Annotated in this window: 90 protein-coding genes; 50 read left to right on the top strand and 40 right to left on the bottom strand. The window is 70.0% G+C overall.

Going from position 1 to position 112,067, the window contains the following annotated elements; all coding sequences use genetic code 11:
• Positions 1-1,296 (bottom strand): serine/threonine protein kinase (locus TSO352_RS33395; protein ID WP_247871951.1); only part of this gene is annotated, 1,296 nt, incomplete at its 3' end.
• Between the two features lie 251 nt (positions 1,297-1,547).
• Between TSO352_RS33395 and TSO352_RS02965 the strand changes: the two genes are divergently transcribed.
• Positions 1,548-3,224: an alpha-amylase family glycosyl hydrolase gene (locus tag TSO352_RS02965; protein WP_247871867.1), complete on the top strand. Its 1,677-nt coding sequence runs from the start codon at positions 1,548-1,550 to the stop codon at positions 3,222-3,224.
• A gap of 185 nt (positions 3,225-3,409) precedes the next feature.
• Positions 3,410-4,510 (top strand): TRAP transporter substrate-binding protein, encoded by a 1,101-nt coding sequence (gene dctP, locus TSO352_RS02970; RefSeq protein WP_109105884.1) that lies wholly within the window; start codon positions 3,410-3,412, stop codon positions 4,508-4,510.
• Positions 4,511-4,577: 67 nt separating this feature from the next.
• On the opposite strand, the gene TSO352_RS02975 is transcribed toward dctP, so the two are convergent.
• The 4 genes from TSO352_RS02975 to TSO352_RS02990 all read right to left on the bottom strand — a co-directional run bounded on the left by TSO352_RS02975 (position 4,578) and on the right by TSO352_RS02990 (position 12,457).
• On the bottom strand, positions 4,578-6,626 hold the full coding sequence (locus TSO352_RS02975) for a flagellin (RefSeq protein WP_109105885.1): 2,049 nt from the start codon (positions 6,624-6,626) through the stop codon (positions 4,578-4,580).
• Positions 6,623-8,035 carry a flagellar hook-associated protein FlgK gene (gene flgK / locus TSO352_RS02980; protein WP_109105886.1) on the bottom strand — a complete coding sequence of 471 codons (1,413 nt, stop codon included), beginning with the start codon at positions 8,033-8,035 and terminating at the stop codon, positions 6,623-6,625. Before flgK ends, TSO352_RS02975 begins: the two co-directional genes overlap by 4 nt.
• An 85-nt stretch (positions 8,036-8,120) precedes the next feature.
• Positions 8,121-10,760, bottom strand: coding sequence for a flagellar hook-basal body complex protein (locus TSO352_RS02985; RefSeq protein WP_109105887.1), 2,640 nt, complete (start codon positions 10,758-10,760; stop codon positions 8,121-8,123).
• A gap of 230 nt (positions 10,761-10,990) precedes the next feature.
• Positions 10,991-12,457, bottom strand: a complete 1,467-nt coding sequence (locus TSO352_RS02990; protein WP_109105888.1) for a tetratricopeptide repeat protein — start codon at positions 12,455-12,457, stop codon at positions 10,991-10,993.
• 105 nt (positions 12,458-12,562) lie between these two features.
• Here TSO352_RS02990 and TSO352_RS02995 point away from each other — a divergent pair, with 105 nt between their 5' ends.
• Entirely contained in the window at positions 12,563-12,901 is a 339-nt protein-coding gene (locus tag TSO352_RS02995) for a DUF1491 family protein (RefSeq protein ID WP_109105889.1), read from the top strand.
• Here TSO352_RS02995 and TSO352_RS03000 read toward each other — a convergent pair.
• From TSO352_RS03000 to TSO352_RS03035, 8 genes are all read right to left on the bottom strand, one after another.
• A complete protein-coding gene (locus TSO352_RS03000) occupies positions 12,898-13,209 on the bottom strand; it encodes a hypothetical protein (RefSeq protein ID WP_199231465.1) in 312 nt (103 codons plus the stop codon). The two genes, TSO352_RS02995 and TSO352_RS03000, sit on opposite strands and share 4 nt — an antisense overlap.
• A 70-nt stretch (positions 13,210-13,279) precedes the next feature.
• The gene (locus TSO352_RS03005) at positions 13,280-14,884 is read right to left on the bottom strand and encodes a tyrosinase family protein (RefSeq protein ID WP_109105890.1); all 1,605 of its coding nucleotides are present in this window, start codon (positions 14,882-14,884) and stop codon (positions 13,280-13,282) included.
• 178 nt (positions 14,885-15,062) lie between these two features.
• The gene (locus TSO352_RS03010; RefSeq protein WP_247871868.1) at positions 15,063-17,552 is read right to left on the bottom strand and encodes an ATP-binding protein; all 2,490 of its coding nucleotides are present in this window, start codon (positions 17,550-17,552) and stop codon (positions 15,063-15,065) included.
• Between the two features lie 8 nt (positions 17,553-17,560).
• On the bottom strand, positions 17,561-19,138 hold the full coding sequence (locus TSO352_RS03015; RefSeq protein ID WP_109105892.1) for a 5'-nucleotidase C-terminal domain-containing protein: 1,578 nt from the start codon (positions 19,136-19,138) through the stop codon (positions 17,561-17,563).
• A 141-nt stretch (positions 19,139-19,279) separates the two neighbouring features.
• Entirely contained in the window at positions 19,280-20,128 is an 849-nt protein-coding gene (locus TSO352_RS03020) for a metallophosphoesterase family protein (protein ID WP_109105893.1), read from the bottom strand.
• 13 nt (positions 20,129-20,141) lie between these two features.
• Complete coding sequence (locus TSO352_RS03025) at positions 20,142-21,347, bottom strand: ATP-grasp domain-containing protein (protein ID WP_146210701.1); 1,206 nt, start codon at positions 21,345-21,347, stop codon at positions 20,142-20,144.
• Between the two features lie 17 nt (positions 21,348-21,364).
• The gene (locus TSO352_RS03030; RefSeq protein WP_109105895.1) at positions 21,365-22,567 is read right to left on the bottom strand and encodes a GNAT family N-acetyltransferase; all 1,203 of its coding nucleotides are present in this window, start codon (positions 22,565-22,567) and stop codon (positions 21,365-21,367) included.
• A 187-nt stretch (positions 22,568-22,754) separates the two neighbouring features.
• On the bottom strand, positions 22,755-23,462 hold the full coding sequence (locus tag TSO352_RS03035) for a glutathione binding-like protein (RefSeq protein WP_109105896.1): 708 nt from the start codon (positions 23,460-23,462) through the stop codon (positions 22,755-22,757).
• 253 nt (positions 23,463-23,715) lie between these two features.
• On the opposite strand from TSO352_RS03035, the gene TSO352_RS03040 reads away from it, so the two are divergent.
• From TSO352_RS03040 to TSO352_RS03080, 9 genes are all read left to right on the top strand, one after another.
• Positions 23,716-24,867: an acyl-CoA dehydrogenase family protein gene (locus TSO352_RS03040; protein WP_109105897.1), complete on the top strand. Its 1,152-nt coding sequence runs from the start codon at positions 23,716-23,718 to the stop codon at positions 24,865-24,867.
• A 2-nt stretch (positions 24,868-24,869) separates the two neighbouring features.
• Positions 24,870-26,432 carry an AMP-binding protein gene (locus TSO352_RS03045; RefSeq protein WP_247871952.1) on the top strand — a complete coding sequence of 521 codons (1,563 nt, stop codon included), beginning with the start codon at positions 24,870-24,872 and terminating at the stop codon, positions 26,430-26,432.
• 38 nt (positions 26,433-26,470) lie between these two features.
• The gene (locus TSO352_RS03050; RefSeq protein ID WP_109105899.1) at positions 26,471-27,664 is read left to right on the top strand and encodes an ABC transporter substrate-binding protein; all 1,194 of its coding nucleotides are present in this window, start codon (positions 26,471-26,473) and stop codon (positions 27,662-27,664) included.
• Positions 27,665-27,736: 72 nt separating this feature from the next.
• Positions 27,737-28,615, top strand: coding sequence for a branched-chain amino acid ABC transporter permease (locus TSO352_RS03055; protein ID WP_109105900.1), 879 nt, complete (start codon positions 27,737-27,739; stop codon positions 28,613-28,615).
• Positions 28,612-29,583 carry a branched-chain amino acid ABC transporter permease gene (locus TSO352_RS03060; protein ID WP_109105901.1) on the top strand — a complete coding sequence of 324 codons (972 nt, stop codon included), beginning with the start codon at positions 28,612-28,614 and terminating at the stop codon, positions 29,581-29,583. The genes TSO352_RS03055 and TSO352_RS03060 overlap by 4 nt, the downstream gene beginning before the upstream one ends.
• The gene (locus TSO352_RS03065) at positions 29,570-30,283 is read left to right on the top strand and encodes an ATP-binding cassette domain-containing protein (protein ID WP_109105902.1); all 714 of its coding nucleotides are present in this window, start codon (positions 29,570-29,572) and stop codon (positions 30,281-30,283) included. Before TSO352_RS03060 ends, TSO352_RS03065 begins: the two co-directional genes overlap by 14 nt.
• Positions 30,284-30,296: 13 nt before the next feature.
• Positions 30,297-31,019 (top strand): ABC transporter ATP-binding protein, encoded by a 723-nt coding sequence (locus TSO352_RS03070; RefSeq protein WP_109105903.1) that lies wholly within the window; start codon positions 30,297-30,299, stop codon positions 31,017-31,019.
• 11 nt (positions 31,020-31,030) lie between these two features.
• Complete coding sequence (locus tag TSO352_RS03075) at positions 31,031-31,462, top strand: PaaI family thioesterase (RefSeq protein ID WP_247871869.1); 432 nt, start codon at positions 31,031-31,033, stop codon at positions 31,460-31,462.
• Complete coding sequence (locus TSO352_RS03080; protein ID WP_109105905.1) at positions 31,459-32,241, top strand: enoyl-CoA hydratase family protein; 783 nt, start codon at positions 31,459-31,461, stop codon at positions 32,239-32,241. Before TSO352_RS03075 ends, TSO352_RS03080 begins: the two co-directional genes overlap by 4 nt.
• A gap of 18 nt (positions 32,242-32,259) precedes the next feature.
• Here the strand turns inward: TSO352_RS03080 and TSO352_RS03085 are convergent, their stop codons facing one another.
• Positions 32,260-32,478 carry a hypothetical protein gene (locus tag TSO352_RS03085; RefSeq protein WP_109105906.1) on the bottom strand — a complete coding sequence of 73 codons (219 nt, stop codon included), beginning with the start codon at positions 32,476-32,478 and terminating at the stop codon, positions 32,260-32,262.
• A 227-nt stretch (positions 32,479-32,705) separates the two neighbouring features.
• On the opposite strand from TSO352_RS03085, the gene TSO352_RS03090 reads away from it, so the two are divergent.
• Together TSO352_RS03090 and TSO352_RS03095 are read left to right on the top strand one after the other, a co-directional pair.
• Positions 32,706-33,152 (top strand): response regulator, encoded by a 447-nt coding sequence (locus tag TSO352_RS03090; protein WP_109105907.1) that lies wholly within the window; start codon positions 32,706-32,708, stop codon positions 33,150-33,152.
• A 275-nt stretch (positions 33,153-33,427) separates the two neighbouring features.
• Positions 33,428-33,850 carry a hypothetical protein gene (locus tag TSO352_RS03095; RefSeq protein ID WP_199231466.1) on the top strand — a complete coding sequence of 141 codons (423 nt, stop codon included), beginning with the start codon at positions 33,428-33,430 and terminating at the stop codon, positions 33,848-33,850.
• 81 nt (positions 33,851-33,931) lie between these two features.
• On the opposite strand, the gene treY is transcribed toward TSO352_RS03095, so the two are convergent.
• From treY to TSO352_RS03120, 5 genes are all read right to left on the bottom strand, one after another.
• Positions 33,932-36,712 carry a malto-oligosyltrehalose synthase gene (gene treY, locus TSO352_RS03100; RefSeq protein WP_109105908.1) on the bottom strand — a complete coding sequence of 927 codons (2,781 nt, stop codon included), beginning with the start codon at positions 36,710-36,712 and terminating at the stop codon, positions 33,932-33,934.
• A 38-nt stretch (positions 36,713-36,750) separates the two neighbouring features.
• Positions 36,751-42,354, bottom strand: a complete 5,604-nt coding sequence (treZ, locus tag TSO352_RS03105; RefSeq protein ID WP_109105909.1) for a malto-oligosyltrehalose trehalohydrolase — start codon at positions 42,352-42,354, stop codon at positions 36,751-36,753.
• A 120-nt stretch (positions 42,355-42,474) separates the two neighbouring features.
• Positions 42,475-42,783 (bottom strand): hypothetical protein, encoded by a 309-nt coding sequence (locus TSO352_RS03110; RefSeq protein ID WP_109105910.1) that lies wholly within the window; start codon positions 42,781-42,783, stop codon positions 42,475-42,477.
• Positions 42,784-43,056: 273 nt separating this feature from the next.
• Complete coding sequence (locus TSO352_RS03115) at positions 43,057-44,451, bottom strand: sigma-54 dependent transcriptional regulator (RefSeq protein ID WP_247871870.1); 1,395 nt, start codon at positions 44,449-44,451, stop codon at positions 43,057-43,059.
• The gene (locus TSO352_RS03120; protein ID WP_247871871.1) at positions 44,448-46,256 is read right to left on the bottom strand and encodes an ATP-binding protein; all 1,809 of its coding nucleotides are present in this window, start codon (positions 46,254-46,256) and stop codon (positions 44,448-44,450) included. Before TSO352_RS03120 ends, TSO352_RS03115 begins: the two co-directional genes overlap by 4 nt.
• 287 nt (positions 46,257-46,543) lie before the next feature.
• Between TSO352_RS03120 and TSO352_RS03125 the strand changes: the two genes are divergently transcribed.
• The 7 genes from TSO352_RS03125 to pseG all read left to right on the top strand — a co-directional run bounded on the left by TSO352_RS03125 (position 46,544) and on the right by pseG (position 60,446).
• Positions 46,544-47,860 (top strand): dicarboxylate/amino acid:cation symporter, encoded by a 1,317-nt coding sequence (locus TSO352_RS03125; RefSeq protein WP_109105911.1) that lies wholly within the window; start codon positions 46,544-46,546, stop codon positions 47,858-47,860.
• A gap of 228 nt (positions 47,861-48,088) precedes the next feature.
• Positions 48,089-50,398, top strand: a complete 2,310-nt coding sequence (locus TSO352_RS03130; RefSeq protein WP_109105912.1) for an NADP-dependent malic enzyme — start codon at positions 48,089-48,091, stop codon at positions 50,396-50,398.
• Positions 50,399-50,498: 100 nt separating this feature from the next.
• A complete protein-coding gene (locus TSO352_RS03135) occupies positions 50,499-52,523 on the top strand; it encodes a tetratricopeptide repeat protein (RefSeq protein ID WP_109105913.1) in 2,025 nt (674 codons plus the stop codon).
• Positions 52,520-57,457: a tetratricopeptide repeat protein gene (locus tag TSO352_RS33100; RefSeq protein ID WP_109105914.1), complete on the top strand. Its 4,938-nt coding sequence runs from the start codon at positions 52,520-52,522 to the stop codon at positions 57,455-57,457. The genes TSO352_RS03135 and TSO352_RS33100 overlap by 4 nt, the downstream gene beginning before the upstream one ends.
• Before the next feature lie 80 nt (positions 57,458-57,537).
• Complete coding sequence (locus TSO352_RS03145) at positions 57,538-58,266, top strand: hypothetical protein (RefSeq protein WP_247871872.1); 729 nt, start codon at positions 57,538-57,540, stop codon at positions 58,264-58,266.
• 210 nt (positions 58,267-58,476) lie between these two features.
• Complete coding sequence (locus tag TSO352_RS03150) at positions 58,477-59,202, top strand: nucleotidyltransferase family protein (RefSeq protein WP_109105915.1); 726 nt, start codon at positions 58,477-58,479, stop codon at positions 59,200-59,202.
• A 128-nt stretch (positions 59,203-59,330) separates the two neighbouring features.
• Positions 59,331-60,446, top strand: a complete 1,116-nt coding sequence (gene pseG, locus TSO352_RS03155; protein WP_109105916.1) for a UDP-2,4-diacetamido-2,4,6-trideoxy-beta-L-altropyranose hydrolase — start codon at positions 59,331-59,333, stop codon at positions 60,444-60,446.
• 23 nt (positions 60,447-60,469) lie between these two features.
• On the opposite strand, the gene TSO352_RS03160 is transcribed toward pseG, so the two are convergent.
• Positions 60,470-60,979 carry an RT0821/Lpp0805 family surface protein gene (locus tag TSO352_RS03160; RefSeq protein ID WP_109105917.1) on the bottom strand — a complete coding sequence of 170 codons (510 nt, stop codon included), beginning with the start codon at positions 60,977-60,979 and terminating at the stop codon, positions 60,470-60,472.
• A gap of 169 nt (positions 60,980-61,148) precedes the next feature.
• Here TSO352_RS03160 and TSO352_RS03165 point away from each other — a divergent pair, with 169 nt between their 5' ends.
• The 3 genes from TSO352_RS03165 to TSO352_RS03175 are packed head-to-tail and all read left to right on the top strand — an operon-like array spanning position 61,149 to position 64,265.
• Entirely contained in the window at positions 61,149-62,777 is a 1,629-nt protein-coding gene (locus TSO352_RS03165) for an acyl-CoA synthetase (protein ID WP_109105918.1), read from the top strand.
• 4 nt (positions 62,778-62,781) lie between these two features.
• A complete protein-coding gene (locus tag TSO352_RS03170; protein ID WP_109105919.1) occupies positions 62,782-63,519 on the top strand; it encodes a sulfite exporter TauE/SafE family protein in 738 nt (245 codons plus the stop codon).
• Positions 63,520-63,560: 41 nt separating this feature from the next.
• Complete coding sequence (locus tag TSO352_RS03175) at positions 63,561-64,265, top strand: ABC transporter ATP-binding protein (RefSeq protein WP_109105920.1); 705 nt, start codon at positions 63,561-63,563, stop codon at positions 64,263-64,265.
• A 19-nt stretch (positions 64,266-64,284) separates the two neighbouring features.
• On the opposite strand, the gene TSO352_RS03180 is transcribed toward TSO352_RS03175, so the two are convergent.
• Positions 64,285-66,081: a tetratricopeptide repeat protein gene (locus tag TSO352_RS03180; protein WP_109105921.1), complete on the bottom strand. Its 1,797-nt coding sequence runs from the start codon at positions 66,079-66,081 to the stop codon at positions 64,285-64,287.
• Positions 66,082-66,266: 185 nt separating this feature from the next.
• On the opposite strand from TSO352_RS03180, the gene TSO352_RS03185 reads away from it, so the two are divergent.
• The 4 genes from TSO352_RS03185 to TSO352_RS03200 all read left to right on the top strand — a co-directional run bounded on the left by TSO352_RS03185 (position 66,267) and on the right by TSO352_RS03200 (position 70,031).
• Positions 66,267-67,292: a L,D-transpeptidase gene (locus TSO352_RS03185; protein ID WP_247871873.1), complete on the top strand. Its 1,026-nt coding sequence runs from the start codon at positions 66,267-66,269 to the stop codon at positions 67,290-67,292.
• A 111-nt stretch (positions 67,293-67,403) separates the two neighbouring features.
• Positions 67,404-68,273 carry a branched-chain amino acid ABC transporter permease gene (locus tag TSO352_RS03190; protein ID WP_109105923.1) on the top strand — a complete coding sequence of 290 codons (870 nt, stop codon included), beginning with the start codon at positions 67,404-67,406 and terminating at the stop codon, positions 68,271-68,273.
• A 23-nt stretch (positions 68,274-68,296) separates the two neighbouring features.
• Positions 68,297-69,301 (top strand): branched-chain amino acid ABC transporter permease, encoded by a 1,005-nt coding sequence (locus TSO352_RS03195; protein ID WP_199231467.1) that lies wholly within the window; start codon positions 68,297-68,299, stop codon positions 69,299-69,301.
• Between the two features lies 1 nt (position 69,302).
• Positions 69,303-70,031, top strand: coding sequence for an ABC transporter ATP-binding protein (locus TSO352_RS03200; RefSeq protein WP_109105924.1), 729 nt, complete (start codon positions 69,303-69,305; stop codon positions 70,029-70,031).
• Positions 70,032-70,041: 10 nt separating this feature from the next.
• On the opposite strand, the gene TSO352_RS03205 is transcribed toward TSO352_RS03200, so the two are convergent.
• From TSO352_RS03205 to TSO352_RS03220, 4 genes are all read right to left on the bottom strand, one after another.
• Complete coding sequence (locus TSO352_RS03205; RefSeq protein WP_109105925.1) at positions 70,042-70,821, bottom strand: family 16 glycosylhydrolase; 780 nt, start codon at positions 70,819-70,821, stop codon at positions 70,042-70,044.
• A gap of 155 nt (positions 70,822-70,976) precedes the next feature.
• Positions 70,977-72,149, bottom strand: coding sequence for a rod shape-determining protein RodA (gene rodA, locus TSO352_RS03210; RefSeq protein ID WP_199231468.1), 1,173 nt, complete (start codon positions 72,147-72,149; stop codon positions 70,977-70,979).
• Between the two features lie 152 nt (positions 72,150-72,301).
• On the bottom strand, positions 72,302-73,501 hold the full coding sequence (locus tag TSO352_RS03215) for a GGDEF domain-containing protein (RefSeq protein WP_109105926.1): 1,200 nt from the start codon (positions 73,499-73,501) through the stop codon (positions 72,302-72,304).
• A gap of 134 nt (positions 73,502-73,635) precedes the next feature.
• Complete coding sequence (locus tag TSO352_RS03220) at positions 73,636-74,268, bottom strand: TetR/AcrR family transcriptional regulator (RefSeq protein ID WP_247871874.1); 633 nt, start codon at positions 74,266-74,268, stop codon at positions 73,636-73,638.
• A gap of 230 nt (positions 74,269-74,498) precedes the next feature.
• Here TSO352_RS03220 and TSO352_RS03225 point away from each other — a divergent pair, with 230 nt between their 5' ends.
• The 3 genes from TSO352_RS03225 (at position 74,499) to TSO352_RS03235 (ending at position 77,857) form a co-directional block, all read left to right on the top strand.
• Positions 74,499-75,608, top strand: a complete 1,110-nt coding sequence (locus tag TSO352_RS03225) for an HlyD family secretion protein (protein ID WP_109105928.1) — start codon at positions 74,499-74,501, stop codon at positions 75,606-75,608.
• 45 nt (positions 75,609-75,653) lie between these two features.
• On the top strand, positions 75,654-77,204 hold the full coding sequence (locus tag TSO352_RS03230; RefSeq protein WP_109105929.1) for a DHA2 family efflux MFS transporter permease subunit: 1,551 nt from the start codon (positions 75,654-75,656) through the stop codon (positions 77,202-77,204).
• A 131-nt stretch (positions 77,205-77,335) separates the two neighbouring features.
• Positions 77,336-77,857, top strand: coding sequence for a hypothetical protein (locus TSO352_RS03235; protein ID WP_109105930.1), 522 nt, complete (start codon positions 77,336-77,338; stop codon positions 77,855-77,857).
• A 55-nt stretch (positions 77,858-77,912) separates the two neighbouring features.
• Here the strand turns inward: TSO352_RS03235 and TSO352_RS03240 are convergent, their stop codons facing one another.
• Complete coding sequence (locus TSO352_RS03240) at positions 77,913-79,127, bottom strand: homoserine O-acetyltransferase (RefSeq protein WP_109105931.1); 1,215 nt, start codon at positions 79,125-79,127, stop codon at positions 77,913-77,915.
• Between the two features lie 101 nt (positions 79,128-79,228).
• Positions 79,229-79,549 (bottom strand): heavy metal-binding domain-containing protein, encoded by a 321-nt coding sequence (locus TSO352_RS03245; RefSeq protein WP_109105932.1) that lies wholly within the window; start codon positions 79,547-79,549, stop codon positions 79,229-79,231.
• Between the two features lie 168 nt (positions 79,550-79,717).
• On the opposite strand from TSO352_RS03245, the gene TSO352_RS03250 reads away from it, so the two are divergent.
• From TSO352_RS03250 to TSO352_RS03275, 6 genes are all read left to right on the top strand, one after another.
• Positions 79,718-80,353 carry a helix-turn-helix transcriptional regulator gene (locus TSO352_RS03250; RefSeq protein WP_109105933.1) on the top strand — a complete coding sequence of 212 codons (636 nt, stop codon included), beginning with the start codon at positions 79,718-79,720 and terminating at the stop codon, positions 80,351-80,353.
• A gap of 321 nt (positions 80,354-80,674) precedes the next feature.
• On the top strand, positions 80,675-81,670 hold the full coding sequence (locus TSO352_RS03255) for a YqaJ viral recombinase family protein (RefSeq protein ID WP_109105934.1): 996 nt from the start codon (positions 80,675-80,677) through the stop codon (positions 81,668-81,670).
• Complete coding sequence (locus TSO352_RS03260; RefSeq protein WP_247871875.1) at positions 81,658-82,515, top strand: hypothetical protein; 858 nt, start codon at positions 81,658-81,660, stop codon at positions 82,513-82,515. Before TSO352_RS03255 ends, TSO352_RS03260 begins: the two co-directional genes overlap by 13 nt.
• Positions 82,516-82,523: 8 nt before the next feature.
• A complete protein-coding gene (locus tag TSO352_RS33785) occupies positions 82,524-82,913 on the top strand; it encodes a hypothetical protein (protein WP_247871876.1) in 390 nt (129 codons plus the stop codon).
• 21 nt (positions 82,914-82,934) lie between these two features.
• Positions 82,935-83,219, top strand: coding sequence for a hypothetical protein (locus TSO352_RS03270; RefSeq protein ID WP_109105936.1), 285 nt, complete (start codon positions 82,935-82,937; stop codon positions 83,217-83,219).
• Between the two features lie 136 nt (positions 83,220-83,355).
• Positions 83,356-83,991 (top strand): LysE family transporter, encoded by a 636-nt coding sequence (locus TSO352_RS03275; protein WP_109105937.1) that lies wholly within the window; start codon positions 83,356-83,358, stop codon positions 83,989-83,991.
• A 10-nt stretch (positions 83,992-84,001) separates the two neighbouring features.
• Here the strand turns inward: TSO352_RS03275 and TSO352_RS03280 are convergent, their stop codons facing one another.
• Positions 84,002-86,377, bottom strand: coding sequence for a Tex family protein (locus TSO352_RS03280; protein ID WP_109105938.1), 2,376 nt, complete (start codon positions 86,375-86,377; stop codon positions 84,002-84,004).
• A gap of 403 nt (positions 86,378-86,780) precedes the next feature.
• Between TSO352_RS03280 and hyfB the strand changes: the two genes are divergently transcribed.
• The 6 genes from hyfB to nuoB are packed head-to-tail and all read left to right on the top strand — an operon-like array spanning position 86,781 to position 94,013.
• Positions 86,781-88,826, top strand: a complete 2,046-nt coding sequence (hyfB, locus tag TSO352_RS03285) for a hydrogenase 4 subunit B (protein ID WP_109105939.1) — start codon at positions 86,781-86,783, stop codon at positions 88,824-88,826.
• The gene (locus TSO352_RS03290; protein WP_199231469.1) at positions 88,823-89,767 is read left to right on the top strand and encodes an NADH-quinone oxidoreductase subunit H; all 945 of its coding nucleotides are present in this window, start codon (positions 88,823-88,825) and stop codon (positions 89,765-89,767) included. Before hyfB ends, TSO352_RS03290 begins: the two co-directional genes overlap by 4 nt.
• A gap of 3 nt (positions 89,768-89,770) precedes the next feature.
• Complete coding sequence (locus TSO352_RS03295) at positions 89,771-90,436, top strand: hydrogenase-4 component E (RefSeq protein WP_109105940.1); 666 nt, start codon at positions 89,771-89,773, stop codon at positions 90,434-90,436.
• A complete protein-coding gene (locus tag TSO352_RS03300; protein ID WP_109105941.1) occupies positions 90,433-91,869 on the top strand; it encodes a hydrogenase 4 subunit F in 1,437 nt (478 codons plus the stop codon). Before TSO352_RS03295 ends, TSO352_RS03300 begins: the two co-directional genes overlap by 4 nt.
• Before the next feature lie 22 nt (positions 91,870-91,891).
• Positions 91,892-93,472, top strand: coding sequence for a nickel-dependent hydrogenase large subunit (locus tag TSO352_RS03305; protein ID WP_109105942.1), 1,581 nt, complete (start codon positions 91,892-91,894; stop codon positions 93,470-93,472).
• Between the two features lie 10 nt (positions 93,473-93,482).
• Complete coding sequence (gene nuoB, locus TSO352_RS03310; RefSeq protein ID WP_109105943.1) at positions 93,483-94,013, top strand: NADH-quinone oxidoreductase subunit NuoB; 531 nt, start codon at positions 93,483-93,485, stop codon at positions 94,011-94,013.
• Positions 94,014-94,091: 78 nt separating this feature from the next.
• On the opposite strand, the gene TSO352_RS03315 is transcribed toward nuoB, so the two are convergent.
• Genes TSO352_RS03315 through TSO352_RS03325 form a run of 3 tightly spaced genes read right to left on the bottom strand, consistent with a single transcriptional unit; the run spans position 94,092 to position 95,532 of the window.
• Positions 94,092-94,535, bottom strand: a complete 444-nt coding sequence (locus TSO352_RS03315) for a periplasmic heavy metal sensor (RefSeq protein ID WP_109105944.1) — start codon at positions 94,533-94,535, stop codon at positions 94,092-94,094.
• A complete protein-coding gene (locus tag TSO352_RS03320) occupies positions 94,532-94,960 on the bottom strand; it encodes a hypothetical protein (protein ID WP_109105945.1) in 429 nt (142 codons plus the stop codon). Before TSO352_RS03320 ends, TSO352_RS03315 begins: the two co-directional genes overlap by 4 nt.
• Entirely contained in the window at positions 94,957-95,532 is a 576-nt protein-coding gene (locus tag TSO352_RS03325; protein WP_109105946.1) for a sigma-70 family RNA polymerase sigma factor, read from the bottom strand. The genes TSO352_RS03320 and TSO352_RS03325 overlap by 4 nt, the downstream gene beginning before the upstream one ends.
• Positions 95,533-95,796: 264 nt before the next feature.
• Here TSO352_RS03325 and TSO352_RS33105 point away from each other — a divergent pair, with 264 nt between their 5' ends.
• A complete protein-coding gene (locus TSO352_RS33105) occupies positions 95,797-95,967 on the top strand; it encodes a hypothetical protein (protein WP_158284512.1) in 171 nt (56 codons plus the stop codon).
• 9 nt (positions 95,968-95,976) lie between these two features.
• On the opposite strand, the gene TSO352_RS03330 is transcribed toward TSO352_RS33105, so the two are convergent.
• Positions 95,977-96,951 (bottom strand): nitronate monooxygenase family protein, encoded by a 975-nt coding sequence (locus TSO352_RS03330; RefSeq protein WP_109106647.1) that lies wholly within the window; start codon positions 96,949-96,951, stop codon positions 95,977-95,979.
• Positions 96,952-97,371: 420 nt separating this feature from the next.
• Between TSO352_RS03330 and TSO352_RS03335 the strand changes: the two genes are divergently transcribed.
• The 4 genes from TSO352_RS03335 to TSO352_RS03350 are packed head-to-tail and all read left to right on the top strand — an operon-like array spanning position 97,372 to position 101,956.
• Positions 97,372-99,633, top strand: coding sequence for an ATP-binding protein (locus TSO352_RS03335; RefSeq protein WP_109105947.1), 2,262 nt, complete (start codon positions 97,372-97,374; stop codon positions 99,631-99,633).
• 4 nt (positions 99,634-99,637) lie between these two features.
• Positions 99,638-100,111 carry a response regulator gene (locus TSO352_RS03340; protein WP_109105948.1) on the top strand — a complete coding sequence of 158 codons (474 nt, stop codon included), beginning with the start codon at positions 99,638-99,640 and terminating at the stop codon, positions 100,109-100,111.
• Between the two features lie 13 nt (positions 100,112-100,124).
• Positions 100,125-101,591, top strand: coding sequence for an HWE histidine kinase domain-containing protein (locus tag TSO352_RS03345; RefSeq protein ID WP_109105949.1), 1,467 nt, complete (start codon positions 100,125-100,127; stop codon positions 101,589-101,591).
• The gene (locus tag TSO352_RS03350; RefSeq protein WP_109105950.1) at positions 101,588-101,956 is read left to right on the top strand and encodes a response regulator; all 369 of its coding nucleotides are present in this window, start codon (positions 101,588-101,590) and stop codon (positions 101,954-101,956) included. The genes TSO352_RS03345 and TSO352_RS03350 overlap by 4 nt, the downstream gene beginning before the upstream one ends.
• A 246-nt stretch (positions 101,957-102,202) precedes the next feature.
• Here TSO352_RS03350 and TSO352_RS03355 read toward each other — a convergent pair whose 3' ends face one another.
• The 8 genes from TSO352_RS03355 to TSO352_RS03390 form a co-directional block, all read right to left on the bottom strand.
• Positions 102,203-102,745 carry a copper chaperone PCu(A)C gene (locus tag TSO352_RS03355; protein ID WP_109105951.1) on the bottom strand — a complete coding sequence of 181 codons (543 nt, stop codon included), beginning with the start codon at positions 102,743-102,745 and terminating at the stop codon, positions 102,203-102,205.
• 136 nt (positions 102,746-102,881) lie between these two features.
• Positions 102,882-103,313, bottom strand: a complete 432-nt coding sequence (locus TSO352_RS03360; protein WP_247871878.1) for a DUF2946 family protein — start codon at positions 103,311-103,313, stop codon at positions 102,882-102,884.
• Between the two features lie 129 nt (positions 103,314-103,442).
• Positions 103,443-104,129, bottom strand: coding sequence for an ATP-binding cassette domain-containing protein (locus TSO352_RS03365; protein WP_199231470.1), 687 nt, complete (start codon positions 104,127-104,129; stop codon positions 103,443-103,445).
• Between the two features lie 25 nt (positions 104,130-104,154).
• A complete protein-coding gene (locus TSO352_RS03370; protein WP_199231471.1) occupies positions 104,155-104,910 on the bottom strand; it encodes an ABC transporter permease in 756 nt (251 codons plus the stop codon).
• Positions 104,911-104,913: 3 nt separating this feature from the next.
• Complete coding sequence (locus TSO352_RS03375) at positions 104,914-105,927, bottom strand: ABC transporter substrate-binding protein (RefSeq protein WP_109105954.1); 1,014 nt, start codon at positions 105,925-105,927, stop codon at positions 104,914-104,916.
• 143 nt (positions 105,928-106,070) lie between these two features.
• Positions 106,071-106,544 (bottom strand): cache domain-containing protein, encoded by a 474-nt coding sequence (locus TSO352_RS03380; RefSeq protein ID WP_109105955.1) that lies wholly within the window; start codon positions 106,542-106,544, stop codon positions 106,071-106,073.
• Positions 106,545-106,596: 52 nt separating this feature from the next.
• Positions 106,597-107,070, bottom strand: a complete 474-nt coding sequence (gene pedF, locus TSO352_RS03385) for a cytochrome c-550 PedF (protein WP_199231472.1) — start codon at positions 107,068-107,070, stop codon at positions 106,597-106,599.
• A gap of 232 nt (positions 107,071-107,302) precedes the next feature.
• Positions 107,303-108,241 (bottom strand): SIS domain-containing protein, encoded by a 939-nt coding sequence (locus TSO352_RS03390; protein ID WP_109105956.1) that lies wholly within the window; start codon positions 108,239-108,241, stop codon positions 107,303-107,305.
• Positions 108,242-108,454: 213 nt separating this feature from the next.
• Between TSO352_RS03390 and edd the strand changes: the two genes are divergently transcribed.
• Together edd and zwf are read left to right on the top strand one after the other, a co-directional pair.
• Positions 108,455-110,296 carry a phosphogluconate dehydratase gene (gene edd / locus TSO352_RS03395; RefSeq protein WP_109105957.1) on the top strand — a complete coding sequence of 614 codons (1,842 nt, stop codon included), beginning with the start codon at positions 108,455-108,457 and terminating at the stop codon, positions 110,294-110,296.
• Positions 110,297-110,429: 133 nt separating this feature from the next.
• Positions 110,430-111,950, top strand: a complete 1,521-nt coding sequence (gene zwf / locus TSO352_RS03400) for a glucose-6-phosphate dehydrogenase (protein WP_109105958.1) — start codon at positions 110,430-110,432, stop codon at positions 111,948-111,950.
• Positions 111,951-112,067: the final 117 nt, after the last annotated feature.

Consider the following 112,067-nt stretch of genomic DNA (forward strand, 5'->3'; position numbering starts at 1 on the left):
GGTGCCGTCGACGGTGAAGTAATCGACCCGCAACTCGACCGCGTGGTCCGACGGCGCCGCGACCTCCAGCACCAGGGCGTCGCCGGCGTCCAACGCCAAGCCGTCCTCCCCCGTCGACTCGACGGTCAGGGCCAGCGGCGCCGCAACGCCACGGTTGGCGTCGAGCGCCGGCGCGACGATGCTCAGCGGGGCGCAGAACCCCGCGTCGGCGATGGCAAGGTCGAGGCCGTAGGTCCAGCCCGCGGGGTTGGCCTCGACGGCGTTCCGCACCGCTTCGCCCGACCGCACCCCCGCCACGGTGCCGGTGACCAGCAGGCGGCCGTTGCTGTCCTCCACCGTCACCAGCGCGCAGGGCAGCGACCGCAGCGCCTCGGCCACCACGGCGACGGGCGGCCGATGGGATGGTCGAGGGGGTGGCGGCAGAAGCGGCTCGACCTCCGGCGGTGTGGCGGCGGCCGCCTCCAGAACCGGTGGCGGCGGTGGAACGGGCGCGGCCCGACCGGGAACGAGCGGGGGCCGCGGGAGAACGGCCACGACCGCAACGACCGCCGCCACTGCGATCCCGCCGAGCCACAGCGGCCAGCGCGGCGTACGACCCGATGTCGTCCGGACGTTCGATGGAGGCGTCCGCGCTTCGAGCGCGACGATGGCGCGGCGCAGGGCGTCGGCGTCGGGGAAGGCCGTGCCACCACCGTCGCGCAGCCGCTCCAGCAGCGCCGCCACCGCCGGGCGGTCGGCCTGTCCGGTCAGCAGCCGCTCCGCCAGTCGGCCGCCGGCCGACACGTCGTCCAGCCGGGTGGCCTGCGGCGCCGTCAGCGCGGTCCGTCCGAACCCGGTGACCACGGCCTCTCCCCCGGACCGGTGGATGACCGCCGCCGACAGCGCGCCATGGACCAGCCCGGCGCGGTGGGCGGCGGTCAGCGCGTCGAGCACGCGGTCGAGCGTCGCCACGCTCTCCTCCAGGCTGGGCGGCGGCCGCCCCTCCAGCCGGGCGGCGAGGGACGGTCCCTCCACGGATTCGGTGGCGACGAACGCGGTGCCGGCGTGCTCGCCCGACGCCAGGACGGCGGGAATCGCCGGATGGGACAGGTGCGCGGCGGCGGCCGCCTCGCGCCGGAACCGTTCCAGGGTGTCGCTGCCCTCGGGGCTGCCATGGAAGCGGGCCAACGGGACAGTCCACAGGGCCACCGCGCGGCCGTTCGCCGGATCGACCGCCCGGTGGAGCAGGGCGTCGCCGTCGCGCTCCACCAGGTCGAGCAACCGATATCGGCCGAGCCGCCGCTCCCGTTCCGCCATCACCCGGCCGGTCCCCATCCTTGCTGCGTTCGAAAGGCGAGGCGCTGGTATAGCCGCTGACCGGCGGGGCGGCCAAGCCCCCCCGGCCGGCGATTCGGCACCACCCAGCACGATCATGCCCGTCGGGGCATGTCCTTTCGGCCGGCCAGTGGGGTGGGGCACAGCCTGTGACGACGAACGGGCAGTAACCTTTCGTTAGCCCTGTCGGCGGAAGCTCGACTCCGCCAACCCCCGGCGCGGAGCATGCCGCCTTGACCCAATCCTTCTTCCGGATGCCGTCCCCCACCGACTCCCACGCCGGGCCGAACGCGTCCTGGCTGAACGGCGCGACCATCTACCAGATCTATCCGTTGAGCTTCCGCGACCGCGGCGGCGACGGCTGGGGCGACCTCGACGGCGTGCTCGAGGGGTTGGACCATGTCGCGTCGCTGGGGGTGGACGGGGTGTGGATCAGCCCCTTCTACCCGTCGCCCTGGAAGGATTTCGGCTATGACGTCGCCGACCACCGGGCGGTCGACCCGCGCATGGGCAACCTCGCCGTCTTCGACCGGCTGGTGGAGCGCGCCCACGCGCTGGGGCTGAAGGTGCTGGTGGACCTCGTCTGCGGTCACAGCTCCGACGCCCACCCCTGGTTCCGGGAAAGCCGGCGGTCGCGCGACAACGAGCGGGCCGACTGGTATGTCTGGGCCGACCCCAAGCCGGACGGCACCGCGCCCAACAACTGGCTGTCGGTGTTCGGCGGCGCGGCCTGGAACTGGGAACCGCGGCGGCGCCAGTATTACCTGCATCATTTCCTGGCCAGCCAGCCGGCGCTGAACCTGCACGCGCCGGCGGTGATGGACGCGCTGTGCGAAACGGCGGCCTTCTGGATGGAGCGCGGGGTCGACGGCTTCCGCATCGACGCGGTGGACTTCTTCGCCCATGATCCGCAACTGCGCTCCAACCCCGCCGTGGTCTGGCGCGAGGCGGAGCCGCCGCTGAAGCCCTTCGCCCTGCAGCAGCACGTCTACGACATGATGCACCCGGCGGTCGGCAGCATCCTGGCCCGGCTGCGCGAGACGGTGGAGCGCTACCCCGGCCGCGTGCTGCTGGGCGAGTTGTCGAGCCAGCCCGGCGCCGGCCAGCGCATCGCCGCTTACTGCACGCCGCAGGGGCTGCACGCCGCCTACACCCTGTCGCTGGCCAAGCAACCGTTCAGCGCCAAGGGCTTTGCCCAGGCGCTGACCGCGGCGCCGCGGCCGGAGTCGATTTGCTGGAGCCTGTCGAACCACGACGTCGAGCGCGCCGCCAGCCGCTGGTTGCCGGAGGGCGCCGACCCCGCGGCCTTCAACGCGCTGCTGGCGGTGCTGGTCGCCACCTTGCCCGGCACCGTCTGCCTCTACCAGGGGGAGGAGCTGGGCCTGCCCAACGCGGCGCTGGAGCAGCACCAGCTGCGCGATCCCTTCGGCATCACCTACTGGCCCGAATTCCCCGGCCGCGACGGCAGCCGCACGCCGATGCCCTGGCGCGCCGACGAACCGAACGCCGGCTTCAGCGCCGGCGAACCCTGGCTGCCGGTGCCGGCCGAGCACGCCGCGCTGGCGGTCGACCGTCAGGAGCGGACCGTTGGCAGCCCGCTGTCGGTGTGGCGCGCGGCGCTGGCCCTGCGCCACGGCAGCGAGGTGCTGCGCACCGGCGGCGTCGCGGCGGTCGAGGAGCATGGCGACCTGCTGTCCTTCGAACGGACGCTGGGGGACGAGCGGCTGCTCGCCATCTTCAACCTCGCCGACCGGCCGGCGGAATACGCCCTGCGCGGCCGTGGGGAGCCGCTGCCGCTGGCGGTGCCGCGCGCACCGGGCGCCGCGGTTCCGGAGGTGACGGCGGACGGCCGCACACTGGTGATGCCGCCGCTGTCGGTCTTCCTCGGCAGCCTGCGGCCGAATCCCTGACGGGCCGAATCGCGCAGGGAACGCCCTGGTTGACGCTGCCCGAAAGGCAGACATGCGCAATTGTGCGATGCGGCCCACCTCGTGCGCTGCTTTGTTACGCTGAGAGCCAAGTCGCTGAAATTCCCTGATTCATTGCGGGTTGGGGAGATCGTCGGCGACGCGCACCATCCAGCGGAGTAGCGGGAGTGAAAAGAAGAGCGTTCCTCACCACGGCCGGCGTCGGCGCCGCATCGACCGTTGCCGCCTCGACCATCGCGGCCCCGGCGATCGCCCAGACCCAGCCGGCCATCCAGTGGCGCCTGGCCTCCAGCTTCCCCAAGAGCACCGACATCCTGGTCGGCACCTCCGAGCTGATCGCCAAGCGCGTCGCCGAGGCCACCGACGGCAAGTTCCAGATCCGTGTGCACGCCGCCGGTGAGATCGTCCCCGGTCTCCAGGTGCTGGACGCGGTGCAGAACGGCACCGTCCAGTGCGGCCACACCTGCGGCTATTACTACGTCGGCAAGGACCCGACCTTCGCCTTCGACACCGCCATCCCGTTCGGCCCCAACGCCCGCCAGCAGAATTCCTGGTACCAGTATGGCGGCGGCCAGGAGGTGATGCGGGCCTTCTTCGCCAAGCACAACATCGTCCAGTTCCCGGCCGGCAACACCGGTGCCCAGATGGGCGGCTGGTACCGCAAGGAAATCAAGTCGCTGGCCGACTTCAACGGCCTGAAGATCCGCATCGCCGGCATCACCGGCCAGATCATGGCCAAGCTGGGCGCCGCCCCGACCCAGATCGCCGGCAGCGACATCTACCCGGCGCTGGAAAAGGGCACGATCGATGCGGTCGAGTTCGTCGGTCCGTACGACGACGAGAAGCTCGGCTTCTTCCAGGTCGCGAAATACTACTACTATCCGGGCTGGTGGGAAGGCGGGCCGCAGGTCTCGCTCTACATCAACGCCAAGGAGTGGGAGGCGCTGCCGAAATCCTACCAGGCGATCCTGACCGCCGCCTGCGCCGAGGCCAACAGCGCGATGACCGCGCGTTACGATGCCGAGAACGCCAAGGCGCTGAAGCGTCTGGTGTCCAAGGGCACGCTGTTGCGCCCCTATCCGCGCGACCTGATGGAGTCCGCGCACAAGATCGCCTTCGAGCTGTACGACGACATCGCCAAGACCAACCCGGACTTCAAGGCCGTCTACGACAGCTGGAAGCCCTTCCTGGACGAGGTGCAGCTGTGGTTCCGCGTGGCGGAACTGCCGTACGACAGCTTCGTCCAGTCGGTCGCCCGCGCGAAGTGACGGCGCCCGATGTGATGGTGTGACGGAAGGGGGCGGTCGCGTTGGCCGCCCCCTTTCAGTTCGGCTCTCAGGCCAGATAGTTCAGCAGCGACAGCTTCTTGGTCTGGCCGGCCACGGTGTAGGAGGCTTGCAGGGTGTTCATCGAACTGCTGAGCCGCGCCGCCACCTCGGTCTGGTCGATGCCTTCGATCTTGGCGACACGGTCCGTCACGGTGGCGATGGTGTCGGTGTGGGCCGTCTTGGTGTCCTCCAGCGTCGCGCCGTCCGACGCCACTTTGGCGTGGACCGAGCGGACCTGGTCGTTCGCCTGGGTCAGCAGCTCGCGCGCCTTGGTGCTGTATTCGTCCCACTTGCCGGGGTTGGACGCCGCGGTGCGGACCATGCGCATCGCCTGCACCAGCGTCTGGAACGCCTTGTCGTCGGAACTGACGCCGTAGGTGAGATTCCGGTTGTCGTCGATGGTGACCTGCGACTTGCGGTACGCCTCGGAATTCGTGCCCTTGGTCAGATACTCGCTGTCGTAGAAGGGCAACTCCGGCGGGTCCTTGTAGGGGACGTCGGTCAGGTCGTCGGCCTCCGGCGGCAGGGTGGCGACCGACACGGTGTTTTCCAGCGACCCGTTCGTCACCTTCGCCGAGGTGGTGAACAGCGACGTCTTGTTCGGATGGTTGGGGTCGGCGTTGGCGGTGCTGGTCAGCGCGATGCCGCGGCCGCTGCCCAGCGCGTCGATGGTGACCGGCGGCTTCGGGTTCATGTTGCCGAACTGCTGGCGCAGCTTGTCGGCGACCTGGGCGACGGTGGTCACGCCGCCGGAGAAGTCGGTGTCGGTCACCGTGTAGCGCGTGGTGTAGGCCTGGTAGGGCGGCAGGTCCCTCGGCTCGTTCGGGTACTTGGTGTAGTAGTTCTGGTTGAACGGGTCGTCGGGATCGCCGACCGCCACCGTGAACTCGAAGGTGTCGCCGATGTCGACGGTGTTGCCGTTCAGGGTGAAGCGGTCGATCTGCGGCTGGCTGGTGGTCGGCGCCTGGGTGGTCGTCGGCGTGCTGATGCTGTTCTCCACCGTGGCGGCGTTGGTCACGCGCGCCGACACATCGAATTTCTGGCCGGGGTCGTTGCCGACCAGCGTGATGATGCCGTTGGCGGTCGACACCGTCATCGGCAGCGTCGGCGAGGCGGCGTTGATCTGGCTGGTGAGCGCGCCGGCGACGAAGGTCAGCGTCTTGGGATCGGTCGACAGCACCTGTTTCCCGAAGGTCTTGCCATTGACCGTCACCTCGAAATAATCGTCGGCGTTGACCACGGCGCCGTTCAGCGTGACCTTGCTGGTCTGCTTCGTCGCCATCAGGTCGGTCACCGGCTCGGTCCCGTAGCGCGACCCGGAGAACAGATAGCGGTCGCCGAAACGCTGGTTCAGCAGCGCCTGGATGTCGCGCATGGCCCCTTCGGCGCGATCCTTGACCTGGTCGGCCTGCGGGAAGGACACCGAGAAGGTGCTGCTGGCCGACGCCTTCAGCGTGTCGAAGCTGAGATTCAGCATGGCGCCCTCGCCGGGGCCGCCCGCGATGTTGAAGTTGTAGCCCTTGCCGTCGTTCGGCGGGGTGGTGCCCAGGTTGATCGCGCGGGTCGTCTTGCCGCCCAGCCCGTCGGTCACCGTCACGTCGAAGGTGCCGTTCGACCCCGTCTGCGAGGGAACGGCGGTGACCGTGTAGCGGGCGCCGATGGTCAGCTTCGACTTGGTGGCGTCGATCGTCGTCTTCATCCCGTCGGCGTTGGCGTTCGACACCGAGGTGACGCTGGCCGGACCGGGGTTGAACGGCATGGTGCTGCTGGATGTCCACTCCGATATGGTCTTTTCCAGCGAGGTCAGCACCTTGTCGGTGGCGGCCACGCGGGGCGCCGCGGTGTCGATGTTCTGGACGTAGTTGTTGCGCTTGGCCATCTCCGCCCGCAGGTCGAGGAGCTTCTGCACATCCGGCCCGTAGGCGTTGAGATCGACTGACTTCTTGCCGGTCGTCAACTGCTCCGACAATTGGTTGATGCTGTTCTGGCCGCCCGACAGATTCCGGACCAGGCTCAGATACTGTGAGTAGCTGCTGACCCCCGTTATCGAGCTCATCGGACCACCGCCTCCAGCGCGTCAAACATTGAATTGGCCACTTGCATGACCCGTGCCGAAGCCTGGTAGGAGGTCTGGAGCTGTTGGAGCTGGGCGATTTCCTCGTCGATGTTGACGCCGGTCTGCGACTGGTAGCGCTCGGTCAGGAGCTGCATCGACTCCTTGTTGGCGTCGCGCTTGGTGTTGGCCGTCTGGGCCGCCGACATCCAGGTCCCGGTGATGGCGCTGCCCATCGCGCTGTAGGTGGTGTCGGTCATGCTCAGGCCGTCGGCGGTGAAGCTGCGGCCGGCGCTGTTGAGTGCCGTGACCATGCCGTCGATGGCGGTCTGCTTCACTTTCGCGCTGTTGTCCAACAGCTTGGAGTTCACGGCGATGCTGAAGCGGTCGGTGCCGGTGAAGAACTGGCTGCCCAGTTCACCGTCCGCGACCGGGCTTGCCTCGCTGTAGGCATCGGCGAAGCTGGTCGGCTCGCCCGGCTTGGTGCCGCCGGTGAAGGCGTTGGCGAACTCATCGAGCTGCGAGCGCAGCTTGCGGATGATCTCCGAGGTCGGGTTGCCGCTGACGGCGGTCGGCGGCTCGGCGGTCGAGCCGTCCTTGCGCATCTCCAACAGCGCGCCGAGCTTGCCGGTGGTCATGTGGTTGTTGATCGAGGTGACTTGATTGCCGACCTCTAGGTTGATGTTGCCGCCGTCATAGGAAAGTTTTGCCGGCTGGGCGTCGAGCAGGGCTAGGCCCGACGGGGTGAAGATCGCCACGCGTCCGTCCGGACGCTGCACGGTGCGGATGCCCATGTAGCTGCTGAGTTCGCGGATCAGCCCGTCGCGCTTGTCGGCGACCGCGTTCGCGGACGACCCCTGGGCCTTCAGCGACACCATGTCGTTGTTGATCTGGCCGATGTCCTTCAGCAGGCCGTTGACCTTGGAGAGGGACGTGTTCATGTCCGACTTCATGTCGCGGTCCATCTGCTCCACGCCTTCGGAGACACGGCGGATCTCGCGCGAGAAATTGTCGGCGGCCTGGACCAGCTGGTACTGGGCGGTCTCGTTCTCCGGCGAGGTGGCGAGCGTCTTCATCGCCGCCTGGAACTTGTCGGCGTAGTCGTTGATCTGCGGGTTGCCGTTGGACGTGCGCATCAGGTCGCCCAACTGCTGCATGTAGGTCGCCGTGACCTGCGAGCCGCCGTCGCGCGAGTTCAGGTCCTGGACCTGGGCCAGCAACGCGCTGTCGATCTCCCGCCGGTAGGTCGTGCTGATGACCTGGCCGCTGGCGTCCACCGACTGCTGGGCGGTGTGGCGGGTGCGGTTGGGGTCGTTGGCCTGGGCAATATTGTCCGAAACCAGCTTCACACTGGCCTGGACGGTGCGCAGACCGGCGGTCGCGCTGTTCAAGGCGGCGAAGAGGGAGGACATGGCGGGAGACCTTTCGCGGATCGGGGGCGACGGGACGGCGGTGTGGGGACGGCCGTCCCGTCAGGCGCTCAAGACGGCGCCGCGCTCAGCGCTTCAGCCCGAGGACTTCCTGGAGCATTTCGTCCGACGTGGTGACGATCTTCGCGTTCGCGGAATAGCTCCGCTGGGTGACGATCATCTTGGTGAACTCGTCGGCGATGTCGACGTTCGAGCTTTCCACGCTGTTGGCGACCACCGCACCGGCGCCGTTCGTCTCGGGATCGTTGAAGTTCGGCATGCCGGCATCCTCGCTTCCCAAGAAGACGCCGCCGGACTCGCGCGACAGCGCGTTGGGGTTGTTGAAGGTGATGATCGGAACCTTGGCGATCACCCTGGACCGGCCATTGTCGTAATTGACCAGCACGTTGCCGTTGTCGCCGAAGACGACGTCCTTGAATTGCCCGCGTGGCGCGCCGCCCAACTGCACCAGCTGGGTGACGTTTATCTCCTCGCCGGCATATTGGGTCAGGCCGCCCGGCTTCTGGTACTTGCCGAGGTTCAGCGTGATCTGCTGCGGGCCGAAGCCGTAGTCGACGGTGAAGGTGATGTTGGCGTCGGCTCCGGCGGACTGGGTCGCGGCGCTGACCGCGGTACCGGAGCCGACCAGCGCGGTGGAGATGTTGGTCAGCGTGCCGACGGTTTCCGGCGTCTTGCCGAAGGTCAGCCCGATGTGGGCCGGCGTCTGGCCGGCGACCGCGCTCTGCTCCAGCGTGAACTGTTGGGCAGCGGCGTCGGATACGGTTCCGGTCGCGCCGGGAATGCCGGTGGTCAGGACGTTGCCGGCCACGCTGGCGGTGCCGCCCGCGGCGTTGATCCGGGTGGCGAAGTAGCCCAGCACCTTGGCGGGCGTGTTGTAGGTGTTGTAGTTGGCGTTGTCGAGCGTCAGGGTGTAGGTGTTGCCGGCACCGTCGTTGACGCTGTAGGTGTCGCCGACGTCGACCGTGCTGCCGGTGAGCGTGATGGCACCCGCCGCCGTGGCGGTCATCGTGTTGGTGTTGGTCGGGGTGGCCGCCGTCTTGGCGGTGACGGTGATCACGCCGCCTTGCGCCGTCGCGGTGACGGGCAGCGACGTGTTGGCGTTGATCTTGTTCGTCAGCGCCGCGGTGATGTCCTCCATCGTCATCTCGTCGCCGGTGGTGCTGTAGGTCACCGACGTGCCGTTGATGCTCAGCGTGTACTGGGTGCCGATGTCGCCGGGCGTTCCGGTCAGGGTGACCGTCCGCGTCTGGCGGACGCCCGACACGTTGGAGATCGAGGGCAGCGAGCTCATCGTGTTCACGGCCGGGGCCGAATTGGTCGGGGTGATCGACGAGGTGATGCTCGTGTTGACGGCGTTCGCCTGGATCGACAGGATGTTGCCCGCCGACGACGCCGTGACCGTCGCGCCCAGCGCCTGGTTGATCTTTCCGGCCAGCTGGGCGACGACGTCGCCGGTCGTCGGGTAGCTCTGGTAGGTCGCCGCCGTCACCGTGTAGGTGACGACCGTGCCGTTGACGGTGACGGCGAAGCTGTCACCGATTTCGACCTGCGACTGCGGGAACTGGTACTTGTCGATCTCGCCCGAGGTCGCCGTGGCGGCGGTGGACGGCTGCGCCACCACCGTGTTGCTGGTGATGGTGCCGGACGTCACCTCGGTGTTCAGCTTGAACGCCGTGCCGGCATTCCGCGCGGTCACCCGGATTTCCTGGCCCGACGAGGTCGCCATCACCGTTGCGGCCGGCGAGGCCGAGTTGATCTGGTTGGCCAGCGCGCCGGCCAGCCCCGAATAGGTGCGGATCGACCCGATGTTGGCAGCCGTGATCTTCAGGCTGTAGGACGTGCCGTCGACCTTGACCGTGTAGACGTCGCCGATGCGCAGGTTGTCCTGGCCGTTGGTGTTGTTGCCGGCGATGGTGACGACGTTGACCTGGGCGACCGCGGTCTGGCCGGGAATGTTCTGCCCGAAGGTGACCGTCGCCGGATAGCCGTTGAAGGTGCCGTCAACCGGCTTGGTGTTGGACCCCGGCGCGACCGGCGTCAGCCGCCAATCGCTGCCGGCCTGCTGGCGCCACTGGAAGTTGATCGCGTGCGCGTTGCCCTGCGCATCGAAGATCTGGATGCTGCTGTCGGGGATCTTCTGGCCGGGCGTCGGCGTCGCCGGCAGGTTGGCCGACAGGTCGATCTCCTTGGTCGGCGTCGGCTTGTCGATCAGGGAACTCACCTGGATCGGCTGGACCTGGTCTTTCTGCAGCACGCCGGTCACCGGATCGGTGACCCAGCCGTTCAGGGCATAGCCGGCGCTGTTGACCAGATAGCGGCTCTTGTCCAGCTCGAAGTCGCCCGCCCGGGTGTAGTAGGCGGCCGACGAGTTGACCGTGCCGGTCTGCGTCTGCACCAGCGAGCTGCTGCCCTGCGTGGCGATCTTCGACACGCTGAAGAAGCCCTGGCCCTGAATGGCAATGTTCGTCGGGCTCTGGACCTGGGTCAGGCTGCCCTGGATATTGTTCATGAAGACGGGTTGCGCGGTGACCCCGCCCGGCTCGTGCAGCCGCTGGCTGGATTGCAGGACCATCGTTTCGAACGCGGAATCGACGCGCTTGTAGCCGATCGTCGAACTGTTCGCGATGTTGTCCGAGATGTGGCCAAGCGCTTTCGACTGGGCATTCAGGCCGAGAACGGCGGTTGTCATCGCACCGAAGATGCTCATGGCCGGTGGTCTCCGAAAGAAAGGGCAAACGTCTTCTGTGCCCCATCTAGCAAGCGGGATGCCAACTGCCGGCCCTGTGATAATAGACTGAAATAAAAGAATTTTTCCTGCAACGGCCACGGCCGCGCCCGAATTTGCCGGGAGGTGGGAAAGTTTGGCCTAGTGCGGTCGGGTGCGGAGGGGAAGAAAGCTCCCGCCCCGGTTGCCCGCCGGCGACCGTCCGGAGCCGCTCAGCGCCGTCCGGCGCGGGCGGCCTGGGCCTTCAGCACGGCGGCGACGGTGCCGAGCGTCGTCGACCAGTCGCCGGGGCGCGGCTGGCGGAACAGCCGCAGCGACGGGTACCAGGGGCTGTCGGCGCGGTCGAGCAGCCAGCGCCAGTCCGGCGCGTAGGGCAGCAGCAGCCAGGCCGGCACCCCCATCGCCCCGGCCAGATGGACCACGGCGGTGTCGACCGTCACCAGCAGGTCGAGGTTGGCGAGGATGGCGGCGGTGTCGGCGAAGTCGCGCACCCGCTCCACCGCGTCCTCGATGCCGGTGTCGGACAGGCGGGGCAGGTCGGCGCGGGGGTCGCCGGTCTGCAGGCTGATGAAGCGCACCCCCGGCACCGCCAGCAGCGGCCGCAGCGCCTCGACCGGCAGCGAGCGGTTGCGGTCGTTGCGGTGGCGCGGGTTGCCGGCCCACACCAGCCCGACCCGCAGGCCCGGACGGTCGTCGCCACCGGCGGCCAGCCGGTCGCGCCAGCGGGCGACGTCACCCGGATCCGGCGCCAGATAGGGAATGGCGGCGGGTATGCTGGTGAGGTCGGTGCCGAAGGCGCGCGGCAGGCTCATCAGTGGGCAGTGCAGATCGTGCGGCGGCGCGTCCGGTCCGCGCACCAGCACCTGGACCGTGGGGCTGGCCAAGGCGCCGAACAGGCGGAACAGCAGGCGGTGGGTCTCGATGATCACCCGGCCGCCGCTCCGCGCCGCCGCCTGCGCCACCAGCGGGGCGTAGCGGACGAACTGCATGGCGTCGCCATAGCCCTGGTCCATGTGCAGCAGGATGGTGGCGCCGTCCAGCGGCTGACCGGCCCAGGGCGGCGTGGCGAAACGGTGCCAGCGGTGCTCGAACCCCTCCCAGCCGGCGCGCAGGTCGCCGCGCACCAGCCGTCCGACCGCGCGGGCGAGATGGGCGCCGTCATGCGCCGGATGGCGGGCCAGCACCGCGTCGAAGCAGGCCTCGGCCTCGGCGAAGCGGCGCAGGTCGCGCAGGACGGTGCCGAGATTGATCAGCGTTTCGGCGTGGCCCGGGCGCAGCCGTGCCGTCCGCTCCAGCCACGCCCGCGCCACCGGGTACCGCGCGAGCCCATGCAGCGTGGCGCCCAGCGCCTCCAGCGCGTCGGCGTCGGCGGGGTTGAGCGCCAGGGCGCGCCGCAGCACCGGTTCGGCCGGCTCCAGCCGCTCGGCGATGCGCAGCGCGGCCCCCAGGTGGCCCCAGGGCGCCGCCGCCGTGGGACGGACGCGGACCGCACGGGTGATCAGCGGGATGGCCGCCGCCGCGTCGCCGCCCTGGGCCTTCGCCACCCCCAGCAGGTGCAGGGCGTCGGGCTGCGCCGGCTCATCCGCCAGGATGCGGCGGTAGGCATCGGCGGCTTCGGCGGCGCGGCCGGCCATGTGGTGGTTGACGGCGGCGTCGAGAGCGTCCAGGAGTGTGACCATGGCCTCTTCTCTACACCGGTTCGTCCGGTCGGGGCGAGGCCCGATGCAACGCTGCGGCCTCGCGGGCGTGAACGCGGCGAGACGCTGCACAGAACAGGGCAGGGCATGGACGACCGGCTTCCGACGCATCTCTGGGTCTCGGCCCACATCCGCGCCGCCGACGCCCAGGGCGTGGCGATGACCGTGGTCCGCAAGGGCGATCCCAGCCGGGGCACGGTCATCCTGAAGCTGAACCGGCTCGACCGCAGCTTCACCGTCCTGGTGCAGACCCGCGAGCCCGACGGCGACCGGCTGTTCTGGGCGCGGGGCACTGGCGCCGACCCGGTGCCGGAGGCGGACGCCGACGCCTACATCGCCCGCCAGACCCGCTACGATCCCGACGTCTGGGTGATCGAAGTCGAGGACCGCCAGGGCCGCCACTGGTTCGAGGGGCCGGTGCGTTAAGGACCGGTCACCGACAGCGTCACGGCGCTGACCTCCGCTGCGGTCGGTGGGCGCGGCGGGCCGTCGAACCGGTTGATCCGCAGGCGCAAGGCCAGCGTTCCGTCGTGAAAGGCTTCGGCCGGCACCGGAAGGGTGTGGGTCCCGGCCCCCTGGCCGCGGCGGGGGCCGAAGGGGGTGATGGTGCCGATGGCGAGGCCGTCGGCGGTCGTCACCTCCACCTCCTGGCCACGGGTGATCGGGCCGACCGTCACCGCGACGAAGGCCGTCTCGCCCGGCCGCAACGCGTGCGGCAGGGCGAGCGTCACCATGCCGTCCGCCGCACCCGCGGGCCGGGCCAGAAGCACCAGCACCGCGAACAGAACGAACCGGACGGCGGCCTTACAGGCTTTGGACCGTGACCCCCTTGACGGCCGGCGCGGGGGCGGACTTGTCATAGGTGGGCGCAAGGCGGATCTCCAGCGTTGCGGGGGCCTGCTTGCTCGTCGCGTTCAGCGCCGCCGTGGCGTGGAGTTGCTGCGGCAGCGGCACGGCGAAGGTGGCGTCGTGCGCCATGCCGTGCATCGCCGGCCCGAAGAAGCCGACCGTCCCGGCGTAGTAGGGGCTGTCCGCCTCCACCTGCGTCACGCCCGCCGGCGCGTTCACCAGCACGTCGAAGGTGCGCCCCGCCGTCGCCCCGGCGGGACGCGGCACCGTGACCGTCGCCACCACCGGGCCGGTCGGCGCCGCGGTCAGCGTCACCGATCCGACGCCGCCCTTCACCGTGCCCTTGACCGGCGTCTTCGGCGTCGTCTTCGCCGCGGCGAGCTGCATCGTCTCCTCGGCGCCGAAGCCCGGCGCGTAATCATACTCGAACCGGTTGGTGCTCAGATAGTCCCCGGCCTTGCCGTCGATGACATAGGTGCCGTCGGCGCGGACGAAGAACAGGAACGGCTCCCGCACCAGCTCGGCCCGCTCGGTCTTGTCGGTCGGCAGGATCGGCAGCCCCATCCGCTGCTGCTTGCGCGTCCACACGTCCCACAGCCGGTCCATGTTGGCGTGGTGCAGGAAGAACACCGGATCGACCGGCGACAGGAAGTTGGTCATGTTGCCGTAGGGACCCGGATCCCAGGGGCCGACACCGCCGATGAAGTTGTGCACGAGGTTGTGCGGCTGGCCTTCCAGCACCGAGAATTTGGTGTCGTTGCCGGGCATGACGTTGTGCGACGCCGTCTTGGAGCTGGTGAAGCTGCCGGCGACGTCCGGGCTGTAGAACTTGTTCGGGCTCAGGCCGGCCATGACCGTCGCCGGCGAGCAGGCCTTCGCCGTCTTGGGGTCGAGATTGGGGTTGTCACGGCTGAGATAGCGCGACCGGTCCGTCGCGGCGAAGGCCTGGTTGCCCTTGTTGATCGTGCCGGTGCTGGGGTCGTAGCCGGTGACGTCGTTCCAGAGCAGGTCGAAGGTGGTGTAGCCGCGAAGGTCGAGCTGCTTGCGCTGCGCCTTGTTCAGCGCGTTCCAGTAGGACAGCATCGCCGGCTTCGCGTAGGCGGTGAAGGTGTCCAGATCCTTGGTGAAGGGCAGGAACGCCTTGTCGACCGGGGTCAGCGGGCCGTCGAACATCTCGTTCGGGATCCGCGGCGTCTCCGTCCAATCCCAATAGGGGAAGGCGAAATTCGGGTTGTCGCTGTAGCGCCGCACCGTCTCCTCGAAGAACCCGACATAGCCGCGGTGCCAGACGTAGAACCACCAGTTGCCGTGCGGACAGTCCATGAAATGGACGAAGGCGTTGCGGAACCAGTTGTGCGGGTGGTCCGGCGGCAGCTTCAGCATCTTTTCGATGGCGACGGCGTAGCTTTTCAGCATCGCCTTGCCCTGGTCGCTGGTGGCGCTGTAGCGCGTGTATTTCGCCTTGGCCACCAAACCCGCCTGGGCCGGAGCGAAGGGCAGCATGGACGCACCCGCAACCGCGGCGGTCGACACCATGAATTCGCGTCGGTTGAACGACATATAAGACCACCCCCCCAAAACGAGAATATGATGGGGAGTGTTGTTCGATATACGAGCGGGCGCACGCGATTTCGGAGCCGCCGCGCCTCGGTTATCGGCGGAGCCATCGCGGACATGCAACGGGATGCCCGGCTCGCCGCAACCGAACGCCATGGCATGCGCCAAGCCGACGGCGGCGTCAGGCCGCCGTGATGACTCGGGGGAATCGGAGGGTAAAGCGCGTGCCCTTGGCCGGGGTGCTGTCTACCGCGATGGTGCCGTGCAGCCGGCCGGTCACCAGGTTGTAGACGATGTGCAGCCCCAGCCCGCTGCCGCCGCTGCCGCGGCGGGTGGTGAAGAAGGGATCGAAGATCTTGGGCAGCACCTCGGCGGCGATGCCGTTGCCGTCGTCGGCGACCGACAGCTCGACCAGCCCGGCGCCGGGACCGGCCCCGTCATCCGGGGCCAGCCGGGCGGCGATGGTGATCCGCCCCGGCATCTCCGGGTCCAGCGCATGGATCAGGGCGTTCATGATCAGGTTGGTCAGGATCTGCGACAGGGCGCCCGGATAGCCGTCCAGTTCCAGGTCGGCCGGGCAGTCGACGGCGATGGTCAGGGCGGCGCGCGACTTGTAGGTGGGGTGCAGGCTGCGCAGCAACTCCTCGATGTAGTCGCGCAGCAGAAAGGCGCGGCGCTCGTCACTCGACTGGTCGACGGCGACCATCTTGAAGCTCTGCACCAGATTGGCGGCGCGGGTGCTGTTGGACAGGATAAGGTTGGCCATCTCCATCCCGTCGCTGAGGAAGCGCTGGAAATCCGACTTCTTCAGCGCGGCCGTGGCGTGGCGGTCCGACAGCTCGGCGATCAGGGTCTGGAGTTGCGAGGCGCCGGTGATGGTGATGCCGATCGGCGTGTTCACCTCGTGCGCCACCCCGGCGACCAGTTGGCCCAGCGAGGCCATCTTTTCGGCCTGGATCAGGCTGGTCTGGGTCGCCTTCAAGGCGCACAGCGCGCGCTCCGCGGCGTCGCGCGACTGGCGCAGCGCGTTCTCCGCCTCGACTTCGCGGGTGACGTCGACCACCACCGCCTGGATCGCCGGCCCGTCCATCCAGTCGACCCGCCGCCCGCTCAACTCCACCCACAGTCCGGCGCCGTCGGGCCGCCGCGCCCGGATGCGCCGCCGCTGGGTCGGCAGCCCGCCGGCCAGAAGCTGGTCGTAATTGTCGATCAGCGGCTGCCGCTCCTCCACCGGCACCAGCGCCAGCAGCGAGGGCAGGGCCATCACGTCGGCGATGCTCAGGCCCAGCATGGTGGCGAAGGCGTCGTTGGCGTAGACCGCGTGGAACTCGCGGTGGATGATGATGCCCTGGATCGAGCCCTCGACCAGATTGCGGAACCGCCGTTCGTTGTCGGCGAGCGCCCGCTGCCGCCGGTCGATCTCGTCGATGAAATAGCGGATCGAGGCGCCGATGTCGGTGATCTCGTCGTCGCCGTCGACCGGGATGCCCGCGGTCGCATCAGCCGGGGCCGTCGCCGGGCCGGCCGGAGCGGTCGAGGCGCCGCCCGACGAGCGGGCCAGCACGGCCCGGTTCAGCGCGACCAGCCGCGACGACAGGAAGCGGCGGAAGATGAAATAGACGCAGACCGCCAGGATGACCGAGGCCCCGGCCAGCATCATCACCGCGCGCGTGCGCTCGGCGATCAGGTCGGCCAGCGCGTCGGTCCGTTCGGCCGACTGGTCGCGGATCGAATCATACAGCGCGCGGGTCGACCGTTCGACCGTCTCCACCAGCACGCGGGACTGCGCGGTCAACGCCTGGGCGCGGTTGCGCGCCTGCAGCCGCTCGACGGCGCTGTCGAACAGGCCGCCCGGCGCGACCAGCAGCGAGGACAGCTCCTCCTGCATGGTTGCCATCAGCGGGCCGGTCGGGTCGGGCGTGTTGGTGGCGATGCGCGCCAGATCGGTCAGCGTGCGCTCCGCGGCGCGCGCTTCGCCCTTCAGCCGGCTGAGATGGTCGAGCTGCATGGCGCCGGCCACCCGGGCCATCAGCGCGCCGACGCGGACCGCCCAGGCGCCGGTGGCGTCGGGCGTGCTGTCCATCGACAGCGCCAGCCGGCCCAGGCCGCGCGCCGCTTCGGTCTGGCGGTCGCCATACTCGATCTGGCGGGTGACCTCGGCGTTGAGATCGGCGACGGTCGCGGCGAGGATCAGCAGGGTGGAGCGGGTCTGTTCCAGCAGCCGGACATTGCCGTCGCGCTCCGCGTCGGCGACCCCGCCCTCCTTGAACAGGCCGCGCATGCGCGCGACCAGGAGCTGCATCGAGTCCAGCTCCGTCACCAGCCCGTCGTAGATCGAGCGGCGCTGCGGCGTCGAGGTCGCGGCGGCGAGCTGCGGCAACTGCGCCACCAGCTTCTGCAGGGATCCGTGCAGATCCGCGCTGGTGATGACCTCCGGCAGGGTGTTGGTCGACAGGGCCGTCACCTCCGCCCGGAACAGGCGGAAGGACGACATCGACAGCCCACCGATCAGCACCACCAGCAGCGCCATCACCGACAGCCCGATGGTGATCCGCACGGCGATGCCGAAGCGCCGGCGCCGGTTGGGCGGCGGCGTCGGCACCGGGGCGGTGCCGAACCCGGCGAGCGCATCGGAGGCGGCGGCGGCGATCGGGGCGATCAGGGAAGCCATGCCATCCATCACCGTATCACCGTCATCCGGCCGTCCAGCCGGGGCGCGAATTCGCCGTTGCGGGCGATCTGCCCGATCAGTTGGGTCGAGATGAAGTCGGTGTCGCGGTCCTCCACCAGCCGGGGGACGCCGGCCAGCACGCCGTAGCCGTCGCCGCCGCCGGCCAGGAAGCTGCTGGTCGCCAGCCGGTAATGGGTGGCGCGGCCGACCGGGCCGGCTCCGACGGTCAGGCTGCGCAGCCGCTGGCCGGGCGGGCGGGTCAGGTCGATTTCGGCGCGGGCGTTGGACAGGTGCGGGAAACGCCCCTGCAACTGCTCCACCGCCGAGACGCCGCTCTCCACCGCGTCCCACAGCTGCTGCCCGGTGACGTCCAGCACGACGCCGACGTCGTGGTAGGGCAGTTCGGTGTAGATGTCGCGCCGGGTCAGCAGCGTGCCGGCCGGGTATTGCCGGTCGCCGCGGATGCCGCCGCCGTTGAACAACCCGACATCGGCGTCCAGCGCCGCGCGCAGGGTGTCGACCACGGCGTTGGCGAAGGCGTTCTCGCCGGTGCGCAGCGATTCCTTGCGGGTGTCGAGCGCGTCGGCGACGCGGCCGACCTCCATGCTCAGCATCGTGTCGAGCCGCGCCGCGTAGGCCCTGGCCTGGATGTCGACGGCGGCGTCCGGGGCGACCGTCGCGGTGTCGATCACGCGGGCCGCCGGCGTCCAGGTGAGGCGCGGCTTGCCGTCGGCGCCCACCGTCCGCTCCGCCGTCAGGTCGAGCGCCAGCACCCCGGCGGCCTGCGGGCCGACGGTGCCGGACAGGAAACGGCCGTCATACTCGATGGCGAAGGGGCGGTTGCGGTCCTGGTACAGCACGATGTCGGCCGGCTTGGCGGCGAGGACGGCCCGGTGGGTGTCGCCGGCATAGCCGGTCATCGCCACCACCAGATCGACGCCGTCGGCGCGCAAGGCCTTGGCCTTGGCGGACAGCGCCGTCACCGGGTCGTGGAACTCCGTGCGCTGGGCGCGTGTGGTCTCGCGCGTCAGGACCGGGGTGGCGGCCAGCACGCCGATGCGCAGCGGCCCGGCCCGCAGCACCACCGAATCCTCCAGCCCGTCGGGGGTGCGTCCGGTGGCGCGATCGACCGCGTTGGTGGTGACGATGGGGAAGCCAGCCTCGAAGGCGCGGGCGCTCAGCCGATCGTCGCCGTGGTGGAACTCGCGGTTCAGCGCGGCCATCGCGTCGACCGACAGGCCGTTCAGCAGGTCGATGATGTGCGCGCCCTGGTCGTAGAAGGCCAGCACCGAGGGGGCCAGCGTCTGGCCGCCGTGCAGCACCAGCACATGCTCGTGCGCCGCCCGCTCCTGCCGGATCACGCCGGCCAGCCGGGCCATGCCGCCGCGCATCCGTCCATCGGGTCCGGCGCTCTCGCCCAGGTCGGTGGTGCCCTGGGCGTAGAGGATCGTCAGGTGCACCGGCCCGGTCGCCGCAACCGCCGAAGCCGGCGCATTCTCCTGCGCGACGGCGCGCAAGGGGATGGCGGTGGCGGCGACGCCCAGGGCGACGCCAAGCAGAAGCGGGACGAACGCGTGCCGTGACATGGAGTCACGGCGGCCAAAAGGCCTGACAGTGTCGCCGTTACCAATCCGAATGTTGTTCATGCCCCGGCGTCACCTTTGCCCCGTGCCGGGATTATGCTCATTTTGGTGCCACTGTTGAAGCAAAGCCGCGTTACGGGATTGTCATATGAACGTAACGCGACGCGGGAGAGCGCGCTTCAACGGTTCGTACAGGTGGAGAGCCCTCAGGATTCCGATCAACCGCAGGCGCAACGGCGCCGGCACTGCGGCAAAACGCGGCGCCAGCCCCGCCCGGCGGGTCTTGGCCAGCGTCGTCCGCCGGGCGTAGGCGACGCGGTGGACGGTCACCCGCCGGCTCTCGGTGTCGAAACAGGCGAAGCTCGCCCGGCTGTCGGCACCGCGCGGTTCCCCCACCGTGCCGGGGTTCAGCAGGTAATGCGCGTCCGGCCGCAGGGTCGCGCCCGGCTTGCCAGGGCCATCCTCCAGCGGAACCGGGCGGACGGTGCCGTCGCGCCACTCCCACAGCCCGGCCCGGTGGGTGTGGCCGAAGGCGCAGATCCGCGCGCCGGACGGGTGGGCTGCCAGCGCCCGCAGGCTGAGCGCCCGCTTGGCGTCGTCGTCCAGCCGGACCAGCTCGCAGCCGTCCTCCGGGTGCAGCGCGCCATGCACCGCCACCAGCGCACCGTCCACCACCGTCTTCAGTGGCAGGCCGGACAGGAAGGCGCGGGTGTCCTCGTCCAGCCGGTGGCGGGTCCAGGCCACGGCGCGCGCGGCGGGGCCGCTGAACCCCTCCGTCCCGATGGCGCCGATGACGGCGCGGTCGTGATTGCCGGCAATGCAGACGGCGTCGGCCTCGCGCAGCAACGCGACGCAGGCGGCGGCGTCGGTGTTGTAGCCGACGATGTCGCCCAGGCAGACGACGCGGTCGGCCCCGAGCGCCGCGATGGCGTCGAGCGTCGCCCGCAGCGCCTCCCGGCTGGCGTGGATGTCGGAGATCAGGGCGATCCTCACGCCGCCGCTCCCGTCACGACTTGGCCAGGCCGGCCGGACGCACGCGCCGGGGGGCGCGGGCCAGCAGGCGGTCGAGCTTCGGCCGCAAAAACGGCATCGGGTCGTCGAGCGCCAGCGCCTTCGCCTCGCACCGCGCGACCCAGGCGAGCCAGCGCGCCACCGGCACGCCGCCGTCGCGTGCCGCCAGCCGGTCCTTGCTGATGTGGCACCAGCAGGCGCCGGCCCGCGCGGTGGCCGGGGCCGGACGGGGACGGCCGGTCAGGTCGGCCTGCACCATCGCCGGCAGGTTCACCCCGGCGACGGCGCCCAGATGGTGCCACAGGTTGAAGCGCGGGTTGATCTCCAGCAGATGCAGGCGGCCGTCGGGGTCGCGCTTGAAATCGAACTTGGCGACGCCGCGCAGGCCGATCCGCGCCGCGATCGACCGCCCCAGCGCCGCGACGTCTGCGCCCTCGCCCTGGATGTCGGTGATGGTCAGGGCGGTGCTGTGGCCGTAATCGACGGGGTAGGTCCGGAGCTTGCGGCCGGTGAACTCGCCGGCGACCGCGCCGGTGGCGTCGACGTAGAGATGGTGGCTTTCGATCCGGGTTTCCGGCCCCGGGATCAGTTCCTGCGCCAGCAGGTCGATGCCGACCGGGATCAACCGCGGCCACAGCGCGTGCAGTTCCGCCGGCGTGTCGATCCGGATCGCCTTGCCCAGCCCCTCGATCGCGTCCCACGGCGGGCGGCGGGTCAGCGGCTTGACGATCAGCGGATAGCGCAGGTCGAGGATGGGCGCGTCGCTGCCCGGCGCCGGGTGCAGCCGCCGGGTGCGCGGCACCGGCAAATCCAGCCGCTCGGCCAGCGCCTGGAACCGCGCCTTGTCGACCAGAGTCTCGACCAGACCGGCGTCGGCCAGCGCGAAGCGGAAGACGCGGGCCAGCCGGTCGCGGTGACGCGACACCATCAGCAACTGCGAGTCCTCTTCGAAATAGAGCACCGGCTTGTCCGGCTGGGCGGCGCCGAACCGCAGCAGCCGGTCGACCAACGCCTCGTCGCAGCCGCCGTCCCAGGCGAGCAGCCGGTCGGTGAAGCGGGAGTGGGCGGCCGCCGCACCCGCCGGTGCCACCACGGTGCTGCGGATCCCGGCAAGGCCGAGCGGCCGCACCAGATCCATGTCGCCCAGCACGCAGGCGGTGGAGGAGGGCGTCGCCGGGGCAGGGTTGTGCATGATTGTCATGGTGCGAGGCTCCCCCCTCAGGTTCCCTTGGCCGGCGCGGTCCAGCCGCGCAGCGACCGTTTGGCGGCGTCGACCAGCAATCCGCGGGTCCGCCGCCACTGCGCCTCCAGCCGGCGGCTGAGCCGGTCGGGGCCGAGCGTCAGCCAGTTCATCGGCTGTTCGGCGTTGGACAGCAGCGGCTTGTGCCCGGCCGGCGTCGACATGAAGTCGTAGCCGTCCTCGCCCCGGGCCAGCGCGTCCTCGATGGCCAGGACATGGCTCAGCAGGCCGGGCTTCAGCCGGTTGTCCGGCTCGAAGGCGAAGCCGCCCTGGTAGTTCATGACCTGGTTGCGGTGGACGAAGTTGTAGAGATAGCCGATCGGCCGGCCCCCGGCGCTGATTCGGCACAGCCGCACCGCGCCACGCGGCAGGCCGGTGGTGATCAGGCGCTCATGGAAGGGGCGGAAGGCCGGGTTGGCGAAGGCGCCGGACTGGCCGCGCGCCTGCCAGCCGGCCTGGTGCAGCACCTCCAGCGCCGCGAAATCCTCCAGCGCCTCTTCGACCGAGCCGGCGACGCGGTAGTCCAACCCGCCGCGCGCCTCGTACAGCCGCTCGGTGCGGTTGACGGCGGCGCGGGTGTTGCGCCCCAGCCCGCCGCGGAAATCGCCGCCGCCGGCCCGGACCAGGGCGAAATCCACCCATTGCGTCGAATCGGCGGTCCGGACCTGCAACGTATGGCCGGTCTGTGCCGCCACCCGCCGCGCGGCGCGTTCGGCGGCGGCGCTCAGCCCACCCAGCACCAGCTCGTCGGCGCCGGACAACCGCTCTCCCAGCCATAGAAGCGCGGCGGCGGTCACCTCGTCGTCGAAGCGGCGGTCGGCGAGGATACCGTTGTACTCCATGAACAGGCGGTCATAGGCGCGGTCGCCGGTCTCGTGCAGCATCCAGCGGCGGCCGCGTAGCAGGCCGAAGCGCCGGTGCCGGCGCGGACACAGCAGCGCCAGCCCGACCAGCTCGCCGGCCCGGCGGGCGACCAGCAGTTGTGGTTCCACCCCCGCCGGCATCAGCGCCAGCCATGGTCCGATCCACAACCAGGACAGGAAGAAGGAGGAGTCGGAACGCGCCTCCAAATCGGTCCACAGCCTTCTCAGCGCCTCGGCCGGCGGCAGGGGGTGCAGCGCGATGTCGATGTCGGGATGGGCGGCGGTGCCGTCGGCGTCCGTGGGGGGCCTGATGCTCATCGGCGCGGCGTCTCCGGATGAAACTCTCACCAGAAACAACACGCTGGTCCTACGAACGGTCCCGTCTACGCCGGAGAGCCCCGAAAGACTGCGCGACGCAAAAGGACGACAAAGACTTTCACGGCCTATGCCGTTCCGCCGAGCCGGCCCCACTCCAGGGGCGGGCCGGCGGGCCGGCTTGCCGGTGTCAGCGCTTGACGGTGTCCGCCGACTGGCCGAACAGGATCTTCTTGCTCTCGTCGTTCACCGTGGGGGTGCGGTTGGGGTTTATCTCCTGGCCCTTTTCATAGGCGCGGACAACCGCCGGTCGGTCCTTGATGGCGTTGAACCAGCGCTTCAGATTGGGGAAATCGTCCAGGTTCTGCTGCTGACGCTCATGCGGGACGATCCAGGGGTAACTCGCCATGTCGGCGATCGACAGGTCGGCACCCCCCAGGAACGCGTTGGAGGCAAGCCGCTTGTCCATCACGCCGTAGAGCCGCCCGGTCTCCTTGACATAGCGCTCCATGGCGTAGGGGATGCGCTCCGGCGCGTACTGGACGAAATGGTGGTTCTGCCCGGCCATCGGGCCAAGCCCGCCGACCTGCCAGAACAGCCATTCCAGCACCGTCTTGCGCCCGCGCGCATCGCCGGGCAGGAACTTGCCGGTCTTTTCGGCGAGATAGACCAGGATGGCGCCCGATTCGAAGACGCTGATCGGCTCGCCGCCGTCGGCCGGGGCGTTGTCGATGATCGCCGGCATGCGGTTGTTGGGCGAGAAGGCGAGGAATTCCGGCTTGAACTGGTCGCCGGTGGAGATGTTCACCGGCTTGAACGTGTAGTCCAGCCCGGCTTCTTCCAGAAAGATCGTGATCTTGTGGCCGTTCGGCGTCGGCCAGAAATAAAGGTCGATCATCCCAAACCCTCCAGTGATTTATGGGCCAATGGTTTGCGAAAAGGTTAACCGCTTCGCCCCCGCTGGCAAGCCCGCTTCGGTGCAGGGCAGGGGTTCGGCGTACGGCCAAGGCATAATTCCGCTCTACGGAATGCAATTTCATTTTGTTGACAGGGTCGCGGCGGGCTGTCAGTGTGCCCAACGAACATTGAGGCGGCGCTCCCTCGCGAACCTTCATTCTCCCGGGACCGGGCGTCCCGGACGGAGACAACGCATGGCCTTGGACAAGGACGTTCTGGAACAACTGCTGGACACGCTGGCTCGCTTCGTCCGCGAAAAGCTGGTCCCGCTGGAACACAAGGTGGCGGAAGACGACGCCATCCCGCCCGAGGTGATCGGCGCGATGCGTGAGATGGGCCTGTTCGGCCTGTCGATCCCGGAGGAATACGGCGGGCTCGGCCTGTCGATGGCGGACGAGGTGCAGGTGGCCTTCCAGCTCGGCCAGACCTCGCCGGCCTTCCGCTCGCTGATCGGCACCAACAACGGCATCGGCTCCCAGGGCATCGTCATCGACGGGACGGAGGAGCAGAAGCAGAACTACCTGCCGCGTCTGGCCTCCGGCGCGATCGTCGGCGCCTTCGCCCTGACCGAGCCGGAATCGGGGTCGGACGCCGGTTCGCTGCGCACCACGGCACGGCGCGACGGCGACCATTTCATCCTGAACGGCACCAAGCGCTACATCACCAACGCGCCGCAGGCCGGCCTGTTCACCGTCTTCGCCCGCACCGACCTGGAGAGCCGCGACGCCCGCGGCGTGTCGGCCTTCCTGGTGGAGGCGGGGACGCCCGGCCTGTCGCTCGGCCCGATCGACAAGAAGATGGGCCAGAAGGGCGCCCACACCTGCGACGTCATCTTTGAGGATTGCCGGGTACCGGCCAGCGCCATCCTCGGCGGCAAGGAAGGGCAGGGCTTCAAGACGGCGATGAAGGTGCTGGACCGCGGCCGGCTGCACATCGGCGCGGTCTGCGTCGGACTGGCGGAGCGGCTGATCCGCGACAGCCTCGCCTACGCCATGGAGCGCAAGCAGTTCGGCCAGCCGCTCGCCGAGTTCCAGCTGATCCAGGCGATGCTGGCCGACAGCCGGGCCGAGGCCTACGCCGCCCGTTGCATGGTGCTGGAGACGGCGCGCCGCCGCGACGCCGGCCAGAACGTCAACACCGACGCCGCCTGTTGCAAGCTGTTCGCGACCGAGATGGTCGGCCGCGTCGCCGACCGGGCGGTGCAGATCCATGGCGGTGCCGGCTACATCGCCGACTATGGGATCGAGCGCTTCTACCGCGACGTCCGGCTGTTCCGCATCTATGAGGGCACCACCCAGATCCAGCAGCTCGTCATCGCGCGCAACATGATCCGGGAGGCCGCTTGACCGTGGCGGGCGTGGCACCGGACTTCGCTGAGATGGTGGCGGCGCTGCCGCCGCGCATCAGCCACGCGGCGCTCGCCTGGGCGGAGCGGACGCCGGACGCCCCGGCCCTGTTCGACGGGCGGGAGCGGTGGAGCTACCGTCGGCTCGCCGCTGCGGTGGGCCGCGCCGCCGGGCACCTCGACCGGCTGGGGGTGCGCGGCGGCGACCGGGTGATGATCGTCTGCGAGAATGGGCTTGCCGCGGTCACGCTGATCCTGGCGGCGAGCGAGCGCGACGCATGGCCGGTGATCGTCAACGCCCGGCTGTCCGACCGCGAGATCGACACCATCCGCGACCACTGCCAGCCGCGCCGCCTGTTCTACACCGACGCGGTGTCGACCGACGCCGCCGCCCACGCCGCCCGGCACGGCGCGGAACCGCTGGGCGATCCCGAACTGCCGGCGATGGCCGTCGGCCCGCTGCTGGCGGCGGAACCGGAGCCGGTCCACACCGGCAACGAGCGGCAGGTCGGCGCGCTGATCTACACCTCCGGCACCACCGGCAAGCCCAAGGGCGTGATGCTGTCGCACCGCGGGCTGCTGTTCGTCGCCTCGGTGTCGGGCTGGATGCGCGGGCTTTCCAACAACGACCGCACCTATGGCGTGCTGCCGGTCAGCCATGTCTTCGGGCTGGCCTCGACCTGCCTCGGCACGCTCTACGCCGGCGGCTGCCTGCACACGGTGCCGCGCTTCGCGCCGTCCGCGGTCTGGGACGCGCTGGAAACCGACGGCGTGACGGTGTTCCAGGGCGTGCCGGCAATGTACGCCAAGCTGGTGGAGCACGCCACCGTCACCGGCCGGGCGCCGGTGGCGCCGGCCCTGCGCTACTTGTCGTCGGGTGGCTCGGTGCTCGACCTCGACCTCAAGCGGGCGGTGGAGCGGGTGTTCGGACTGCCGCTGCACAACGGCTACGGCCTGACCGAATGCTCGCCGACGGTGACGCAGACCCGGCTGGACGCGCCGCGCGCCGACGTGTCGATCGGTCCGGCCCTGCCGTTGGTGGAACTGCGTTTCGTCGACCACGCCACCGGCCGCGACGTGGCCGACGGCGAGGCGGGGGAACTGTGGGTCCGCGCGCCCAACGTGATGCTGGGCTATTACCGCGAACCGGCGCTGACCGCGCAGGTCATCACCGACGACGGCTGGCTGAAGACCGGCGACGTCGCCCGGCTGGAGCCGGACGGCTGCGTCGCGGTGGTCGGCCGCATCCGCGAGATCGTCATCCGCTCCGGCTTCAACGTCTATCCGGAGGAGGTGGAGGGGGTGCTGACCAGCCACCCGGCGGTGACGCTGGCCGCGGTGGTCGGCCACGCTGTCGCCGGCAACGAGGAGGTCGTGGCCTTCGTCCAGTTCGTCCCCGGCCGCGGCGCGACAGAAGAGGAGTTGAAGGGCTGGGCCGCCGAACGGCTCGCCCCCTACAAGCGCCCGGCCCGCATCATCGCCATGGACGCGCTGCCGGCCAGCCCGACCGGCAAGCTGCTGAAAAGCGGCCTGCGCGCGCTGGCGGCACAGGTGATGGACGCCTGACATCAACGAACAAAAGACCCGAGGGAGGAAACAGGACCATGACGCGCCAGACCAGGACGCAGAAACTCGCCCATCTCGTGACCGTGTCGGCCCTGGCGCTGTCGGTCGCGCTCGGTGTCGGCGCGGCCCAGGCCAAGGAGTTCCTGCTCGGCTCCGAACTGCCGCTCACCGGCAGCCTCGCCCGGGTCGGCCAGGGCATGCAGGAGGGGATTGCCGTCGCCATCGAGATGGCGAACAAGGCCCACGCCGGCAAGCACAGCTTCAAGGTCGAGACCATCGACGACGAGACCTCGCCGGCCAAGGCGGTCGCGGCGGTGGAGAAGCTGGTCGGCGACGGGGTGGTCGCCATCACCGGCGGCTACGGCTCCAACATCATCGGCCCGGCGTCGGAAGCGGCGCAGAAGGCCGGGCTGGTCTACATCACCTCGGGCGGCGTGGCGCCGGAACTGACCCAGCGCGGCTACCCGACCTTCTTCCGCATCAACAACACCGACGGCTACGCGCTGGCGATGATCGGCCTGCTGCAGGAGATCGGCGCCAAGAAGGTGTCGATCGTCTACCTGAACAAGGACGCCACCAGCAGCCTCGCCAAACAGGTCGGCCAAGCGCTGACCGCCAAGGGCGTCACCGTCGGCACGCACGAGTTCGACGGCTCGACCAGCGACTTCAAGCCGCTGATCAACAAGGTGAAGCTGCAGGACCGGCCCGACGCCATCGCCATGGTCGGCTATGAGAACGACTATGTCGGCATCCTGCGCGCCGCCAAGGTGCTGAAGCCGACGGTCAAGGCAATGGTCGGCGTCTGGTCGCTCGCCACCGCGCAGATGGCCAAGGAATTCCCCGACCTGATGGAGAATGTCTACGGCACCTCGATGCTGCCCTATCCGGTGGAGTTCACCCAGCCCGAGGCGGTCGAGTTCGCGGCGACCTACAAGACGCTGTTCAACAAGGACCCCGACTATCTGGGCCAGTTCGGCTATGTCCAGACCCGCCTGCTGATCGACGCCGTGCTGCGCGCCGACGAGGCCGGGACGCTGGCCAAGGGCGGCCTGCCCGAGGAGCTGCGCAAGACCGACGCCAAGACGCTGATCGGCCGCGTCACCTTCGACAAGAGCGGCGACAACCCGAACTTCACCCACCGCATGGGCCAGCACCAGGGCGGCAAGGTGGTGCTGGTCTGGCCGAAGGACGACGCCAACGGAAAGATGAACTTCCCGGCGGTGCCGTGGTGAGTGGAGGCTCCCTCTCCCGGGACGGGAGAGGGCCTGACGCCCAACCCGCCCACCCCCAACAGGGCGCAATCCATGCTTGAACTGACGCTCCAGGCACTGTTCTCCGGCCTGCTCGCCGGCGGCTATTACGCGACCGTGGCGGTCGGGCTGGCGCTGGTGTTCGGCACCATGCGGGTCATCAACCTCGCCCATGGCGAACTGGTGCTGCTGGCCGCCTACGTCGCCTACGCCGCGGAAACCAACTACGGCATCAATCCGGTGATGGCGATCCCGGTGGCGCTGGTGATCGTCGGGGCGGCCTCGGCGCTGGTCTACGCGCTGCTCAGCCGCATCCACCAGGACCGCGAGATCAACTCGCTGATCCTCACCTTCGGGCTGGGGATCATCCTGACCAACGCCATCCTGTCGATCTGGGCGGCCGACATCCATTCGACCTCCAACGCCTGGTTCCAGGATTCCGTCGTGGTCGCCGACACGCTGTTCGCGATGAACGCGGAGGTCGCGTCCTTCGTCGGCGGGCTGGTGCTGATGGCCGGGGTGTGGTGGTGGCTGAACCATTCCTGGCAAGGGCGGGCGGTGCGGGCGCTGTCGTCGAACCGGGCGGCGGCGACGCTGATGGGAGTCAACCCGCGGAAGATCGAGATCCTGTCCTTCCTGATTGCGGCATTGCTGGCAACCTTCGCCGGCTTCGCCATCTACACCGGCAAGACCGTCTTCCCGGCGCTGGGCCATGTGCTGACGGTCAAGGCCTTCATCATCACCGTGCTGGCCGGCATGGGGTCGATCCCCGGCGTGCTGATCGGTGCCGTCATGATCGGCGTCATCGAATCGCTGACGGTGACCTATCTGTCGGCCTCGTTGCAGGAGTTGGCGGGAATGATCCTGTTCCTGGTCGTGCTGTTCGTCTCGCCCTCGGGCCTGTTCGGCGGCGGAAGGGCGTTGGCGCGATGACCACGAAACACGTGAACCGGCTTCTTCTGATCGTGGCGCTGGCTGTCGCCTATGTCGGCGTGCCGCTGCTGTTCGGCGGCAACGCCTATGTGCTGGGGCTGATCGTGGCGGCGCTGACCATCGCCGGGGTGGCGGTGGCCTGGGCGCTGCTGGGCAATCTGGGCGGCATGGTCAGCTTTGGGCACGCCGCCTTCTTCGGCGTCGGCTCCTACACCTCGGCGGTCCTGGCGATGAAGCTGGGGGTGCCGGTGTTCGCCGCCATGCTGCTGGGCGGAGTCGGAGCGGCGGTGTCGTCCATCGCCATGCTGCCGGCGCTGCGGCTGCGCGGCCCCTACTTCGCGCTTGCCATCCTGGCCTACGCCCACATCTTCCAGATCCTGGCGACGGAGATGACGCCGGTCACCGGCGGCGCCGGCGGGCTGCTGTCGATCCCGCGCTTTCCCGCCGTCTTCGGCGTCGATTTCGGCGAGAAAACCGGCGGCTACCTGATCATCCTGACCATCATCGTGCTGTCGGGGCTGGCCTACGACGCGGTGCGGCGCAGCAGCTGGGGCCTCGCGCTCAAGGCGATGCACGACACCGAGGTGGCGACCCGCGTCGTCGGCGTGCCCAGCACCCACCTGAAGGCGGCGATGCTGGCGCTGTCGGCCTTCATCACCGGGGTGGTCGGCGCCTTCAACGCCCATTTCATCAGCTTCCTGGAACCCGACTACGCCTTTTCCAGCGGTTGGACGGTGCTGCCGATCGCCGCGGCGATCTTCGGCGGCTACCGCACGGTGTGGGGGCCGGTGGTGGGGGCGCTGGCGATCTATCTGCTCGACCAGCTGCTGTTCAAGCCGATCATGCCGCACGGCCACCAGATGGTGCTGGGCGTCCTGCTCTGCGCGATGATCCTGTTCAGCCCCGGCGGCCTGATGCCCGCCTTGCGCCGCCGCGCCGCCAAGGAGGCCCGCCATGCTCACGCTTGAAGGGGTGCAGGTCAATTTCGGCGGGGTGCAGGCGTTGAAGAGCGCCAGCTTTTCGGTCGGCGAGGGTGAGAGCATCGGGCTGGTCGGCCCGAACGGCGCCGGCAAGACCACGCTGTTCAACGTAATCTCCGGCGTGGTGCGCCCGACCGGCGGGCGGCTGGACTTCCGTGGCGCCTCGCTCTTGAGGCTGCCGGAATGGAAGCGGGCGCGGCTCGGCATCGGCCGCAGTTTCCAGATCCCGCGCCCGCTCGGCCACTGCACGGTGCGGGAGAACCTGATCGTCGCCCAGCGCTTCGGCGCCGGGAAGAAGGACCCGAAGCGGATCGATGAGATCCTCGACCTCCTGAACCTGCGCGAGAAGGCCGACCGCGACGCCACCACCGAACTGGCGCTGACCGAGCACAAGGCGCTGGAGGTCGGCAAGGCGCTGGCGACCGAACCCAGCCTGCTGCTGCTGGACGAGGTGCTGGCCGGGCTGGAGACCAACAGCAAGCGCGCCTTCATGGAACGGCTGGCGGTGGTGCGCGAGCGCTACCGCCTCGCCATGGTCATCATCGAGCATGACATCCCGACCATCGCGGCGCTGTGCCCGCGCGTGCTGGTGCTGAACTTCGGCCAGATCATCGCCGACGGCACCCCCGACGCGGTGTTCCGCGACCCGGAGGTGATCCGCAGCTACACCGGCGAAACCACGCTGTGAAGGGGCCCTTCCGATGAGCAACGCCTTGGACATCCTGACCCTGCGGGCCGGCTATGGCGCCATCAACGTGTTGTGGGATGTCTCACTGTCGGTGGAGACCGGCAAGACGACGGTGATCGTCGGCCCGAACGGCGCCGGCAAGACCACGCTGCTGCGCGCCATCATGGGGCTGGTGCCGGTGACGGCCGGCGACATCCGCGTCGACGGGCAGAGCCGCAAGGGCATGAAGACCTGGGACAGCGTCGCCGACGGGGTGGTGATGATCCCGGAAGGCCGGATGATCTTCGCCGACATGACGGTGGAGGACAATTTGATGATGGGCGCCTTCCCGCGCGGCTGCCGGCCCGACTGGAAGCGCAACAAGGCGATGGTCCTCGACCTGTTCCCCCGGCTGGCGGAGCGGCGCGGCCAGATCGCCGGCACCCTGTCGGGCGGCGAGGCGCAGATGCTCGCCATCGGCCGCGGCCTGATGGAACAGCCGCGCGTCTGCCTGATCGACGAGCCGTCGCTGGGCCTCGCCCCCGTCGTCGTCGACGAGATCTTCCGCATCCTGGCGCGGCTGCGGGCGGAAGGCCTGACCATCCTGCTGGTGGAGCAGAACACCGGCCGCGCCCTGAAGATCGCCGACCATGTCTATCTGATGCAGTCGGGCAAGGTGGTGCTGTCGGAACGCGGCGACCGGGTGGACCTGGAGCGGCTGCACGCGCTTTACTTCGCCCACGACAGCGTAGCGTGATGGGAACGGGTATGGATGATCTGTTGAACGGCGAACCGCCATCGGGCTTCCAGCAGCTTCTGGGTTATGCCCTGAGTCGCTGGCAGGAGGGGGAGGCGGAGCTGACGATGACCATCGACGACCGCCACCTGAACCGGGCCGGGGTGGTCCATGGCGGGGTGCTGGCGACTCTTTTGGACACGGTTTCCGGATTCTCGGCAACATACTGTCCGGTGCCCGGCCGGGTGCGGCGGGTGGTGACGCTGTCGCTGTCGACCAGCTTCCTGGGGCAGGCACGGACCGGTACGCTGGTCGCCACCGGCCGGCTGCGCGGCGGCGGGCGCAAGATCATCGGGGCGGCGGCGGAGATCCGCCACCGCGACACCGGCGCCCTGATCGCCACGTCGGAAGGCATGTTCAAATACCGGCCGGGCAGCGAAAACCGGGAGGGAACCGAGCCATGACAGGGCAATTGACCGTCGCGCAGCAGGGTCGCGTGATGGTGCTGACGATGGACGACGCGGCCACCAAGAACGCGCTGGGGCCGGAGATGATGGCCGCCGCGCGCGACGCGCTGGTCCGCGCCGCCGAGGATCCGGGGGTCGGCGCCATCGTGCTGACCGGGGCCAACGGAAGCTTCTGCTCCGGCGGCAACCTGGGCCGGCTGCTCGGCAACGCCAAGGCCGATCCGGACGTCACCCGCGCCAGCCTGGAGCGCTTCCACGGCTGGACCCGCGCCATGCGCGCCTGCCCCAAGCCGGTGATCGCCGCGGTCGAAGGGGCCGCCGCCGGGGCGGGGTTCTCCATCGCGCTCGGCTGCGACCTGATCGTCGCGGCGGAGGACGCGGTGTTCACGCTGGCCTATGTGAAGGTCGGGCTGAACCCGGACGGCGGCGCGTCGGCCTTCCTGGCGCGGGCGGCGACGCCCCAGCTTGCCGCCGAGATCATGTTCGAAGGCGGCAAGATCGGCGCGGCGCGGCTGGCCCAGCTCGCCATCGTCAACCGCGTGGTGGCGCCCGGCACGACGCTGGCGGAGGCGATGGCCTGGGCGCAGCGGCTGGCCGAGGGACCGACGCTGGCGATCGGCCGGGCCAAGCGGCTGATCGAGGCCGGCTTCGGCCCGCCCGACGACCAGCTCGACCGCGAGGCCGCCTTCTTCGTCGAGGCGCTGCACGGCGCCGAAGCGGCGGAGGGCATCACCGCCTTCTTCGAGAAGCGGGCGCCAAGCTACCCACGGGGCTGACCGCGCGGCTGTTCCGGCTCAGGCCAGCAGCGACAGGGTCGGGTCGGGCGGGGTGGGGGCGGCGTTTTCCAGCAGGCGGGCGACGTCTTCGGGCGCCCCCGCCACCCGCAGCGGCTCAGACCCGCCGCTGAGATGCACCTCGGTTTCACCATTCGCGGTGCCGCGCAGGTAGACCACACCCAGCGGGTTCACCAGAACGGATGCCCCGGAGGTGTCGGTCAGTTCAACGAATGCCATGGTCGCTTTCCTCTCTCGCGTACGGGTAAAACGGTTTCCCTTGGTGTATGTTTCCACACCGGATGTTCAGTAAGAGGGCATGTTCGGAAGGGGGTACCCCTTCGACCTCTTGAACGCGCCGGAACTGCAACAAACATGGGCGGTTCAGTGGATCGAAGCCAAAGAGCTTCGGAATCCGGATAGGGCGGGCTATAAGCCCGCACCGTGAATCAAGGGAGCGTACCGTCTTGAAGTTGCTCGTCGTCGAGGACGATCCGTTGATCGGCCCGGCCGTCAAGGCCGTGCTGGAGAATGCGGGCTACACCGTGGTCGGGCCGTTGCGCGACGCCGCCAAGGCTGCGCGCGTCGGCGCCCGCGAATGCCCCGACCTCGCTCTGGTCGACGTCAATCTCGCCGGTGGGGAGAACGGGCTGACGCTGGCGCGGCGCCTGTGGGAGGAGAATCATGTGCCGTCGCTGCTGATGACCGGCTTCGACCACCACGCCGAGGACGCGCGCGGCTTCGCCATGGGCCTGCTGCGCAAGCCGGTGATGCCGGACGCGCTGGTGCAGGCCATCGGCACCGCCAGCGAGATCCTGAGCGGCCTGCGCCCGTCGGCCAAGCCGGCCGCGCTGGAGCTGTTCTCCGGCTCCGCCGTGCTCGCCGCGATCCAGCCGCGGGTCCGGTCGGCGTAAGCCACGCCAAGCCATCCCGTCGCCGGGACAACGACCGCAAAAGCCCGCCCGACCGGCGGGCTTCGTCGTTTCCAGACTTCATCAACGCCTTCATCAACATGGATGGCGACATTGCTGAGCCATCCGGCGATGACCCAACGACGGGCCGCAACCAATCACCACCCTTCCTGTTGGTGACCTGGAAAGAACGACGAGGGCCCTGGTCCTCTGAAGTTCCCAGGATCACGCTGCCCCGGATTCCATGACGGAGGGGCAGCACAGCGAAAGGAATCGTCATGAAGAGTCTGATGATTGGTGCCGCCACCGCCGTCGCCCTGCTCGCCGCCCCGGCTTTCGCCGCCAGCAGCAACTCGGTGTCCGGCAGCCCGGCGGCGACCAGCGCCGGTTCGACCACGAATGCTAACCAAACCAACCCGCCCTGCAGCGCCACCAACAGCCTGGGCTGCGGCGGCACCGAAAGCAGCACCAGCAAGAGCGGCACCAGTGGTTCGTCGACCGGTTCTGGGTCGATGACCGGCTCGGGCTCCTCCAGCGCGACCACCGGCAGCGGCGGCAACAGCCTGGGCAACAGCGGCTCGATGGGCACCGGATCGGACGGCCCGGTCGGCACGCAGCAGCCGAACGCCAACGCTCGCGGCCCGCTTGGCGCGGCCGGTCCACTGGGCGCCGGCAGCAGCAGCGGCGCCGCCGCACGCTGATCGGCTGAAAAGCCACCAAAAGGGAAGGGCGCGCGATCCCTCGCGCGCCCTTTCTCCGTCTGCCATTCGTGTCCCGGCGCGTCAGCCTTCGCGCGCCAGCAGCGCCACCGGCAGGGTGGCGAACAGGGTGTCCGCCGACACGGTGTCGCCGCCCTCGATCGCCCGCCCGGTCAGCCGATCGCGCCAGCGGGCGCCGCGGGGCAGCGGGATGGCGGTGTTGCCCCAGTCGGGAGCCTCGCCGAGCTGCCCGACCAGCCGCGGCACCGCCACCACCACGGTGTCGTCCCCCTCCCGGCGGGCGAAGGCGACGACATGGTCGGCGCGGTCGCCAGTCGCCTCCAGCGGCAGATACTCGCTGACCGCGAAGACGGTGGGCTTCTCCGCCCGCAGCGCCAGCGCCTGCCGGGTCACCGCCAGCTTGATCGCGCCATCGGTCCAGCGGTCGAGCAGGCCGGCGGCGCCGCCACGCTCCAGCGCCCCCTCGACCTCGTCCAGCAGGGCGCGGCGCGCCTCATAATCCACCGGCAGCCGGTTGTCGGGGTCGACGAGGCTGAGGTTCCACAGCTCGCAGCCCTGATAGACGTCGGGCACGCCGGGGCTGGTCAGCTTCAACAGGGTCTGCGCCAGCCCATTGACCATGCCGATCCGCGCCACCGTCGCCTGGAACGGCAGGAAGGCTTCCAGGAAGGCGTTGCGGCGGGTGACGTCCAGCGCGTCGTGGATGAAGCCGACCACCGCGCTCTCATAGGCGTCGTTCGGGGCGGCCCAGGTCGAATGGACCTTGGCCTCGCGCATCGACTTGGTCATGGCGCCGACGATGCGCTCGGCGAAGGCGGTCATCACCGCGGGTTCGAGCTGCTCGGGCGAGGCGCCGGTCAGCTCCGCCGGCCAAGCGCCGAGCAGCAGTTGGAAGAACAGGTACTCGTCGTTGCGGTCGGGCGGGGCGGTACCCTCGACATCGCCGCGCCGGGCGCGCAGCAGGCGGCTCCAGGCCTGGATTTGCCGCTCCCACTCCTCCGGCATTTCCGACAGGGCGTAGAGGCGGGCGCGGGTGTCCTCGCCGCGCTTGGTGTCGTGGGTGGTGCTGGCCAGCATGTTGCCCGGCCAATTGCGGGCGCGGTCCTGGTTGGCGCGGTGGAAGGCGGCGACGCTGACCCCGAAATGGTCGGGATGGCCGCCGACCTCGTTCAGCGCGACCAGCCGGTTGTAGCGGTAGAAGGCGGTGTCTTCCAGCCCCTTGGCCATCACCGGCCCGCTGTATTGCTGGAACCGCATGGCGAAGCGGCTGACTTGCCGATGGCTGTAGCCGCTGCGCGGGGCCGCCACCAGATCGCTGGTCAGCAGCCGTTGCAGGAAGTCGTACACCGACCCGTCCGGCCCCTGCTCGACCTTGCGCGCCTGGGAGATCGCCCAGTCGATGTCGCGGCGGTCGAGGTCGGACGGCGTGCCGCCATCGACATAAGTGCGGTAGACCGGGAAGCGGGCGATCGTCTCCTTCAACGCCTGATGCAGGATGTTGGCGGTGAAATCGGCGGTCGCCGGGTTGGAGCGGGCGATGCGGGCCGCCTTGCGCGCCAGCACATGCAGCTCGCTCGCCATCTCGCTTTCCATGATGCGGATCTTGGAGCGCCGCACCACCTCCTCGAACGGTTCGTCGCGGCCGATGAAGCCGGCGTAGAGGCGGGTGAACGCCTCCTCCCCCTTGGGATCGACGAACAGGCCGCCCATCAGGTTGGCGAACTCGTAACCGGTGGTGCCGTCGATCGGCCAGTCCTCGCGCAGCCGCTCGTGGCGGGCGAGGATCTTCTCCACCACCAGATAGAAGGGCTTGGACGACGCGCGGACCAGCCGCTCGCAATAGCCCTTGGGGTCGATCAGCCCGTCGATGTGGTCGATGCGGATGCCGTCGAGCGTCCCGTCATCCACCAGCGACAGCACCAGCCGGTGGGCGACGTCGAACAGCTCCGGCTCGTCCATGCGCAGGCCGGCCAGCTCGTTGATGTTGAAGAAGCGGCGGTAGTTGATGTCGTCGGCCGCCACCTTGAAATAGGCGACGCGCCAGTTCTGCTGGGCGATCAGCGTGTGCAGGCGGCCCCAGCTCTCCGTCTCGCCGGCGTAGCCGCGGAAGACGGCAAGGCGCTGGTTGATCGCGTCGGCCACATCGGGCCGGGCGGCGACCAGGGCCGCCAGCTCCGCCTTCTGGATGGCCGCCCGCCGGATCTGGTGGGGCCGCGCGTAGGCGAGGTGGGTGAAGGCGTCGCCGATCCGTTCCAGGTCGGGGTGGTCGATGCCGAGGATGGTGCCGTAATCCTGCGGCCGCACCGGCAGCTTGTGGGTGTCGTAGGCCCAGACGGCGAAGCTGCCGGCCGCCGCGTCGAAGCGCAGCTCCAGCCCGCCCGACGCCAGCACCGCGCCATACTGGTCGCCCAGGACGGGCACCAGCAGCTTGCCCTGGAGGTAGCGGTAGTCCGAGTCCCATTCGATGTCGAAATACCCGGCATACGGGCTTTCCGGTCCCCATTCCAGCACATCCAGCCACCATTCGTTGTCGGCGCCGCCGACCCCCATGTGGTTGGGGACGAAGTCGAGGATCTGGCCCAGACCGTTGCGCTTCAGCGCGTCGACCATGGCGCCGAAGGCGGCCTCGTCGCCCAGTTCCGGGTTCAGGGCGTTGTGGTCGACGATGTCGTAACCGTGGGTGCTGCCCGGCCGCGCCTTCATGTAGGGCGAGGCGTAGAGATGGCTGACGCCGAGCCGGGCGAGATAGTCGGCGATGGCGGCGGTCCGGTCGAAGCCGAAATCGCCGTTCAGTTGGACCCGGTACGTCGCGCGAGGGATAGGCTTGCCGGCGGCGGGGGCCATGGGCGTGTGCTCCTGAAATCGGGAGGTCGGGAGAGGGATCAGCGGTTGGTGGGAGATGGGGCGGGGCGGGCCGCGGCGAGGATGGCGGCGACGGCCGCCGGTTCCGGCGCGTCGGCCAGTTCCTCCAGCGTCATCGACAGCTTGCGCCGCCAGTTCGGGTATTGGTCGGTGGTGCCGGGCAGGTTGACCTGATCGCGTTCGCGGGTGAGGTCGTCGAGCTGCGCCACCGCCAGCGCCGCGTTGGTGCGGGCGAGGAAGGCGTGCACCGCGTGGTCCAGCGTGTCGTCGTAGGGGCTTTCGGAACCAAAGCCGGCGGGCAGCGCGATGTCGGCGGCCCGCAACGCGTCGACCAGCGCCTTGCGGTCGGCGGCACGGCGGTTGCGCTGCTTGTCGGCCTCGTCGGCGGCGGGGTAGAGGCCGCGGTCGGCCTTCAGCGCGATGTCGTCGCCCTCCCACCAGCCGCGCAGCGTGGCGAGGTCGTGGCTGCCGACGGTGGCGAGCGCCAGGGCCGGGTAGTCGTCCGGCCCCTTGAAGCCGCCATCCTGCGTCCATTCGAAGAAGACGACGCGGTAGCTCAGCACCCTGGCCTCGGTCATCCGCTCGCGGAAGCCCTCGGGCACGGTGCCCAGATCCTCGCCAACCACGAGGCAGCGCTGACGCTGGCTCTCCAGCGCCAGGATGCCCAGCATGTCCTCCATCGGGTAGGCGACATAGGCGCCCTCGCCCGGCGGATGGCCGTCCGGGATCCAGTAGACATGCTGCAACGCCATCGCGTGGTCGATGCGCAGGGCGCCGGCGTGGCGCATGTTGGCGCGCAGCAGGTCGATGAAGGGCTGGTAGGCGTCCTGGCGCAGCGCCAGCGGGTGGAACGGCGGCAGGCCCCAGTCCTGGCCGGCCGGGTTGAACAGGTCCGGCGGCGCCCCGACATGGGCGCTGTCCACCACCACCTGCGGCGCCATCCAGGTCTCCGCTCCGCCGGCGTCCGCCCCGACCGCGAGGTCGCGGTAGAAGCCGATGGCCATGCCCAGCCCGGTCGCCCGGTCCGCGGCGGCGCGCAGTTGGTCGTCGGCCAGCCATTGCAGCCAGGCGAAGAAGACGACGCGCTCGGCATGCTCCTTGGCGAAGGCGGCGACGGCTGGGCCGGCGACGTCGTGGTACTCGGCCGGCCACTGGTGCCAGTCGGGCCGGCCCTCCGCCGCGAAGCGCTCGCGCAACGCCTGGAAGCTGGCGAAACGCTCCAGCCCGGTCCCGCTCTCCGTCCGGAAGCGGTCGAAGGCGGCGCGGCGGTCCGCTTTGGCCGCGGTCTGGAACCGGGCGAACAGCCGCTCCAGGATCGGCAGCTTCAACGCGCTGACCGCCCGGTAGTCGACGTTCGGCGCCGCCCGCGCCGCGTCCAGCGCCGCCCTGAACTCCGGTGACGCCACCCGCTTGCGGCTCTCCTCGTCGTCGAGGAACTCCGGCAGCGCGGTCACGTCGATGTAGAGCGGGTTCAGGAACAGCCGGCTGGCCGGGGAATAGGGGCTGGCGTGATCGGGGTTGTCGAGGAACAGGGCGTGCAGCGGGTTCAACCCGACCACCGCCGCGCCACGCGCCGCGGCGATGTCGGCCAAGCTGGTCAGGTCGCCGAAATCGCCGATGCCCCAGTCGCGGTCGCTGCGCAGGGTGTAGAGCTGCGCCGATAGCCCCCACAGCCGTTCGCCGACCAGGATCGGCGTCGGCAGGTGACAGCGGGCGGGCGCGAGGATCAGCCGCGTCTCCGCCACCGCCCCGTCCGCCTCGACCCGCAGGTGATGGTAGCCGGCTTGGCGCAGGTCGCCCAGCGGCAGCCGCCGCTCGGCATAGACCTCGTCACCGACATGGATGCAGCGGCAGCGCGGCAGGCTGCCGAAGCCGATCACCGCGCTCTGCGTCTCGCCGCTCTCCAGCGTCAGGGTGTAGCGCAGCGTGCGGGTGCCCTGGGGCAGGATGACCGGCACGGTCGGTGCCTCGCCGGCGCGGCGCACCACCACCGGCGGCACGATCCGCGAGCGCTCCGCCCGGTCGAGCCGGTCGAGATGCGCCGCCGCGGCCGCCTCGTCGGTCGCCTCCACCCCCATGGCGGAGAGCAGGGCGCGGATGGTGCCCTCGCCGGCGGTCACGGTCTCGCCGGCGGCGTTGTCGAAGGAACGCTCGATGCCCATGCGGTCGGCCAGCCGATCGAGCGCCGAGGGCTCCTCCAGCCACAGCACCACCGACCAGGGGGCCAGCGTCCCGTCGCTCAGCCCCTTCCCCTCGCTCCACAGCACCCGCCCCGACGCCTCGCCGAAGCCGGACGCCGGGGCGTCGGCCAGATTGGCGTAGGCGTGCAGCCGGCTGCCGTCGCCGAGCCGCCAGCACACCTTGACCCCGGTCTTGCCGACCACCGCGTGGGTGGCGGCCCCGCCGGGGGCGCCGTCGAGCCGCGGCACGATCTCCGCCCGGCGCAGGGCCAGGGCGCGGCGGTACCAGTCGAGCCAGCCGGCATGCTCCGGCTGGTCGCGCGCGTCCCAATCGAGCGTGGCGGACGCCGCGGTCTCCGGCGCAGTCGGATCGGGGATGCGGGCGCGGGCCTCGGGATTCTGGAATTCGGGGAACTTGGCGAACTCCTCCGCCCGCCCCTTGCGCACCGCCTCTGCCAGCTCCTCGCCGAAGTCGCAGAAGAAGGGGAACGGCTTGGCCGACGCCCACTCCTCGCCCATGAACAGCATGGGGATGCCCGGTCCCAGCAGATAGAGGATGGTCGCCGCCCGCACCGCGCCGGGCTTGGCGATCTGGGCAATGCGCTCGCCCATCGCACGGTTGCCGATCTGGTCGTGGTTCTGCAGGAAGGTGACGAAGGCGGTGGGCGGCAGATGGGCCGACGGCTCACCTCGCCGTTCGCCGTCGCGGTAGGCGGACGGGTCGCCCTGGAACGCCAGCCCCTCGGCCAGCGCCCGGCCCAGCTTTTCCGGATCATGGGCGTAGTCGACGTAGTAGCCACCGTCCTCCCCGGTCGCCGCGGCGTGCAGGCAGTGGTGCAGGTCGTCGTTCCACTGCGCGGTGTGCCAGCGCGGGTCGCCCTCGCGGTGGCGGGCGAGGAAGCGGGCCTGGTTGGCGTCGTTCTCCAGCACCAGATGGACGTGCCGCTGGTTCTGGAAATGGCTGTGCACCCGCTCCGCCAGTTCTTCCAGCACATGGTGGGCGCTGTCGTCGATGATGGCATGGACGGCGTCGAACCGCAGCCCGTCGAGGTGGTATTCCTCCAGCCAATACAGCGCGTTGTGGATGAAGAAGTCGCGCACCGGGCCGCTGGCCTCGCCGTCGACGTTGATCGCCGCGCCCCAGGGGGTCTTGTGGCGGTCGGTGAAGAAGCGGTCGGCGAAGGCGTGGAGGTAGTTCCCCTCCGGCCCGAAATGGTTGTAGACCACGTCGAGGAAGACCATCAGGCCGCGGGCGTGCGCCTCCTGCACCAGGGTCTTCAGATCCTCCGGCCGGCCATAGGCGCTGTCGGGGGCGTAGGGCAGCACGCCGTCATAGCCCCAGTTGCGCGTGCCGGGGAAGTCGGCCACCGGCATCAGCTCGATCGCGGTGACGCCCAGCGCCACCAGATCGTCCAGCCGGTCGATGGCGGCCAGGAAGGTGCCCTCGTCGGTGAAGGTGCCGATGTGCAGTTCGTACAGCACCGTCTCGTGCCAGGGCCGGCCGGTCCAGGCGACGTCGGTCCAGGCGTGGACGGCGGGATCGATCACCTCCGACGCACCATGGACGTCGTCCGGCTGGAAGCGGGAGGCCGGATCCGGCACCGCCAGCCCGTCCGGCAGCACGAAGTGGTAGCGGCTGCCGGCCTGCGCCCGCGCGGTGGTCAGGTGGAACCAGCCGTCGCCCCGGCCATTGTCGCGACTTTCCATCGCCAGCGGCTGCCCGCCATCCTCCAGCCGGAGCAGCACCGACGACGCCGTCGGCGCCCACAGCGAGAAGCGGACCGTGCCGTCGGGCTGGACCTCCGCCCCGAAGGGCATGGAATGGCAGCGCCGGCGCTCGTCCACCGGCGGGATGCGGTCGCGGTCGCGCGTGGCGATCTCCGGCCCGGCGTCGGCGCGGACGATGCCGGTGACACCGGCCAGCGGGATCGCGACCCAGCCCGGCCGGTTGGCCAGCTCGTAGCCGACCTCGTAGAGCGCCTTTTCCAGCAGGAACAGCTTCAGCAGCCCGGCGGCGGCCCGGGGGTCGCGGGGGAAGCCGGGGCAGTCGCCGATGGCGCCGCGGTAGCCGTCGAGGAAGGCGGCCGACGCCGCGCCTTCCCACCAGGACAGCCACGCGTTGCGGGCGTCGGCCGCCGATGCGTCGGGGACGGCGGGGACGGCGTCGCGCGCCATCGCGGTGGCGTAGGCGATGGAGCGCAGCATGCCGGCGACGTCGCGCAGGATGCAGTGCTTGGCCCGCCGTTCGGCCAGCGGGCGCATCGGCTCGCCTTCGAAATCGACGATCTGCACGTCACCGCGCGACACCAGCACCTGACCCAGATGATAGTCGCCGTGCAGCCGCATGGCGCTGATGGCGACATCGGCCGGGACCAGCGCGTCGATCTGCGCCATCACCGCCGCCTCGCTGTCGGCCAGCGCCCTGGCCTGCGCGACGATGGCCGGGTCAAGCGTGGCGGCGGCGTCGCGCAGCCGCGCCAGCACCTGGGCGGCCAGTTTGCGCACGCCCTGGCCCCAGGCGCGCAGCCGGTCCGCCGTCACCGGCTCCGGCGCGAAGGCGTCGCCGCCATCTGGGGTGGCGAGCGCGCGGTGCAGCTCCGCCGTCCGCTGGCCGAGCAGGCGCAGGAAGCCGATGCTGTCGGCATCGGCGGCGCCGTCGCCGTCCTCGAAACGGGCGACGCGGTCGTTCAGGTAGCCGGTGACGTGGCTCCAGGCGTCCTTCGCCTCCGGCACCAGCGCCTGCATCACGCACAGCGTGGTGGAGCCGGAGCTGTTGGCCCGCTCGACCCAGCCCAGCAGGGCGGGGGTGTTGGCAAAGCCGGCGACCTCGGTCAGGAAGCGGCTGACCTCCAGCTCCGGATGCACGCCGGGCTCCAGCTTGCGCAGTCCCTTGAGAATCGCGGCGTCGCCGATGCGGATGGAGGTGTTGGACTGCTCGGCGGTCATCCGATGCAGCGGCGCCCGGCTGTCCAGCCGCCCAGCCAGGGCGTCGCAGGCGCGGGTGCGGCCGGCGGTGAGCCCCGGCGGCAGGGTGGCGGACTTGTCCAGGATGGCGCCGAGCAGCGCCCGCACCACGCCATCGTCGGCATAGCCGTCGCGCAGCCGGCCGGCGATCGGCAGATCCTCGGTCCCGGCGATCACCGCGCCGTCGTCGCCGGTGCCGCGGTCGAGGATGATCGGAAGCTGGTAGAGCTGCGGTTCCCGTCCCGGCGGTTCGACCCGCAGCAGACAGAGCTGCGCCTGCGTCCCGCTTTGGGGCGCGCCGGACGACGGGATGGGCAGCGGCAACGCGTCGACGATGCGGACGACGGGCCGACCCGCATCCTTGGCGGCGTACCAGCGCCGGGTCAGCAGATGGGCCGGCAGAAGATCGTCTTGCAGACGCGACAGGATCTCGCCGTCCAGTGGGGTCGGCAGAGCGTTGAGGTGCGGCGCAGTCGGCACTGAGGGTTCTCCCCGGGTTGAGCGCTGGGTGGCACGTCGCTCAACAGCGCGGAGGGAGGAATCGCTCGCACCCGCGAAGCCGCATCTACGAACGACCGCGCCTGTCTTCCTTAAGGCTAGTCAGACCGTCCGCGGATGGTGCGGCAGATGGGCGAGGCGGCCGATCCGCTCGGCGACCTGCAAAGCCTCGACGACGTCGTCCAGCCGGCCGTCGCGCATCAGGTTGTGCGCGTGCGTGTTCAGCGCGGCGACGACGGCGCGTTCGTCGGAGACGCCACGCGCCGGCTGGCCGGCCGGGTCCAGCACCGTGGCACCCAGCGCCGCCATGGCTTCGGCGGTCAGGTTCACGGCCTCCGACAGGGCCTCTTCATCGTCGTCCGCGGCGGTCAGGATCGGTTCCAGGAGTTCCGCAAGGAGACGGGGGGTCATGGTGGTAATCCTCGGTGACATTCTCAGGCCGCCCCCTTCGAGGTCGATGGTGTGTGTTTGGTTGGTACAACAGGCGGAACGAAGGAAAGGTCCGTGCTGCCCGAAGGGTCACACCGGGATCCCTCCCCAACTCGTTCGAGCGGTCCAAGGGGTGCCCGTGCGGAAGGGAAGGCACATGGGAAGCACGCGCGGCGTCGGCAAGCGGGCGCGCGTGTCAACTGCCCCGAAGGGGAATGGCGGCCGGGTTTCCTCTCCCGGGGCGGGAGAACGCTCTCACTCCAGGAAGTCTTCGCGGCTCAGGCCGTAGCGCTTCAGCTTGTCGTAGAAGGTCTTGCGCGGAACGTTCAGCGCCTCGATCGTCGCCTTGACGCTGCCGCGGTGGCGGGCGAGTTCGGACTGGATCAGACCCTTCTCGAACAGGTCGACCTGCTCGGCCAGCGACAAGGCGGAGGGGGCCGCGGCCGGCGTCGGTGCAGCGCCGGCATCCTCCAGCCCCAGGACGAAGCGGTCGGCGGCGTTGCGCAGTTCGCGCACGTTGCCGGGCCAGTCCTGGCTCATCAGGCGCTGCATCTGCTCGCGGGTCGGGACCCGTGGTTCGCGGTTGTAGCGGCCGGCGGCCTGAAGAATGAAATGCTGGAACAGCAGGGGCACGTCGTCGCGCCGCTCGCGCAGCGGCGGGATGGTCAGGACAATGACGTTCAGCCGGTAATAGAGGTCGGCGCGGAAGGTCCCGGCGTCGGCCGCCCGCCGCAGATCGACCTTGGTCGCGGCGACAACCCGGAGGTCGACCGGCACCTGCTCGTTCGATCCCAGCGGCTCCACCACCCGCTCCTGGATCACCCGCAGCAGCTTGACCTGCAGCGACAGCGGCATGCTCTCGATCTCGTCGAGGAACAGGGTGCCGCCGCTGGCGTGCTCGATCCGGCCGACCCGGCGCTTCGCGGCGCCGGTGAAGGCCCCGGCCTCGTGGCCGAACAGCTCGCTTTCGAAGATGCTTTCGGGCATCGCGCCGCAGTTCAGGGCGACGAACGGGTTCTTGCGCCGGCGGCTGGCCGCGTGCAGGGCACGGGCGACCATCTCCTTGCCGGTGCCCGTCTCGCCGAAGACGAGGACGTCGGCGTCGGTGTCGGCAACCGCGGCGATGGTGGCGCGCAGCCGCTCGACCCCGGGGGTGCGGCCGACGATGCTGTGCGCCGGGTCGGTGCCGCCGGCCAACTCCGCCCGCAGCCGCCGGTTCTCCAGCACCAGCCGGCGCCGGTCCACCGCGCGCCGGGCGATCTCGGTCAGCCGGTCCGACGGGAAGGGCTTTTCCAGGAAGTCATAGGCGCCGTTGCGCATCGCCTCCACCGCCATCGGCACGTCGCCGTGCCCGGTGATGAGGATGACCGGCAGGTCGGGGTCGATCTCCCGCACCCGCGCCAGCAGCGCCAGCCCGTCCATCTGCGGCATGCGCACGTCGGTGACCAGGCAGCCCGGCCAGTCGCGGCCGAGATGGCGCAGCGCCCGTTCCGCGCCGTCGCAGGCCGTCACCTCGAACCCGGCCAGCTCCAGCGCCTGCTGCCCGGCCAGCCGCACCGCCCGCTCGTCGTCAACAAATAGGACGCTGCCAATGTTCTGGGGGCCCTCGTTGTGGGGACCGGCGCTTCCGGGAGAGTTGGCGTGCGTCATGCGGTCTGCTCCGTCGTCTTGAGCCGCAGGGTGAAGACGGCGCCGTTGCCGGGCGTGCCGTTGCGGTTGGCGGCGGTCAGGCTGCCGCCGAAATCCTCGACGATGCCGTGGCTGATCGACAGCCCCAGCCCCAGCCCCTCGCCGGCTTCCTTGGTGGTGAAGAAGGGGACGAACAGGCGGGGCAGGTCGGCCTCGGCGATGCCGGCGCCGCTGTCGGCGATGCTCAGCAGCGCCTCGCCCTCCGCCGCGACCAGGGCGATGCGCAGGCGGCGCACCGGGCAGCCGCGCATGGCGTCGGCGGCGTTGCCGATCAGGTTGACCAGCACCTGCTGCAGCCGCACATCCTCCCCCACCACCCAGACCGGCCGGTCGGGCAGGTCGGTTTCCACCGTGACGTCCTCGCGCCGCAGCTTGGATTCCAGCAGCGCCAGCGCTTGCCCCACCGCCGCGTGGATCGATACCGGCCCCAGCGTGCCCGAGGCGCGGCGGGCGAAGCCCTTCAACTGACGGGTGATCGCGGCCATGCGGTCGGTCAGCTCGGCGATCTCGCCCAGGTTGGCGCGCACGGCGTCGGGCCGCCCACGCTCCAGCAGCACCACCGCGTTGTCGGCGAAGCTGCGCATGGCGGCGAGCGGCTGGTTGATCTCGTGGGCGATGCCGGCCGACATCTGGCCCAGCGCCGCCAGCTTGGCCGCCTGGGTCAGCTCGTTCTCCGCCGCGCGCAGGTCGGCGGTGGCGGCGGCGACGCGGCGCTCCAGCTCGGCCCGCGATTCCTCCTGCAGGGCCAGCCGTTCGACCAGTGCCATCCGGCGCAGCGCCACCGCGTAGGCGGCGAGCGCCCCCAGCGCCACCAGGGCGGCGGCCAGCAGCCCGGCGACCTGGGCGCGGGCGGTCACCGGATCGAGGCTGGTCAGGCTGTGCAGGGTCCAGTCGCCGTCGGGCATGGCGACGGAGGCCAGCAGATAGCGCCGGGTGCCGCCCCCCTTCTCCTCCAGCGCAATGCGGTCGGAGGCACCGCCGAAGGCCCAGGGCAGCACGTCCAGCCCCTCGCTGGTCCCCTCCGGCGGCACCGGCAGGCTGATCGGCAGGCGGCGGGGCAGGGCGTGGTAGCGCCAGGACGGCACGTTGGTGATGAAGACCACCCCGTCGCGGTCGGTGACCAGCAGCTTCTCCTGCCCCGGCGCCCACGCACGCTCCAGTCGATCGAAGCCGATCTTCAGGACAACCGCCCCGAGTGTGCGGTTTTCCGCCACCACCCGATGCGCCGTGTAATAGCCCGGCACCAGCGAGGTGGTTCCGAGCGCGAAATGGTGCCCTTCGCCCTGGTCGATCGCCATGCGGAAGTAGGGCCGGTAGGAGAAATTCTCGCCGACGAAGCTGGCGGCGCTGTCCCAGTTGCTGGCCGCCACCGTCAGCCCGCTGGGAGCCATCACGTAGAGCGCCAGCGCGCCCAGCGCGCCGGCGATGTCCTCCAGCTTGCGGTTCAGGTGGTCGATGTTGGCCGGCGTCGGGTTGGCCAGCAGCGCCTTCACCTCGGCATCCTGGGCCAGCGCCAGGGGCACGGCGGCGTGCCGCTCCAGTTCCGCCCGCAGATTGGCGTTGTAGAGCGCCAGTTGCGCCTGGGCGCTGTCCCGGAGGTCGGCTTCCGCCAGCGTGGCGGCCCAGCCGGCGGCCAGGGCCGCCACCACCGGCACCCCAAGCAGCAGCGCCGCCAGCAGCAGGCGGCGCGGCCATTCCGGCGCGCGCGGCAGCAGGCGGGCCGGGAGCAGAGGGGAGGGTGGGGTCGAATCTGTCGCCGGGGTCATGGGAAGTCTGCGCAATGCCGTTTTTCGTCGCGCTGCGTCGCAACAAAACTGCTGCCGCGCGGCCCGTGTGTGGATTTTCGCACATCCGGAGCGGGGGTGTCGTGCGGATTCTCGCCCTCACCCTTTCGGCAAATGCTTGATGTTGCAGGATTCAGCAATTGGCCCAGCGCTTGCTTTCATAGGCAACAGTTGGCGGCCGCCCGCCCAGCCGGTGCAAACGCCGGTCGAAAGAACGGGCGCCGCAAAAAAGGAACGCCGTTCCCAAGGAACGCCACGAGGAGACGAGCATGAGCGCAGACACCATTGCCGCCCGGCCCGGTGCGGTGAAGAAGCCCTTCTACACCAACCTGACCTTCCAGGTGCTGACCGCCATCAGCATCGGCATCCTGCTCGGCCACTTCTACCCGGCGCTGGCCGTGCAGATGAAGCCGCTGGGCGATCTGTTCATCAAGATGGTCAAGATGGTGATCGGCCCGATCGTCTTCCTGACGGTCGTCACCGGCATCTCGTCGATCGGCAACCTGAAGAAGGTCGGCAAGGTCGGCGGCAAGGCCCTGCTGTACTTCGAGGTGGTGACCACCTTCGCCCTCGGCGTCGGCCTGATCGTCGTCAACCTCGTGCGGCCCGGCGGCGGCATGAACATCCAGCCCGGCCAGTTGAAGGCCGACGCGGTGCAGAAATACGCCACCACCGCCCACGAGCACGGCTTCATCGACTTCGTCGTCGGCATCGTGCCGGACAACGTCGTCGGCGCCTTCGTCCAGGGCGACATGCTGCAGATCCTGTTCTTCGCCGTGGTGTTCGGCGTCGCGCTGTCCGCCATGGGCCAGAAGGGCAAGCTGGTCGAGGACATCTTCGACAAGGTCGGCCACGCGCTGTTCGGCGTCATCGGCATCCTGATGCGCGTCGCCCCGGTCGGTGCCTTCGGCGCCATGTCCTTCACCATCGGCAAGTACGGCATCTCCTCGCTGACCGCGCTGGGCCAGTTGATGGCGTCGGTCTACATCACGATGGGGATCTTCATATTCCTCGTGCTGGGCACCATCGCCCGCATCTACGGCTTCAGCATCTGGAACTTCATCCGCTACATCCGCCAGGAACTGCTGATCGTGCTCGGCACCTCCTCGTCGGAGTCCGTGCTGCCGCGGATGATGGAGAAGATGCAGAAGTTCGGCTGCTCCAAGCACGTCGTTGGTCTGGTCATCCCGACCGGCTACTCCTTCAACCTCGACGGCACCTCGATCTACCTGTCGATGGCGGCGATCTTCATCGCCCAGGCCTTCAACGTCGACCTGACGATCTGGCAGCAGCTCTACATCCTCATCATCCTGATGCTGACCTCCAAGGGCGCGGCTGCGGTCACCGGCGGCGGCTTCGTCACCCTCGCCGCCACCCTGTCGGCCACCGGCGTGCTGCCGATCGAGGGGCTGGCCCTGCTGCTGGGCGTCGATCGCTTCATGTCCGAGGCCCGCGCGCTCACCAACCTGATCGGCAACGGCGTCGCCACCGTGGTGATCGCCAAGATGGAAGGCGAGTTCGACGAGAGCAAGGCGGTCGCCGAATACCAGCACCACTTCAAGGAGCCGGCGCTCGCCCGCATCTGACGACCCGCAAAGGATGCGGAGCAGCCACGCGGCCTCGGTTTTGGAAATTCCAAAGATGATCCATTCGGGGCCTGTGGGGATGCTGTAAGGTAATGGGGACGGTTCGATTGGGTTCGAATCGTCCCCTTTCCCTTTGGTGGTGACAGTCCGGATGGGCTATAACCACTATCCAGGTGAAGTGATCATAAAGAATTAACTGGAATCTTGTTAACCGGAGGAAGAGACCCGATGTCCGGCGATTTCGAAGCGATGGCGCTTGAGTATCACCGCAACCCGCGGCCCGGTAAGCTGGCCGTCGTCGCGACCAAGCCCATGGCCAACCAGCGCGATCTCGCGCTCGCCTACTCGCCGGGCGTGGCCTACGCCTGCACCGCCATCGCCGAGGACACGTCCAAGGCCGCCGAACTGACCGCGCGCGCGAACCTCGTCGCGGTGGTCACCAACGGCACCGCCGTGCTGGGGCTGGGCCACATCGGCCCCTATGCCGCCAAGCCGGTGATGGAGGGCAAGGCCGTCCTCTTCAAGAAATTCGCCGGCATCGACTGCTTCGACATCGAGCTGAACGAACTGGACGTCGACGCGCTGGTCGACACCATCGTCCGGCTGGAGCCGACCTTCGGCGCCATCAACCTGGAAGACATCGCCGCCCCGGCCTGCTTCGAGATCGAGCGCCGCTGCCGCGAGCGGATGAAGATCCCGGTGTTCCATGACGACCAGCACGGCACCGCCATCGTCGTGGGCGCCGCCGTGCTGAACGGCCTGGCGCTGGTCGGCAAGGACATCTCCAAGGTCAAGGTGGTGTCCACCGGTGGCGGGGCCGCCGGCATCGCCTGCCTCGACCTGATGCTGTCGCTTGGCGTCAAACGCGAGAATGTCTGGCTGGTCGACCGCATCGGCGTGGTCCACAAGGGCCGCAACGAGGAGATGAACGAGTACAAGGACGCCTACGCCCACCACACCGAGGCGCGGGTGCTGTCCGACGTCATCGACGGCGCCGACATCTTCCTCGGCCTGTCCGGCGCCAAGGTGCTGAAGCCGGAACTGCTGTCCCGCATGGCCGACAAGCCGCTGATCCTGGCGCTCGCCAACCCGGAACCGGAGATCATGCCCGATCTGGCCCGGCAGGCGCGACCCGACGCCATCATCGCCACCGGCCGGTCGGACTTCCCGAACCAGGTCAACAACGTGCTGTGCTTCCCCTTCATCTTCCGCGGCGCGCTCGACGTCGGCGCCACGACGGTGAACGAGGCGATGAAGATCGCGGCGACCCACGCCATGGCCAACCTTGCCCGCGCCGAACCGTCGGACGTGGTGGCGGCGGCCTATGTCGGTGAATCGCTGCGCTTCGGTCCCGACTACATCCTGCCCAAGCCGTTCGACCCGCGCCTGATCGTCGAGGTGTCGTCGGCCGTCGCCAAGGCGGCGATGGAATCCGGCGTCGCCACCCGGCCGATCGCCGATTTCCGCGCCTACCGCGACCAGCTGAACCAGTACGTCATCCGCTCCGGCCTGTTCATGAAGCCGGTCATCACCAAGGCCAAGACCGCGCCCAAGCGCGTCGTCTACGCCGAGGGCGAGGATCCGCGCGTCATCCGCTGCGCCCAGGTGGTGGTGGACGACGGCATCGCGCAGCCGGTGCTGCTCGGCCGCCAGGAGGTGATCGAGCGGATCATCGCCGAGATGGGCCTGCGGCTGAAGATCGGCCGCGACGTCGAGGTGATCGAGATCATCCGCGACCCGCGCTACCACAATTACTCCGAACATTACCGCAAGGCGATGGGCCGGCGCGGCGTGTCGCCCAACCACGCCGCGAACGTCGTGCGCACCCAACCGACTGTCTTCGGCGCGCTGATGGTTCGCCGCGGCGAGGCCGACGCGCTGGTCTGCGGCACCTCGGGCCGCTTCAACGAGCATTGGGGCCACATCCTGGGGCTGATCGGCCTGCGCGAAGGGGTGAAGGTCGCGGCGACGATGAACGCGCTGATCTCGCAGAAGGGTGTCCACTTCATCACCGACACCTACGTCAACCCCGACCCCACCGCCGAACAGGTGGCGGAGATCGCCAAGCTGGCATCGGAGGAGGTCAAGCGCTTCGGCATCGAGCCGAAGGTGGCCTTGCTCTCGCACTCCAACTTCGGCAGCGCCGACACCCCGTCGGCCCGCAAGATGCGCGCCGCCTATTGCTTGGCGTCGGAGGAGATGCCCGACCTGGAGATCGACGGCGAAATGCACGCCGACGCCGCCCTGGCCGAGGCGATCCGCAAGGAGGTGCTGCCCGACAGCCGCCTGAAGGGGGAGGCGAACCTGCTGGTCATGCCGACGCTCGACGCCGCCAACATCGCCTTCAACATGATGAAGATCCTGGGCGAGGCGCAGAATGTCGGTCCGATCCTGCTGGGCGTCGAACGGCCGGTCCACATCGTCACCCCGTCGGTGACCACCCGCGGTCTGGTCAACATGACCGCCGTGGCGGTGGTCGATGCCCAGTTGGCCGAGCCGGTGAACGCCGCGCCGCGCCCGCCGGTGCCGGCGGCCTGACGAGACGGCAACGGGAAGGGGGCCCCGGCCCCCTTCCGTCGCGCCTGAAACGTGCTATCCCTACCGGCATCAGGTCGGCATCATCGGGGACCGCACGGGCATGAACCGCAACCAGCGCAGAGCGGGCGGCGCGACCGGCAAGGCCGGGACCGCCACCGGCGACGCCGCCGCCCTGCTGGGCCGGGCGGTGCCGCTGCACCAAGCGGGCCGGCTGGCCGACGCCGAGGCGCTCTACCGCGAAGCCCTGGCCGTCCAGCCGCGCCAGCCCGACGCGCTGCATCTGCTGGGCATGATCGCCTGCCAGACCGGCCGTTACGCCGAGGCCGCCGACCTGATCGGGCAGGCGGTGGCAGCGAACCGCAACGTCCCCGATTACCACGCCAACCTCGCCTTCGCGCTCCAGGCGCTGGGCCGCTCCGCCGAGGCGGAACGCGCGGCCCGCAACGCGCTGCGCCTGCGCAGCCCCTTTCCCGAAGCCGCCAACACGCTGGGCAATGCCCTGAACGCCCAGGGCAAGGCGGAACCGGCGGCCGACGCCTACCGCGCCGCCCTGCGCGCCCGCCCCGACTACGCCGAGGCGGAGGGCAACCTTGGCACCGTCCTGCGCAGCCTCGGCCGGGCGGCGGAGGCGGAACCGCTGCTGCGCCATGCCCTGGCAAGCCAACCCGGCCTGATCGAGGCGCGCGCCGCGCTCGGCCTTGCCCTGCTCGACCTCGGCCACAGCGACGAGGGCGAGGCGACGTTGCGGGCCGTGCTGGTCCAGCGCCCCGACCATGCCGGGGCCGCGCTCGCCCTGGCCGGTGCCCGGCAACGCCGCGGCGCCGATGCCATCCCTGCCTATCGCCGCTTCCTGACGCTGGAGCCGGCCGACGCGGAGGCCTGGAACGGCTTCGGCCTCGCCTTGCAGGCGGCCGACCGGATCGCCCCGGCGGCCGACGCCTTCGCCCACGCCGTCCGGCTGGCGCCGACGATGGCGGAGGCGCTGACCAACCTCGGCACCATCCGCCGCCTGCAGGGCCGGCCGGCCGAGTCCGCCGCGGTGCAGCGCCGGGCGCTCGACCTCCGCCCCGACTACGCCGCCGCCCACACCAACCTGGGTCTGGCCCTGCAGGATCTGGGCGACGACGCGGCGGCCGAACAGAGCTTCACCCGCGCCCTGGAGTTCGATCCGGCGCAGGCGCTCGCCCGCTTCAACCGCGCCATCCTGCGCCTGCGGCAGGGCCGGCTGACCGAGGGTTGGGGCGATTACGCCGCCCGCTTCGAGTCCGGCCGGTTGCGGCCCAAGCGTCCCTTCACCATCCCCGAATGGCAGGGCGACGACCTCGGCGGCCGGCGCCTGCTGCTGTGGGCCGAGCAGGGGCTGGGCGATGAGCTGATGTTCGGCGCCCTGCTGCCCCAGGCCATCGCCCGCTTCGGTCCGCTCATCGTCGAGTGCGAGCCACGGCTGGTGTCGCTGATGCAGCGCTCTTTCCCCGGCATCACCGTGCGCGCGCCGAGCCGGCGGCCGGACGACGCCGACTGCCATCTGCCCTTCGGCTCATTGCCGCGCCTGCTGTGGCCGCGCATCGCCGACGCCACGGCGCCCGCCGGCTGGCTGCAGCCCGACCCGGCGCGGCGGGCCGACTGGCGCGCGCGGCTGGACGCGCTTGGTCCCGGGCTGGCGGTCGGCATCGCCTGGACCAGCCAGCGCATCACCACCGAGCGGCGGGCGTCCTACACCGAGCTTGATGAGTGGGCGCCGCTGTTGCGCAGTCCCGGGCTGCACGCGGTCAGCCTGCAATATGACGGGCGGGAGGAGGAGATCGCGGCGGTCGAGCAGCGCTTCGGCCTGCGCATCCATCGCTGGAACGATCTCGACCAAAAGGCTGATCTGGAAGGAACCGCTGCCCTGATGGCGAACCTGGATCTGGCGGTGACAGTGGCGTCGTCGGCCGGTGAGATGGCCGCCGCGCTGGGGGTGCCGGTGTGGCGGCTGGGCCGGCCGGACTGGACCCAGCTCGGCACCGCCGTCCGCCCCTGGTTTCCGACCATGCGCTGCGTTCATCCACAGGACGGCGGAGCGGTCGGCGATGCCATTTCCGTTGCCTTTCAGCATCTTGTTGATCTTCGTGAAGGTGAAATGTGAACGGTACCGCTTTGTTCGCCGATGCGCTGCGTCACCATCAGGCCGGCGATCTCGACTCAGCGGAACCGCTGTACCGTCAGCTGTTGCAGGCCGAACCGAGGCACGCCGACGCCCTCCACCTGCTGGGCGTCCTCATCCATCAGCGCGGCAATCACTCGCAAGCGCTTGATCTGATTGAGAAGGCGGTGGAGACCTCGCCCCAGGTGGCGGATTATCACGCCAACCTTGGCATCGTGCTGCAACGGCTCGGTCGGTTGGAGGCGGCGGCCGCCGCACAGCGCTGCGCGCTCGACCGCGACCCGCAGCATGTCGGCGCCCACTTCAACCTCGGTCTGGTGCTGGCCGGACTGGGCCGGCTCAGCGACGCTGCTCACCATTATGGCGAGGCCGCACGCCTGTCGCCCGGGTTGGCCGACGCGCATCTCAACCTAGGCGCCGCGTTGCAGGGGCTCGGCCGCGCCGAAGAGGCGCTGGCGGCGCACGCCAAGGCGGCGGCGCTTCTGCCGGGCGACCCGCGGCCCTGGACCAACCTTGCGGTCAGCCTGCGCCATCTCGGTCGGCTGGACGAGGCCGCCGAGGCGCTGCGGACGGCCCTGGAACTGGGGGGGGCCGACACCGGCCAAGCGACCGACCTCGCCAGCCTGTCGGCACTGGCCGCCGCCCTGCACGCCGCCGGGCGGATCACCCAGGCCGCGGAACGCTACGCCGACGCCCTGCGCCTCGATCCTGGCGATGCATTCTGTCTCAATGGCTTGGGACTGTGCTTTAAGGCAATGGGTCAGCTTGAGGACGCCGCCACCTGCTTCGACGCGGTCATCGCCCAGCAACCCGACCATGCCGAGGCGCTGGACAATCTCGGCACCATTCGCAACGCCCAGGGCCGCTTCGCCGAGGCCGAAGCGCTGCACCGCGAGGCCGTCCGCCATCGCCCCGACTTCGCCGGTGCCTGGAACAACCTCGGCAACGCCCGTCACGCCGCCGGACGGACCGACGCCGCGTGGCCGGCGTGGCGGCTGGCGCTGGCGCTCAATCCGGCGCTGGCGGAAGCGCACAGCAACCTCGGCAACGCCCTGCGCAACATCGAACGCTTTCCGGACGCCGAGCGCGCGCAGAACCGCTCCATCCGGCTGGCGCCGCTGGAGGCGATGCCGCGCAACAACCTGGGTCAACTGCGCCAGGGCCGGCACGATCACGTCGGCGCGGCGGCCTGCTACCGCAGCGCGCTGGCGCTCGACCCCGGCTATGGCGAGGCCTGGAGCAACCTTGGGCTGGCGCGCCAGCGGCTGGGGGATGCGGCGGGGGCGGAGTGCTGCTACGACCGCGCGCTGCTCCTGCGGCCCGACCTGTCGCTGTCCCATTTCAACAAGGGCCTGCTGCGGCTGGAGGCCGGCGACCTCGATGGCGGCTGGCCGGGCTATGCCTGGCGGTTCGGTTCGGGTCAGGTCGGGCAGGGCCGGCAGCCGCGCGCCCAGGCGTGGCGGGGCGAGGATCCGACCGGGCGGCGGCTGATGATCTGGGGCGAACAGGGGGTGGGCGACACCATCCTGTTCGCCTCCCTCTGCCAGGAGCTGGCGGGCCGCGCCCATTCCACCATCGTCGAGGTCGACCACCGGCTGGTGCCGCTGTTCGCCCGCTCGCTGCCCGGCCTGCGCGTGCGGGCCCAGGCGGTGGACGGGCAGGGCCGCGAGACGATGGCGATCGCCGACTATGACCGCCATGTCCCGATGGGCTCGCTGCCCCGCGTGCTGCGCCGCCGGCTCGCCGACTTCCCGCCGCGCCCGGCGTGGCTGGTGCCGGATCCGGCGCGGGTCGAGGACTGGCGCGCCCGGCTGGCGGCGCTGGGGCCGGGCCTGCGCGTCGGCATCGGCTGGCGCAGCCAGATGATGACGGCGGAGCGCAGCGTCGCCTACCTGCCGCTCGACGACTGGGGCCCGCTGTTCGCGCTGCCCGGCGTCCAGTGGGTGGTGCTGCAATACGGCGACTGCGAGGCGGAGATCCGGGAGGCGGAGCAGCGCTTCGGCGTCTCCCTGCACCGCTGGGACGATCTGGACCGCAAGGACGACTTCGACGGCGTCGCGGCGCTGATCGCCACGCTGGATCTGGTCGTCTCGCCCGCCATGTCGGTCGGCGAGCTGGCGGGCGCGCTGGGTGCGCCGGTCTGGCGCTTCGGCACCCGCGACTGGACGCAACTCGGCGCCGCGGTGCGGCCCTGGTACCCGGCGATGCGCCTGTTCCAGCCGCGCCCGGGCGAAGCGCTGTCCACAGCGCTGGACCAGATGGCTATGGCGCTGAAGGCGCTCCGCCCCCGTTCTGAGGCCCTCTCCCCCCCGGGGAGAGGGTTGGGTGAGGGGGCGCCGCAGCGGAGCGTTCCCCAGGAGTCAGCGGTGATGCCCCCGTCGCCGCCCGCTCCACGTCCTGCGTCCCCCTCACCCAGCCCTCTCCCCGCTTTCAGCGGACCGGAGGTCCGCCTGTCGCGTCAGCGCAAACTCGGTTTGCGCGAGAGCGGGGGGGAGAGGGTATCCGCTCGGAGGGAGAGGGTATCCGCGGCAGGAAAGACGGCGGCCCTCAAGACGGACACCGCCGCATGGCTGGCCGAGGGGCTGCGGCATCATCAAGCGGGCCGGCTGACGGAGGCCGAAGCCTGTTACCGCGGCGCCCTCGCCGCTGACGGCGGGCATGCCGACGCGCTTCACCTGCTGGGCGTCGCCGCCCACCAGCAGGGGCGCGACGCCGAGGCGGAACGCCTGATCCGCGACGCCATCAGCCGGCGCGGCGGCGTCCCGGAGTATCACGGCAACCTCGGCTCGGTGCTGCAGGCGCTGGGCCGCACCGCCGAAGCGGTCGGTGCCTATGAGACGGCGCTGGCGTTGCGCGCCGCCTACCCCGACGCGCTCAACAATCTGGGCAGCGCCCTGCAGGCGCTCGGCCGCCTGCCGGAGGCGGAAGCGCGCTACCGCGCGGCGCTGGCGCAGCGGCCGGGCTATCCGCAGGCGCTCGCCAACCTCGGCACCGTCCTGCGCGCCATGGGCCGGCGGGCCGAGGCGCTGGACTGCCTGAACGCGGCGGTGGCTGGCGACGGCACCGCCATCGACGCCCGCGTCGCCCTCGGCGCAACCCTGAACGACCTCGGCCGGGCCGCGGAAGCGGAAGCCCAGTACCGCGCCGCCCTGGCGCTCGACGACCGCGATGCCGAGGCGGCCGGCGGGCTCGGCGCCGCGCTGTACCAGCAGGGGCGGATGGCGGAGGCGGCGGACGCCCTGGAACGGGCGGTGGCGCTGGGCGGCGGGCGGGCGGCGACGCACGACCTGCTGGCGCTGGCCCGCCGCGCCACTGGCGACCTCGACGCGGCCGGCCGCCATCACCGCGCCGCCGTCGCGACGGAGCCCGGGCGCGCCACCAGCTGGACCAACGGCGGCGTGACGCTGGTCCGGCTCGGCCGGCCGGGCGCGGCGGCCGAGTGGCATCGGCGGGCGGTCGCGCTGAGCCCGGCCTTCGTTGAGGCGCTGAACAACCTGGGCGTCGCCACGCAGGCGACCGGCCCGGCCGACGCGGCGGTGACGCTGCACCGCCGCGCGCTGCGGCTGCGCCCGGACACGGCGGAAAGCTGGGGCAACCTGGGGGCGGCGCTGCTGGCCGGCCAGCGCTTCCCGGAAGCTGAAGCCGCCTGCGCCCGTGCGCTGGCGTTGACACCGGCGCTGGCCGGGGCGCTGACCACCGGCGGGGCGGCGTTGAAGGGGCAGGGGCGCTTCGCCGAGGCGGTGGCCCGCAGCCGGCGGGCGCTGCGCGTCGCCGCCGCGGCGCCGAAGGGCTGGTCGAACCTGGGCACCGCGCTGGCCGGCCTGTCGCAGTGGGACGCGGCGCTGCACGCCCACCGGCGCGCCCTGGCGCTCGCCCCCGGCCTGTCGGACGCGCAGCTCAACCTTGGACACGCGCTGCAGGTTCTGGGCGACCGGAGGGCAGCGCGGCGCTGCGCGGAACGGGCGTTGCGCCTGTCGCCCGGCCGGGCCGACGCCCGCATGAACCGGGCGCTGCTGCGGCTGGCCGACGGCGATCTGGCGGGCGGCTGGCGCGACTACGCCCACCGCTTCGCCAGCGCCGACGCGACCCGCCGCCGCTTCGCCATCCCGGAATGGCAGGGCGAGGATCCGGCCGGCCAGCGCTTGCTGGTGTGGGGGGAGCAGGGGCTGGGCGACGAAATCCTGTTCGGCAGCGCCCTGCCCGACCTGATCGCCAAGGCCGGGCGGGTGGTGGTCGAGTGCGACCGCCGTCTGGTCGGGCTGTTCGCCCGCGCCCTGCCCGGAGCGGTGGTGCGGGCGCCGACCGACGATCCGCGCGACGCCGACCGGCACGCACCGATGGGCGCCGTCGCCGCATGGCTGCGCCCGGTCTTGAGCGGCTTTTCCGGTGCCGCCCCCTTCCTGGCGGCCGACGCCGGGCGGACCGCAAGCTGGCGCGGCCGGCTCGCCGCGCTCGGCCCCGGCCTGCGGGTCGGAGTCTGCTGGCGCAGCAGCCGGATCACGGCCGAACGCGCCGGCGCCTACAGCCGGATCGACCAGTGGGGCCCGGTCTTCGCGGTGCCGGGGGTGAGTTTCGTCAACCTGCAATACGACGACTGCACCGCCGAGCGGGAAGAGGCGTTGCAGCGCTTCGGCACCGTGCTGCACCAGTGGCCCGACCTCGACCTGCGCAACGATCTGGAGGGGGTGGCGGCGCTGATCGCCGGCCTCGACCTTGTCATCACGGCGCCGACGGCGGTGGGGGAACTGGCGGCGGCGCTGGGGACGCCGGTCTGGCGGATGAGCGGGGCGGATGACTGGTCGGCGCTCGGCACCGCGGTGCGGCCCTGGTTCCCGGCGATGGCGCTGGTCGGCGACCCGCGGGGCCACGACGTGGCGCTGGCCCACGTGGCGCAGCGCCTGCGGCGTCTGGCGTAAAAGCGGTGGACCACCGCCGATGGCCACCGTAGCGTAGAGGGGAAGCCGGCGGCCGGGCGCCGAAATCGAGGGAGGGGACCATGTCGGACAGCCTGTCCAGCGTGAACCGCATGGTGTCGGACCTCAACGCGTCGCTGACCAAGGCCATCGCCGGCGCCAAGGCCAAACAGGCGGCGGCCCCGGCCGCCTCCGGCGGTCCGACGGGCGAGGTGACCGACTACCAGAAGACGGTGCGCAAGGCGGGGTCGGACAGCCGGATGTTCGCGACCGACATCGGCGTGCTGTCCAAGGGCGTGTCGCGCCTGAACGTGGTCAGCACGCTGGCGGCCAACGACACCGTCGATTTCTACAAGTTCCGCGTCACCACCAGGGGCGAGGCGACAATCGGGCAGATCGGCGACCAGGGCGTCCGCGTCCAGTTGATGAGCAAGACCGGCGCGGTCGTGGCCGACAGCGAGAAGACCGCCGGCACCGCCTATCAATCCTTCCGCGACCTCCAGCGTGGGCGGCTGACCATCGACCGCGGCGACTACACGCTGCGGGTCAGCCGCGACAAGGACCAATCGGGCAAGGACCAGCCGGGCAAGGATCCGAAGAATTACGCCGTCCAGGTCAGCATGGGCGGCTATTCGAAGGATTACGACACCATCGCCAAGGAACCCCGTAAGGGTGACAGCCCATTCCAGATGACGGACCAGCAGCAGGTGATGCTGGCCGGCCTGAACGCCGCCATCGGTGGCCTGAACGCCATCCGCAGCGGTCAGACCGGCACGCAAAAGCTCGCGGCCAGCCTGGATCTGCGCGCCTGAACCGGGACCGTCCATGCAATTCCGCATTGCGCTTCGCGGGCGTCCCCATTATCGACTATCCGCGCCGGCCGCCGTCACGGCGGATGACCCGGCGCCGGCGCCATCGTAAGCTGGCCACCCGGCGCAAGCCGGTGGCCTCCGCCGTCGGTGTGCGCGACCCGCGGTGTTCGTTGATCCCCTCGTCTGGGGCTTGTCAGGAAAGGACGGTCGGTGCGGTCTGAGGACGCTCTCGCCAACATAGACGTCGCGGTGCTGGCCGGTGGGCTGGGCACGCGCATCCGGGGCGTTCTGGGCGACACGCCGAAGGTCCTGGCCCCGATCGCCGGGCGGGCCTTCCTTGGCCATCTTCTCGATTATCTGTCGACCTACGGGTCGCGCCGGGTCGTGCTGTGCCTGGGCCATCTGGCCGACCGGGTGACGGCGTGGCTGGCGCGCGGGGACACCGCCGGCACCATCGACGTCGTCTGCCAGATCGAGCCGCGCCCGCTCGGCACCGCCGGCGCGCTGGGCTATGTCCGGAAGGAACTGCGGTCGCCCACCGTCCTGGTGGTGAACGGCGACACCTTCCTGGACGCCGACCTGCGCGCCTTCATCGCCTCGCACCGGCTGTCGGGGGCGGAGGCGTCGGTGCTGTGCGTGACGGTCGACGACGCCTCGCGCTTCGGCCGGGTGGAGATCGGGCCGGACAGCCGCATCCGTCGCTTCGTGGAAAAAGCGCCGGGGAGCGGCACCATCAACGCCGGGGTCTATCTGTTCTCCGCCGCCTTCCTCGACCGTTTCATCGCGGCCGGGGCGGTGTCGCTGGAACGCGACGTGCTGGAGAAGATGCCGCCGGGCAGCCTGCACGCCCACATCGCCAAGGCGCGCTTCCTCGACATCGGCACGCCGGAAAGCCTCGCGACCGCCGCCAGCGTGATCGCCGGCCGCGAATCCTGATCTCCCGGCCCTGATTTTTGCCCGCCGGCTGCCACTGGACTCGGCCGGAATGCCGGGTCAAGATGCGTCCGACTCGTCTTGCAACCGCGGTTGTCCTTCGCCGCGGCCGCCTTTCCGGACCCCTTGCCATGGCCGTCATCCTCATCCGCGCCGACGCTTCCGCCGCCATCGGCACCGGCCATGTCATGCGCTGCCTCGCCGTTGCCGAGGCGCTGCGCGACCAGGGGCACGAGGCGCTGTTCGCCGCCGTCGAATCCACCCCCGCCATCGATCGCCGGCTGTCCGCCGACGGCTTCCGCCACGTTGCCATCGCCGGCCCGGTGGGAGAGGCGGCGGATCTGGCCGCCACCCGCTCGCTGCTGCGGCGGGAGCATGGACGCGCGGTGATGCTGGACGGCTACCGCTTCGGCGAGGCCTACCGCGCCGGGCTGCAGGCGGCGGGCGCACGGGTGCTGGCCTGGGACGATCTGGGCGACGGCATGCCGCTGCACGCCGACCTCGTCGTCAACGCGGCCCCGCAGGCGGCGGCGCTGCCCTACGCCGCCATGGCGCCGGGTGCGGTCCTGCTGCTCGGTCCGGGTTACGCCCCGCTCCGGCGCGAGGTCCGGCTGGCGGCGCGGGACGCGCGCCGGCCGGTCGCCGAACGCCGGGTCCTGCTGGTGACCTTCGGCGGATCCGACCCGCTGGGGCTGACCGGCCCGGTGCTGGCGGCGCTGGCCGCCGCCCGGCCGGCGGACTGCCGGCTGGTCGCCGTGGTCGGCGGCAGCAACCCGCGGGCGGACGAGGTGGTGGCGCTGTCCCGCCGGCTTGGCGCCGATCATCGCCTGGACATGTCGGTCGAGGTCGATTGCCCGCGGATGGGCGCGCTGATGGCCGAGAGCGGACTGGCGGTGTCGGCCGGCGGCGGCACCATGGGGGAACTGGCGGCGCTGGCGGTGCCGACGCTGCTGGTGGTCACCGCCGACAATCAGGCGATGGCGAGCGGCGACGCGGCCGAGATGGGCTGGAGCACCGCGGTGGACGCCCGCGGCACCGACGCGGAGCAGGCTGCGGCCGCCATCGCCGCGGCGGCGCTGGCGCTGTGGAACGATGGGCCGCGCCGGCAGCGGATGCAGGACGCTGCGGCTGCGCTGCCGCTGGACGGCGAGGGGGCGGTGCGCATCGCCCAGGCCCTGACCGCCCGGCCGGCGGCCGGATCGCAGGGCACCGGCCGCGCCGCCACGCGACCGGCGGCGCTGGCCTGAGCTGAGGCCCTTCGGGCGGCGCGTCAGCTCACCACACGCCAGGACCCGTCATTCTGCTGGCAAGCGGTGCCGAAGCCCTGCTGGGTACGGCCCTGGACCACGATGGTGGTCTGGTACTCGCGGCAGACCTCGCCGGACGGGCCGGTGCCCTCGCGCACCGGGGTGTAGCTGCCGTAATTGCCGGACTGCGGGTTGTTCCAGCGGATGGTGCTGCCGGTCGGGGCGCTGTAGGCGCTGACCGCCGCCTGCTGGGCGTAATTCTGGTCGGCGCGGTCGAGCGAGGCGCCCGCCGCGTTGCCCAGCGCCGCACCCAGCAGCGTGCCGACGCCGACCGCCACCAGCTTGCCGCTGCCGCCGCCGAAGCGCGACCCGGCCAGTCCGCCGACCACGCCGCCCAGCACCGTGCCGGCCGTCTGCTTGTTGGCGCTCACGCCGCCATAGGAGTCGCCGTAGCCCGGCTGGGCGCAACCGGCGAGCGGGGCCGCAAGCAGGCTGGCGGACAGCGCGGCGGCGAGAATGGGGCTGGCTTTCATCGTGGCTCTCGTCCTGTGGGGATCGTTTTGCGAAACGTTGTTCGTGACCCCATCAACATGGCAGACCCGCGCCTTATTCCGCGCGCGTGACGCGGTGCCTCGCTTGCCCCTATGATCGGCGTAATGATTCCGCAAAGGAATCGACGACAAGCCCTTGGGAGGGAACGACATGCTGCCGAACGCGGACAGCTATGAGGAGGTGCGTCGCCGTTTCGCCTGGCGCGTGCCCGACCGTTACAACATCGGCGTCGACGTCTGCGACCGCTGGGCGGAGGTGGAGCCGGACCGGCTCGCCCTGATCCACAAGCGCCGCGACGGTGGGGTCGAGGAATACCGCTTCGCCGACATCCGCGCCTTGTCCAACCGGTTCGCCAACGCGCTGGCCACCCATGGCGTCGCCCGCGGCGACCGCGTCGGCATCCTGCTGCCGCAGTCGCCGGAAACCGCCATCAGCCACGTCGCCGTTTACAAGCTGGGCGGGGTCGCGGTGCCGCTGTTCTCGCTGTTCGGGGTGGAGGCGCTGGAATATCGGCTGTCGAACTGCGGCGCCCGCGCCGTGATCACCGACGCCGCCGGTGCCGCCAAGATCGCCCAGATCCGCGACCAGGACCCCAGCCGTTTGCCGGAGCTGCGCGCCGTCATCCGCATCGATGGCCCAGGAACCGGCTGCCTGGACTGGCACGCGCTGTGCGATGCGGCGTCCGACCACTTCATCCCGGCCGACACCGCCGCCGACGACCCGGCGATCATCATCTACACCTCCGGCACCACCGGCCAGCCCAAGGGGGCGCTGCACGCCCACCGGGTGCTGCTGGGCCATCTGCCGGGGGTGGAGATGTCGCACGACCTGTTCCCGCAGCCGGGCGACCGCATCTGGACGCCGGCGGACTGGGCCTGGATCGGCGGGTTGCTCGACGTGCTGCTGCCGGCGTGGCACCACGGGGTGACCGTGGTTTCCCACCGGTTCGAGAAGTTCGACGCCGAGGCGGCCTTCGCCCTGCTGGCGGAATTCCAGGTGCGCAACGCCTTCCTGCCGCCGACGGCCCTGAAGATGATGCGGGCGGTGCCGAACCCGCGGGCGCGGCACGGCTTTTCGATGCGCTCGGTCGCCAGCGGCGGCGAGACGCTGGGAGCCGGACTGCTCGACTGGGGGCGGCAGACCTTCGGCGTGACGATCAACGAGTTCTACGGCCAGACCGAGTGCAACATGATCGTGTCGTCGGCGGCGACGCTGATGGCGGCCAAGCCCGGCATCATGGGCCGTCCGGCGCCCGGCCACGAGGTGGCCGTGATCGACGGGCAGGGCAACCGGGTGCCGCCCGGCACGCTCGGCCTGATCGCGGTGCAGCGGCCGGACCCGGTGATGTTCCTCGGCTATTGGAACAACCCGGAGGCGACGGCCGCCAAGTTCATCGGCGACTGGCTGGTCACCGGCGACCAGGGGGAGATGGACGAGGACGGCTACATCCGCTTCGTCGGGCGCGACGACGACGTCATCACCTCGGCCGGCTACCGCATCGGCCCCGGCGAGATCGAGGACTGCCTGATCGGCCATCCCGCGGTCCGCATGGCCGCCGTGGTCGGGGTGCCCGACCCGTTGCGGACGGAGATCGTCAAGGCCTTCGTCGTCCTGCAGGAGGGGGTGGCGCCCGACGACGCGCTGGTCGCCTCGATCCAGGACCATGTGAAGACGCGGCTCGCCGCCCATGAATACCCCCGCGCCATCGAGTTCCTGGAGGCGCTTCCCATGACCACCACCGGCAAGATCATTCGCCGCGAGTTGAGGAATCGCCTTTAACGCCATGATGGAAATCATTTTGTTGGCCGCAGCCTTCCTGGCCGGGGCAATGAACGCCGTTGCCGGCGGGGGGAGTTTCCTCACCCTGCCGGCCCTCATCTACGCCGGTGTGCCGCCGGTCGCCGCCAACGCCACCGGCACCGTCGCCCTGCTGCCGGGCTACGCCAGCGGCGTCTACGGCTACCGCCAGGACCTGACGCCGGTCGGCAGCGTCGGCCTGCCGACGTTGTCGCTGGTCAGCCTGGCCGGCGGGCTGGCCGGGGCGGGTCTGCTGCTGATCACGCCGGACACGGTGTTCCGCGGCATCGTGCCCTGGCTGCTGCTGGCCGCCACCGCCCTGTTCGCCTTCGGCGGCGCGCTGGCCCAGCGGCTGCGCAGTCTGGGGCTGCACGGCAACGGCGCCCTGCTGGGCACCCTGTTCGTGGTGTCGGTCTATGGCGGCTATTTCAACGGGGGCTTGGGCATCCTGCTGCTGGCGCAGCTTAGCCTGTTCGGGATGACCGACCTCAACGCCATGAACGGGCTGAAGAACCTGTTCTCGGCGGTGCTGACCGCCATCGCCGTGGTGGCCTACGCGGTGGGCGGGGCGGTGGAATGGCCGAAGGCGCTGCTGATGACCGTCGCCGCGGTGGCGGGTGGCTACATCGGTGCGCGGGTGGGCCGGCGCATCCCGAAGGCGGCCTTGCGCGCCGGCATCATCACCGTCGGGCTGGTCATGAGCGCGGTGTTTTTCCTGAAATGATCGCGCTATAGAGGGCGCTCCCCGCGACTGGAACCCTGCCCATGCTGACCGTCTCCAACCTCGACCTGTTCTACGGCGACGCCCAGGCGCTCGACGGCGTCACGCTGGAGGTGGCGGCCGGGGCGACCACCGCCATCGTCGGCGCCAACGGGGCGGGCAAGACCTCGCTGATCCGCAGCATCGCCGGAATCCTGAAGCCGGCGCGCGGCAGCATCCGCTTCAAGGACCGCGAGATCGCCGGGCTGCCCAGCCATGTCGTCTGCGACCTCGGCATCGGACAGGTGGCGGAAGGACGACAGATCTTCCCGACGCTCAGCGTGCGGGAGAATCTGGAAATGGGGGCGGTGATCCCGCGTGCCCGCGGCACGGCGAAGCAGAGCTACGACCGGGTGCTGGACCTGTTCCCCCGCCTGCGCGAACGGCTCGACCAGGCTGCCGGCACCCTGTCGGGCGGCGAGCAGCAGATGCTGGCGATCGGCCGCTGCCTGATGGGCCGGCCGGAGCTGATCATGTTTGACGAACCGTCGCTCGGCCTGTCGCCCGCCCTGGTGCAGGAGCTGTTCCGCATCATCCGGGCGCTGGCCGCCGACGGCATGACCATCATCCTGGTCGAACAGAACGTCGCCGCCTCGCTGCACATCGCCCAGCGCGCCTACGTGCTGGAAAACGGCCGGGTGGTGCTGTCGGGGACGGGCGAGGCGCTGCTGGCCGATCCGGCGGTGAAGCAGGCCTATCTGGGCCTGTGAGGGGGGCGCAAACGCTCCCTCAGAACATCCCCTGCGCCTCCAGCGCGTAGTCCAGCAGCCGCTCGACCGACCGCGCGCGGTCGCCCGTCTCGGCGAAGCGGGCCTTGGCCGCCGCCGACGCCTCGCTGTGCGTCGCGGCATCCTCGGCCAGGGCGGCGGCGCGGGCGATGAAGGCAGTCTCGTCGGCGACGGTGAAGCCCGGACCGCCGACGCTGGCGACGTCGCCCTGGGCGTAGGTCACCACCGGCAACCCCTCGGCCAGTGCAAAGGCGCCGCTGCCGCCACCACCCTGGCGCGGCGGGTTCAGATAGGCGGTGGCGACGCCGTACAGGCCACGGATGCCGTCGACGTGGCCGAGCGCGTGCATCCGGGCGGCGTTGCGCGCGGTGGCGATCCGGCCGGGAAGCTCCTGCACCGCACCGGCGAAGGCGACCCGCGCGTCGGGCACACGATCGAGCAGACGATCCAGCGTCGCCAGGAACTCCGCCCCGACCTCCTGATCCAGGCGGTTGCCGACCACGACGTAGACCGGGCCGTTGCCCTCCAGGCCGAAATCGGCGCGGCTGCGCGACGGACCGCCGTCCGGCAGGGTCCAGCCGAAGGAGAAGGGACGGAAGCGCGCACGCGCCTCCTCCGGCCAGCCGGCGGCGGTGTCCTCCGGCCCATAACCCAGGATCAGCGTCGCCAGCGACGGCGGCAGGCCGCTGGACGTCGGCAGGAACACCACCGGCCGGGTGCGGGCGAACAGGTCGGCCACCGTGTTGGACCCGCCGAAGGCGACGATCACGTCGGGGTCGAAGCGCTCCACCGCGTCGACGATGGCGTGCAGCTTCTCCTCGTCGAAGCGGGGCTGGGGGAAGGAGATCATGCGCACCTGGGCGCCGAGCGCGGTGATGACCTGCTCGCCGTCATACTCCTCGGTCACGTTGTAGCTGTATTCGGGAACGAAGCCGTTCTCGCCGGATACCGCCATGGCGTTGGGGTTGACGACCAGCACCTCGCAGCCCCGGTCGTCCTGCAGGCGGCGGGCGTAGTCAAAGGCGTCGACGGTCGGCTGATGCCCCTCGCCCAGCATCTGGTTGGTGATCAGCACCACCCGCTTGATCGCACTCCGCGGCTGAACGCGGTGCAGCCGCGGGTTGATGTCGTAGCGCCGCGCCGTCTCATCCACCAGCATCGCGTAGAAGCGGCGGAAATCGCCGTTGGTGAAGCTGCCGACGTCGCCCAGCCGCGCCTCGCCGTGGAACAGCCGCATGGCGATGCCCCAATAGGCGTAATGCAGCGACGGGACGGAGAAGCGCAAGGGATCGTCCAGCGCCGCGGTGACGAGGGTCCGGTAATAGGCGATGTCGCCGGTCAGCAGGAACAGCAGCGACTGGCGCCGCATCACGTCGCCCATGCTGTAGTGGGTGTCCAGTTCCTGAGCGGCGGCGCGGCGGGTGTCGTCGTCGTAGCGGCGGATCAGGTTGGCGAGCGCGCCGACGTGCCCCCAGCCCTCGCCCTGGTTGGACAGCAGGGTCAGCGCGCGGGCGAAGCTCAACGCCGCTTCGCGGTGGCGGCCGCTGGCGTGCAGGGCATGGCCGAGGTTGGCGTGGAACACCGCGGAGTCGCCGTCGCCGGCCACCGCCTGTCCGATTCGGTCCACCGCCTCGTCCGGCTGGCCGGACTGGAGCGCCAGGACTCCCAGCAGATGCAGAGCATCCGGATGGCCGGGCGACACGTCCAGCACGTCGCGGTACAGGCGTTCCGCCTCCTCGGTGCGGCCGGCACGGTGGTGTTCGGTCGCGACAGCCAACGTCTGCTCGATCTTGTCCATGCTACAGGTCCTTGCTGCCGGGTCACGCGGACCCCGATGTCCGGCGATGATCGTCGAACGCTGTTTACCCTGTTTTAGGAGACACGCGATCAACTTTCCACATGCGTGGATTTTCGACCTTCCGGCGAGCCTCCGGTTTCCTTCGGGCCATGACCTCCCGGTGCATACCCTTCCCGAAAGGCGCCATGGTGGCGGCCGTGGTGGCCGGCGCGACCTGGATCGTGCTGGCCGCGCTGCCCGTCGGGCCGGGCGCCATGGGGCCGGCCGCCGCCCAGGAGGCGACGCCGGCGGAGACGGCGCCGGCCGGAGCCCGCATCGTCATCAGCCTCGCCGACCGCCGACTTTACCTGACCGGACCGGACGGTGGAACCCGCAGCTTTCCGGTTGCCATCGGCCGGCCGGGCGTGCCGATTCCGACCGGCGACAGCAGCGTCGTCCGCAAGCGCCGCAACCCGACCTGGCGGCCGACCGCGCACCAGCGGCGCGACAAGCCGTCGCTGCCCCCGGCGGTGCCGCCGGGCCCGCACAACCCGCTGGGTCGCTTCGCGCTCGACCTCGGCTGGCCGGCCATCGCGATCCACGGCACCAACGAACCGGACTCGATTGGCCGGCAGGCGAGCGGCGGCTGCTTCCGCATGCTGCCGACCGACATCGAAACGGTCTTCGCGGCGACCGCGGTCGGCACGCCGGTGCAGGTGGTGCGGGCGTCGCTGGCGGCCCCCGCCGCGGTGCGCCCGCCGGTCCCGGCGGTGACCGCCGCCGCCCCGCCGCCTGTCGCCGTCAGGCCGGCCGCGCCGTCCGCCGCGGCCCCGGCTCCCATCGCCCCGGCGGCAGCGCCGTCGCCCCCGCCGGAGCCGATCCCCGACCCGCGCTGTGGTTCGGTGACGGCGCCGCTGCGCCGGATGATCTGCGACACCCCCGCGCTGGCGCTGCTCGACGGCCGCGCCAGGGGTGTGCAGGAACGTTTCCTGGCCGGCCTTGCCGACCCGCCGGCCCGCGCCGCCGCAGCCTACGCCCTGATCCAGGACGAACGACGATTCCACGAGCGGGTGTCGGCGCTCTGCTGGATCCGCAGCGGGACCGAGGCGGACCCCGCCGTCGCCGCGGCGGCGCAGTCCTGTCTGTCGCACGCGCTCGACCAGAGGCTGACCGATATCGCCGAGCGGATCGCCGGCCTGAACGGCCGCGCCCATCTGGCAAGCCGGCCGTGACCTTCACCGCTTGATCGGTGGCTTAATCATCGCCCACGGGTCGTTCTTTCTTGCTTGGCCTCCGCAGGGCTGGTAACCCGCAGAACCTCACCGTCCGGGCAGTCCGCAGCCATGCCGATCGACTATTACCTCAACATCGCCGCCTCCGGCCTGCTGACCGGCCTCGTCTACGGGCTGGCGGCGCTGGGGCTGTCGGTCATCTTCGGCGTCGTGCGCGTGGTCAACTTCGCCCATGGCGAAATGATGGTCGCCGGCATGTACGGCGCCGTGCTGCTGGGCGGCTACGCCGGGCTGGACCCGCTGCTGGCGGCGCCGCTGGTGGCGGCGGTGCTGTTCGGCTGCGGCTGGCTGCTGCAACGCGGGCTGGTCAACCGCTTCGTCGAACGGCCGGAGCACATGCAGTTCATCCTGCTGCTGGGCATCGCCACCATCCTGGTCAACGGCATGCTGATGCTGTTCGGGCCGGACGCCCGCAACGTGGCGGTGCCCTACAGCTTCGACACGGTGGAGGTCGGGCCGCTGCTGCTCGACGCCGTGCGGCTGCGCGCCGGGGCGGCGGCCATCATCGTCGCGGCGGCGCTGTTCGCCTTCTTCCGCTTCAGCCGCACCGGCACGGCGATCCGCGCCTGCGCCGACAACCCGCTGGGCGCCCGGGTGGTCGGGCTGAACATCGACGGGCTGTACGCCCTGACCTTCGGCATCGGCGCGGGGGTGGTCGGCATCGCCGGCGCGCTGATGACGCTGCTGGTCGACGCCCGGCCGCAGCTGGCGCCGGAATACACGCTGCTGAGCTTCATCATCGTCATCGTCGGCGGGCTGGGCAGCCTGCCCGGCGCGCTGCTGGGCGGCGTGCTGATCGGCGTGTCAGAGGCGCTGGCCGGCTTCCTGCTGATGCCGTCCCTGAAATCCCTGTTCAGCTACGGGGTGCTGATCGTGGTGCTGCTGCTGCGCCCGCAAGGGCTGTTGGGGAAACGGTCATGAGCGGCGGCTTCAAGGACAATGGCATGAGGTGGGGCCTGGGATTGACCGGGCGCGGGGCCGCCCTGCTGGTCGTCGCCGCGGTGGCGCTGGCGGTGGCGCCCTTCGTCGCCGACCGCTACCTGCTGTCGGTGCTGACCACCGTGCTGTGGTTTGCCTATGTCGGGCAGGCCTGGAACGTGATGATGGGCTTTTCCGGCCTTCTGTCGCTGGGCCACGCGCTGTATGTCGGGCTGGGCGCCTACGTCAGCGCCGCGCTGTTCGTGCATTACGGCATCGGCCCCTGGGCCGGACTGGTCCCGGCGGTGCTGGTGGCGGTGGCGGCCGGCTGCATCATCGGCTTCCTGGGCTTCCGCTTCGGGGTGAAGGGGGTGCATTTCGCCCTGCTGACCATCGCCTTCGCCGAGGTGGCGCGCGTCGGCTTCGACCACATCACCTGGCTGGGCGGGTCCGGCGGCTTCTTCCTGCCGGTGGAGGCGGGGGCGAGCGATCCGCTGAACCTGCGCGGCTCGCCGACGCTGTTCTACTACGTCGTGCTGGCGCTGGTCCTGGGCGCGCTGGCGCTGTCGAGGGTGCTGCTGCACAGCCGGCTGGGCTACCAGTGGCTGGCGGTGCGCGAGGAGCCGGACGCGGCCGAGGCGTCGGGCGTCGACCTGTTTCACGCCCGCATGACCGCGGTGGCGGTGTCGTCGGCGCTGACCGCGCTGGGCGGCGTGTTCCAGGCCTTCTACTTCAACAACCTGTTTCCGGAACAGGCCTTCTCCATGGGCCGCTCCATCGAGATCATCCTGCCGGCGATCGTCGGCGGCATCGGCACGCTGGTCGGCCCGATCCTTGGCGCCTTCATCCTGACCCCGCTGGGCGAGGCGCTGACCTTCGTCATCGAAACCGGTGGGCTGGATCTGCCGGGGTTGAAGCAACTGTTCTACGGCCTGGCGCTGGTGGTGATCGTGGTGTTCCGGCCGGAGGGGGTGTGGCCCTGGCTGGCGCGGCGCCTGGGCTTGGTCCGCCAGCCGGGGGAGGGCGCCTGAGATGACCGATTTGCTCAAGGTCGAGGGCCTGTCCAAACGCTTCCGCGGTCTGAAGGCGGTGTCGGACGTCAGCTTCACCGTGCCCCAGGGGCGCATCCTGGCGCTGATCGGCCCGAACGGCGCCGGCAAGACCACAACCTTCAACCTGATCGCCGGCGTCTTCGCGCCCGACACGGGATCGGTGACGCTGAGGGGCCGCAACCTGACCGGGCTGAAGCCCAACCAGGTCTGCGCCGCCGGCATCGGCCGCACCTTCCAGATCGTCAAGCCCTTCGGCCAGCTGACGGTGGAGGAGAATGTCGTCGTCGGCGCTTTGGCCCGCGAACGGTCGGTGGAGGCGGCGCGCGTCCAGGCCCGCGTGGTCCTGGAACGGCTGGAACTGGCCGATCAGGCCAACCGGCCGGCGCGCAGCCTGACGCTGCCCGACCGCAAGCGGCTGGAGGTCGCCCGGGCGCTGGCCACGCGGCCGACCCTGCTGCTGCTGGACGAGGTGCTCGCCGGCCTGCGCCCGACCGAAGTCGACCGCATGGTGGAGGTGCTGCACGACCTGAACCGGCGCGAGGGCCTGACCATCCTGATGATCGAACACGTCATGCGCGCGGTGATGGCGCTGTCCGACCGCGTGGTGGTGCTGGATCACGGCGAGAAGATCGCCGACGGCACCCCGGCGGAGGTCGTCGCCGACCCCCGCGTGGTCGAATCCTACCTGGGTGCCGAGGAGCCGGGCTGAGGCAAGCCCCTCAGTTGCTGAGGTTCGCCGGGTCCTCCCGGAAGCTGACCGAGGCGATCTCCGCCGTCAGCGGGTGGCCGGGGTAGGTGAAGCGGTGCAGCCACTCGGTGTCGCCGGCCGCGCTCCAGAACCGCAGCATCAGGCGGCCGGGCATGCGCGGCAGTTCCTCCGGCTTGCCCGACACGCGGTGCACCGGCTTGCCGTCGACCGTCCAGACGATGCCGTCCGGCTTCCAGTCGAAGCCGTAGCTGTGGAACCCCTTCGAGGCGTCGAAACCGAGGTCGACCACCGCGCCGCGCTGCGCGACGCTGTTGGCGACGTAGCTGATCTCCAGCTTGGTCGGGTCCTTGCCGGCGATGCCCATGGTGATCTCGTCCCACGGATCGTTGAAGGGCGGGCCGGTGTAGTGGGAGACCGCCGTCATCACCCCCTCCGCCTTCACCGCCTTCAGCGACACCGCGTAGCTGCCGTAGCCGTAGAAGCGGTGGGTCGAGTATTCGCCGCAGGAATAGCGGTCGCGCCCGCTCGGCTGGTCGGTGACCGACAGGGCGAGGTGGCCGTCCTGGAAGGCGGCGTTCCAGCGGTTCCAACTGCAGCTGATGTAGCCGCTGCCGCGCCAGCCATCGGACCGCACCCAGCGGGAGCCCTCGAACGAGGACAGCGTCTCGCGGAAGCTGGAGCCGTAATGGCTGCCCCATGAATCCGCCAGCACCGGCCCGGCGACGGCCAGTGCCGCCCCCACGCCCGCCGCGATCAGCGCCGCACTCCGTGTCCGTCTGGGCATCCGCATGGCCGTTTCTCCCGCTGTGGTCCCGGGCCGGCGCGCAATTTCGGTCGGCCCCCACCCCGATATCGCGAGAAACACGGCGCGCGGCAACGGCGCGACCGGGGGCTGCCGGGCCGTGTCGGGCGTACCCCCGTGGCGCGTCCGTGCTGCGGATGGGCTCAGACGTCGGTGACGCCGCTCTTCGGGATGCGGATCTCGCGGTGGACGGACATGCTGAGCAGCAGACCGACGCCGATCATCAGCGTCATCATCGCCGACCCACCGTAGGACACCAGCGGCAGCGGAATGCCGACCACCGGGATCAGGCCCATCACCATCGCCACGTTGACGAAGACGTACAAGAAGAACTGCGCGGTCATGCCGACGGCCACCAGACGGCCGAACTGGCTGCGGCTGCTCAGCGCGATCACCAACCCGTAGATCAGCAGCAGCAGGTAGAGCGCCAGCAGGGTCAGGGCGCCGACCATGCCGAACTCCTCCGCCAGGACGACGAAGATGAAGTCGGTGTGCTTTTCCGGCAGGAACATCAACTGGCTCTGCGAACCCGACATGAAACCCTTGCCGAACAGCCCGCCCGATCCCAGCGCGATCTTGGACTGCAGGATGTTGTAGCCGGCGCCGAGCGGGTCGGTCTCCGGCTCCAGGAAGGTGTAGACGCGCTGCTTCTGGTAGTCGTGCAGGAACTCCCACGCCACCGGGATGGCGCTGAGGCCGCCGCCGATCACCAGCAGGAACTTCCAGATCCGCACGCCGGCGGCGAAGAAGATGGCGCCGCTGCCCATGATCAGCAGCAGCGAGGTGCCGAGGTTCGGCTGCATCAGCACGAAGGCCACGGGGGTGAAGACCAGCAGCAGCGGCGGGATCAGCAGCAGCGGCCGGCCGATCTGGTCCAGCGTCACACCATGGAAGTAGCGGGCGAGCGCCAGCGTCAGCGCCGGCTTCATCAGTTCCGACGGCTGGAGCTGGAAGAAGCCCAGATCGATCCAGCGCTGGGCGCCCATGCCGATGCGTCCCATCAGCTCCACCGCGATCAGCAGGCACAGCACGACGAAGAAGATGACGTAGGCCGACTTCATCAGGTGTCGCACGTCGATCAGCGCGATTCCCAGCATCAGCACGAAGCCGGGGACGGCGCGCACCAACTGCGGCTGGGCCCACGGCTTCCAGTGGCCGCCGGCGGCGGAAAACAGCAGGCCGACCCCCACTGCGGTGATCGTGCAGACCAGCAGGACCAGTCCCCAGTTGATGAGCCTGAACTTCGTGCCAAGCGTCAACTTGGACCGCTGCGGCTCCAGACTGCCGGAGCCGAGATTGGAAAGAACCACGACCATACGCCGATGTTGCCGGAAAGGGACGTTGCCGGGCCGGCCCCGGCAAACCGGCCGGAGGGACCGCGGCGGATAATGCGGCAAGCCGCCCCGCGGGTAAAGCCGGGCGTGCGGCGGTCGCTTTTTCTCACCGGCTCACCGCTGCGCCGTCGGCTTCATGCCGGCACCGCGGCCGGCCGCCACAGGGTGGTTGCGGCAAAGCACACCCGGTTGCGGCCGCTGTTCTTCGCGTCGTACAGCGCGGCGTCCGCCTGGGCGATCAGGTCGGAGAACTGATGGTCTCCGGCCGACAGGGCGACCCCGCCGACACTGCAGGTCACGACGATGCCACGTTCGGCCCCCAGCGGTCCGAGTTCGCGTTCAATGGCGGCGCGCAGCCGCTCGGCCAGCAGCGCTCCGGCCTCCGCCCCGGTTTCCGGCAGCAGCAAGGCGAACTCCTCGCCGCCCATCCGGCCGATGGAATCCTCGTGCCGGATCTGGCCGGCGCAGCAATCCGCCACCGCCTGGATCACCCGGTCGCCGAAGGGATGGCCGGCGCGGTCGTTGATCGACTTGAAGCGGTCGATGTCGAGGATCAGGACCGTCAGGGCCCGGCCATAGCGCCGGGCGCGGCGGAACTCGATCTCACCCAGTTCGAACAGGCGGCGGCGGTTCAGCACGCCGGTCAGCCCGTCGGTGTGAGCGAGCTTCGTCAATTCGCGGTTGAACTCGTCGCTGGCCATCAGGACATAGTTGATGGCGCCGATGACGGTGCCGAGGAAGGACAGCACCAGCGTGATGCGCTCGACCCGGTCGTCGACCATCTGGTCGGCCGGCAACGCGTCGTGGAGCAGGGCGGCCACCATGCGGACCAGATAGGCCCCGGCCAACGCCAGCGACATGATGCCGGTGACGTAGTGCGGAATGCCGCGATCGCGGTAGCGGACCAGCACCTCGAAGGCGATGACGGCGAGGGCACCGGCCGCGACCAGGCTGGACAGGATGCGCACCGGCGTCAGGTTGTTGCCGCCGGCCAGCAGGGCCACCAGGCAAGATAACGCCACCGCGGCCCCGCCGAAGGCCGGCCAGTAGGGCCAGACCGGCCGCTGTTGCAGATGGCGGACGCTGGTGTAGTTCAGGATCAGGCCGGCGATGCCCAAGCCGTTGGCCAGCGGCACGAACAGCTCCGGCATACGGCCGGCGCGCAGCCCGGCGACCAGGAAGGCGGCGGCCAGCAGGAATTTTCCGTAGGAGTAGTCGCGCAGCGACCGGCGGATGTGCGGGGGATAGCGGCCGGACGCCACGAAGACCGACAGTCCGACCACAAAGCCGATGATCGTGATGACCTGCGCGATAAAGGTCGTGTCAAGATTCATCGCGCCGGTCCGCCACGCTCTCGATTACGCCAGTATTCCCTGAACGCTATACGAAGCCTTGGCCGGTGACAAGGCGCGCGGCGGTCAGGGGGAACCGCAACTCCCCAATGTTGTCAAAGCATTGTTATCGGAACTTACCGCCGCTCGGCGGGGGCGTAGCCCTTCACGAACAGGTCGACGGCGGCGTTGACGAAGCGTTCGAGGTCGGCGTCGCTCGGCCGCTCGCTCAGGCACAGCAGCAGCTTCATGTGCATGTTGGCCTTCAGCAGGCCGAACAGCTGGTGCGTCGCGAGGTCGGCGTCGGTGATGGCAAGTTCGCCCTTGCGCGCCGCCTGGTCCAGGAATCGGCGGGCGCAGGCGAAGGTTTCCGCCGGACCGCTGTCGTAGAAGGCCTGCGCCAACTCCGGGAAGCGCAGCACCTCGCCCAGCACCATGCGGTAGACCGACAGCGCCTTGGGCGAGGTCACGAACCGCACGAAGGTCAGGCCGATCAGCCGCAGCCCTTCGGCCGCCGGCAGGCGGGCCGCGTCGTCCCACACCTCGGCCAGGACGGAACTGGCGCACTCGCAGGCGACCATGGCCCGGAACAGCTCTTCCTTGCTGCCGAAATGCGCGTACAGCGTCGCCTTGGACACGTTCGCCTTCTTGGCGACGGCGTCCATGCTGACGGCGCCATAGCCGTGCTCCAGAAACAGCGCGCCAGCCGCTTCCATGATCTGGGCCGGCTTGGAACCTGCTTCGGGAGTGGGGGCCACCAGTGTGGTCATACGCGCCTCGCCTGCTTCCATGCCCTTGGCCCGTACCGCGTTCCGCATCGCTCGACAAGCCCTTCTTGAAAACTAAACCGTTCAGTTCGGTCTTGACAAGAGATAGGCGAACGGTCATTTTGCCGCAAGACTAAACTGAACGGTTCAGTCTCTTTCCGGCACCGAGGCCTCGCGACGAGGCCGGCCGATGGAAGCGATATGGGCCGCACCGGGTATGGGGACCAGAGACAATGGCGAATGGCGTTCGGAAGATCGTGCTGTCGGGCGTGGCGTTGGCCGTACTGGCAGGCGCCGCCGTTGCCGGCGAACATTGGTGGACCGAGGGGCGCTTCCTGGAGTCGACCGACAACGCGTATGTGCAGAGCGACATCACCGTCGTCAGCGCGAAGATCTCCGCCTATGTCCGCGACGTGAAGGTCGCGGAAAACCAGCTGGTGCGCGCCGGCGACGTGCTGGCGGTGCTGGACGAGCAGGATTTCCGCGCCAAGGTCGCCGAGGAAGAGGCGGCGGTGACCGCGCAGAAGGCGGCGCTGGGCACGCTTGACACCAAGCTGGCGCTGCAGCGCGCCGTCATCGACCAGGCCGCCGCCACGCTGGCGAGCGCCGAGGCCGAGCAGCGCCGCGCCCAGCAGGAGTACGACCGCAGCCGCTCGCTGGCCAACGACAGCTGGACCAGCCGGCAGAAGCTGGAAACCGCCGACGCCGATCTGCGCAAGGCGGTGGCCCAGGTCGCCAAGTCGCGCGCCGCGCTCGCCGCGGAGAACGAGCAGGTCAACGTCCTGCGCGCCACCCGGACCGAGACGGAGGCCCATCTGGCCCAGGCGCAGGCCAGCCTGCAGACCGCCCGCAACGACCTTGACAACACGCTGGTCCGCGCCCCCGTCGACGGGGTGATCGGCAACCGCGGCGTCCAGGTCGGGCAGTACGCCCGCCCCGGCGTGCAGTTGCTGTCGCTGGTGCCGCTGCCCGACGTCTATGTCGTCGCGAACTTCAAGGAAACCCAGCTGTCGCACATGCGGCCGGGCCAGCGCGTGTCCGTCTCGGTCGACGCCTTCCCCGACCGCAAGCTGGACGGCACGGTGGAGAGCTTCGCCCCGGCCTCCGGGTCGAAATTCTCGCTGCTGCCGCCGGAGAACGCGACCGGCAACTTCACCAAGATCGTGCAGCGGGTTCCGGTGCGCATCGCCCTGCCGCGCGACAACGCGCTGGCCGGCCTGCTGCGCCCCGGCCTGTCGGTGGTGGCGGAGGTCGACACCCGCGGCGCCGACGCCCGGCCGCATGTGGCGAGCGGCGGCGTGTTCGGCGCCCTGACCGACAAGCAGGCGGTGGCCGCCAAGTAAGGCGGCCACCCTGGACAAGGCAGCGTTAAGGAAGGCAGCGGTTCCATGGCGACGGACCCGGGCATGCGCCCGCTCAGCGCACGCGACCTCATCGGCTTCTTTTCGATGGTGGTCGGCATGTTCATGGCGATCCTGGACATCCAGATCGTCTCCAGCTCGCTGTCGGAAATCCAGGCCGGCCTAGCCGCCAGCGCCGACGAGATCTCGTGGGTGCAGACCTCCTACCTGATCGCGGAGGTCGTGATGATCCCGCTGTCGGGCATCCTGTCGCGCATCCTGTCGACCCGCGTGCTGTTCACCATCGCCGCCGCCGGCTTCACCCTGACCAGCGTCGCCTGCGCCTTTTCCGGCGGCATCGAGACGATGATCGTCTGGCGGGCGCTCCAGGGCTTCATCGGCGGCGCCATGATCCCGACGGTCTTCGCCACCAGCTTCATGATCTTCCCGCCGGAAAAGCGGGCCGGCGTGTCGGTGATGATGGGGCTGGTCGCGACGATGGCGCCGACCATCGGCCCGACGCTGGGCGGCTATCTGACACAGAGCCTGTCCTGGCACTGGCTGTTCCTGGCCAACGTCATCCCCGGCATCCTGGTCACCTCGCTGGTGTGGTTCCTGGTCGATGTCGACCGCCCGAATCCGGAGCTGCGCCGGGGCTTCGACTTCGTCGGCCTGCTGCTGATGGCGACCTTCCTGGGCAGCCTGGAGTATGTGGTGGAGGAGGGGCCGCGCAACGACTGGTTCGAGGACCAGACGGTCGCCTCGCTGGCCGTGGTGGCGGCGATCGGCGGCGTCGGCTTCTTCTGGCGGGTGCTGTCCTACCGCAACCCGATCGTGGAACTGCGCGCCTTCGCCGACCGCAACTTCGCCATCGGCTCGCTCTACAGCTTCATCATCGGCATCGGGCTTTACGGGTCGGTCTATCTGCAACCGCTGTTCCTGGCGCGGGTGCGCGGCTTCAACAGCCTGCAGATCGGCACGATCATGTTCGTGACCGGCGCCTTCCAGTTCATGTCGGCGCCGATCGCCGGCGCCCTGTCGAAGCGGATGGACCTGCGGGCGATGCTGGCGCTGGGGCTGGTGCTGTTCGGCACCGGCGTCTGGCTGAACAGCCACTTCACCGCCGACACCGGCTTCTGGGAGCTGTTCCTGCCGCAGGCGGTGCGCGGCCTGTCGCTGATGCTGTGCTTCATCCCGATCAACAGCATCGCGCTGGGCACCCTGCCGCCGGACAAGCTGAAGAACGGGTCGGGCCTGTACAACCTGATGCGCAACCTGGGCGGTGCCATCGGCTTGGCGGCGATCAACACGGTGCTGACCAACCGCGACGCGCTGCACATGAACCGGCTGGGCGACAACGTCAACCTCGCCCGGCCGGAGGTGCAGCAGATGGTCGACAACCTGAGCCAGCGCTTCGACGGGCTGGTGGCCGACCCGACGGCGGCGGCGATGTCCCGGCTGGTCGGGCTGGTCCAGCGCGAGGCGCTGATCCTGACCTTCAACGACGCCATGCTGCTGATGTCGGCGGTGTTCTTCGGCGCGCTGCTGTTCATGCCGCTGGTGCGGCGGCCGGGCGGCATGGTGAAGGCGGACCATTGATCGGAAAGGGCGGCGGGGGACTGCGGCACGATACGGCACCCCCGCGAGCGGCGTAGGAGGCCGCCCGTGGGTTGTGCTATGATCGTCGCCGTCGACCATCCGTCTCAGCCCAAGCCCACAGCCGCATCCCGATGAGCAAGCGTCAATACACCAGAGCCGAGGTCAAGGAACTGCTGGGCGCCCTGGAGCGCCAGTGCCGCGAAGCCTCCAAACTCGCGCAGTTGGCGGAGCACGAGGCGAGCAAGCACAGCTTTGGCGCCTACCGCGATTTCCGCGACAAGGTCGGCGAATTCCAGGCGCTGGTCATCCTGATCGAACAGCGCATGCGCAATCTGGTCGACGCCCGGTCCGATGACCTGCGCGACCAGTTCGAAAAGCTGGACACCGTCATGCTGGCGCTGCTGGTCCGCGCCAGCATGCGATTCTTCTTCGTCCTGTCGGCCAATCCGATCCTGCCGATGGGCGCCCGTGAGATTTTCGTGGCGGAACTGCGCAGCCTGCACGACGCCGCGGAGAAGCTGCAGCGTCCCAACTACGTCGGCCGGCTTGGTCCGGAGTTGGAGCGCGACCTGGAAACCGCCTCGCTGATCCTGGAAGAGATCATCGACAAGGCGCCCAGCCTGCTGAACTTCCGCGGCGGCGGGTCGGAATAGGGCCGGTCCGCCCCCGCCCTGACCGTCTGGGCGGGGAGGGGGCCGTGATTTTGACCTACTTCGCCAGGAACTGTGTGATCGTATCGCCGGCCTTGGCGATGTTGGCGATGCCGTCCAGATGCCCCAGGGTCGAGGTGATCGACTCGGTGTAGTCGACCTTGTTGCCCTGCTTCTCCAGCCGGTCCTTCAGCGGCCGCATGTTGCGGTCGGGCGGGAAGACCAGGTCGTCGGCCGACGGGATCAGCAGCACCGGCGCCTTGATCTTCGCCAGACCGTCGTCCAGCGACGGGCCGTTGCCGGTGACGAAGGTCTGGTTGGCCTTGATCAGATAGAGGAAGTGGTTGGCATCGCTGACCGCGGCGCGGCCGGCGGCGGCCTTGTCCAGCCAGGCTTCGATGGCGTACTGGTTGCCCATCGCGGCGCGCGGGTCCTTGCCCTCTTCCGCCCATTTGCGGCCGAAGGCGGCGTCGGCCCATTTCCAGTGGCGGGCGTGCAGGGTGACCAGCTTCAGCGCCTCGGTCAGGCCGGCCTTGGGCTCCGCCTTGCCGTAATAGTCGCCGTTGTTCCAGTTGGGGTCGAGCTTGATCGGCGCCCCCCACAGGTTCAGCCAGCCGATCAGGAACGGGTCGGCCTCCGGCCCGCCGATGACGGCGATGACGCGCTTGACCATGTCGGGGTAGTCGGCCCCCCATTCGAACGCCTGGAGCGAGCCCATCGAGCCGCCCATCACCGCCTGCAGCGTCTTGACGCCCAGGCTGTCGAGCAACGCCTTCTGGACGTTGACGAAGTCCTGGATGGTGACGATGGGGAAGCTCATGCCATAGGGCTTGCCGGTGTCCGGGTTGACGCTGGCCGGCCCGGTGGTGACGACGTTGGGGTCCTTCGGCGACAGGTTCACCAGCGTGTCGGAGCTGATGATGAAGTACTTGTCGGTGTCCAGCGGCTTGCCCGGCCCGATGATGCTGTCCCAATAGCCGGGGGTCGCATCCTCGGCCTTGTATTTCCCGGCGGCGTGGCTGTTGCCGCTGAAGAAATGGGTGACGAGGATGACGTTGTCCTTGGCATCGTTCAGCTTGCCGTAGCTTTCCCAGCCGACGCGCAGGTTCTTGATCGTCCCGCCACCGGTCGTGGTGTAGGACGGCATCTCGAAAACCTTCTTTTCGACGATGCCGTCCAGCGCCAGCGCCGGCAGCGCGCCGAGCAGGCAGGCGGCCATGGCGAGTCCGCCGAGGCGGCCGGACCATTTGGAACCGCGGACAACTCCTCGCATGGGGCAACCCCTCCCAGATTGTTCTATGGGCGGGCAGTCTACCGATGCGGTTGTGTCTGTCCAGCGGCCTTCGGTGACGAATCCCTTACGGCGGGCGGCGCCTAGGACAGGCGGACCGCCGTGCCGTTGGCCGACACCATCAGCATGCCGTTCTCCTTGCCCAACACTTCGTAATCCATGTCGACTCCGACGACGGCATCGGCGCCCAGCGCGCGGGCGGCGTCCTCCAGGTCGGCCAGCGCCGCCTCGCGCGCCTCGCGCAGCGCCGCCTGATAGCCGCCGGCCCGCCCGCCGACGATGTCGCGGACCGACGAGAACAGGTCGCGGAACACGTTCACCCCCATGATCGCCTCGCCGGCGACGAGGCCGAGATACTGGACGATGCGGCGGCCTTCGACCGAATCGGTGCTGGTGACGATCATGACCGGGTATCCCTTTCTGGCTTCTCCTGACGCACAGATGGTCCTTCCACCGCCCTGTCCAAGGCGGCACTGCGAAATCGCATGGGCGTTGAGTCGAACGCGCCTTCCCGGCGACCGGCCGCTGCGTGTAGGACTGGCGGACCGGCGGGGGGCCGGGCTGGGGGAAGCATGGACGACACGCGGCGCGCCATCCTGCGCTGGATGACCGGTGTGATGGAGGCGAAGGGCTGGAGCGCCGGGGCCTGGGCCCGGTTGGCCGGCGTCACCGCCACCAACCTGACCCGCTTCCTGCGCGATCCGGTGATGGGCAGCCTGCCCAGCGCCGACACCCTGGCCCGGCTGGCCCGCATCGCCGGGTCGGAGCCGCGCTTCCTCGACGATCACGCCTACGCTCCCGTCTCGCGCGTGCCGGTGCTGACGCTGGAGCAGGCGCACATCTTCCTCGACCTCGGCCGCAAGGCGGGGGAGGCGTTCCTGGCCGGGGCGCTGAAGGACGGGGCGTCGTCGGTCGCGATGGACGGCAAGACCTCCAGCCGCGCCTTCGCCCTGCGCATCGTGTCGAAGAGCCTCGATGCCGCCGGGGTGCTGCCGCGCGACTGCGTGGTGCTGGAACCGCTGGACGTGCTGGCGCCGCAGACCGGCGACGTCGTGGTGACGGTGGGCGACGGGACGGTTTGCGGTTATCGCTTCTTCCCGCCGCACCTGATGCCGGTGTCGACCGACCCCGACTGCCGCCCGACCGCGATCGACCGCGCCCACGTCGCCGGAGTCGCCGTTCACGTCGTGCGGGCGCTGCGCCTGTAAAGAGGCGGTGGACGCAGAGTCAAGGCACCCATTTCAAGCGGTCAACGGGTGCAATAACGGACGTCGCTACTCCGTTCGTTTTCCGTTGTGATTGCGCTGCTTAGAACCCACCAAATATAGCGTCTTTTCAGGTCTTTGACCGTGATTATGGCTAAGCTGTAGGTTCCCGTTTTGTTCTTGAAAGCTGCGTGTTCGCATCCCATATTCAGGGTCCGGCGAGGCGTGCCCAAAAGCATGCTGCAAAGACGCAGCAGCGGTCACGCTTCGGGGCTCCGAACAGGGGCTGGAAAGAGCCGGGACATTGGGGATGTCGGGGCAGGCATGGCGATCACTCAGGCACAGCGGGAATGGCGGGCGGGACGGATCGGGTCGTCGGACGCGACGCGCGTGATGGCCGGCGACTGGCTGGCGCTGTGGCGCGAGAAGACCGGCCGCTCCGAACCGGAGGATCTGGATCTGGTCGCCGCCGTGCAGATCGGCATCGCGACCGAGCATCTGCACCCGCGCTTCGTCACCCACGCCACCGGACTGCCCTGCGTCGAGGCGCCGGACACCTACCGCCACGCCGAGCATGACTGGATGGTCGCCCATCCCGACTTCCTGACGCGCAGCGAGGCGGACGGCGCCTTCGACACCATCGTGGAGGCGAAGTTCAACAGCGGCTTCCAGAGCGATGCCGACCTTGCCCGCCGCTACCACTGGCAGCTCCAGCACCAGTTGGCGGTGGTCGGGCTGGACCGCGCGCTGCTGTCAATCCTGCGGCCGACCGGCCACGCGCTGGTGACGGTGGAACGCCGGCCCGACGAGGTCGAACGGCTGGTGGAAACGCTGGAGGCCTTCTGGTGGCACGTCGTCAACGACATCGAGCCGAGCGACCCGCTGCCGATCGACGGCCCGTCCTATGAAAGCGGCCGGGTCTTCGACATGGGGCGGCACAACCGCTTCCGCACGCTGGCCGACCAACTGGTGGCCCGCCGCGCCACCGCGCTGGAGGTGAAGGAAGGCGAGGCGGCGCTGAAGGCGCTGATGCCGGACGACGCCCGCGTCGCTTTCGTGGAAACCGATGGGCAGCCCGGCGGCGGGCTGTACCTGACGCGCGACCGCGACGGCCGGCTCAGCCTGCGCTACGGCGCACCACCGCGCCGGGCGCTGGCCGACGCGCAAGCCTGGGCACCCTCCGCTGACCCGAGCCCGGCGGATGCCGGACCGACCGAGCTGAGCTTGGACATGGTCCTGTCCGCCGGCTGGGGTGAGGGGAGAGCCGAAACGACTGTGAAAACGCTGGAAGGAAAAGGACCCACGTCATGGGACGCATGAGCAAGACCGACAACGTCGTCGCCGACACCGAAACCGCCGAATCGACCGTCGCCCCGGCGGCGGCGAAGGCCGGCACCAGCCGTGGCTCCACCCCTCACGCCGCCAAGCCGGATGGGGAGGCCACGCCGTCCAACCCGGCCGAACCGCAGCGCATCGACACGATGTTCCTGTGGAACCGTCTGAAGCGCACCGACCCGAAGGCGACCAAGCCCTTCACCCGGTCCGGCGGCTTCCGCGGCACGCAGATCGACCCGACCTGGCGCTTCCAGATGATGACGGAGGTGTTCGGTCCGATCGGCAAGGGCTGGGGCTACGAGCAGATCGACTGGACCATCGCGGAGCGGATGATCTTCATCTGCGCCCGCGTCTGGTACATCGACCCGGAAACCAGGGAGAAGTGCTTCACCGGCCCGCAGTGGGGCGGGACCGAGATGGTCCGCCGCCGCAACGGGATGGAATCGCCGGACGACGAGTGCTTCAAGATGTCGATGACCGACGCGGTCGGCAAATGCCTGCTGCAACTGGGTCTGGCCGCCGACGTCTACATGGGGCAGTTCGACGACAGCAAGTACCGCGAGGAATCGGAGGCCTTCTACGCCGCCAAATCCAACCCGGACCTGCAGCCGGCCGCCGTCGAAGCCTTCGAGGCGGAAGTGAAGCGCCGTCTTAACAGCTGTCTGGATCTCGATGATCTGGAAGAGGTTTGGCGCTCCGGCGTCGGCACCCGCCTGCGGGAGATCGGCAGCATCGACCGTGCCGCCCAGCACCGCATCACCGGCCTGTTCGCCCAGAAGAAGGCCGAGATCCTGAAGCGTGAGGAGGAGGACGGGCGGGAAGCCGCCTGACGCTGCCCATGGCCCAGACGTCGCAACCCACGGCACCCCAGCCGGCCTCCCAGTCGCCCAGCGGCCTGTTCCGCATGAGCGCCTGGGAAGGCGAGTTCGAGCGCGCCAACGCCCAGTTGCCGCGCTGGTACTGGAACCGCGACCAGCGCCGCCGCCACTACGCCCGCTGGGTGGAGGCGGAGGCGGAAACGCTGGCGCAGCGGCTGTCGGGCCTGCTACGGCCCGGCACCCCGGCGGAATCCGCAGGGGCGGCCCGCGTTCTGATCGAGTCGCTGGCGCGTGACATCGACTGGGCTCGCCGGTTGGAAGACTCGGATCCCGAAGACGACAGACGAGACGGTGCGCGGGACGGCGCACAGGGCGGCGGAAGGGGCAGCCCCTTCGCCCGAGCCGCCTGATGAGAAGAAGGATTTCATCTCATGACGATAGAAGAGGTCCAGGCGCGCCTCAGCGCCGCTCAAGCCCGGCTCGGGCGTGAGGGCCGCTTCGCCCTCACCCTCAGCCTGAACGGGCGCGAGGAGTGCTACATCACCCATTGGTTCCGGCCGGACCCGCACGCCTTCGAGGATTGCCGGGCGGTCGGCTCCGGGACCGTCAGCGAATGCCTCGCGGCGCTCGACCGCTACGTCGCGGTGAACGCGCCGGCATCCGGCGCGGACAGCCGGGCTCGCAACGAGGCTCCGGTGCTGATGGCCGCCGAATGACATCCCCGTAACGGCCAGGCCATCGGCCCTTACCCCCTCGTCCCCCCCGCGGACGAGGGGATTTTTTTATGCCGGCGGCCGGCGCCGGCTGCATTACCATCCGCGCCGTTCAACCCACGAAAGGGACGGCCGCCCCATGGACCCGCTTGTCGCCCTCCTGAGCATCCTCGGCGCCCTGGCGGTCGGCGCCGCCAGTCCGGGACCGAGCTTCGTCCTGGTCGCCCGCACCTCCATCGCGGTGTCCCGGCGCGCCGGTCTGGCCGCGGCCTTGGGCATGGGCATCGGCGGCGTGTTCTTCGCCACGCTGGCGCTGCTCGGGCTGCACACGCTGCTGTCGCAGGTCGGCTGGCTCTACGCCGCGCTGAAGCTGGCGGGGGGTGCCTACCTGCTCTACCTCGCCGTTCGCATCTGGCGCGGCGCCTCCACGCCGTTGGCGATGGGCGAGGGCGGGCGGACCGCTCCGGCCGGCATCGCCCGGCCATTCCTGTTCGGCCTGCTGACGCAACTCAGCAACCCCAAGACCGCCATCGTCTATGGCAGCATCTTCGCCGCGCTGATGCCCGCCACCCCGCCGGTCTGGCTGTTCGCCACTCTGCCGCCTGCGATTTTCCTGATCGAGGCAGGCTGGTACACCATCGTCGCCGTGGCCTTTTCCGCCGGCCGGCCGCGCGCCGCCTATCTGCGCTCCAAGCACTGGATCGACCGCATCGCCGCGGCGGCGATTGGCGCACTCGGCGTCCGCCTGCTGGCGGACGCCGTGCCCCATCCCTGACCCCTTCCGTTCAGCTCTTCTTGCCCGCCTGCGCCCGGGCGAACGCCTCGGCAAAGGCGCTGTTGACCGGTTCCGGCGCCTTCGCCGGCTTCGGGGCGGCCTTCTGCGCCGGCGGCGCGGAACGGCGGTCGCCATCACGCCGTTCGCCCTGCGGCGGACGCGCCGGACCCCGGTCGTCACGGCGGTCGTCGCGGCGCTCCTCCCGGCGGGCCGGACGCGGGGCCTCTTCCCCCATCCGCATGGTCAGCGCGATGCGCTTGCGGGGGATGTCGACCTCGAGCACCTTCACCTTCACCACGTCGCCGGCCTTGACCACTGTGTGAGGATCCTTCACGAAGCTGTTGGCCAGCTGCGAAATATGGACCAGCCCGTCCTGGTGGACGCCGATGTCGACGAAGGCGCCGAAGGCGGTGACGTTGGTCACCACGCCCTCCAGCATCATGCCGGGCTGAAGGTCTTTCAGTTGCTCCACGCCTTCCTTGAAGGTGGCGGTCTTGAACTCCGGCCGGGGGTCGCGGCCGGGCTTTTCCAGCTCCTTGATGATGTCCTCGACGGTCGGCACGCCGAACCGCTCGTCGGTGAAGTCCTCGGCGCTGAGCGCGCGCAGGAAACGGGCGTCGCCGATGACGCTGCCGAGGTCGCGGCCGGTCGTCTTCACGATGCGCTGCACCACCGGATAGGCTTCCGGATGAACGGCGGAGCCGTCGAGCGGGTTCTCGCCGTCGCTGATGCGCAGGAAGCCAGCGGCTTGCTCGAAGGTCTTCGGCCCCAGCCGCGCCACGTCGAGCAACTGCTTGCGCGAGCGGAAGGCGCCGTTGCGGTCGCGGTGCTCGACGATGTTGCGGGCGATCGTCTCGTTCAGGCCCGACACGCGGGTCAGCAGCGGGATCGAGGCGGTGTTGAGGTCGACGCCGACGGCGTTCACGCAATCCTCCACCACCGCGTCCAGCGAGCGGGCCAGCTTGCCGCCGGCCAGATCATGCTGGTATTGGCCGACGCCGATCGACTTCGGCTCGATCTTCACCAGCTCGGCCAGCGGGTCCTGCAGGCGACGGGCGATCGACACCGCGCCGCGCAGGCTGACGTCCAGGCCGGGGAATTCCAGCGCCGCGGTTTCCGACGCCGAATAGACCGAGGCGCCGGCCTCGCTGACCACCAGCTTGGTCAGCGACAGCTCGGGATGGCGCTTCATCAGGTCGGCGGCCAGCTTGTCGGTTTCGCGCGACGCGGTGCCGTTGCCGATCGAGATCAGCTCCGCCTTGTGGCGATGCGCCAGCGCGGCCAGCACGGCGATGGAGCCGTCCCAGTCGTTGCGCGGCGGGTGCGGGTAGATGGTCGTCGTTTCCACCAGCTTGCCGGTGCTGTCGACCACCGCCACCTTCACGCCGGTGCGGATGCCGGGGTCCAGCCCGATGGTGGTGCGCTGGCCGGCCGGGGCGGCCAGCAGCAGGTCGTGCAGGTTGCGGGCGAAAACGCGGATCGCCTCGTCCTCAGCCCGCTCGCGCAGGGCGCCCATCAGGTCGGTTTCGATGTGCGGACCGATCTTCAGCTTCCAGGTCCAGCGCACGACGTCGGACAGCCACTTGTCGGCCGGCCGGCCCTGGTCGCGGATGCCGGTGTGGGCGGCGATGCTGCCCTCCGCCGGGTGCGGCTGCCCCTCATCGACCGGCAGGTCGAGCCGGATGTCCAGCACGCCCTGCGCCCGGCCGCGGAACAGCGCCAGCGCCCGGTGCGACGGCAGCTTGGCCCAGCTTTCCGAGAAGTCGAAATAGTCGGAGAACTTGGCGCCCTCCGCCTTCTTCTCCTCGATCACCTTGGAGGTGACGACGCCCTTGTCGGCCATGGCGGTGCGCAGGCGCCCGACCAGCTCGGCGTCCTCGCCGAAGCGTTCGACCAGGATGTGGCGGGCGCCGTCCAGCGCCGCCTTGACGTCGGCGACCCCCTTGTCGGCGTCGACGAAGGTGGCGGCCGCCGCGTCGGGCTGCGTCGTCGGGTTCGACAGCAGCGCATCGGCCAGCGGCTCCAGCCCGGCCTCGCGGGCGATCTGGGCCTTGGTGCGACGCTTCTGCTTGTAGGGGAGGTAGAGGTCTTCAAGCCGGGTCTTGGTGTCGGCCTGCCTGATCTGGCGCTCCAGCTCGGGCGTCAGCTTGCCCTGCTCCTGGATGGTCGACAGGATGGTGGCACGCCGGTCCTCCAGCTCGCGCAGGTAACCCAGCCGCTCTTCGAGGGTGCGGAGCTGGGTGTCGTCCAGGCCGCCGGTCGCCTCCTTGCGGTAGCGCGCGATGAAGGGGACGGTCGATCCCTCGTCGAGCATGGCGATGGTGGAGGCGACCTGGGACTCGCGGACCGACAATTCGTCGGCGATGCGCTGGCTGATGGACAGCATAAGGCAGGGACCCGGCTGGCTGATGACGAACGATGAGGGCGTCTCTCATAGCGCGTCGGGGCAGGGCGGCGCCACCCCGGCATTGGGCAGAGGGCAGGGCGGCCTCCGCTGAGTCGTGGTTTTTCGCAAAAAGGTGGTAGGGGTCGATTTCCTTGCTCTGTTCACCGGGCGTTAACCATGTGGACCCTATACCTCTGCTTGCAACTTGGTTGCGTTTCCTCCCGAACCAAACTGATGGCGGCCTGCGACACAGTCGCACGGCCGCCTTTTCTTTGGGCACAGTTGGCCGGTTTCAGCCGGGCTGGGGGGACAAAAGCGAAACGCTGACATTGTTTTTCTCCTTGCCAAAGCCCCGGGCAACTTCCTTACAATGTATCCGGTTTAATCCATTCGGCGTAGAACCTTGGCAGTTCCACTCGCGTCCGTCCTGCTGCTGTTTTGCGCAGCGCTCATGGCTGTCGCCGCGCGCGGACGTGGCTGGGTCGCCACCGCCGTCTATGGCGGGACGGCCGTCGCCTGCGGGCTGACCGTGCTGTGGGCGATCACCACGCTGGCGACGGGTGCCGCCGAGCCGGCGGCGCTGGTGCTGCCGGTCGGTCTGCCCTGGATGGGCGCGCATCTGCGCACCGACGCGCTGTCGGCCTTCTTCCTGCTGGTGGTGAATGGCGGCGGCGTGACCGCCAGCCTGTTCGGCTGGGGGTACGAGCGGGCGCACACCCACCAGCATACCGATCCCCATCACGCCCCGTCGGGACCGGTTCTGCCCTTCTTCCCGCTGTTCCTGGCCGGCATGAGCCTTGTGCTGCTGGCCGCCGACGCCTTCACCTTCCTGGTGTCGTGGGAGTTCATGTCGCTGACCTCCTGGCTGCTGGTGCTGTCGACCCACCGCGAGTCGGAAACGCCGGCGGCGGCGAAGCTCTACCTGATCATGGCCAGCGTCGGCACGGTCTGCCTGATGCTGGCCTTCGGCCTGCTCGCCGGCGGACCGGGCGACATGCGCTTCGACGCCATCCGCCAGCACGCGCCGGGCGACGGCATGGCGGCCCTGGTGCTGCTGCTGGTGCTGCTGGGCGCCGGGTCGAAGGCCGGGCTGGTGCCGTTGCATGTCTGGCTGCCGCTCGCCCATCCGGCGGCGCCCAGCCATGTCTCCGCCCTGATGTCGGGGGTGATGACCAAGGTGGCGGTCTACGCCATCGTCCGCGTCGCCTTCGATCTGCTGGGGCCGCCCGCGTGGTGGTGGGGTGGGGCGCTGATGGCGGCCGGCACGATCACCGCGGTGATGGGGGTGATGTACGCCCTGATGCAGGACGACCTGAAGCGGCTGCTCGCCTGCTCCACCATCGAGAACATCGGTGTCATCCTGATCGCGCTGGCGCTGGCGCTGGTGTTCAAGGCCAGCAGCACGCCGGTCATCGCCGCCCTGGCGATGAGCGCGGCGCTGCTGCACATCGCCAACCACTCCCTGTTCAAGAGCCTGCTGTTCTTCGTCGCCGGCGCGGTGCTGACCGCCACCGGCACGCGCGACCTGAACCGGCTGGGCGGGCTGATCCACCGGCTGCCGACGACCGCGGTCCTGGCGCTGATCGGCGCCGCGGCGATCTCGGCGTTGCCGCCGCTGAACGGCTTCGTCGGCGAATGGATGCTGTTCCAGGCGATCCTGAACGCGCCGGCCCTGCCGGAATGGTCGTCGAAGATCGGCATCGCCGTGGTTGGGGCCGCGGTCGCCCTGGCGGCGGCACTGGCGGCCGCCTGCTTCGTGCGCTTCTACGGCATCGCCTTCCTCGGCCGCCCGCGGTCGCCGGAGGCGGCGCAGGCGCGGGAGGTCGGTACGGCGATGCGCGCGGCCATGCTGATACCGGCGGCGCTGTGCGTCGCCATCGGCGTGCTGCCGACGCCGCTGATCCGCCTGTTCGGCCCGGCGGTCCGCGCGATGGTGGAGGCTGGGCCGTTCGACGACCGCGCCTACCAGCCCTGGTTCTGGCTGGCGCCGACCTCGGCCGTCGGCAACTCCTACAACGGCATGGTCCTGCTGGTGGTCATCGCCGTCCTGTCGGCCGTGCTTGTGCTGGTCATCCACCGTTGGGCCTCCAACCGGGTGCGCTGGTCCACCGCCTGGGGCTGTGGCCACGAGGAGCCGGATCCGGGTGCCCTGTCGCAATACAGCGCCAGCAGCTTCAACCAGCCGATCCGCCGCGCCTTCGGCGGCACCCTGTTGAACGCCCATGACCGGGTGTCGATGCCGGAACCGGGCGACACCCGCCCGGCGCGGCTGACGGTGAACTGGCGCGACCCGGCCTGGACCTTCCTGTTCACGCCGGTCGGCACCGCGCTCGACTGGCTGACGGAGCGGGTCAACGTGCTGCAGTTCCTCACCATCCGCCGCTACCTGACGCTGATGTTCGCGGCGCTGGTCGTCGTGCTGATCCTGGTCGCGGTGGTGCGGTCATGATCACCGCCATCCTCTACCAGATCGTCCAGATGCTGCTGGTGCTGGCGCTGGCACCGGCGCTGACCGGCTGGGTTCGGCTGGTGAAGGCGCGGCTGCTCGGCCGGCGCGGACCATCGCTGCTGCAGCCCTACCGCGACCTGCTGCGCCTGCTGCGCAAGGAGGTGGTGTTGGCGCACAACGCCTCCTGGCTGTTCCGGGCGACGCCCTACGCCATGTTCACCGCCATCTGGCTGGCCGCCGGGCTGGTGCCGGTCTTCACCACCCAACTGGCGCTGGCCCCGGCCGCCGACCTGATCGCGCTGATCGCGCTGCTGGGCACCGCGCGCTTCTTCCTGGCGCTGGCGGGGATGGACATCGGCACCGGCTTCGGCGGCATCGGGTCGTCGCGCGAGATGATGATCGCCGCACTGGCCGAGCCGGCGATGCTGATGATGGTCTTTTCGGTGGCGGTGCTGGTCCACAGCACGTCGCTGGCCGACATCGCCGCCTTCATGACTTCGGGAATGGTCGGCCTGCGCGTTTCGCTGGCGCTGGCGCTGATCGCGCTGGTGATGGTGGCGATCGCCGAGAACGCCCGCATCCCGATCGACAACCCGGCGACGCATCTGGAACTGACCATGGTGCACGAAGCGATGGTCCTGGAATATTCCGGCCGCCACCTGGCGCTGGTGGAGGCGGCGGCGATGCTGAAGCTGCTGCTCTACGTCGCGCTGATCGCCTGCATCTTCGTGCCCTGGGGGCTGGCGACCGGGCAGGGCGGCAGCCTGCTGGCCGGCCTGCTCAGCTTCCTGGCCAAGCTGGCGGTGGCCGGCGCCGGGCTGGCGCTGTTCGAGACGTCGGTCGCCAAGATGCGGGTGTTCCGGGTGGGCGAGTTCCTGGGCGGGGCGCTGCTGCTCAGCCTGTTGGGCGCGATCTTCCTCTACGTCTCGCGGGGGGTGTGACGCATGATCGACATCGCCTATGACGCCTCCCATCTGCTGGGCACGCTGGTGCTGATGACCAGCTTCGCGCTGCTCTACCAGCGCCGGCTGTTCGCCCTGCTGCACGTCTTCACCGTGCAGGCGCTGGCGCTGGCCGCGGCGGCGGCGTGGCAGGCCTACGCCCACGACGACCCCCACCTCTACATCACCGCCGTGCTGACCCTGGCGTTGAAGGCGATCGCCATCCCGGTGGCGCTGCACCGCATCGTCCAGCGCATGAACATCCAGCGCACGGTCGAACCGGCGCTCGGCATCGGGCTGACCATGCTGGCCGGCGTGTCGCTGGTCACGCTGTCGATCCTGCTGGTGCTGCCGGTGACGGAAGGCGCGACGGCGCTGACGCGCGAGGATCTGGCGCTGTCGCTGTCGGTGGTGCTGCTCGGCCTGCTGATGATGATCTCGCGCCGCAACGCCGTCAGCCAGGTCGTTGGATTCATGTCGATCGAGAACGGGCTGATCCTGGCCGCGGTCGGCGTCGCCGGCATGCCGCTGGTGGTGGAGATGTCGATCGCCTTTTCGGTCATGGTCGCCTTCATCATCTTCGGCATCTTCCTGTTCCAGATCCGCGAGCGGTTCGAGACGCTGGACATGCGCCGGATCGAGAGCTTCCGCGGGGAGAGCGGCGAGTGACCCCCTTTCTGCACGTCGTCCTGTTGACCCCGCTGCTGTCGGCCGCCGCCCTGGCGCTGGTGCCGGACTGGCGGCTGGCGGCACGGCTGAACATCGGCGCCAGCGGGCTGACGCTGCTGGCGGCGCTGGCGCTGTTCGCCGCGCCGGCGGGCGCTACGGTCTATCTGGTGCTGGACGCCTTCAACATCGCGCTGATCGTGCTGACCGCCTTCGTCGGGCTGACCACCGCGGTCTTCTCCGCCGGCTACATCGGGCACGAGGTGGACAGCGGCACGCTGACGCCACGCAAGCTGCGCTTCTATCACGCGATGTACCAAGCCTTCCTGTTCACCATGCTGCTGGCGCTGTCCGCCAACAATCTGGGCGTGCTGTGGGTGGCGGTGGAGGGGGCGACGCTGACCACCGTGCTGATGGTCAGCCTGTACCGCACCGCCGCCGCGATCGAGGCGGCGTGGAAATACTTCATCCTGTGCGGCGTCGGCATCGCGCTGGCGCTGTTCGGCACCATCCTGATCTACATGGCGGCCCAGCCGGTGATGGGGCCGGGGCTGCCGGCGATGACCTGGACCGCGCTTCAGGAGGCGGCGGCGCGCATCGACCCGAACCTGCTGAACCTCGCCTTCGTCTTCCTGCTGATCGGCTACGGCACCAAGGTCGGGCTGGCGCCGCTGCACGCCTGGTTGCCGGACGCCCACGCCGAGGGGCCGACACCGATCTCCGCCGTGCTGTCGGGGCTGCTGCTGAACGTGGCGCTCTACGCGGTGCTGCGCTTCAAGATGCTGCTGGCGGCGAACGGGGCGGCACTGGCGCCGGGGCCGCTGATGGTGACGATGGGGCTGGCGTCGCTGCTGCTGGCCGGGCCGATGCTGTACCGGCGGCGCGATGTAAAGCGCTTCTTCGCCTACAGCTCGATCGAGCACATGGGCATCATCACCATCGCCTTCGGGCTGGGCGGGCCACTGGCCAACTTCGCCGGACTGCTGCACATGGCGATGCACAGCCTGACCAAGTCGGCGATCTTCTTCGCCGTCGGCCACGCGGTGCAGGTGACCGGCACGCAGAAGCTGGCCGGCATCCGCGGCCTGACGGTCAGCCATCCGGCGCTGGGCTGGGGCCTGCTGGCCGGGGTGGTCGCCATCGCCGGCCTGCCGCCCTTCGGCGTGTTCATGAGCGAGTTCCTGCTGGTGACCAGCGGCGTCGCGGCGCAGCCGGCGCTGGCGCTGGCGCTCGCCGCCGGCATCCTGATCGCCTTCGGCGCGCTGGTGTTGCGGGCACAACAGCTCTGCTTTGGGGCGCCGCTGGCGGAGACGGCGCCGCTGCACGGCACGCTGGCGCCGCTCTACGCCCATCTGGCGCTGGTGCTGACCGCGGGGGTGTGGCTGCCGGGACCTCTGGTCGGCTGGTTCCGGACGGTCGCGGCCCTGCTGGGCTAGGGCCGAGGGGAGGAGAGGGCGCATGTACGGCGAGGAACCCCTGTTCGGCCTGCTGGGCCGCATCGGCCGTCCGGTCGATGGGCACCGGCCCTGGCCGCGCTTCGTCACCGACCGGGTCGGCTGGCGGCTGCTGATCGAGCATCTCGGCGGCAACGGCTGGTCGCTGCTCGGCCTGTGGGGCGAGGCGGCGGCGGTGCACACCGCCCTGCGCGAGGATCTGTCGGGCGATGTCGCGGTGGTCAGCCTGCCCTGCCCGGACCGTCGCTTCCCCAGCCTGTCGGGGGTGCGTCCCGCGGCGATCCGGCTGGAGCGCATGGCGCAGGACCTGTTCGGGCTGGTGGCCGAGCGCGCGGTGGCCGGGCAGTCGATCGACGACCGTCCCTGGCTCGACCACGGCAAATGGGGGACGCGCCACCCGCTGGCCGCGGAGCCGGTTATCACCACGGCGCCTGGACCGCAGGAGCAGCCACCCTACCGTTTCCTGCCGGCCGAGGGGCCGGGGCTGCACCAGATCCCGGTCGGCCCGGTCCATGCCGGCATCATCGAACCCGGCCATTTCCGTTTCACCGCCAACGGCGAGACGGTGGTGCGGCTGGAGGAGCGGCTGGGCTACGTCCACAAGGGCGTGGAAGGGCTGATGCGCGGCAAGACCCCGGCGGACGCGGCGCGAATCGTCGCCCGGCTGTCCGGCGACAGCACCGTCGCCCACGCCATCGCCTTCGCCCGCGCGGTGGAGGCGGCGCTGGGCATCGAGCCGCCGCCGCGCGCGGTCTGGCTGCGCGCCCTGATGGCGGAGCTGGAGCGGGTCGCCAACCATCTGGGCGACATCGGCGCCATCTGCAACGACGCCGCCTTCGCCTTCATGCTGGCCGAGATGGGCCAACTGCGCGAGGTGGTGCTGCGCGCCGCCGACGCGTGCTTCGGCCACCGGCTGATGATGGACCGGGTGGTGCCCGGCGGCGTCACCCCCGACATCGCCGAGAGCGGGCGCGGGCGCCTGACCGACCTGACGGCCGAGTTGCGCCGCCGCTTCGCGCCCCTGGTGGCGATCTACGACGGCAAGGCGTCGCTGAACGACCGCACGGTGTCGACCGGGATCGTCTCGACCGGTCTGGTCCAGCGTTTCGGCGCCGGGGGGTATGTCGGCCGGGCCTCGGGACGCGGGCTGGACGCCCGGCGGTCGCCCGGCTACGCTCCCTACACCGACCTCGACTTCGAGGTGCCGGTGCTGACGGAGGGCGACGTCAACGCCCGCGTCTGGATCCGCATCCGCGAGGTGGAGCAGTCCCTGTCGCTGATCGACCAGATCCTGCGCCGCATGCCCGGGGTGCCGCGCGGTCCGGACGGCATCGTGCCGCCGCCGGTCCTGCCCAGGCTTCCCGAGCGGGGCGGGGAGGGCATGGCGCTGGTGGAATCCTTCCGCGGCGAGATCATGACCTGGGTCCGGCTGGCCGGCGACGGCACCATCGACCGCTGCCACCCGCGCGACCCGTCCTGGTTCCAGTGGCCGCTCTTGGAGGCGGCGATCGAGGGGAACATCGTCGCCGACTTCCCCCTGTGCAACAAATCGTTCAACGGGTCCTATTCCGGCCAGGATCTGTGAGGGGCAGCCGATGCTGAAGCACATCCTGCGTTCGCTGACCGGCGGCCCGGTGACCGAAGCCGCCCCGGTGCCGGGCGCCGACACGCTGGCCGATCTGGGCGCCCGCGTCGCCGCGCGGTCCCGCGCCCGGCTGGGCCGCAGCCTGTCGATCCGGCAGGTCGACGCCGGGTCCTGCAACGGCTGCGAGCTGGAAATCCACGCGCTGAACAACCCGCTCTACGATCTGGAACGGTTCGGCATCCGCTTCGTCGCCTCGCCACGCCACGCCGACGTCCTGCTGGTCACCGGCCCGGTGACGAAGAACATGGCCGACGCGCTGTGCCGCACCTGGGACGCGACGCCGGACCCGAAATGGGTGGTGGCCTGCGGTGCCTGCGCCATCGACGGCGGGGTGTTCGCCGGATCCTACGCCTGTGTCGGGCCGGTGGAGGCGGTGCTGCCGGTCGATCTGCGCATCCCCGGCTGCCCGCCGCGCCCGGTCGAACTGCTGTCCGGGCTGCTCGCCCTGCTGGAAACCACGGCGGCGGAACGGCCACGGTGAACAAAAAAGGGCCGGGGCGGACACGCCACCCCGGCCTGGATCCCCGAAAGTCCTGCCGCCGGTCGGAAACCGAAAGGATCAGGGAAGGCGGCTCTCAGCCAGACGCAGGCGGCCTTCCGGGGAAAGACGGGACAGGGTGTCGACGACGCGGGCGTCCAGGTCGGTCCGCAGCTTCTCGTCGGCCGAATGGATGCCGTCGAACAGCGCCCGCACCCGGTTCGGGTCGAAGGGGTTCGCCATCAACTCGGTGCGCAGGCGCGGGATGAACTCCTCGCGGCTGACCTGCATGCGGACGAACATCGGCCGGGCGTCGTCCATCGCCTTGCGCACGATGGCGGCGTCATCCGGCGACAGACGGCTGGAGATGCGGTCGATGAAATGCTCCAGCGCGTGTTCGGGGCCCGGCGGGGGAGGGGGAGGGCCGAAGGCGTGGGCGACGACGAAACCGCCGGCCAGCATGTTCAGCGCAAGGGAACCGATCAGAAGGAACCAGGGCCACCGGCGCCGGATCGACGGCGTCATCGCGCGTCTCCCAGATAGCTGACGATCATCACGCCGGACAGGCTGGGCGTGGTCGTTTTTTGAAAGGATACCAAGCCCTGGCTGTAGCTCAGAAACCCGACCACCGCCATCGTCGCCAGGAACCCGGCGAGCGGCGCGGCACGGAAGGGCGGCCGGGACAGGAACCATGGCACGAAGTCGGGAACGACCCGTTCGGCCAGGCAGGCGGCGATGCGGTCGTAGACCTGCGCCTCGCGGCGGGACGACACGACGGGGGCCGAGGCGGCATCAAGGAGCGCATCCGTGACGGCAACGTCGGCCAGCGTGTCGCGCGCCTCGGTGCAGCCGTCCAGCAAGGCCAAGGCCTCGGGCAGGGCGGAGCGCGGCCAGCGGTCCATGTTCGCGCCGTAAGCCGCGGCGTAGCGTTTGAACTCTTTGAGCGTCATGACCGTACACCGTCCTTCTGACGGATCAGGGGTTGAAGCCGGGCCCTTACCACGCGGCGCGCCCGGACGAGCAAACTTTCCATAGCCGAAACGGACACCTGAAGTATTTCCGAAGCTTCAGCGCACGTCATCTCCTCATGATAGCAGAGGCTGAGCGCCGCCCGCTGCCGTTCGGGCAGGGCGGCGATGGCGGCGTCCACCGCCGCCCCGATCCGGTGGCCGTCGATCACCGTCTCGGCGCTCCAGGCCGGATCGGCGATCTCGTCGGCCGCATCGAGGGGAGCGAAACTGCGCCGCCGCTTGTAGTCGATGGCTCGGTTCACCACGATGCGGTACAGCCACGTCGTGAATCGGGTGCCGTCGCCACGCCAGCGGTCGGCGTTGGCCCAGATCTGCAGGAAGGCGTCCTGCGCGACCTCTTCGGCGTCGGCGGCGTTGCCGACAACCCGTTGGGCCAAGGCGATGCTGCGGCGCAGATGTCGGCGCGTGAGTGTTCCAAACGCCTTACGGTCACCGGCCGCGGCGTCCGCCATCAACGCCTCGTCGGTTACCGTGTCCTCGGTAGGCTCCACGCCGTATTCCGCCCGCTCCCGGTTGCTGTCATTGGATTATACGACTTTGGGCAAGGAGTCCTGCGCCTGCCGCCGTAATTTTTTGTCGTCCATTCTCCGGGCTCAGGCGCCTCCAAGTTTTCCATAAGAATGCTTATGCGTTTTCTCTGCGCCATCGGCCGGACAGTCTCCGCCATGCCCCGGCTGCGGGTTGCGGATGCTCCCCATACCCCTCACGCGGGAATCCGGGGAACCAAACCTGGGCGTCGCCGGTTTCATCCAAGCATGGGCGCGGCGGCATCGGATGCCGGATGCGTCCACCGAACACCAGGCCGCCCGACGGGGCCGTCAGACGAAGGAACAGTCTCCATGCTCAAGATTTTCGGCTGGGCGATTCTGATCATCTTCATCATCGGGCTTCTGGTCGTCACCGGAATCCTGAAGCTGGTCTTCTGACGTTTGCCCCTACCCTGCCATCAGATCCAGTGCCCGGCGCAGATGGTCGCGGCAGTCGGCGACCATGCGCCGGATCAGGTCGGCGCAGGTCGGAATGTCGTCGATCAGGCCGACCACCATGCCGGCCGACACCACGCCGGCCTGGACGTCGCCCGATTGCAGGGCCGCCCGTCCGCGCTGGCCGGCGACCAGAGGCCGCACCTCCTCGAACGCGGCACCGCCGGGGCGGCGTTCCATCGCCACCACCTCGTCCGACACGGCGTTCTTGAAGACGCGCGCGGTGTTGCGCAGGCTGCGGAAGATCAGGTTGGTGTCGCGTTCGCTGGCCGCCACCAGCGCCTGCTTGATGGCGTCATGCACCGGCGCCTCGCGCGTGCAGAGGAAACGGGTGCCCATGTTCACGCCCTGGGCGCCCAGCGCCAGCGCCGCCGCCATGCCGCGCCCATCGCCGATGCCACCCGACGCGATCACCGGGATGCGCAGCGCACGCACCGCCGCAGGGATCAGCACCAGCCCCGGAATGTCGTCTTCCCCCGGGTGCCCGGCGCATTCGAACCCGTCGATGCTGATGATGTCCACCCCGGCCCGCTCGGCGCTCAGCGCGTGGCGGACGCTGGTGCATTTGTGCAGGATGCGGACGCCGCTGGCCTTCATCCGCTCGACGAAGGCCTTCGGGCTGTTTCCCGCCGTCTCGACGATGGTCACGCCGCTGTCGATGATCGCGTCCAGATAGCGCTCGTAGGGCGGTGGGGTGATCGCCGGCAGCATGGTCAGGTTCACGCCGAACGGCTTGTCGGTCATCGTCCGGCAGCGCGCGATCTCCCGCGCCAGATCCTCCGGCGTCGGCTGGGTCAGCGCGGTCAGGATGCCGAGCCCACCGGCGTTCGACACCGCCGACGCCAGTTCGGCCAGCCCGACCCATTGCATGCCGCCCTGGACGATTGGATAGTCGATGCCCAGCAGGCGCGTCACAGCGGTGTTCATGGCCGTCGTCATGGGTGGTCCCTCCCTGCCCTGCCCGTCTTGCGGGGGTTTTGCGTTTTCCGTTCCGTTATAGCCTGGAGATCCATGGGGATCGGTATATGATCTTCGATCTATGAGCAAAGCGGAAGCGAAAGAAAAATCTGGCGAAGGGCTGGAAAACTTCACCTATGATAATGACAGTATAGGGTCTGATGAATAACGTGCAGCCCCGATGACCGCAACGTCAGGGAAAGGGTTCTACATCGCGCATGGCGCGGAATACCGTCGACGATCGTCGGACGCGTTTCCGGGAACCCTTGTGGATTGGGCCCATTCAGAATCCGGGCCCGGCGGACTTGGGGCCCAGCGGGCTTGGGAACCGAGACGAGCATAAGGACGATCGTGACGCCAGAATCCGGATCGCAGCCATGGCCGCAGACCATGGCCGGCAGCTTTGACCTCGACGCCTGCGCCCGGGAACCGATCCACATCCCGGGCAGCATCCAGCCGCATGGCCACCTGCTGGCGATGGAATCGGCGACGCTGCGGCTCGTCCGTGCCAGCGCCCACGCCGGCGCGGTGCTGAACCGGCCGCTGGAGGCCGCCTTTGGCCAACCGATCGACGAGGTGATCGACGCCGACGGGCTGGCTGCGCTGATCCAGGGACTGCGCAGCGCGCCGGCCGAGCCGGTTCAGCTCGATCTGCTGCGCCTGCGTCGCGGCGGCGACCATCAGGCGATCGCCCACCGCTCCGGCGATCTGGTGATCCTGGAGTTGGAGGATCATCTGACCGCCGCCGGGGTCGGCACGCTGGAGGCGCTCTACCCGCACCTGCGCGAAGGCATCCGACGGATGCAGGCGGCGACGTCCTTCGACGGACTGCTGGAGCTGACGGCGGCCGAGGTGCGGGCGCTGACCGGTTTCGACCGTGTGCTGATCTACCGTTTCGACGAGCAGTGGAACGGCACCGTCATCGCCGAGGACGGCAACGGTCGCCTGCCCTCTTACCGCGGCCTGCGCTTCCCGGCCTCCGACATTCCCCAGCAGGCGCGGCGGCTCTACGCGCTGAACCGCCTGCGGCTGATCGCCGACGCCCGTTACCGCCCGGTGCCGATCCTCGCACCCGGCGGGGCGCCCGGCACGGCCGACGGGCCGCTGGACCTCACCTTCTCGGTGTTGCGCAGCGTGTCGCCGGTGCATCTGGAATACATGCGCAACATGGGCACCCCCGCCTCGATGTCGATCTCGGTGATGGACGGCGACCGGCTGTGGGGCCTGATCTCGTGCCATCACGCTGAACCGCGGCAAGTGTCCTTCGCGGTGCGCACCGCCTGCGACCTGCTGGGGCAGGTGCTGTCCAGCCAGATGATCGCGCTGGAACGGGCGGAGGACGCCGACCACCGCATCCGCTCGAAAAGCATCCAGGCCCGCCTGCTGGCCCACATGGCGGCGGCGGAGCGCTTCGTCGACGGGCTGGCCGCCGATCCCGACGACCTGCTGGCGCTGGTCAACGCCGAGGGGGCGGCCATCCTGTTCGACGGCGATTGCCGCCTGATCGGCCGCACCCCGCCACAGGCGGTGGTGGAGGCCATCGCCGGTGAACTGGCAGGCCGGGACGTCAAGGACCTGTTCGCCAGCCACGCCCTGCCGGAGGATTTGCCGGCGGTGGCCGACGATGGGGCGGGCAATCCGGACGTCACGGCCTGCGGCCTGCTGGCGATCTCGATCTCGCAGTTGCACCCCAGCTACCTGATGTGGTTCCGGCCGGAGGTCCTCCGCTCGATCGAATGGGCCGGCGACCCGAACAAGCCGCTCGATCCCACCGGCCGACTGTCGCCCCGCAGCTCGTTCGAGGCGTGGAAGGAGACGGTGCGCGGCCAGTCCCTGCCCTGGCGCCATGGCGAGGCCGAGGCGGCCGCCGACTTCCGCAACGCCATCGTCAGCATCGTGCTGCGCAAGGCCGAGGAGATGGCCGCGCTGAACGAGGAACTGCGCCGCAGCAACGGCGAGCTGGCCGCCTTCTCCTATTCGGTGTCGCACGACCTGCGCGCCCCCTTCCGCCACGTCACCAGCTACGCCGAGCTGCTGCGGTCGCGCGCCGCCGACAAGCTGAACGAGCGCGAACGCCACTATCTCGACAGCATCATCGAGGCGGCGAGTTCGGCCGGCACGCTGGTCGACGGGCTGCTGCATTTCTCGCAGCTCGGCCGGACGACGCTGGCGCGGGTCGAGGTCGATGTCGGCTCTCTGGTGGCGGACGTCCGCCATTTGCTGGAGCCGGACCTGGCGCCGGAGCTGGGCAACCGCGTGGTGCGCTGGACGGTCCACCCACTGCCGACCGTCACCGGCGACCCGACCATGCTGCGGCTGGTGGTGCAGAACCTGCTGTCCAACGCCATCAAATACTCGCGCGACCGCGCCGAGCCGGAGATCGAGGTCGGCTGCGACACCACGCCCGAGGCGTATGAGTTCTACGTGCGCGACAATGGCCGTGGATTCGACATGGCCTATGCCGGTAAGCTGTTCGGCGTCTTCCAGCGGCTGCACCGGGAAGAAGAGTTCGAGGGCATCGGCATCGGCCTCGCCAACGTCCGCCGCATCGTCGAGCGCCATGGCGGACGGGTCTGGGCCGAAGGCCGGCTCGACCACGGTGCGACCTTCCATTTCTCCCTGCCGCGGCCGACCGCCGCCGAATCGAGGTAGGCCGATGGCCGAGCTGAAGCCGATCCTGCTGGTCGAGGATAACCCGAAAGACCTGGAACTGACGCTGGAGGCCTTCGCCGAGGCGCAGCTCGCCAACGACATCGTCGTCGCCCGCGACGGGGCGGAGGCGCTGTCCTACCTGTTCCCGGACGGGCCGGAGCCGGTGGCGGTTCCGTCGGTGGTCAAATACCCGGCGGTCATCATCCTGGACATCAAGCTGCCGAAGGTCGACGGAATCGAGGTGCTGCAACGGATCAAGGCCAACGAGAACACCCGCGCCATCCCGGTCGTCATGCTGACCTCCTCCAAGGAGGAGCAGGATCTGGTGCGCAGCTATCGTCTGGGGGTGAACGCCTTCGTGGTGAAGCCGGTCGGCTTCAAGGAGTTCTTCGACGCGATCCGCGACATCGGCAGCTTCTGGGCCATCCTGAACGAGCCGCCGCCGGGTTGCCACCCGCGGCGGCCCCGTGGCGGCTGACGGACGGACGCCGATGGGCCAGATCCTCATGCCGCCGGCCGGACCGAAGCGCGTGGACGACGCGCGTCCCGAGCTGTCCTTGCCGATTCCCTGCCGCGTCCTGCTGCTGGAGGACAACGGCATGGACGCCGATCTGGTGCGCGAGCACCTGCTGCTGATCGACGACCATGATTTCGACGTCCACCGGGTCGATACCCGACAGGCCTTCGTCGACGCGATCACGGACGGCGGCCCCTACGACCTAATCCTGTCCGACTTCGACCTGCCCGACTTCGACGGCATGTCGGCGCTGGCGGTGGCGCGCGAGCGGCTGCCGCGGGTGCCCTTCATCTTCGTGTCCGGCATGCTGGGCGAGGAGAACGCCATCGAGGCGTTGAAGAAGGGCGCCACCGATTACGTGGTCAAGCTGCGGATGGAGCGGCTGCAGGTCGTGGTCCGCCGCGCCCTGGTCGAGGCGCGCGACCGCAACGAGCTGACCGACAAGCGCCAGGCGCTGGCCGAGAGCGAGGCGCGGCTGCGCTTCGCGCTGGAGGCCGGGCGGCTCGGCTCGTGGGAGTTGACGTTGGCGACCAACCGGCTGCGGGTGTCGGCGATCTGCGCCGCCAACCTGGGCTTGAGCGACCCGTCCGAGCTTCCGACCTACGACGCGCTGCTGATGCGCGTCCATCCCGACGACCGCGAACACCAGCAGGCGGCGGTGCGCCTTGCCGTCGCCAATGGCTCCCCGCTCGACATCGAATACCGCACGATCTGGCCCGACGGCAGCCTCCACTGGGTGCAGGTCCGCGGTCGTGCCGTCTATGACAAGAACGGCATTGCCACCGGGCTTGCCGGCGTCTCCCTGAACGTCACCGAACGCAAGAAGGCGGAGGATCGCCAGCTTCTGCTGCTGGAGGAGCTGAACCACCGGGTCAAGAACACGTTGGCGATGGTGCAGTCGATCGCCAAGCAGACGTTGCGCGCCGCCCCGACGCCGGAGGCCTTCCCCGACGCCTTCCAGTCGCGGCTGCGGGCGCTGGCCCAGGCGCACGATCTGCTGACCCGCCGGCAGTGGCAGGGCGCCTCGCTCAGCGAGATCGCCGCCCTGACGCTGGAACCGCACGTCGACGCCGGCCGCGTCCGTGTCGGTGGGCCGCCGGTGACGCTGGCGACCGGCGTCGCGGTGTCGCTGCATCTCGCCTTCCACGAGTTGGCGACCAACGCCGCCAAATACGGCGCGCTGTCGGTCGAACACGGCCGCGTCGACCTTGAATGGGAGGTCGCCTCCGCTGCCACGGGCGATCGTGGGGCGCTGGCCCTGCGCTGGCGGGAGAGCGGCGGACCGCCGGTGGTGCCGCCGATCCGGCGCGGCTTCGGATCGCGGCTGATCGAACGCGGCCTCGTCCACGAGTTGGAGGGCGAGGTGGCGCTTGCCTTCGAGCCGGCCGGTGTGCAATGCCGACTGGTGATCCCCCTGTCCTCGCGAGTGAGCCCCCAGTGACCAACGCGCCCCTGACCGACCTCACCGTCCTGATCGTCGAGGACGAACCGCTGATCGCGATGAGCCTGGAAGACGTGCTGGTCGACCAGGGCGTGACCTGCCTCGGCCCAGCCGGATCGGTCGCGGCGGCCTTCGTCATGATCGACGCCGGCGGCTTCGACATCGCGCTGCTGGACGTCAACCTGCGCGGCGAGCGGGTCGACGCCGTGGCCGACCGGCTCGCCGCCGCCGGCATTCCCTTCGTCTTCACCACCGGCCATGGGGCGGAGGGGTTGCCAGACACCCACCGGGATCGCCCGGTGATCGCCAAGCCGTTCCGCGACCAGGACATCATCGACGCCCTGGCCCGCCACCGCCCGCGTTGAGCGCGGCACCCTTCTTCACGCCCTCCCCCTCGCCCGTTCCGCACGGCGCAGCGCGGGCCGGCATCCCCGCCTCCTGGTTCATCCCGACCGGGGGCATCAGTTCGGGCCTCCCCAGCGCCCTGTCGGTGCTGGCGATCATCGCCGCGGTGACCGGCGCCGAGCTGGGCGCCGTGGCCGCCAAGCAACGGCACCGCGACCGGAACGAAAAGGCCGCCGGCGGGACACCCCACCGGCGGCCTCTTGCCATCACTGCGTCTGGTGCTGGCCGGCGCCGTGCATCGTGCCGTGCGCGTTGCCGCCCATGGGACCGCCCATCCCGGACATGTGCTCCGCCGGCTTGGTTTCGCTGGCCCCTTCCACCGCCACCTCGACCTCGACGCTGCCGGCCTTTTCGAAGCGCAGGGTCAGGGGGAAGTGCGCGCCCTTGACCAGCGGCTGCTTCAGCCCGAGCAGCATCACGTGCAGGCCGCCCGGCGCCAGCTTGACCGGCGCACCGGGGCCGACCGCGATCCCGTCGACCGGCCGCATCCTCATCACGCCGTTGTCGTTGATGTGGGTGTGCAGTTCAGCCTTCTCGGCCACCGGGGTGGAGGCGGCGACAAGACGGTCTTCCGTCGTCCCCGTGTTGGTCAGCGACAGAAAAGCCCCGCCGTTGGGGGCGGACGGCGCGGTTGCGCGGGCCCAGGGATGGTCGATCTCGATCGGGCCGGCCTTGTAGGCGTGCGCCCAGGCGGCACCGGCGCCGAGCAGGGTGAAAGCGGTGGCGATGCCGAGGATGCGGCGATTCATGGGTGTTCTCCGGGAACGGATTGCGGATGCGCCAGCCGGCCGCCCCAGACTTTCGGGTAGGCGGGCCGCGGCGCGGGCTTCGAATGAGGGAAACAGGCAAGGCGCCGCCCAATCCGGACGGACGCGGCCCGAAAAATCAGCCGAGCGCCGGTGGCGCGCGGGCCTGAAGGGTCGACAGGAACCAGCCGGCGGCGATCCGCTCGCCGGGCAATGGCCGGGAATCGCGCGCCTCGGCAAGCGTCGGCCCGATCGACGTCGGCGGGGGCGGCAGGGCCAGCCCGGACATCAACGGACACAGCGGGCAGTGGCCGGTCCCGTAGGGCGACGGCTTCGAAGGCGTGCCGGACGGAGCGGCGGCATCGCCCGCCCCATCGTCCTGCGCGTCGAGGATGACGGATTTCAGCCCATCGACCGAGCAGATCAGGACGGTCGAGTCGTCACCGGCGCGGGCGGTGCCGACGATCGAGGGCATCCAGCCCCAGGCGATGACCTGCAGCAACAGCGCGGCCACCCCGGCCATCAGGCCGAGCCGCCGCACCCGCCGCATTGTCACCCGGCTGAACACCATACCGGCCCGCTGCCCCTCATGACGGTGCCGGACGCGGAGCCCGGCGTGCGGCCACGATAGCGCGGCGCATCGGCCGCGACGAGCGGCAAATGAACCCACACCCTTCAAAGGGTCGTCGGGGCCGGCGCTTCAGGCCAGCAGGCGGAAGGCCGGCTCGGGCCGTGCCAGCAAAGCGCCACGCAGCGCCTCGATCGCCGCGTCGTCGCGGTCGGCACGGGGAATGGCGACCGGCACCTCCGCCACCACGCGGCCGGGCGACGGCGCCAGCAGCAACAGGCGGTCGGCCAGCGCCAGCGCCTCGCGCAGATTGTGGGTGACCAGCAGCACCGTCGCCGGCCGACGGTCGAGCAGCCCGACCAGCAGGGCGCGCAGCTTCAGCGCCGTCGGCTCGTCCAGCGAGACGAAGGGTTCGTCCATCAGCAGCAGGTCGGGCTCCACCACGAAGGCGCGCGCCAGCGCCACCCGCCGCGCCATGCCCAGTGAGAGTTGGGTCGGAAAACGATCGGCAAGCGCCGTGAGGTCCAGCGCCGCCAGCATGGCGTCGACCGCCGGCCCCTTGCGTTGCGGCCTGGGCAGGGCGAGCGCCAGATTCTGGCGCACCGTGCGCCAGGGCAGCAGCCGGGGTTCCTGGAACACGTAGCCCAGCCGGGCGGCCCCCCCATCCGGCCGCGGCCCGACCGTAACCGACCCGTCGAAGTCGTGGTCGAGCCCGGCGACGATGCCGAGCGCCGTCGTCTTGCCGCAACCGCTGGGACCGACCAGCGCCACGACCTCCCCCGCCGCCGCGGCGATGGTCAGGCCGCGCAGGGCCTCCACCGCGCCGAAGCGCTTGGAGCGAATCTCAAGCGTCAGCGGGCAACCGCCGCCAGCGCAGGCAGTGCCGTTCGACCGGCTGGAGGATGCCGTATTCCAAAAGCTGGACCACGGCCACGAACGCGACGGTGTAAGCCAGGATTCCTGCGACATCGAACATCTGAAAAAGGAGGTTGATCTGGAATCCGACACCGTCGCTGCGGCCGAGCAGTTCGACCACCAGCACGATCTTCCAGATCAGCGCCAGGCCGGACCGCGCGGCGGCGGCAATGGTGGGGGTGAGTTGCGGCAGCAGCACATGGCGCAGCCGTTCGGCCGGCGTCAGCCGGTAGACGCGGGCCATCTCGACCAGCCCCTCGTCGATCGACCGGGCGCCGGCGCGGACGAGGACGACGGTGTTGGGGATCTTGTTGACGGCGACGGCGCCGATGGCCGCCGCCTCGGTCAGGCCGAACCAGACATAGGCCAGCACGATCACCACCAGCGCCGGGAGGTTCAGGAAGAACACCAGCCAGGGGCCGAACAGCCGGTCGAGCGTCGCCGACCGCCCCATCGGCACGCCGAGCCCGACCCCGATCGACATCGCCAGGGCGAAGGCGGCGAGCACGCGCAGCAGCGTGATGCCCATGTGATGGAACAGGGCGCCGCGCTCCGCCTCGCGGACCAGCGCGTCGGCCACCGCCAGCGGCCCGGGGAGCAGCCGTCCGCCGACCATCCACGCCGCCCCCTGCCACAGCGCCAGCAGCAGCAGGACCGACAGGATCGGCAGCAGGACGCGGCGCATCGGCTATGCCCCGCCGGTCCAGAAGGTGCCGGGGGCGATGGTCGGTGCGTCCCCGACCAGTTCGCGCCCGCCCAGTTTGGCGAGCAGCGTGTAGAGCTTTGCCGCCCCATCGCGCTCCGCCGGGCCCCAGCGGCGGGGGATGCCCTCGCGGTAGCGGTCGCGCAGGGTGCGGAAGGTGGCGTCGTCCTCCGCCTGCATCAGCGGGGCGAGGCGCTGCCACGCGGCGTCGGATTCGGCCAGCAGCGTCTTGGCCCGGGCGGTCGCCGCCTGGAAGCCGGCGAGCGCCGCCGGGTTGGCCCTGGCCCACTCCTCGCGGAAGACATAGCCGATCGACGGCACGTCCGCCGGCTGGCCCAACGCCGTCAGCATGTCGGAGACGGTCATCAGCACGCGCATGCCCTGCGCCTCCAGCCGCGCGGCGAAGGGCCAGTAGGTCAGCACGGCGTCCATCTCACCGTCGGCCAGCTTGCGGTTCAGCAGCGGCGGTGCGGCAAAGAAGGGCTGCGCGTCGCCCCGATCGAGCGCCAGCCCGTGCCGGTCGCCGGCCAGCGCCTTCAACAGCAGCCAGCTCTTGTCGAGCGGACTGCCGGCAACGCCGATCCGCTTGCCCTTCAGGTCGCCGATGCCGGTGATCGGCGATCCGGCCGGCACCACCAGCGCGCCGACTGCGGTCGAATAGGGGATGAAGGAGAGCGCCTGCCCGGTCGACCGCATCCGCGACACCCACAGCCAGTCCGACACGATGACGTCGACGCCGCCGGCCTGCAACGCCACCTGGGTGGCCGGGTTGCCCGCCAGTTCGACCAGCTGCAGGTCGATGCCGGCGGCCTCGTCGAAGCGGTTGGCGCGGACGGTGTCGAGTTCCCAGCTGACCGTGCCGAACTTCAGCACACCGGCGCGAACAACGGGGAGTGCGGCGGCGGGAAGTGCGGCGGCGCGGACCGGATCGGCCATGGCCGCGGCGAGCAGCGCACCGGCGGCCAGCAGCGTCGTCCGTCTTGTGCAGCCTGTCGCCATACCCTCCCCTCCACGGTCTGTCGACGTCAGGTTATCCGCAGAGAGGATGGTTCGTATATTCAACGATGGGATGAGAGGAAAGATTATGGTGGGGAGGCGTCGGCTTGCGCCACCCCCCTGCCCCACCACGGGCCGCCCGACGCTCAGTCGTCGTAGGTGCCGGCCCCGACGATGAAGTTGCCGTCGCGGGTGACGTAGCTGTGCTTGTGTTCGACCTTGTTGGACTGGCGGTTCAGCCAGACATAGTCGATGACGGCGGTCGGCTTGTCCTTGGTCTCGGTGATCATCGCCTGGACAATCGGCTTGCCTTCCGCGTCCTTCAGGTTGGCGGCGTCGGAGCCGGCAAGGCGCGGGTTGGCGCCGGAGGCGACGTAGCGGCCGTTGGCGTCGAAGACGAACACATACAGCTCGCCGCGGCGGAAGCTGCCCTTGGGGTCCTGGAACGCCTTGGCGGCTTCCTCCGGCCCCTTGGCCTTCAGGTAGGCGACAGCGTCGGCGACCAGCGCCTTGGCCTGGTCGGGGGTGGCGTGGTCGGCGGCGAAGGCGGCGGGGGCGAAGGCGGGGACCGACAGCAGGGCGGCGGACAGGGCGGTCAGGACAACGGCTTTGCGAATCATGGCGAGCACCTTGTTCGAAGGAGAGAGGACGGGATGCCGATGACGCGCGGCGTCACTCCTCATGCACGGTTTCCAGCCACGAGCGGATCGACCACAGCGCTTCCTGGCCCAGGGCCTCGCCGAACCGCGGCATGTAGGTCACGCCGTTGCGGATCGAACCATTGGTGACGCGCTCCTTGAACCACTCGTCGCCGGCATCGCCTTTTTCCAGGTAACGCAGGTCCGGGGCAATGCCGCCGGATACCGCACCCAGCCCGTGGCAACGGGCGCAGTTCTGATTGAAGGCCGAGGCGCCGATCTCGATGGCGCGCGGGTTGCCGCGGTAGGGGTTGCTGTCGCGCCACGTGTCGCCCAGCTTCTCCAGCCCGGCGGTGTCGACTGGCTGCGGCACGACGTCGCCATGGGCCAGGACGCCGCCGGTCGCCATCAGCACCAGCAGCCCGGCCAGCAGCCCGGCCGGGGCGGCGGCGCGACGGGCCGGGCGACGGTGGGCGGTGGGCTGCGCGGTCGGGGAGCGGTGCGTCATCGGGGCTGTCCTCATCCTGCATCGTTCTTGGCGGCGTTCTTTGCGGCCGTGGCCGGCGGGGCGATGATGCCCGACCGGATCAATGGGTGGGCCGGATTGCGGGTGAGGATAGCAATCGTTCGCGGTCGTAATAATTCGACCATCGTACAAGACGGGACGGCGGTCCGGCGCCAAGCCTGGCCGGGCCACCGACGTCTCGGTCGATGGTCGGATGACGGTTGCGGCAACGCCGTCAAGGCTTGGGCAGCGGCGGCTTGGTCAATGAAGGCTTGGGCAGCGGCGGCAGCCGCCCGGCGTTGATCGCCCCCTTGACGCGGGCGAGGTGCCGCACCGCCGGATCGCCCAGCCGCAGCGCCACCCCGGTCGACAGCACGTCGATCAGCGTCAGATGGACCAGCCGCGACGCCATCGGCGTGTACATCTCGGTGTCCTCCACCGGCTGGCTGGCGATGGTGACGCTGGCCATCGCGGCGAGCGGCGAATGCGGCGCGGTGATCGCCACCACCGCGGTGCCCTGCGCCCGGGCCGCGGCGGCCAGTTCGTTGATCGTCCCGCTGCGCCCGGTGTTGGACAGCGCCAGCAGCACGTCGCCCACCCCCAGATTGACCAGCAGCATGCGCGCCAGCACCGGGTCGGCGCAGGGTTGCGCGTCGGCGCCGAAGCGCAGCAGCTTGTGCGCCGCGTCCTGGGCCAGCGCGCTCGACCCGCCGGTGCCGACGCACAGCACCCGCGGCGCCGCCGCCAGCAGGGCGATGGCCCGGTCCAGCGCCGCCTCGTCCAGCGTGGCGGAGGCGGCGGTCAGGGCGGCGGCGCTCGATGAAAAAATTTTTCGCGCCAGCGTGCCGACGCTGTCGTCCGCCGCCACATCCTGGCTGACATAGGGGGTGCCGCCGCGCACCTGATCGCGCAGTTGGTCCCGCGCCTGGCATTCGGCCAGCCGCAGCTTGAAATCGGGGAAGCCGGCGCAGCCGACGCTGCGGCAGAAGCGGACCACCGTCGCCTCGCTGACCGCCGCCGCCTGGGCGAGCGAGGTGACGTTCAGGTTCAGCACCCGCCGTGGATCGGCCAGCACCAGATCGGCGATCTGCGCCTCCGACCGCTTCAGCTCGCTCCGCAGCCGCCGGATGTCATCGAGAATGTCGACCGAAGGGGTGTTGACCGCAGGTGTCATCGCGTAAACTTGCTTCCCAGGCCGGGATTTGGATCAGGCATGAGGCGCGCCGATGGCCCGCCCGCCGCACATTATGAAGAAAATTGCCCTGGCTGGCGAGAAGTCTCGCTTTCCGGCCCAATATATGAAAAAAATTTTCTTCACAGTCCGCTGCCCCTGGCGTATGGTCCGTTCTGGAAATCATCGCCTCCCACAAACGGTCGAGATGCGATCATGAGCAAGCCCGCCACCCTGAATTCCGTCGTCGCCCGCGTGACCGAGCGCATCGCGGAGCGCAGCCGCGACCGCCGCGCCGCCTATCTGGCGCGGCTGGAGGACGCCGGTGGAAAGCCGCGGCGCCAGCGTCTCGGCTGCGCCAACCTGGCCCACGCCTTCGCCGCCTGCGGGGCGAACGACAAGGCGGCGCTGCGCGGTGAAACCCAGCCGTCGATCGGCATCGTCACCGCCTACAACGACATGCTGTCGGCGCATCAGCCCTACGAACGCTACCCGGCGCTGATCCGCGAATCGGTGCGCGCGGTCGGCGGCGTCGCCCAGGTGGCCGGCGGCGTGCCGGCGATGTGCGACGGCGTGACCCAGGGTTACGAGGGGATGGAGCTGTCGCTGTTCAGCCGCGACGTCATCGCGCTGGCCACCGGCGTGGCTCTGTCGCACGCGACCTTCGACGGCGTGCTGTGCCTGGGCATCTGCGACAAGATCGTCCCCGGCCTGATGATCGGCGCGCTGTCCTTCGGCCACCTGCCGACGATCTTCGTGCCCGGCGGCCCGATGCCGACCGGCCTGTCCAACGCCGACAAGGCCAAGGCCCGCCAGCTCTACGCCCAGGGCAAGGTCGGGCGCGAGGAGCTGCTGGACGCCGAGTCCAAGTCCTATCACGCCCCCGGCACCTGCACCTTCTACGGCACCGCCAACACCAACCAGATGCTGATGGAGATCATGGGCCTGCACCTGCCGGGCGCCAGCTTCGTCAACCCCAACACCCCCCTGCGCGAGGCGTTGACCGACGCCGCCGCCAAGCGCGTGGTGGCGATGACCGCCCCCGGCGGCGGCACGCCGATCGGCCGCATCGTCGACGAGCGCGCGCTGGTCAACGGCATCGTCGGCCTGCTCGCCACCGGCGGTTCGACCAACCACACCCTGCACATCCCGGCCATCGCCGCCGCCGCCGGCATCGCGCTGAGCTGGGAGGACTTCTCCGAGCTGTCGACGGTGGTGCCGCTGCTGGCCCGCGTCTACCCGAACGGCAGCGCCGACGTGAACCGCTTCCAGCAGGCCGGCGGCATGCCCTTCATCATCGGGCAACTGCTCGACGCCGGGCTGGTGCACGCCGACATCGCCACCGTCTGGGGCGAGGGCGGGCTGGAGCCCTACCGCTCGATGCCGGACCTGGACGCCGGCGGCGCCCTGACCTGGGTCCGCTCGCCGTCCGACAAGAGCGGCGACCCGACCGTGGTCGCCACCACCGCGGCGCCCTTCGCGGCCGAAGGCGGCCTGCGCGTGCTGTCCGGCAACCTCGGCCGCGGCGTCATCAAGGTCTCGGCGGTCAAGCCGGAGCACCGCGTGGTCGAGGCGCCGGCCCGCGTCTTCGACAACCAGGAGGCGGTGCAGGCCGCCTTCCGCGCCGGTGAACTCGACCGCGACGTCATCGTCGTCGTCCGCTACCAGGGGCCCGGCGCCAACGGCATGCCGGAGCTGCACAAGCTCACCCCGCCGCTCGGCGTGTTGCAGGACAAGGGCTTCAAGGTCGCGCTGGTGACCGACGGCCGCATGTCCGGCGCCTCCGGCAAGGTGCCCGCCGCGATCCACGTCACGCCGGAGGTCAAGTACGGCGGCCCGCTCGGCCGGGTGCGCGACGGCGACATGCTGCGGCTGGACGCCGAAACCGGGGCGCTCGACGCCCTGGTCGACGCCGCCGAGTGGGAGAGCCGCGGCGCCCCGCCGCCGCCCAGCGAGGATTCCGCCCACGGCTGCGGCCGCGAGATGTTCTCCCTGTTCCGCGACAACGTCAGCGGGGCCGAAAGCGGCGCGTCCGTCATCCGCTACCCGGGCGCCTGACGCCCATCCGACCGCGATCCAACCGCCGGGGCGGCGTCACAGCGCCGCCGCTCCGGTTGTGACCAAGCCCATCCCTGTGGCACCATGACGCACGGGCCGCATCCGCTCCGTGCCAGCGACGTTGAGAGGACCGATGACGCACCCCCGCTCCGCCGTGGCAGCAGCCCTGCCTCCGTTCGACTACACGGTGTTCGGCGGCACCGGTGACCTCGCCCTGCGCAAACTGCTGCCGGCGCTGTACCTGCGCGACAAGGCGGGGCAGGTGGCCGAGGGCAGCCGCATCATCGGCGTCTCGCGCAGCCCGCTCGACCCGTCCGACTACCGCGCCAAGGCGGCCGACGCGATCCTGCAGCACGTCCCCGCCGACGAGCGCGACCCGGCGGTGACCGCCCGGTTCCTGGAGCGTCTCGACTACGTCCCGGTCAACGCCACGACCGACGACGGCTGGTCCGACTTCGCCGAACGGCTGAACCACTGCCCGGTCACGCGCGACGAGGCGGTGCGGATCTTCTATCTCGCCACCTCGCCCAGCCTGTTCGGCCCGATCTGCGACCAGCTGCGCGCCTTCGGTCTGGTGACGCCGGACGCCCGCGTCGTGCTGGAAAAGCCGATCGGCCGCGACCTGGCGTCCGCGCAGGACATCAACGAACGGGTCGGCGCCGTCTTCGCCGAGCCGCAGATCTACCGCATCGACCATTACCTCGGTAAGGAGACGGTGCAGAACCTGCTGGCGCTGCGCTTCGGCAACTCGCTGTTCGAGCCGTTGTGGAACGCCAACCACATCGACCATGTGCAGATCACCGTCGCCGAGACGGTCGGCGTCGAAGGGCGCGGCGATTACTACGACCATTCCGGCGCGTTGCGCGACATGGTGCAGAACCACCTGCTGCAGCTCGTCTGCCTCGTCGGCATGGAGTGCCCGATCTCGCTGGCGCAGGAATCGGTGCGCGACGAAAAGCTGAAGGTCCTGCGCTCGCTGAAGGCGATCGGCGCCGACGAGGTCGGCGGCTGCACGGTGCGCGGCCAGTACCGCGCCGGTGCGGTGGCCGGTGGCGCGGTTCCCGGCTATCTCGACGAACCCGGCATTCCGCCCGGCAGCGGCACCGAAACCTTCGTCGCGCTGAAGCTGGAGATCGACAACTGGCGCTGGGCCGGCGTGCCCTTCTACCTGCGCAGCGGCAAGCGCCTGCCGGCCAAGATGTCGGAGATCGTCATCCAGTTCCGGCCGATCCGCCACTCGATCTTCCCGCAGGGCGCCGGCGAGCTGCAGGCCAACCGCCTGATCGTGCGGCTCCAGCCGGACGAGAGCATCCGCCTGCACCTGATGACGAAGGAGCCGGGACCGGGCGGCATGCGCCTGCGGCCGGCGGCGCTGAACCTCAGCTTCGCCGAAACCTTCGGTGGCCGCTTCCCCGACGCCTACGAGCGGCTGCTGATGGACGTGGTGCGCGGCAACTCCACCCTGTTCATGCGCCGTGACGAGGTCGAGACGGCGTGGCAGTGGGCCGAGCCGATCCTCGACGGCTGGAAGGCCCGCCACGAGCAGCCGAAGCCCTACATCGCCGGCACCTGGGGCCCGTCGCAGTCCATCGCCCTGATCGAACGCGACGGCCGCACCTGGCACGACGACGAAATCCCGGCAGCGGCCTTCTGATCGGGGCCCTCCTGCGAAAAAAGTTCACACGGGGTGAAAAAAGGTCTTGCGCGGTTTGGGGGAGGCCGCCTATAAAGCGCCTCCCGACGCGAACGACGCCGGCGCCGCCGAACCGGC

The organism is Azospirillum sp. TSO35-2 (genome assembly GCF_003116095.1).
Taxonomy (GTDB): Bacteria; Pseudomonadota; Alphaproteobacteria; order Azospirillales; family Azospirillaceae; genus Azospirillum.

Bases quoted from the DNA above. Each gene is read 5' to 3' on its own strand.
- zwf (WP_109105958.1), top strand. From the start codon at position 110,430: ATGACGCACCCCCGCTCCGCCGTGGCAGCAGCCCTGCCTCCGTTCGAC.
- TSO352_RS03375 (WP_109105954.1), bottom strand. From the start codon at position 105,927: ATGGCGACAGGCTGCACAAGACGGACGACGCTGCTGGCCGCCGGTGCG.
- flgK (WP_109105886.1), bottom strand. From the start codon at position 8,035: ATGTCCTCCCTCTTCGCCGCCTTGAACAGCGCGACCGCCGGTCTGCGC.
- TSO352_RS03360 (WP_247871878.1), bottom strand. From the start codon at position 103,313: ATGGTGTTCAGCCGGGTGACAATGCGGCGGGTGCGGCGGCTCGGCCTG.
- TSO352_RS03195 (WP_199231467.1), top strand. From the start codon at position 68,297: ATGAGGTGGGGCCTGGGATTGACCGGGCGCGGGGCCGCCCTGCTGGTC.
- TSO352_RS03120 (WP_247871871.1), bottom strand. From the start codon at position 46,256: ATGACCCCGGCGACAGATTCGACCCCACCCTCCCCTCTGCTCCCGGCC.
- TSO352_RS03380 (WP_109105955.1), bottom strand. From the start codon at position 106,544: ATGATTCGCAAAGCCGTTGTCCTGACCGCCCTGTCCGCCGCCCTGCTG.
- TSO352_RS03205 (WP_109105925.1), bottom strand. From the start codon at position 70,821: ATGCGGATGCCCAGACGGACACGGAGTGCGGCGCTGATCGCGGCGGGC.
- TSO352_RS03075 (WP_247871869.1), top strand. From the start codon at position 31,031: ATGGATGATCTGTTGAACGGCGAACCGCCATCGGGCTTCCAGCAGCTT.
- TSO352_RS03005 (WP_109105890.1), bottom strand. From the start codon at position 14,884: ATGTCGTTCAACCGACGCGAATTCATGGTGTCGACCGCCGCGGTTGCG.
- TSO352_RS03015 (WP_109105892.1), bottom strand. From the start codon at position 19,138: ATGTCACGGCACGCGTTCGTCCCGCTTCTGCTTGGCGTCGCCCTGGGC.
- TSO352_RS03055 (WP_109105900.1), top strand. From the start codon at position 27,737: ATGCTTGAACTGACGCTCCAGGCACTGTTCTCCGGCCTGCTCGCCGGC.
- TSO352_RS03000 (WP_199231465.1), bottom strand. From the start codon at position 13,209: ATGGTGACGCTCGCCCTGCCGCACGCGTTGCGGCCGGGCGAGACGGCC.
- TSO352_RS03305 (WP_109105942.1), top strand. From the start codon at position 91,892: ATGTACGGCGAGGAACCCCTGTTCGGCCTGCTGGGCCGCATCGGCCGT.
- TSO352_RS02985 (WP_109105887.1), bottom strand. From the start codon at position 10,760: ATGAGCATCTTCGGTGCGATGACAACCGCCGTTCTCGGCCTGAATGCC.
- TSO352_RS03185 (WP_247871873.1), top strand. From the start codon at position 66,267: ATGGTGGCGGCCGTGGTGGCCGGCGCGACCTGGATCGTGCTGGCCGCG.
- TSO352_RS03355 (WP_109105951.1), bottom strand. From the start codon at position 102,745: ATGAATCGCCGCATCCTCGGCATCGCCACCGCTTTCACCCTGCTCGGC.
- TSO352_RS03095 (WP_199231466.1), top strand. From the start codon at position 33,428: ATGAAGAGTCTGATGATTGGTGCCGCCACCGCCGTCGCCCTGCTCGCC.
- TSO352_RS03340 (WP_109105948.1), top strand. From the start codon at position 99,638: ATGGCCGAGCTGAAGCCGATCCTGCTGGTCGAGGATAACCCGAAAGAC.
- TSO352_RS03065 (WP_109105902.1), top strand. From the start codon at position 29,570: ATGCTCACGCTTGAAGGGGTGCAGGTCAATTTCGGCGGGGTGCAGGCG.
- TSO352_RS03025 (WP_146210701.1), bottom strand. From the start codon at position 21,347: ATGACAATCATGCACAACCCTGCCCCGGCGACGCCCTCCTCCACCGCC.
- TSO352_RS03160 (WP_109105917.1), bottom strand. From the start codon at position 60,979: ATGAAAGCCAGCCCCATTCTCGCCGCCGCGCTGTCCGCCAGCCTGCTT.
- TSO352_RS03260 (WP_247871875.1), top strand. From the start codon at position 81,658: ATGGGACGCATGAGCAAGACCGACAACGTCGTCGCCGACACCGAAACC.
- TSO352_RS03370 (WP_199231471.1), bottom strand. From the start codon at position 104,910: ATGCGCCGCGTCCTGCTGCCGATCCTGTCGGTCCTGCTGCTGCTGGCG.
- TSO352_RS03315 (WP_109105944.1), bottom strand. From the start codon at position 94,535: ATGACGCCGTCGATCCGGCGCCGGTGGCCCTGGTTCCTTCTGATCGGT.
- TSO352_RS03170 (WP_109105919.1), top strand. From the start codon at position 62,782: ATGATGGAAATCATTTTGTTGGCCGCAGCCTTCCTGGCCGGGGCAATG.
- TSO352_RS03240 (WP_109105931.1), bottom strand. From the start codon at position 79,127: ATGCGAGGAGTTGTCCGCGGTTCCAAATGGTCCGGCCGCCTCGGCGGA.
- TSO352_RS03070 (WP_109105903.1), top strand. From the start codon at position 30,297: ATGAGCAACGCCTTGGACATCCTGACCCTGCGGGCCGGCTATGGCGCC.
- TSO352_RS03010 (WP_247871868.1), bottom strand. From the start codon at position 17,552: ATGGCTTCCCTGATCGCCCCGATCGCCGCCGCCGCCTCCGATGCGCTC.
- TSO352_RS03390 (WP_109105956.1), bottom strand. From the start codon at position 108,241: ATGACACCTGCGGTCAACACCCCTTCGGTCGACATTCTCGATGACATC.
- TSO352_RS03295 (WP_109105940.1), top strand. From the start codon at position 89,771: ATGATCGACATCGCCTATGACGCCTCCCATCTGCTGGGCACGCTGGTG.
- TSO352_RS03245 (WP_109105932.1), bottom strand. From the start codon at position 79,549: ATGATCGTCACCAGCACCGATTCGGTCGAAGGCCGCCGCATCGTCCAG.
- TSO352_RS03130 (WP_109105912.1), top strand. From the start codon at position 48,089: ATGTCCGGCGATTTCGAAGCGATGGCGCTTGAGTATCACCGCAACCCG.
- TSO352_RS03165 (WP_109105918.1), top strand. From the start codon at position 61,149: ATGCTGCCGAACGCGGACAGCTATGAGGAGGTGCGTCGCCGTTTCGCC.
- TSO352_RS03060 (WP_109105901.1), top strand. From the start codon at position 28,612: ATGACCACGAAACACGTGAACCGGCTTCTTCTGATCGTGGCGCTGGCT.
- TSO352_RS03275 (WP_109105937.1), top strand. From the start codon at position 83,356: ATGGACCCGCTTGTCGCCCTCCTGAGCATCCTCGGCGCCCTGGCGGTC.
- TSO352_RS33105 (WP_158284512.1), top strand. From the start codon at position 95,797: ATGGGCGCGGCGGCATCGGATGCCGGATGCGTCCACCGAACACCAGGC.
- TSO352_RS03035 (WP_109105896.1), bottom strand. From the start codon at position 23,462: ATGATCGACCTTTATTTCTGGCCGACGCCGAACGGCCACAAGATCACG.
- TSO352_RS03320 (WP_109105945.1), bottom strand. From the start codon at position 94,960: ATGACGCTCAAAGAGTTCAAACGCTACGCCGCGGCTTACGGCGCGAAC.
- TSO352_RS02990 (WP_109105888.1), bottom strand. From the start codon at position 12,457: ATGGTCACACTCCTGGACGCTCTCGACGCCGCCGTCAACCACCACATG.
- rodA (WP_199231468.1), bottom strand. From the start codon at position 72,149: ATGGTCGTGGTTCTTTCCAATCTCGGCTCCGGCAGTCTGGAGCCGCAG.
- TSO352_RS03050 (WP_109105899.1), top strand. From the start codon at position 26,471: ATGACGCGCCAGACCAGGACGCAGAAACTCGCCCATCTCGTGACCGTG.
- pedF (WP_199231472.1), bottom strand. From the start codon at position 107,070: ATGACGCACCGCTCCCCGACCGCGCAGCCCACCGCCCACCGTCGCCCG.
- TSO352_RS33785 (WP_247871876.1), top strand. From the start codon at position 82,524: ATGGCCCAGACGTCGCAACCCACGGCACCCCAGCCGGCCTCCCAGTCG.
- TSO352_RS03125 (WP_109105911.1), top strand. From the start codon at position 46,544: ATGAGCGCAGACACCATTGCCGCCCGGCCCGGTGCGGTGAAGAAGCCC.
- TSO352_RS03135 (WP_109105913.1), top strand. From the start codon at position 50,499: ATGAACCGCAACCAGCGCAGAGCGGGCGGCGCGACCGGCAAGGCCGGG.
- TSO352_RS03230 (WP_109105929.1), top strand. From the start codon at position 75,654: ATGGCGACGGACCCGGGCATGCGCCCGCTCAGCGCACGCGACCTCATC.
- TSO352_RS03280 (WP_109105938.1), bottom strand. From the start codon at position 86,377: ATGCTGTCCATCAGCCAGCGCATCGCCGACGAATTGTCGGTCCGCGAG.
- TSO352_RS03030 (WP_109105895.1), bottom strand. From the start codon at position 22,567: ATGAGCATCAGGCCCCCCACGGACGCCGACGGCACCGCCGCCCATCCC.
- TSO352_RS03080 (WP_109105905.1), top strand. From the start codon at position 31,459: ATGACAGGGCAATTGACCGTCGCGCAGCAGGGTCGCGTGATGGTGCTG.
- TSO352_RS03290 (WP_199231469.1), top strand. From the start codon at position 88,823: ATGATCACCGCCATCCTCTACCAGATCGTCCAGATGCTGCTGGTGCTG.
- TSO352_RS03200 (WP_109105924.1), top strand. From the start codon at position 69,303: ATGACCGATTTGCTCAAGGTCGAGGGCCTGTCCAAACGCTTCCGCGGT.
- TSO352_RS03250 (WP_109105933.1), top strand. From the start codon at position 79,718: ATGGACGACACGCGGCGCGCCATCCTGCGCTGGATGACCGGTGTGATG.
- TSO352_RS03255 (WP_109105934.1), top strand. From the start codon at position 80,675: ATGGCGATCACTCAGGCACAGCGGGAATGGCGGGCGGGACGGATCGGG.
- TSO352_RS03270 (WP_109105936.1), top strand. From the start codon at position 82,935: ATGACGATAGAAGAGGTCCAGGCGCGCCTCAGCGCCGCTCAAGCCCGG.
- TSO352_RS03180 (WP_109105921.1), bottom strand. From the start codon at position 66,081: ATGGACAAGATCGAGCAGACGTTGGCTGTCGCGACCGAACACCACCGT.
- edd (WP_109105957.1), top strand. From the start codon at position 108,455: ATGAGCAAGCCCGCCACCCTGAATTCCGTCGTCGCCCGCGTGACCGAG.
- TSO352_RS03215 (WP_109105926.1), bottom strand. From the start codon at position 73,501: ATGAATCTTGACACGACCTTTATCGCGCAGGTCATCACGATCATCGGC.
- TSO352_RS03220 (WP_247871874.1), bottom strand. From the start codon at position 74,268: ATGACCACACTGGTGGCCCCCACTCCCGAAGCAGGTTCCAAGCCGGCC.
- TSO352_RS03110 (WP_109105910.1), bottom strand. From the start codon at position 42,783: ATGACCCCCCGTCTCCTTGCGGAACTCCTGGAACCGATCCTGACCGCC.
- treY (WP_109105908.1), bottom strand. From the start codon at position 36,712: ATGGCCCCCGCCGCCGGCAAGCCTATCCCTCGCGCGACGTACCGGGTC.
- TSO352_RS03040 (WP_109105897.1), top strand. From the start codon at position 23,716: ATGGCCTTGGACAAGGACGTTCTGGAACAACTGCTGGACACGCTGGCT.
- TSO352_RS03085 (WP_109105906.1), bottom strand. From the start codon at position 32,478: ATGGCATTCGTTGAACTGACCGACACCTCCGGGGCATCCGTTCTGGTG.
- TSO352_RS03235 (WP_109105930.1), top strand. From the start codon at position 77,336: ATGAGCAAGCGTCAATACACCAGAGCCGAGGTCAAGGAACTGCTGGGC.
- TSO352_RS02995 (WP_109105889.1), top strand. From the start codon at position 12,563: ATGGACGACCGGCTTCCGACGCATCTCTGGGTCTCGGCCCACATCCGC.
- pseG (WP_109105916.1), top strand. From the start codon at position 59,331: ATGGCCGTCATCCTCATCCGCGCCGACGCTTCCGCCGCCATCGGCACC.
- TSO352_RS03330 (WP_109106647.1), bottom strand. From the start codon at position 96,951: ATGAACACCGCTGTGACGCGCCTGCTGGGCATCGACTATCCAATCGTC.
- TSO352_RS03115 (WP_247871870.1), bottom strand. From the start codon at position 44,451: ATGACGCACGCCAACTCTCCCGGAAGCGCCGGTCCCCACAACGAGGGC.
- nuoB (WP_109105943.1), top strand. From the start codon at position 93,483: ATGCTGAAGCACATCCTGCGTTCGCTGACCGGCGGCCCGGTGACCGAA.
- TSO352_RS03175 (WP_109105920.1), top strand. From the start codon at position 63,561: ATGCTGACCGTCTCCAACCTCGACCTGTTCTACGGCGACGCCCAGGCG.
- TSO352_RS02975 (WP_109105885.1), bottom strand. From the start codon at position 6,626: ATGAGCTCGATAACGGGGGTCAGCAGCTACTCACAGTATCTGAGCCTG.
- TSO352_RS03225 (WP_109105928.1), top strand. From the start codon at position 74,499: ATGGCGAATGGCGTTCGGAAGATCGTGCTGTCGGGCGTGGCGTTGGCC.
- TSO352_RS03145 (WP_247871872.1), top strand. From the start codon at position 57,538: ATGTCGGACAGCCTGTCCAGCGTGAACCGCATGGTGTCGGACCTCAAC.
- TSO352_RS03335 (WP_109105947.1), top strand. From the start codon at position 97,372: ATGGCCGGCAGCTTTGACCTCGACGCCTGCGCCCGGGAACCGATCCAC.
- TSO352_RS03345 (WP_109105949.1), top strand. From the start codon at position 100,125: ATGGGCCAGATCCTCATGCCGCCGGCCGGACCGAAGCGCGTGGACGAC.
- TSO352_RS03190 (WP_109105923.1), top strand. From the start codon at position 67,404: ATGCCGATCGACTATTACCTCAACATCGCCGCCTCCGGCCTGCTGACC.